The sequence below is a fragment of the Streptomyces sp. NPDC043726 genome, from assembly GCF_056436565.1.
Genome location: NZ_JBWKCI010000011.1, coordinates 112015 through 223399 on the forward strand (window position 1 = coordinate 112015; position 111385 = coordinate 223399).

Genomic DNA, 111385 nt, shown 5'->3' on the forward strand with positions numbered 1-111385 from the left:
AGCATGGGCTTCGCCACGGTGGTCGACCTGCGCGCCGAGGACCTGAGCGCCAAGCAGCTCGCCGGGCCCGGCAAGGCCGGTCTCGACGTCGTACGGGTGCCCATCCGGGACGGCCAGACGCCGACGTCCCAGCAGGTCAACCAGCTGCTGGACGTGGTCAAGAACGCGTCGGGCCCGGTGTTCGTGCACTGCGGCGCGGGAGTCGGCCGTACCGGCACGATGGCCGCGGCTTATCTCGTGAAGACCGGTGAGGAGTCGTCCGCCGGAGCGGTCCGGCGCAACCTCGCGGTCGGACCGCCCTCGATCGAGCAGATCTACTACGGACTGAACCTCAGCCCGAGCAAGGCCGAGCAGCCTCCGCTGCCGGTAGTGGTGGTCAGCCGACTGGTGGACGCCCCGCGGCGGATCATGTCCTGGTTCTGATCGGTCATCAACTCGGCGTCGCAGCCATCAGCTCGGCGTCGCGGCCATCAACACGGTGTCGCAATAGGGCAATAATCAAAGAGCAAGAGCAAGAGCCGAGCCTAGGAGAGCAGGAAGTCCGCCTCCCCCGCCTTGGCGCCCTCGATGAAGGCCGTCATCTCGGCGGTGGTGTAGATCAGCGCCGGCCCGTCCGGGTCGGTCGACTGACGGACGGCGATCCGCCCGTCGGCAAGCTTCATCGCCTCCAGGCAGTTCCCGCCGTTGCCGCCGCTCCACGGCTTGTGCCAGCCCTCGCTGCCCAACTCCCGCGCGGGCATGCCGTTGTAGACGTGTATGCGCGGCTTGATGCGATCCATTCACAGCTCCTTGCGGAGATCCCGGAGGATCTCCTTCGTGCGATGTGCCGTAGCGGCCTGCGCCGCCATGCGGTCCATGACCTCGAGGAAGGTCGCCACCTCGGGGCGTCCGTCCAGGTAGACGGCGCCGGTCAGGTACTCGCTGTAGACCATGTCCGGCAGTTCTGACATGGCGAATCGGAACAGCACGAAGGGCCCGTACGTGCCGGGGTGCGGTCCGCTCTCGAAGGGGGCGACCTGCAGCGTCACGTTGGGCAGCTTCGTCACCTCGAGCAGCCGGTCGATCTGGGCACGCATCACCTCCGGACCGCCGACCTGGCGGAGCAGCACGGTCTCGTCCATGACGACCCACAGGTGGGGGGCCTCGGGACGGGTGAGCAGGTCCTGTCGTTGCATGCGCAGCGCCACATGGCGCTCGATGTCGTCGGGCTTGGTCTGACCGATGGCGCCCGACCGCAGCACCCCGCGCGCGTAGTCCTCGGTCTGGAGCAGTCCGGGCACGAAATGGGGCTCGTAGGACCGGATGAGGCTCGCGGCCCCCTCCAGGCTGACGTACATCGAGAACCAGCCCGGCAGGATGTCGTGGAACCGCTGCCACCAGCCGGGTCTGTTGGCCTCCTCGGCCAGCTGCACGAAGGCTTCGGCCTCCTCGTCGCCGACGCCGTAGGCCTTCAGCAGCAGCTGGAGGTACGGGATCTTGAGGGAGACCTCGGCCATCTCCATACGGCGGACGGTGGCGGGGGCGACACGCAGGACGCGGGCGGCCTCCTCACGCTTGAGCCCTGCGCGTTCCCGCAGGTCCAGCAGGCGCCGGCCGAGGACGACCTGGCCGACCGTCGGCGCGGACCGCGGCTCGCTCACGCTCCCACCTCCACCCAATGAATGCTGACAGCCCTGCGGCGCCATTCGAAGACCTATTCGAAGATCTGAGCAGATCTCCGCGATCCCAATTGGCGCCGCTCGACAAGCTGTTGCGAGCAGTGTGCCACGGCCGTCCACCGCGTCACACAGCACTCTGCAATTTTCAGAGTGACACTTGCCAAGTGTTCACGGCGGGGCGATAGTGGCAAGCGTGATTCCGTCCGCGCCCTTAGGAACAGACGCCGCCGTAGGCCCGCTCGGCCTCGGTGCCGCCACGGCAGTGGGCCCCCAGAGGGGTCCCGCCGAGCGCCGGTTCCGCTTCGAGCTGGCCGCACACCCGGGTTCCCCCGCGCAGGCCAGACGCCTGACGAGGGCCCGGCTGACCGGCTGGTCGGTCTGCGAGGACACCTGTGACACGGCGGCCCTGGTGGTCTCCGAACTCGTCACCAACGCCATCGTGCACACCGCGAGCAGGCACGTCGTCTGCGAGCTGCACGACGGTGACGAACGGGTGCGCATAGCCGTGCGCGACCAGGGTTGCGCACCGAGTGAGCCCCACCCCGCCGCGCGGCGGGCCGACGAGGAGCGCGGGAGGGGACTGCTCCTGGTCGACGCCCTCTGTGAGGCCTGGGGCGCGCATGAGCACGGCCCCGGACTGCTGGTCTGGGCGGAACTGCCCCGCACGACCCGGGAGGACACCGGGCCCCGGAACGACCTGGGCTGGGGGGCCCGGCCGAAGCCCGGTGGACCGGGCGGCGGATCCGACGGCGACGACGAGGACGGGGGACCTGCGTGAGCGTCATGTCCGGCGGCAGTCAGGTACTGAGCATGGACACACTGGTCCGACTGCACCGCGGACTCGCTCCGCAGGGTTCGCCGGTCCGGCTGGCGATGCCGGACGGCATGACCGCGCCGCTCGGGTGCGACGCGGTGGCCGTGCCCGCCCGGCTCGGCCCGCTGATCCTGCCCCGCCTGCCTCATGCGGGATGTGTGTACGCCGATGAGGCCTACTGGTGGTGGATCGTTCCGGCCGACTCCGACTACGCGCTGGCGTGGCCCGAGCCGACCCGGTACGTGACCGGGGCGCTCGTCTCGGACGCGGTGCGGCTGATCCACCGGCCCGAGGGATCGGTGCCGTACACCCCGCCGATCCCCCTGTATCTGGCCCTCTGCCGGTTCACCGGCGTGGCGCCCTCGTGGTCGCGGCAGGTCAGCGCGTAGCCGACCGCACTGGTCGCGGCAGGTCAGCGCCTAGCCGACCGCAGGCACTGGTCCCAGCAGGTCAGCGCGTAGCCGACCGCACGGGCCCCGGCACCTCGGCGCCTGGACGACTGCGCCCCTGTTTGCGCCCTAGCCGCCCGGCCTTCGCGCCGCGATAGTGGCTCTCCTGGCTTCGGGGGAGGCGACGTGGGAAAACGGGACGCGGCCGAGGTGTCCGAGTCCGAACGGCTGCTCTTCGGAGGGCCCCTGCGCTACGACATGGGGTGGAACCAACACCGGGACGCGTTCCTGGAGTTGAACTTCCGCTCCATGCTCACGCGCCTGCCCGGGCTGCTGACCTCCAGTTTCCGGCTCGCCTGGCAGGCGGACCGGAAGGCCGCGCGGACCGTGCTGGCGGCCGAGGTCGGCCGGGGGCTCGCGCAGGCCGTGAGCCTGCTCGCCGTGAACAGCGTGCTGGGGCGGCTGCTCGGCGACGAGCCGATCGGGGACCGGCTGCGGGCGGCCGTACCGGCGCTCGTCACCCTGGCCGCCGTCATGCTGGTCGGGGCGCTGCTGCGGGCCGCGTCGACGTACTCCACCGGACGCCTGGAGCCGAAGGTGGAGCGCGTGGCCACCGAGCGGTATCTGGAGCGGGCGGCCGCCGTGGAGCTGGCCGCGATCGAGGACCACGCCTTCCACAAGCTGCTGGACACCGCGCAGTACGGCGCCTCCTCCGCCCGGCGCATGATCTCGTACAGCGCGCGCGTGGTGAACGCGATGATCTCGCTGATCGCGGCGGCCGGCGTGCTCACCGTGCTGCACCCCGCCCTGCTCCCGCTGCTCGCCACGATGACGCTGCCCAGCGCCTGGAGCGCCCTGACCAACGCCCGCCGCCGCTACGAGTCCTTCCACACCTGGGTGCAGCACGCCCGCGCCGGCCATCTGATCAGCGGACTGCTCACCGAACCGGCCGCCGCCCCGGAGATCCGGGTGCACGGCGTCGGCCCGTTCCTGCTTCGGCACTACCGGGCCATGTCGGAGACGGCCGAGGCGGAGCAGGCGAGGCTGGCCCGCCTCGCGGCCCGCACCGGGCTGATCGCGGCGAGCTGGACCGGACTCGCCACGGTGGCGACGTACGCGACACTCGGCGGGCTGCTGCTGACCGGGGCGATGGCGCTGGCCGTGGCCGGAACGGCGGTGATCGCCATCCGGACGGGCTCCGCCAGCCTGGACAGCCTGGTGCTGGAGATCAACCAGCTGCACGAGGAGGCCCTGTTCGTCGGCGATCTGCAGCGGCTGTACGTCGAGGCGGCCGAGCGGGCGATCCCGGCCGGCGGTGAGCCGCTGCCGGAGGAGCCTCGGGAGATCCGCTTCGAGAACGTCACCTTCGGCTACCCCGGCGAGTCCACCCGCCCCGCCCTCGACGACGTCACCCTCACCCTGCCGCTCGGCCGCATCGTGGCGCTGGTCGGCGAGAACGGTTCCGGCAAGACCACCCTGGTCAAGCTGCTGGCGGGCCTGTACACGCCGGACCGGGGCCGGATCCTGTGGGACGACGTCGACGCGGCCGGCGCCGACCGGCACCAGCTCGCCGAGCGCATCGCGATGGTGGCCCAGGACTTCAAGCGGTGGCCGTTCACCGCGCGGGTCAATGTCGCCGTAGGCCGCTCGTCGGCTCCGCTGACCGAGGAGCGGCTGGCCGACGCGGTGGCCGCGGCCGGGGCGGAGGAGGTCGTGGCCGATCTGCCGCGCGGCCTGGACACCCTGCTGGCCAGGCAGTTCAACGGCGGGCACGAGCTGTCCGGCGGACAGTGGCAGCGGCTGGGCATCGCCCGGGCCGCATACCGGCGCGGCCGGATCCTGATCGTGGACGAGCCGACGGCCGCCCTGGACGCACGGGCCGAGCTGGAGGTCTTCGACAAGATCCGCGCCCTGGCCTCGGCCGGGCAGACCGTCGTACTGATCACCCACCGGCTGGCGTCCGTCCGCCACGCCGATCTGGTGCATGTGCTCGACCAGGGCCGTCTGGTGGAGTCCGGCACCCCCGACGAGCTGCTGGCGGGCGGCGGACTGTACGCGGAGCTGTACGCGCTCCAGGCCGACCAGTTCACGACCCGCGTGCCCGCGCGGGAGGCGAAGGCGGGCTGAAACCCCGCCCGTGGCCTCAGGCAGCCACGTCCACGGCCGCGTCACCGCGCACGATCACCAGGAAGGTGTCCGACGCCAGGTCCATCACGACCTCGGCGTTCAGTCCCTCCCGACGCCTCGCCTGTGCGAACTCCTCCGCCGGCCACGAGCCTCGCGGACCACCGGCGGGAAATCGCTCGATCACCGTTCGCCCGTTCACCTTGCACCTCCATCTAGCGCTGTACTCGAAGAGTTAAACGCCGACGACGGGGTGAACGCCTCGCGAAGTGACGGTACTGAGACATTGTTGACACGTGGCCACCGCAGAATGTGAGGCGGATCTCAGCTTCGGTTACCTTTCGCGTCAGTCCTCGTACTCGTCGTGATACCGGATGCGTTCACTGCCCGCGGGCGCGCCCAGGGACGACGCGCGCCCCTTGGGCTCCTCCCACTCCTCCTGCCGGCCGAGCGCGGTCAGATCGAGGAAGCTGGTGGTCGAGCCGAGTCCGTCCAGTCCGCGCTCAAACGTCGAGTAGGTGTGGAACACCCGGTCGCGTTCCCTGAGAAAGCAGCTCACGCCGGGCCTCTCTACTAGTTCCCCGTCGTGCTCCGATGTCACGTCGAAGTCGAGGTTGAACTCGTTCCCGTACGACGAGAACCAGGGCAGCGTCCAGCCCATCCGCGCCTTGAACGGCAGGATCCTGGTGTACGGCGCCCTGGAGACCGCCACGAACGAGGTGCCGCGGGCGTGCAGATGGGCGAGATGTCCGACCTGGTCCAGGAAGGCCGAGCAGCTGCGGCAGCCGGCGTCCCACTCGGGCGCGAACATGAAGTGGTACACGACGAGTTGCCGGCGCCCCTCGAAGAGGTCGAGCAGGGTGGCCTTGCCGTCGCCCCCCTCGAAGACGTACTCCGTGTCGATCTCGACCATGGGCAGCCGGCGCCGCTCGGCGTTCAGCGCGTCACGCGCGCGTGTGGCTGCCTTCTCCCTGACCAGTAACTCCTCGCGCGCCGCGCGCCACTGGGCACGCGAGACGATCTCCGGAAGCGACATGGGCTCCTCCTGTGCGACGGTCCTTCCGGGTGGTGACCGTCGGCAGGAGCGGAACTCATCGCTCGGTCCCAAGATTTTTTCGGTACGCCGCTCAGGACCCGGCCGGTCTCAGGTGCCGTACTCCTGGATCCGCCTGCCGTGGCTCCGGTCGAGGAGACCGGGCAGGCGCTCCCCCAACTCCCGTACGACCGCCGCCACATCCAGCGTCAGCAGCTCGCGGTCACGCATCAGGACGCGGCCGTCGACGATCGTGGTGCGTACGTCCGAGGAGCGGGCGCTGTGCACCAGGGTCGCCGCGAGGTCGTGAACGGGCTGGGTGTGCGGCCCGGTGAGGTCGACGAGGACGATGTCGGCGCGGCGGCCGGGCGCGAGGGTGCCCGACCGGTCCCCGAGCCCGACGGCTTGGGCGCTCTGGAGCGTCGCGTGATGCAGGGCTTGACGGGCGGTCAGCCATCGCGGGTCACCGGTGGCCGACTTCTGGATCAGCGCGGTGAGCGCCATCGACTCCCAGACGTCGAGGGAGTTGTTGGAGGCGGCGCCGTCCGTGGCGAGTCCGACCGGGATGCCGATCTCGCGCAGGGCGCGCACCGGAGTGGTGTTGGGCCAGGCGAACTTGAGGTAGCCACGGGGCGCGGTCGCGACGGAGACCCGGCCGCCGGCCTCCCGGAGAAGAGGCAGATCACGGTCGAGGATCCCGGTCCCGTGCGCGATGAGGACGTCGGTGTCGAGGATCCCGGTGCGCTGGAGCACGCCGATGGGGGTGACGCCGTGCCGTTCGAGACTGGCCTCCGTCTGATCGCGGTTCTCGGCGGCGTGGAGATGGACGGGCAGCCCGTGTTCACGGGCGAGCTCGGCGGTGGCGGCGAGGTCGGCGTCGGTGACGGTGTAGGGGGCGTGCGGGGCGAGCGCGGTGGTGATACGGCCGCCCGCGCCCCCTCGGTGCCGGAGCGCGAACTCCAGTGAACGCTCCCGCCCTTGAGGTCCCTGGGAGGAGAAGAAGGCCTCACCGAGGTGGGCCCGCAGCCCGCACTCCTCGACCACGGCCGCGACGGCGTCCATGGCGAAGTAGTGGTCGGCGAAGCAGGTGACCCCGGCCCGGATCATCTCGGCGCAGGCGAGCCGCGCCCCCAACTCCACGTCCCGCTCGGTGAGGTTGGACTCGATCGGCCAGACGACGTCGTTGAACCACTCCTCGGTCGGCAGATCCTCGGCGACCCCGCGCAGCGCGACCATCGGCGCGTGGGTATGGCAGTTGACGAGCCCCGGCAGGGCGACCTGCCCACGGGCGTCGATCCGTTCGAGGGCGGACACCCCATGGACCTCAGCGACGCTGACGACGGCCGCAACGACTCCATCCCGAACGACGATCGCGGAGTCCTCCAGGAACCGGATCCGCTCGCGGTCGTCGTGCGTCAGCACGGTGCACCCGGTGATGATGAGCTCGGCGACGGTCGGCGTCATGCGGCCAACGTACGACGGTGTACGGGCACGGTGTGAGCCGAACCGCGCATGTCGTCATCACCCTGCCGCGGCCCTCGCGATTCGAGCACCTTGGCCGCCCAGGCCGCCGTGATCACGGAACGCACCCGACGCTGCTCGGAGTGCCTGCGGTCGGCGATGTGGCGGCACCAGGGGACCTGACGGGCCTGGTGGCCGGCGCGTGGCACACGGCGGACTCCGAACACACAGACGGGCGGGGAGACGCGGGCGGCGGTCCGCGGCTTGCTGGCGGTGGAGGCGGGGCCGCTGCGGCTGGCGGTCTGCCATCTGAAGTCAAAGAGACGGCCCTGCGCGCACTCGCGGACGATCCACCGGGCAACCACGGCAGGCACCACCCTCCCCACCCCTCCATCGCTCCTGGCCCGAGCCCGCCAGGACAAACCGGGCTCGGGCCACGCACCGGTGTGGATACGACTCGGCTGATTTCCCCCGTCCGTGCTGACTCGGCCGTGCCGCACCGCAGGTCAGCCGTGCTCGCGTGCCGTCAGATAGGGGTCCCGGCGGAGTGCGTCTCGGCTGCCCAGGAGGGCGCCGGTGGCCAGGCCGAGGGCGGGGAGGAGGAGGGCGGCTGTGGCCCAGGTGGGGGCGGGCAGGGCGTCCGTGACCTGGATGGGCAGGCCGAGGAGGTCACTGAGCGGGTCGGCGAGAGCGGCGGAGAGACAGGTGCCGACGATCGCTCCGACCACGCCCGCCACTCCCCCGGAGAGCACGGCCTCGCCCAGCAGGATCCGGCGCAGCTCCGGGCGCCCGGAACCGAGGATCCGCAGGATGGCGAACTGTCCGAGCCGCGCTCGCGCGCTGTCGGCCGCCCGGACCGCGCCGAGGGCGATGGCGGCAAGAGCCAGGACCAGCACACCGACGCGCATCGCGAGGTCCGCCGCGCCGAAGAGTCCCGGCAGATTGCGCACCCGGTCGGAGACCGCGGCGGCCGAGAACCCCTGGTCCTGCAGTGCCCTGGTGACGGCCGCCACCTGGTTCTGATGCTCGACCACCACGACGGCCGACTGGGCGCCTTCCCTGTCCCGGAACGTCTGCGGATCCAGACCGGCACGGGCCGCGGCGAGGAGCGCGGCGGTGTCCTCGGAGAGGTAGGCGACATCGGGACCGTCGGCCTGCCAGCTCGGGTCGTACAGGGCGACGACCCGCAACTCGATGGCGGCGGTGGTACCGGCTTCGGCCCCCGTCGCCTTCGTGTAGCCGAAACCGACCGTCCGGCCGAGCAGCGGCTCGAAGTCGGTGCCCTGCGCACGGGCGGGCAGGACGACTTCCCTCGGGCCGAGCGCCGCTGGGGCGGGGCCCTTGGTGATCGGGAGGTCGTCGCCCGGAGTCAGGGTGCGGCTGGGCATGTCGTACGTCCCGTCCTCCTCGGCGTACAACGTGGAGGAGTAGTCGGCCACGACTCTGCGGACGCCCGGCACCTGGTCCGCGTCCCGCAGCGCCGAAGAGGTGAGCGCGCGGACCGACGCGGCGCCCTCGAAAGAGGAGAGCTCGATCTGGGTGAGTCCACCCGAGCCCAGCACATCACGCTCGACGGCACCGGCTGCTCCGGCCGCGACCCCTGCTGAGGTGGTCAGCAGCGCGGCCAGCACGGTGAGCGTGGGCAGCGCTCTGCGCAGGGAACGCCCGTCGCGCTTCCAGGTGTAGAGACTCCAGCGGCTCAACGCGACTTCTCCTTGGGCGAGTCGGGCGTACGACGGGCAGGCGCGGCCGGCTCCGCACCGACGGCCGCCAGCACACCGCCGTCCAGCACGAACCGTCGGTCGCAGGTCCCGGCGACCGCGGAGTCGTGCGTCACGAGCAACACGGCCGCGCCTCGCCGGGCGCAGGAACGCAGCGCTTCCATCACCGAGGCGGCGTTCTCGGGATCGAGGCCGGAGGTGGGCTCGTCGGCGAGTACGAGCGCGGGTTGCTTCACGGCCGCGCGGGCGACGGCGACGCGCTGCCGCTGACCGCCGGAGAGCGCGGCGACCGGAGCCTCCGCCACGCGCTCGAGCCCCAGGTCGCCCAGGAGAGCGCAGGCCGCCGTGCGATGCCGGGCGAGCCGGGGTCCGAAGGCCGCGGCCACGTTCTCCCAGGCGTTGAGGAAGGTCAGCAGCCCGAGATCCTGCAGAACCATCCCGATCGACCGCTGCCGCAGGGCGTCCCGCTCCGCCGAGGACAGCAGCCCGGTGTCCGTGCCCGCCAGGCGCAGGGATCCCTCGGTCGGCGAAAGGATCAGGCCGAGTAGGGCGAGCAAGGTGCTCTTGCCGGAGCCGGAGGGGCCTTCGACGGCAGCCGTCACTCCGGCTTCGAGGATGAGATCCGCACGGATCAGTCCACCGCCGGAGGCGTAGGTGAAGGCCAGCTGCTCGGCGACGACGGCGGGCGGGGAGGCTGTGTTCATACGTCGGATGTCCTTCGGGAGGTTCAGCGGGGACGCGCGGCCGGCTCAGGCGAGGAGGTAGTACGCGGCTCTCGTCGCCTCCGCGGAGGCGGCACCGCCCGGTGAGGCCGCGTAGAGATCGGGATGCTTCGCGTCGCGGTAGGGCTCCAGCAGGCCGGGCAGGTCGTCCCACAACCGCTGCGGGACGCTCTGGTCCGAGACGAGGGCCGCCTGGACGGCATCGGAGGCGGTGATCAGGTCGCCGTCACGCAGTGCCGCGCGTGCCTCGGCGACCAGGTCGGTGCCCTCCGTCAGCCGCGCCGCCTGCTCCTCGCACCCCGCGTCCGCGAGCACGACGATGACGCGCAAGCGACGTGAGAAGAGCGCGGAGCCTTGGAGCGCCGGCGAGCCGACGGAGGTGCGCGGACAGCCGAGGCCGAACTCCGCACGGGCTGTCACGGCCCCGTACCAGCGGCGCCAGTTCTCGTCGGTCAGGGTGTGCGGCACCTGCGACTCGGCGACCGTCTCGGCCCCCTTCTCCGCTTGGGGTCCACAGCGCAGGGACAGCCGGTGACACGTCATGGCGAGCAGGACCCGATCGCCCGGATCGAGGGCCGGGTCCGAACCCATCTGTGCGAGCCGCTCCGTCAGCCATTCCGGGGCTTGCTCCTGCCGGCCACTGGCGGTCAGGGCCCGCGCGGCGGCGTAGGTGGCGGTGAGCGTACCCAACTGCACCGGGGACTTGGCGACAAGGCCGTCGGGCCGGAAGCCGACTCTCGCAGTGGCTGGTGACGGGGACGAATCGTCGGCACCCAGGACCAGCGCACGGCGCACCAGCCAGCGCGTCTGCGGGTCGGAGTCGTCCAGCCCCCGCCGCAGGCAGTCTCGCGTGTGCGACGGCAGCCGATGGCGCAGTAGGACGAGTGCGGCGCGCTGTACGGGTTCGACGCCCACGCAGTCCGCGTTCAGCAGCGATTCGGCGTCGCGCAATGCGCGGGTCGCGCGGGCACGCACGCCGACGGCCCGCAGCGCGTCCACGGCGTACAGCACCGGTACGGGCTGCGCGGTGCGAGCAGTGTCCGCAGCGAGGCGATCGACGGCCGCGCGGGGCACCTGGTCGTCGCGCCCCAGGCAGGTCAGGACGTGGAGGAAGGCCGCCCGCGTGGCCAATGAGGTGAGAGCGTCGTCCGACCTGTCCGGCTTCCTCAGATAGGCCAGCGCCTCGCTCTCGACCCGCCCGCGAAGTCCGGCCCGCTCCAGGACCACCGCCGCATCCCTGGATTCAGCGCCTGCGGTGCCTGCGGCGCCGGACAACGACAGACACACGTAATGCGCCCGCCAGGCAGGGGTGTCCAGGGTGTCGGTGCGGGCCAGATCCGCCAGCGCGTCCAGCCGCACCCTGGGCACCGACGCACCGGGGTGACGGTCCGTCGGAAGCGCCGCCTCCAGGCGTCCGTACGCGGTCGGGTACAGCGCGGGGTCCCGCCCGACATCGACACGCGAAGCACGTACGAGATCATTGCCCCCGCGCAGGGCGTGCAACTGTCGGGCAAGGTCCCCACCCGGTTGTTCGGGACGGTGCACGGGTCCGCCCCCGAACATCGAGACCCCCAGGACCGCCGCGGCGATCGTCACCCCGGCCAAGGCGAGAACAGATCTGCCACGGCCGGCACGTTCATTCAGAAGTCCGCGGTCCACGCCCATTCGCCGTTCAGTCACCGGCACAGGCCGAGGCGAAGGCCTTCACACCCGCTTTGAAGGCACCACCGTCGGAGCAGGTGGTGATGCTGGTGTTGATCGAGCCACCCGGATCTGCGATGCCGCTGATGTCGGCGATCCAGGTGTTCTTGTTGGTCCAGCGGACCTGACGGGTGTTCTCGCTGACGTACGTGCCGCTCGGGCTCAGCGATAGGGTCGCCTGCCAGCCGTTCGCCTTCACCGTGGCCGTGTTCGTGATCTTGCTGACGTTGTAGCTCTTGCCACCCTTGATGGCTTTGGTGGACGTCTTGAAGGAACACTTGTCGGCGTAGACGTTGCAGTGCCAGGCGTTCGCCTGCACCTTCGCTCCCGTGCCTGGCAGCGCGGTCGCGCCCGTGTCCGAGATGGCCATGCCCGGTACCGTCATCGCGGCCGTCAGCGTGCCGCTCAGCGCCAAGGTCAGCAGGGTCTTCTTCACTCGGTCCTCCCCGTACTCGTGGCGCGTGCGCCAACTGGGAGCCGGACTGTACTTGTTTCACAAAAGTCCGGGATCGACTGAAAAGCGACGCACGAGATGCAGACAAGCACCCGACCGCCCCCCACGGCCTCAGTGCTTGGCCCTGCGCCGCTTGCGGTGTTGATCAACCGGAGTTCTGTGCGGACCGCCTCCCGGCCGCCGAGGAAGTCGTGTTCCGGCCACCCGAAGTGGCACGACTTCACACCTGAGTGTGACGAGTACGGTGACCCGCGATGCGAGTCTCCACCTCCGTGACGGCGCTGACCAGCACCGCCGGATCCGCGCTCAGCTCCCCCACGATCCCGTCGATCTCCCGCAGTCCGGCCCGCTCCAGCAACCGCTTCTCGTTCGTCACCCACTCCCCCCGTCCCGCCAGCACTCCGTGCGCGCCCTGGGCGGCGGCCGTCGCGATGGCTCCGGCGACCTCGGTGAGGCGGCCCGCCGGAGCATGGGCGGCCTTGGCGTAGGCGAGGGTGGCCCGGGCGGTGCCGAGCCAGCGTTCGGCGGCCGACTCGCGCAGCTTCTCCGGGTAGACCGCCGGCCGGGGCAGTTCCCCCCGCAGGGTTCGGTTGATCGCCAGTTCCGCCACCAGCAAGTACGTGGGGATCCCGGCCAGGTGGAAGAGGAGGGGCTCCACTCGGAAGCGGCCCTGTTCGGACTCCGTCAGTTCGTGTTCCACGACGTCGAGGTCGCGGTAGTGGACGTCCACGCGGTGGCCGTCGACGGTCAGCCAGGCGCCGCCGTTGAAGACTCCGCCGCCCCAGCCGCCCACCTCGGAGACCTCTCCCTCCCAGCCCAGGGCGCGGAGGTCGGCGGGGTCGAAGGGGCCTCGGTAGTAGATCGCCAAGTCCCAGTCGCTGTCGGGGCGTTCGGTGCCCTGGGCTCGGGAGCCGCCCAGGGCGACCGCCCGGACCGTGGGGAGGGCGGCCAGGCGGTCGGCGACGGTGGCGAGGAAGTCGGGCACCGGGGTCAGGCCTCCCAGAGGTCGCGGTGGCGATGTCGGGTGGGTGGGTGGTCCAGGGTCTCGGCCGCCGTGTGGAGGGAGTCCGCAGAAGTGGCGCGCAGGTGGTGCAGGGCTCCCACCCGGAAGGCCTGGAGGGCCGCCCTGGCCCTCTTCTCGTACGGGCTCGTCCACCGCTCGCCCAGGCCACGGGGGTAGGTGTAAGCGGCGAACGCCCGGACCACGCGCTCGGGCCTCGGGCGGCGGCCCTCTCGCCTCGCCCGCGACAACTCCGCCCGCGAATAGCGGAGTTCGGCCAGCGCATGTGCCGTGCACGGGCCCGCCGTACCGTACGGCCAGTAGGCCGGCGCCGTGCGGTGGCGGTTCGGGGTGTGGTGGACGGTGCGTGACATGGCTGTTGTCGAGGGTGGCGGGTGGCGGGGGGGTTGTCGAGCGGTTAATCGCGCAGGGCAAGCACCACACCCAGGCCCTGCCCTGCCTCGTCAGGCGACGTGCCTACGTCCTCTTCGCCATGCTTCGGGACGGCACCTTCTACGAACCGCAGCCTGTTCGGGCGGCCACTCCGCAGACCTAGACCATGGTCAGGAGGTGATCCGTGGGCCCGTAGTCGATCTTCCAGTCGGCATAGACCCCGACGGCGCCGTCCTTCTGGCACCGCAGCCCAACAGTCACCCAGCGAACCAACCCGTCGTCGGCAAGGGAGAACGCGACTGCCGTCTCGAACTCCTCACCACCGCACGGACAGCAGGCCTCGCCCGGGTCCGCGTCCTCCCAGAACTCCTCGCTGTCTGCGATGAGCGCACGGCTGCCGCACCCAGCGCACACCCGCTCGGCCCCGCCCTCGACATCGTCAACGAGCACGCAGAACACACGCCCGCCGCACCCGCCACAGACCGAAGGAACGATCTTCACCGGACGGCCGTCGTCAGCGTTCCGCAGAAACGCCGCGAGCTCAGCAGAGACACCCTCGCCAACCTGGTCATCAGCATGCACAGGCACATCGTTCCAGACGCCCGAACCAACACCCTTCCACCTTGACCGAGGAGATAGGGGCACCCCCCGAGGCCGGCTTCAAATCGGTTGCCGTGGGGCGAACCGGTCGGATAGGAAGCTCGCATGCTCAGGGGCGACAAGGTCGGGCTGCGGGCTCGGCACGAGGACGACATCCCGGTCCTGCGGGCCGAGCTCTACGACGACGTGGCCAACTCCGCGCGCGCGGAGAGCGGGCCGTGGCGGCCGATCACGCCCGGCTCGAAGGACCCCCGGCTCGTGGTGGACGACAAGGAGCAGGGACACGTCCAGTTCTCCGTGGTGGAGTTGGCGGGCGGCACGCTGATCGGCGCCGCGACGCTGTGGGGCATCGACCACCACAACCGGGCCGCGCACATCGGCCTCGGTCTGTTGCCGTCCTGCCGCGGCAAGGGCTACGGCACCGACGTGGTCGCGGTGCTGTGCCACTACGGTTTCGACGTGCGCGGCCTGCACCGGATACAGATCGAGACCCTGTCGGACAACCACGCCATGCTGCGCTCCGCCGAGCGCAACGGATTCGTCCGCGAGGGCGTCCTGCGCTCCTCGGCCTGGGTGATGGGCGAGTTCCTGGACGAGGTGCTGCTCGGGCTGCTCGCCCAGGACTGGAAGGCCGGCTCGAAGCGGTAGGACGCGGTAGGACACGGTGAGCCGGCGGGCCGACTGCGCCGGGCGGGAAAATCGGATGCGGTGTCGATCACCGCGCCACGAAGATCAGTGGGTTGTCCGCCGTCACTCCGGGAGCCGCCGTGATCCAGCGTGTCACCACCCCCGCCCTCTTCCCGCCCCCCACCTACTCGCACGCCTCCGTCGTCGAGGCCGGCACCAAGCTCGCCTTCCTCGCCGGAGCCGTGCCGCTCGACGCCGAGGGGAAGATCGTCGGTGAGGGGGACCCCGTACGGCAGGCCGAGCAGGTGATCGCCAACCTGACCGAGCAACTGGCCGCCGTGGGAAGTGACTTGGCGCATGTTCTCGCCACCGACGTGTACGTCGTCAGCAGCGAACCCGCCGTACTGTCCACCGTGTGGGAGGTCGTCGAGGCGTCCGGCCTGAGCAGCGGGCCGCATTCGTCCACGCTCCTCGGGGTCGCCTGCCTGGGATACACCGGCCAGCTGGTGGAGATCACGGCCACCGCGGTCGTCCCGGAGGAAGCCCGGTGACCACCCTGCGCAGAGCCACGGCCGCCGACGCCTCCGCCGCCGCGGACGTCTGGCTGCGGTCCTTCTCCGCCGCTCTCCCGACCGTCGCACGACCCCACTCCGACGAGGAAGTCCGGGACTACTTCCGGGAGTTCGTCGTCCCGCGCCAGGAGACCTGGGTCGCCGAGGCGGAGGGCGCGCTGGTCGGCGTCATGGTCCTGCACGGCGAGCTGCTCTCCCAGCTCTACCTCGCACCTCAGTGGCGCGGACGCGGCCTCGGCGACCGGTTCGTCCGGCTCGCCAAGGAGCGCAGCCCGCAGGGGCTGAACCTGTGGACCTTCCAGGTCAACAAGCCCGCCCACCGCTTCTACGAACGCCATGGCTTCGTCCCTGCCGAGCGGACCGACGGCAGCACCAACGAGGAGCGGGAACCGGACGTGCGGTACGTCTGGACTCCTAGAGCAGCCCTGCCTCCCGGGCGGCCCTCCGCAGCACCTCCCGGAGCATCTCGGGGGTGAGCCGGCCGGTGAAGGTGTTGCGCTGGCTGACGTGGAAGCAGCCGTGGAGGCCGAGGCCGTCGAGCGGGACCCGGACCCCGTGCGCGAAGACCGGCCGGGGCCGCGGGATCGTCCAGCCCGCCTCCGCCAGCGCGGGCAGCGTCGCCTGCCAGCCGAAGGCGCCGAGCACCACGACCGACCGCAGTCCGGGCCGCAGCAGCCGCAGCTCCCGCACCAGCCAGGGCCGGCAGGTGTCGCGCTCGCCGGGGGTGGGCTTGTTGGCGGGCGGGGCGCAGTGCACGGGCGAGGTGACGCGCACGCCGTGCAGCTCCAGACCGTCGTCCACGGCGACCGCGGTGGGCTGCGAGGCGAGCCCGACGTCGTACAGCGCCTGGTACAGCACGTCACCGGAGCGGTCCCCGGTGAACATGCGTCCGGTGCGGTTGCCGCCGTGCGCGGCCGGGGCGAGCCCGACGATCAGCAGCCGGGCGTCGGAGGGTCCGAACCCCGGCACCGGGCGCCCCCAATAGGTCTCCCCGGCGAAGGCCGCCCGCTTGGTACGGGCCACCTCCTCCCGCCACTCGACCAGCCGGGGACAGGCCCGGCAGCCCGAGATCCGGCGGTCCAGCGCGAGAAGGGGGTCCATGCCTCCACGGTAAGGCGCGGCCCCGCCGAAAAGCCCGGGCCGCCTCCCGGGCGCAGGAGCTAAGGTCGGGAACATGGCTTCTGAGGGTGACGAACAGCAGGGCGGCGACAAGGCCGCTGCGGCCGCCGCCGAGGCTGCCGCGCCGCAGGCCGGGGAGAGCGTCCGCATCGACAGCTGGATCTGGGCGGTACGGCTGATCAAGACCCGTTCGCTGGGTTCCGCCGCCTGCAAGGGCGGCCATGTCCGGGTGAACGGCGAGCGCGTCAAGCCCGCGTACTCCGTGCGCGTCGGCGACGAGGTACGGCTGCGGCACGAGGGCCGGGAGCGGATCGTCGTGGTCAAGCGGCTGATCCGCAAGCGCGTCGGCGCCCCGGTCGCCGTCCAGTGCTACGTCGACAACTCCCCGCCGCCCCCGCCCCGCGAGGCCGTCGCCCCGATCGGCATCCGTGACCGCGGCACCGGCCGCCCGACCAAGCGGGACCGCCGCGACCTGGAGCGGCTGCGCGCCATGGAGAAGGGCAGCAGCGGCCCCGCGGTGCGCTGACCTCGTCGGACGTACGGCAGCGGCCGCGCCCGAAGCCGGGCCCTGAAGCCCGTCGGACGCAGCCGTCGCCGTACGTACGCACGTCGTGTCATGCCCGGCGCCGCACCAGCCGCAGCAGCTCCGCGTTCCGGCCGCGTCGCGCCCAGGCGATGAGGGCGAGCGGGACGATCAGGATGAGCGGCGTCGCCGCGTTCTCCCCGTCGAAGACAAAGAGCTGGACGACGAACGCCCCGACCATCAGCCCGCTCAGCGCGATCCCCGCAACCGACTGCAGCACCGGGATCAACAGGGCCACGGCACCGGCGAGTTCGAGGGCTCCGATGGTGTACATGCCCGCGCTGCCCCAGCCCATCTCGTCGAAGATGTCGACGGCCGAGGAGTGCGCGATCAGCTTCGGCAACGCGCTGGCCACCGCGAAGAACACCGCGAGGACGATCTGGAGCCCGCGCAGCGCGATCCGGGCGCGCCGCCCACGCGTGGTCGCGGACTCGGCGATGACGGGGAGGGAAGCGGGGGCGGGAGCGGTGGTCTCGGACATGGGGCTCTCCTGTGTACGGCGTCGGTGTCGCTGTCGGTCGCTGTCACGGGGATAGACCGTGGACCCGCGCGAAACTCATCGCCGTACGAGGGAAGTTGGCCGCCGCATCACGGAAACGGGAGCCACCCGTGATCACCGGAGCGGAAACCACCCGTGCCCGATGTACCAGTGACCGCCCGTCCGCAGATGGTCACCCACCGCACGCTCCACCGCCGTACGCCTGGGCAGGCCCTCGACCGGCAGACCGGGGTCGCCGAACACGAACTGCACCGGCTCGGTGTCGGCCTCCTCGCCGTCCTCCCACGCCGGCCGGAACCGCTCCTGGAAGCGGACGATGTTGGAATCGGCCGGCAGGTACTCCCTGAGCTGCGGATCGAGCAGCCAGGAGTGGCACAGCACGGCCTCGTGCCGCTCCTCGGGAAAGTGCCGCGCGAAGAACTCCCGGGCCAGCGCCAGGGACCGGTCGCAGGCGGCCGGGGTCAGCGGCCCGTGGAAGTCGGGGATGTGGAGATCGAGGCTCGGGGCCGCCGGGTCGAGACCGGCCTCGGCGAGCGCCCGCCCGGCGCGCGTCCCCGGCCGGCCGCGCTCGAACTGCAGCCGCCCCAGCTGGTAGAGCTCCCCGCGGAAGTGGTGGTACAGCCAGCCCGGGGACTGCACCCCCGCGCAGCCGTACCGCCGGCGGTGGACGGCGATGTGCCGGCCGAGGTCGGCGAGGGTGCGCCGGGACACCTCGGCGGGGATGCCCCGCTCGCGGTGGTACGCGCGCGTGTACGGCAGGGCCGCGAGCAGCACGTACACCGGGAAGCAGCGCCGCATGGGCCCCGCGGGCCAGTCCAGCTCGGGCACCTCGACCCGCGTGCCCACCTGGCCCATGTCCCGGACCAGCTCCTCGACGGAGGTCTCCAGGACCTGCCGTAGCTCCGGGTCGTCGAGGACCCGGCGGCGCATCCGGACGAGCGGCCCGATGTCCTCGTGGGGCACGGCGAGGTCGATCAGGATCTCCGGCAGATCGTCGTCATCCGGCAACGGCACGGCACACACCCCCACTTTGTGAACGCACGGTCGAAGAGTACGTTCCGAAGGAGGAGTGGTGATCCGGATGCGTACGGGCAGTGAACCCACGACCGCGCGCAGTGCTCTGCGCACGCGGTTCTGGCTGAGTGTGTGGGGGCTGGTCTGGGCGGTTCTCGGCACGGCGGCGTTCGCGGTGGCCGGTCGCACGGGGTGGGCCGTGGCCTGCGGGGTCCTGGCGGTCGTCGTCGCCGTGGACATGTTCTTCATCGTCCGGCACATCCGCCAGGGCCCGCACTACCAGCCGGGCCCCGACGTGCCGCCGTACCGGCCCCCGGACGGCCCCTAGGAACTTGGCGGATCAGGAGTCGAACCGCGGCCCTCATGTACCGCGGGTCAGGAGTCGAACCGCGCGGCCTTCATGTACTGCGGGTTGGGGTCCAGCGCCGCCGCCAGCCGGAAGTGGCGGACCGCCTGCTCGTCGCGCCCCTGCCGCTCATAGGTGCGGGCGAGCGCGAAGTGCGCGAAGGCGTTGTCCGGCTCCCGCTCCAGGACGATGGTGAACTCCAGCTCGGCGGGCCGCAGTTGCGCTGCCGCGAAGAAGGCACGCGCGCGAAGCAGCCGGGCGGCGGTGTTCTCGGGGTGGGCGGCGATGACACCGTCGAGCAGTTTCACCGCGCCCCGCGGGTCCCGTGCGGCGAGCAGATGCTCGGCGGCACGGAAGTCGATGACATGCGTCTCCGGAGTACGTCCGGTCGAACCGCTGGTCTCGGGCACGGCAGAGTCCTTCCCTCACTGCAGGGCTTCAACGCCCCGACGAGGGGCCGCTATTCCTGGGACGCGTGGGCCCTGCCCCGCAGTTCGTCCCAGACCTCCCGCACCCGCCGCCGCAGCTCTTCGAGCGGTACGTCGTTGTCGATGACGATGTCGGCGATCTCCCGGCGCTTCTCACGCGTGGCCTGAGCCGCCATCCGCGCGCGGGCGTCGGCCTCGCTCATCCCGCGCAGCCGCACCAGCCGGTCGAGCTGGGTCTCGGTGCTCGCGTCGACGACGACCACGACGTCGTACAGAGGCGCCAGTCCGTTCTCCGTCAGCAGCGGAACGTCGTGCACCACCACGGCGTCCTCGGCGGCCGCCTGCTCCAACTCCCGGGAGCGGGCGCCGACCAGGGGGTGCACGATCGAGTTGAGCACGGCGAGCCTGTCCGGGTCGGCGAAGACGATGGAGCCCAGCCTGGGCCGGTCCAGGCTCCCGTCCGCCGCGAGGACGTCGGCGCCGAAGGCGTCCACGACCGCGGCGAGTCCGGGCGTGCCCGGCGCCACGACCTCCCGCGCGATGCGGTCCGCGTCGATCAGCACGGCCCCGCACGCGACGAGGAGTCGCGACACCTCACTCTTGCCGGCCCCGATGCCGCCGGTCAGGCCTACTTTCAGCATGCGCCGAGGATAGAGCCTGCCGTGCTCGCGTCAGTTGTCGCCTTCCCGCTCCGCCAGGAACCGCTCGAACTCGAGCCCGATCTCGTCCGCCGACGGGATGTCGACCGGCTCGGCGAGCATGTTGCCCCGCGTCTCCGCTCCCGCCGCCGCGTCGTACTGGTGCTCCAGGCCCTGGACCAGGGCCACCAGGTCCTCGTCGCCCTCCTGGATCTGGCGGTCGATCTCGGTCTGGGTGCGGTGGGCGTCGGTGCGCAGGGCGTGGGCGATGCCCGGGAGGACCAGGCCGGTGGCGGCCGTGATGGCCTCCAGGACGGTCAGGGCGGCGTCGGGGTAGGGCGAGCGGGCGATGTAGTGCGGCACGTGCGCGGCGACGCCGAGGACCTCGTGCCCGGCCTCCATCAGGCGGTACTCCAGCAGCGACTCGGCGCTGCCCGGCACCTGGGCCTCGTCGAACGGGCTGCGGTGGCCCGGGACCAGGTCGGTGCGGTTGCCGTGCGGGGTGAGGCCGACGGGCCGGGTGTGCGGGACGCCCATGGGGATGCCGTGGAAGTTCACGGACAGCCGGACGCCGAGCCGTTCCACGATCTGCTGGACGGCGGCGGCGAAGCGCTCCCACTCCACGTCCGGCTCGGGTCCGGAGAGCAGCAGGAAGGGGGCGCCGGTGGCGTCCTGGACGAGCCGTACCTCGATGGCCGGCACCTCGTAGTCGGCCCAGCGGTCGCGCTTGAACGTCAGCAGCGGGCGGCGCGCCCGGTAGTCCACGAGCCGGTCGTGGTCGAAGCGGGCGACGAGTTGGTGGGGCAGCGAGTCGAGCAGCCGGTCGACGATCTGGTCGCCGGTCTCGCCCGCGTCGATGTATCCGTCGAAGTGGTAGAGCATGACAAGGCCGGCCGACTCCTGGGCGAGCGCCATGTCGACGACGGCCAGGCCCTTCGGCTCCCATGCGTACAAACCCTGCGGATCAAGCACAGTGACCGCTCCTCCTCGTGTTCATACGTGACAACGCGGAGGGGATCAGGGCCATTCCCCGGATCATGAAACGGGGGAGGATCAACTCCGCCAGGGGCGCGGGGAACTGCCGAAGGACGGCATGCCAAAGGGCCGCACCCCGAAAGGTACGGCCCTCTGTCAGGAGCTACTGCTCAGTGAGCGTCGGCTCAGCTCTGGCCGCCGGCCAGCTTCTCGCGCAGCGCGGCGAGCGCCTCGTCCGAGGCCAGCGCACCGCTGTTGTCGGCACCCTCGGAGGAGTACGAGCCACCACCGGACGCGGCCGGAGCCGCACCCGCGGCGTCGCCGCCCTCGGCAGCGGCAGCGGCGTCGGCCTCGCGGCTCTTGATGACCTGCTGCTGGTGCTGCTCGAAGCGCTGCTGCGCCTCGGCGTACTGGGTCTCCCACGCCTCGCGCTGGGTCTCGTAGCCCTCGAGCCAGTCGTTGGTCTCGGGGTCGAAGCCCTCGGGGTAGATGTAGTTGCCCTGGTCGTCGTAGGACGCGGCCATGCCGTACAGGGTCGGGTCGAACTCGACCGAGGCCGGGTCGGCACCGAAGGACTCGTTGGCCTGCTTCAGCGAGAGGCTGATGCGGCGGCGCTCGAGGTCGATGTCGATGACCTTGACGAAGATCTCGTCGTTGACCTGGACGACCTGCTCCGGGATCTCCACGTGGCGCTCGGCCAGCTCGGAGATGTGGACCAGACCCTCGATACCCTCGTCCACGCGGACGAACGCACCGAACGGAACCAGCTTGGTGACCTTACCCGGGACGACCTGACCGATCTGGTGGGTCCGGGCGAACTGCTGCCACGGGTCTTCCTGGGTCGCCTTCAGCGACAGGGAGACACGCTCGCGGTCCATGTCGACGTCGAGAACCTCGACGGTGACCTCCTGGCCGACCTCGACAACCTCGGACGGGTGGTCGATGTGCTTCCAGGACAGCTCGGAGACGTGGACCAGACCGTCGACGCCACCCAGGTCCACGAAGGCACCGAAGTTGACGATCGAGGAGACGACGCCGGAACGGACCTGACCCTTCTGGAGGGTGGTGAGGAACGTCTGGCGGACCTCGGACTGGGTCTGCTCCAGCCAGGCACGGCGGGACAGGACCACGTTGTTGCGGTTCTTGTCCAGCTCGATGATCTTCGCCTCGAGCTCCTTGCCCACGTAGGGCTGGAGGTCGCGGACGCGGCGCATCTCGACCAGGGAGGCCGGGAGGAAGCCGCGGAGGCCGATGTCGAGGATGAGACCACCCTTGACGACCTCGATGACGGTACCGGTGACGATGCCGTCCTCTTCCTTGATCTTCTCGATGGTGCCCCAGGCACGCTCGTACTGGGCGCGCTTCTTCGAGAGGATCAGGCGGCCTTCCTTGTCCTCCTTCTGGAGAACAAGGGCTTCGATCTCGTCACCGACGGCGACGACCTCGTTGGGGTCGACGTCGTGCTTGATCGAGAGCTCGCGGCTCGGGATGACACCTTCGGTCTTGTAACCGATGTCGAGGAGAACCTCGTCCCGGTCAACCTTGACGATGACGCCGTCGACGATGTCGCCATCGTTGAAGTACTTGATCGTCTCGTCGATAGCGGCGAGGAAGGCTTCCTCGTTACCGATGTCGTTGACCGCAACCTGCGGGGTGGTGGCGGTGGTCTCGGTGCTGCTCGTCATGTGGGAAAGGGCTCCGGTACGGACATTGAAGTCGTAGGTACTGCTACGCCGGGAGCCCGTATCGCTCTGAAGAAGCCGGACAGCCAAGGAAGCGCCCCACCAGTAACTGGTGATGGCGCCTCGACAACCGAGGGGACATACAACAGATGCGAGCGCAGCCTGCTACGTCTGAGGTGCGCAGGCCCGCAGCGCAACTTGTAGCATACGGGGGCAGCCGGGCAGGGTCAATGCGCGAAGGCGCACACCCGGGGCGGATCGCCGCATACCCGGCACAAAACCTGTCTCACGAGGCCACGCGCGCGTGATGGCGCCCCATTCGTGACGGCCGCCGCGACGGGTTGGACGGAAGAGTACGACGAGGGAGCCGATCATCCAAGAGCCCGGATCACAGCAGTCCGCAGCAGAGCCCGAGGCCACCCGACGTGCCGCGGACGTCACGGAGAGTTCCCGGGCCAACCGGGGCTGGTGGGACCGCAACGCGGACGAGTACCAGATCGAGCACGGCACCTTCCTCGGCGACGACCGCTTCGTCTGGGGCCCCGAGGGCCTGGACGAGGTGGAGGCGGAGCTGCTCGGCCCGCCGGAGGAGCTGAAGGGCAAGGACGTCCTGGAGATCGGCGCCGGCGCGGCGCAGTGCTCGCGCTGGCTGGCCGCGCAGGGCGCCCGCCCGGTCGCCCTGGACCTCTCCCACCGCCAACTGCAGCACGCGCTGCGGATCGGCGGCGCCTTCCCCCTGGTCTGCGCCGACGCGGGCGCCCTCCCCTTCGCCGACGCCTCCTTCGACCTGGCCTGCTCGGCGTACGGGGCGCTGCCCTTCGTCGCCGACCCGGTCCTGGTGCTGCGCGAGGTGCGCCGGGTGCTGCGCCCGGGCGGCCGGTTCGTCTTCTCCGTCACCCACCCGGTCCGCTGGGCGTTCCCCGACGAGCCCGGCCCCGAGGGCCTGTCCGTGTCCGCCTCCTACTTCGACCGCACGCCATACGTCGAGCAGGACGAGCACGGCGAAGCGGTCTACGTCGAACACCACCGCACCATCGGCGACCGGGTCCGTGACGTGGTCGCCGGCGGCTTCCGCCTGGTCGACCTGGTGGAGCCGGAGTGGCCGGCCTGGAACACGGCGGAGTGGGGCGGCTGGTCCCCGCTGCGCGGCAACCTGATCCCGGGGACGGCGATCTTCGTCTGCGAGCGGGACTGAGGGCACGCGCGCGAGCGGGACTGAGAGCACGCGCGCGTGGAGGGCGTTTTCGCCGTCGTACGACACTAGGTGCGTGATCCGCTACGACGCCCTGGACGCCCTTCCCGTACGCAGTGCCCTGCCCAGCCTGACCGAGGCCCTGGACTCCCACGGCACCGCCGTCCTGGTGGCGCCGCCGGGCACCGGCAAGACGACCCTCGTCCCGCCGGCGCTGGCCGGGCTGCTCGGCGAAGGGCCCGCGCGGCGCGTCGTCGTCGCCGAGCCCCGCCGGATCGCCGCCCGCGCCGCCGCCCGGCGGATGGCGTGGCTGCTGGGCGAGAAGGTCGGCGAGAGCGTCGGCTACACCGTGCGCGGTGAGCGCGTGGTGGGACGGGACGCACGCGTGGAGGTCGTCACGACGGGTGTGCTGCTGCAGCGACTGCAGCGGGACCAGGAGCTGGCGGGCGTGGACGCCGTCGTGCTGGACGAGTGCCACGAACGCCATCTGGACGCGGACACGGCGGCGGCCTTCCTGTGGGACGTACGGCAGGCGCTGCGCCCGGAGCTGCGGCTGCTGGCCGCGTCGGCGACGACGGACGCGGCGGGCTGGGCCGGGCTGCTGGGCGGCGCGCCGGTGGTCGAGGCGGAGGGCGTCTCGTACCCGGTGGAGACCGTCTGGGCGCCGCCCGCGCGACCGGTACGGCCGCCGCACGGGATGCGGGTGGACCCGGCGCTGCTGACGCATGTGGCGTCGGTGGTGCGCAGGGCGCTGGCCGAGCGGGACGGGGACGTGCTCTGCTTCCTGCCGGGCGTCGGCGAGATCGCGCGGGTGGCGGGACAGCTGGGCGGCCTGGGCGAGGTCGAGGTGCTCCAGGTGCACGGCCGGGCCCCGGCGGCGGTGCAGGACGCGGTGCTGTCCCCTGCCACGGGCCGCCGGGTGGTTCTGGCGACCTCCGTGGCGGAGTCCTCCCTGACGGTCCCCGGCGTCCGTGTGGTCGTCGACTCGGGCCTCGCGCGGGAGCCACGCGTCGACCACGCGCGCGGGCTGAGCGCCCTGACGACGGTACGGGCGTCGCAGGCGGCGGGCCGCCAGCGGGCGGGCCGGGCCGGACGTGAGGCGGCCGGGACGGTGTACCGCTGCTGGACGGAGGCGGAGGACATCCGTCTGCCGCGCTTCCCCTCCCCCGAGATCAAGGTGGCGGACCTGACGGCGTTCGCGCTCCAGGTGGCGTGCTGGGGCGACCCGGCGGCGGCCGGCCTGGCACTGCTGGACGCGCCGCCGGCGGGGGCGATGGCGGCGGCGCGTGCCGCCTTGGCGGCGGTGGGAGCCGTGGATTCCCAGGGGCGGGCCACGGAACGGGGGCTGAGGCTGGCCCGGCTCGGGGTGCACCCGCGGCTGGGACGGGCCCTGCTGGACACGTCCGGGGCGGGGGCCGAGGTGGTGGCACTGCTGTCGGAGGAGGCGCCGCGGGAGTACGGCGTCGACCTGGCGGCGGCCTTGCGGGCTGCCCGGCACGGGGGTGACGCCTACGCGGGGCGGTGGCGTGGCGAGGTCCGGCGGCTGCGCTCCGCCGCGGAGGGTTCCCGCCCGCCGGCCCAGGACCGCCGGTCGCCGGCGGACACCGAGGCCGGATCCGGCACCCCCGGCCACGGCACGGCCCTGTCCGCAGACCGGCTCGCCGGCGTCGTCGCCGCGCTGGCCTTCCCCGAGCGCGTCGCCAAGTTCGAGGGCGGCTCCTATCTCATGGCCTCGGGCACCAGGGCCGACCTCCCCGACGGCTCGCCCCTGCACGGTGCCCCCTGGATCGCCGTCGCCGCGGCGGACCGGCCCGTGGGCAAGGGGCACGCGCGCGTGCGGCTCGCCGCGGTGGTGGAGGAGGAGACGGCCCGGAAGGCGGCGGCCCCGCTGTACTCCGAGGGTGAGGAGGTCCACTGGGCCGACGGCGACGTGGTCGCGCGCCGGGTGGAACGCCTCGGCGCGATCGAGCTGGCGGCACGCCCCCTGAAGAACCCCGACGCCTCCCTCGTACGCGACGCCCTGCTGGAAGGCCTGCGACGGGAGGGGCTGAGCCTGCTGCGGTGGTCGCCGGAGGCTGTCGTGCTGCGGCAGCGGCTGGCGTTTCTGCGACAGCGGGTCGGCGAACCGTGGCCCGACGTGTCCGACGCCGCCCTGCACGCGCGCGTGGACGAATGGCTGGAACCGGAGCTGAGCCGTGCCCGGCGGCGGGCGGACCTGGCCCGGATCGACGCCGGGTCGGGGCTCGGCCGTCTCCTGCCCTGGGCGTCGGGCGAGGCCGCACGCCTGGACGAGCTGGCGCCGGAGCGGCTGACGGTCCCCAGCGGGTCCAGAATCCGCATTGACTACACGAACCCCGACCAGCCGGTCCTGGCCGTGAAGCTGCAGGAGATGTTCGGCCTGCACGAGTCCCCGACGGTGGCGGGCGTCCCGGTGCTGGTCCACCTTCTCTCCCCCGCGGGCCGCCCCACCGCCGTCACAGCCGACCTCGCGTCCTTCTGGAGGGACGGCTACAAGGGTGTGCGGGCGGAGCTGCGGGGCCGGTATCCGAAGCACCCCTGGCCGGAGGACCCGGCAGGCGCCGAGCCGACCCGGCACACGGCGGCTCGGGCCCGGCGCGAGGCCGGCGGCGCCTGAGGGGATCAGGCGGTCACCGGCTCCGCCGGCACGTCCTCCGCCGCCTCCGGATCTGCCGGGCGGCGGCTCCTGGCCTCCAGATACAGGGCCAGGGACAGGAGCAGGACGCCGAGGGCCAGGAAGCTCCACGGCAGGTACGACGTCAGCAGCGCGATCAGGGTGCGGTTGGACTTGACCAGGTCGACCGTGTGGTCGATGTAGTCCTCGCGCATCTTCACGTGGCCGTCGAAGGCCGTGACCTTCTCGCGGTCGCCGAGGAGGGTGCCGCCGCGGAGTTCCTCCTTGTGGATCTCCTCGCCGTAGACGGGGGCGCCGGTCAGCGGCTCGACCCAGAACTTGCGGACGGTCGTGTACCAGCGGGTGGTGCCCGTCTCGTCGAGGGACTCCGGGGTCACGCCCCCCACGGGCAGCTTCTTGGGATACGGCACCTTCGTCCACGGGATGGTCTGTTCGAAGTAGTAGACCTCGACGCCCCGGAAGTCCTCGGTGCCCATGTAGTGGATGGGCGCGGAGGTGCGGGTCTGGGCGTCGAAGTACTCGTAGGACCGTTTCTCCGTCAGGAAGGGCCATTTGAACTCGATGCCCTCGCGGCGCACGGGGTCGCCGTCGACCATCTCGCCGGTGGCGTGGACGGGTTCCTGGGTGTGGGCGTCGAAGATGTAGCGCTCCGGTATCTGGGAGACCATCTCGCCGTCGGGGCCCTGGACGTAGGACAGGCCGTCCCACACGACCACGTCCCGGCCCGCCGTCTCCTCGATCTTCTCCGAGGCCTCCACGTTGCCCCTGAGGGTCTGCACGATGGTGACCTTGGAGACCTTCCGCGCCTGCATCGTGCCGTAGTCGAGGAGGGTGGCGTCCTTCGCCTCCAGGACCATGTCCTGGTACTGGTTCGCCGGGATCTTGGCCAGGCGCGGGAAGGCGTACCAGCGCAGCATCGGGGACAGCGTGACGAAGAAGACGGCCAGGGCGAGCAGGATCAGACTGGCCTTGCGGCGCATCTCGGCCTCCCTCCCGGGCGGTTACGGGTGTGCGGGCACCGTCGTCAGCAGCGGCTTCGGGGAGGTCTCGCCCGTCGGCGAGCCCAGCGCGGTGAGCGTGAACACCAGGGCCAGCGCGACCGCGAGACCGGTCGCGGCGGCGATCAGGGCACGCATACGGCCTCCCGGGTGCCGGAACTGAGACCTGATGCATCGTCAGGTCGTCGGCACCGTAGCAACGCGCGGGCGAGATGAGAACACGTCGCACACGACGACGGCGCCCCTCCGCCGGGAGGAGCGCCGTTTGGGTCGTACGGGGTTACGCGCTGGGGCTCGTGGAGGGAGTCGGCGACGGCGACTCGGCCGCCGCCACCGTCAGCTCGACCGTCAGCGTGGCTCCGCCCGCGGTGGTGACGCGGAGCAGGAACGTACCGGTGGTGTCGTCGGCGTACAGCTTGGGCAGCTTCAGCAGGCCGTCGGCGTCCGTCTTCAGGCCGGTCAGGGTGCGTACGGCGGTGCCGTCGGCGTCCTTGAAGTAGGGGCCCTTGTCGTTCTCGGCCGGGTCCTCGGCCGACTTGACGAGGGTGGCGGTGGCCGCGACTCCGTCGGCGACGGCGCCCTTGTAGGTGGCCTTCAGCTCCACCTGGTCGGCGAACTCGCCGCCCGGGGTGCAGGTCAGCGCCTGCTCGCCGGTGCGGGCGAGGGTGTCTGCGGCGCGTTCGGTGACCGTGGCCGTGTAGTCGAGGCCGGTGATCGAGCGGCCCACGACGGTGGTCCGGACGATGAAGTCGCCGGTGTCCTCGCCCGCCTGGAGCGCGGGGGCCACGGCGGTGCCGCTGCTGTCCGTCAGCGCGGTGGCGTACTTGTCGCCGCCGGTGAAGGTGGCGTCGGTGTCGCCGACGACGGTGAAGCGGATCCGCACCTTGCCGACGCCCTTGCCGGCCGAGGTCTCGGCCCGGGTGCTGACCTTCGCGTCGAACGCGTCGCCCGCCATCGCGGTGAGCTTCGCGGTGCCGGCGTCCTCCAGGTGGTGCACCGTGTCGGTGGGCGTCTGAGGCGTCGTCGGCGGGGTCGTGGGCGGCGGCGTCGTGGGCGGCTGCGAAGGCGGCGGCGTGGTGCCGCCGTTGGCCGGCGGGCGGGTGCTCGGCGGCGGCGTCTGCCCGGGCCGCGGCGACGGCGAGACGTTCGCCCCGCCGTCGTCGTCGCTGCGGCCGTCCGGGATCGTGCCGGTGCCGTCGGGGATCTCGTCGACGCCCTTGCGGTAGTGCTCCAGCCACGCCAGGACCGTGTTCAGGTAGTCCGTGGAGTTGTTGTAGCTGAGGATCGCGCTGCGCAGGTCGCCCGGGTCGGACAGGTCCCAGTCGAAGCGGCACAGGTAGTGGCCCGCGGCGAGAGCGGCGTCGTAGACGTTGTTGGGGTCCTTCTCCCCGTCGCCGTTGCCGTCGCGGCCCGCCCATTCCCAGGTGGAGGGGATGAACTGCATCGGCCCCACGGCCCGGTCGTAGGAGCTGTCCCCGTCGTACGCGCCGCCGTCGGTGTCGCTGATGTTCGCGAAGCCGACGCCGTTGAGCTGCGGGCCGAGGATCGGGGAGGTCGTCGTGCCGTCGTCGTTCACCCGGCCGCCGCGGGCGTGCCCGGACTCGACGTGGCCGATGGCCGCGAGCAGTTCCCAGGGCAGGTTGCAGCCGGGCTTGGCGTCCTGCAGCGAGGCGGCGGCCTGCTGGTAGGCGTCCAGGACGGTGGCGGGGATGCCGGAGTCGGAGTCGGTGCCGGCCGTCCCGGCGCCCGCGCTCGGCGAGGGCTTGGGGCTGTCGAGGGGCGGCAGGTCCGTGTAGTACGGCGAGTTGCCGGTCGCGCTGTCGGAGGCGGCGACGTCGGGGGTGGGCGTCGCGTCGGAGGTGGTCCGTCTGCCCTGGTCGTCGACCGTCACTCCGGGAGCCTGGGAGCCGGACAGCGCCGCGACCGCCAGCGCGGCCACGGCGGCGGTGGCCGCACCCTTGTACAGCCTCCTGCCGAATTGCGCCGACATAGAGTGAACCCCTCCCGTGGACGCCCCGAGCGTCCGTATCCGACTGTCCCGTCGCCCTGTTGTGACGAACGACCCGCCGCGGGGGTTGCGCTCATGCGGCGTTTGGATGATCCCGCCGCGAGCCCGTCCGTATTTGTCCGTACGATTGTCCCGTTTGTCCGTACGGCCTTCCCGGTCTGTCCGCCGGCCGCGCTCCCCGCGCGCCGACCCAAGTGACCCTACGACAACTTCCGCGCCTCGGGCACCCGTTCACGTCCGATATTCACCAGTTGGCCATGCGTGATACTGGGCGCGTCGATCAACTCCCCAGCGAGGAGCCGCGGTGCCGTTCACCCTGAGCCATGCGGCGGCGGTCCTGCCCGCCGTCCGCACCGACGGAACGGGCCGGGGCCCACTGGTGCCGGCCGTGCTCGTGGCCGGGTCCTTCGCTCCCGATCTCACTTACTACGCGGCCAGCGCCGTCTCCGGCGCGATGGAGTTCGGCGACGTCACGCACTCCTTCACGGGGGTGTTCACGGTGGACGTGGTCCTCACCTGGGCGCTGGTGGGGCTGTGGCTGCTGGTGCGCGAGCCGTTGGTGGCGCTGCTGCCGCCGTCCCGGCAGGCCCGGCCGGCCGCGCTGCTGCGCTGCGGTGCGCCCCGCGCGCGGGTGCGGCCGGAGCTGGTCGCGCGATGGTACGTCTCCGCCGTGCTCGGCTCGCTGACCCATGTCGTGTGGGACGCGTTCACGCACCTGGACCGGTGGGGGATGCGGCTGTTCCCCGTCCTCGGCGAGGAGATCGCGGGGTCGCCGCTGTACTGGTACCTCCAGTACGGCGGTTCGGCGGTGGCCGCCGCCGTCATCGCGGTGTTCGTGACGGTGGCGCTACGGCGGACTCCGGGCGACGTGCGGCCGGTCGCGGTGCCGGTGCTCTCGGTACGGGACCGGTGGGTGGCCGCGGTGGCGCTGTTCGGCTGCGCCGGGGTGTTCGCGCTGCTGCGGGCGGTGCGGTGGTGGTCCTACTGGGGGTCGCGTGCCAAGCCCTGGGAGCTGATCCCGACCCTGTGCTTCGGGGCGGGGGCGGGTCTGGTGGTGGGGGTGCTGGTGTACGCCCTCGGGGTCAGGGTGTGGCGTCCGGCTGCGGTGCCGGTCGGGGTCGGCGGATGAGCTCCGTCCACAGCAGCAGGGTGGCCAGGGGCGCCCTCACGTCGGTGGGGATGCGCGGGGTGCTGGCCGCGGGTGCCGTCCGGCGGTGGCGCCGGGGTATGCGTATGCCCATGTCCGCATAGTGGCTTCGCCTCGGGGGTCGGGCGTCTTTACAGGGGCCAGGTGAGTGATGGCGCCTGCTCGTCCGCCTGGTCGGTCCTGCCTTCAGGGGCGCGGGTGGTCTGTGGCTTGTCGCGCCCACGCGGCGGAGCCGCGTATCGGCACAGTCCCGCGCCCCTGGGGAGGCGCCGCCCTCTCCGTTCTAATGCGCTGCCGACTCCCAGTCCTGGCCCGCGCCCACCGAGACGCCCAGCGGGACGTCCAGGCTGACCGCGTTGGACATCTGCTCGCGGACCAGCTCCTCCGCCCGGTCGCGCTCGCCCGGGGCGATCTCCAGGACGATTTCGTCGTGGACCTGGAGGAGCATGCGGGACTTCAGGTCGGCCTCGCGGAGCGCTGCGTCGACCTTGAGCATGGCGATCTTGACGATGTCCGCCGCCGTGCCCTGGATCGGGGCGTTCAGCGCCATGCGCTCGGCCGCCTCGCGGCGCTGGCGGTTGTCGCTGTTGAGGTCGGGGAGGTAGCGGCGGCGGCCGAACAGGGTCGCCGTGTAGCCGGTCGCCCGCGCCTCGTCGACCGCGCGGCGCAGATAGTCCCGTACGCCGCCGAAGCGCTCGAAGTAGGCGTCCATCAGGGCCCGGGCCTCGCCCGCCTCGATGTTCAGCTGCTGGGAGAGGCCGAAGGCGGAGAGGCCGTACGCCAGGCCGTAGGACATGGCCTTGATCTTGCGGCGCATCTCCGCGTCCACCGCGCCGGGCTCGACGGCGAAGACCTGGGAGGCGGCCGTGGTATGCAGGTCCTCGCCCGAGGTGAAGGCCTCGATCAGGCCCTCGTCGGCGGAGAGGTGGGCCATCACGCGCAGCTCGATCTGGCTGTAGTCGGCCGTCATGAGCGACTCGAAGCCCTCGCCGACCACGAAGCCGCGGCGGATCGCCCGGCCCTCGTCGGTGCGGACCGGGATGTTCTGGAGGTTCGGGTCGGTCGAGGAGAGGCGGCCCGTGGCGGCGACCGTCTGGTTGAAGGTGGTGTGGATCCGGCCGTCCGCCGCGATCGTCTTGATCAGGCCCTCGACCGTGACCCGCAGCTTCGCCTGCTCACGGTGGCGGAGCATGATCACCGGGAGTTCGTTCTCCGTCTGGCCCGCGAGCCAGGCCAGAGCGTCGGCGTCGGTGGTGTAGCCGGTCTTGGTCTTCTTGGTCTTGGGCAGGCCCAGCTCGCCGAAGAGGACCTCCTGGAGCTGCTTGGGCGAGCCGAGGTTGAACTCGTGTCCGGCCGCCGCGTGCGCCTCCTTCACGGCCTGCTGCACGGCGCCGGCGAACATCTGTTCCATGGCTTCCAGGTGGGCCCGGTCGGCGGCGATGCCGTGCCGCTCCATCCTGGCCAGCAGGGCGGAGGTGGGCAGCTCCATGTCGCGCAGCAGATCGGCGGCGCCGACCTCCGCCAGCCGGCTCTCGAAGGCCTCGCCCAGGTCCCGGACGGCGCGGGCCTGCACCATCAGCGCCTCGGCCTCGGCACCGTCGTCCGCGCCGAAGGCGAGCTGGCCGTCGGCCGCGGCGGCGGGGGCCAGCTCGCGGTGGAGGTACTCCAGGGACAGCGCGTCCAGGTCGAAGGAGCGGCGGCCCGGCTTGACCAGGTAGGCCGCGAGGGCGGTGTCCATGGTGACGCCGTCCACGCTCCAGCCGTGCTCGGCGAAGACCCGCATCGCGCCCTTGGCGTTGTGGAAGATCTTGGGGCGGCTCGCGTCGGCCAGCCAGCCGGCGAACGCCGTCTCGTCGGCCTCGTCCAGCTGGGACGGGTCGAACCAGGCCGCCGGGCCGCCCGCCGTGGCCAGCGCGACCTCGGCCACCGAGCCGGTGCCGAGTGCCCAGGTGTCGACGGTGGCGACACCGAGGGGCGCGTCGTCGTGCTCGGCCAGCCACGGTGCCAGCTCGCCGGTGCCGAGCACCTTGCCGTCCAGCTCCACGCCCGCGGCGACGACCGGGGTCTCCTCGGCCGCCTCGGCGCCCGGGTCCACGGCCAGCAGCCGCTCCCGGAGGGAGGGGTTGCGGATCTCCAGGGTGTCCAGGACCATCGCGACGCCCTTGCGGTCGTACGGGGCCCGCTCCAGGTCGGTGACGCTCTTGGGCAGCTCGACGGTGCGCACCATCTCGGTCAGCCGGCGGTTGAGCTTGACCGCCTCCAGGTGGTCGCGGAGGTTCTGGCCCGCCTTGCCCTTGACCTCCTCGACGCGCTCCACCAGCTCCGCGAACGAGCCGAACTGGTTGATCCACTTCGCGGCGGTCTTCTCGCCCACGCCCGGGATGCCCGGCAGGTTGTCGGACGGGTCGCCGCGCAGGGCCGCGAAGTCGGGGTACTGCGCGGGCGTCAAGCCGTACTTCTCGAAGACCTTCTCCGGGGTGAACCGGGTCAGCTCCGAGACGCCCTTCGTCGGGTACAGCACGGTCGTGTGCTCGCTCACCAGCTGGAAGGAGTCCCGGTCGCCGGTGACGATCAGCACCTCGAAGCCCTCGGCCTCGGCCTGGGTGGCGAGCGTGGCGATCACGTCGTCGGCCTCGAAGCCGTCGATCGCGAAGCGGGAGACGTGCATCGCGTCGAGCAGCTCGCCGATCAGCTCGACCTGGCCCTTGAACTCGTCCGGCGTCTTGGAGCGGTTCGCCTTGTACTCCGTGAACTCCTCGGAGCGCCAGGTCTTGCGGGACACGTCGAAGGCCACCGCGAAGTGCGTGGGCGACTCGTCGCGCAGGGTGTTGGCCAGCATCGACGCGAAGCCGTAGATCGCGTTCGTCGGCTGGCCCGTCGCGGTCGTGAAGTTCTCCGCGGGCAGCGCGAAGAACGCGCGGTAGGCCAGGGAATGCCCGTCCATGAGCATCAGTCGCGGACGGCCGCCGGCGGGGTTCGTTTCGGTCTTCTTCGATGCTGTCTCTGCCACGTCCCCGATCCTGCCACGCCGCACTGACAGTCGGGGCCCACCGCCGGGGCGCGGGGGTCCGGGCGATGCGCGGGGGTCCGGGCGGTGCGCGCAAGCAATGCTCCCGGCCCGGACCGAACCCGGGCGCGGGCGGTGTCACTGACACGTGCGAGGATCGGAGACGTACCTCACATACGCAGTCGTAAGGAGAGCGTGCGATGGCGACGAAGCCGCCCAAGGGCGATCCGGTACAGGACGCGCCGCAGGTCGCCGAGCCGAAGCACGCGGCCGCCGGCCTGCCCGCCATCGGTCACACCCTGCGCATCGCGCAAGCGCAGATGGGGGTCAAGCGGACCGCGCTGACGCTGCTGCGCGTCAATCAGAAGGACGGCTTCGACTGCCCGGGCTGCGCCTGGCCGGAGCCGGAGCACCGGCACGCGGCGGAGTTCTGTGAGAACGGCGCGAAGGCGGTCGCCGAGGAGGCCACCCTGCGCCGGGTGACCCCGGAGTTCTTCGCCGCGCACTCCGTCGCCGACCTGGCGACCCGCAGCGGGTACTGGCTGGGCCAGCAGGGGCGGCTGACGCACCCCATGTACCTCCCCGAGGGCGGCGACCACTACGAGCCGGTGACCTGGGAGCGTGCCTTCGACATCATCGCCGAGGAGCTGGCCGCGCTGGGCTCCCCCGACGAGGCCCTCTTCTACACCTCCGGCCGCACCAGCAACGAGGCGGCGTTCCTGTATCAGCTCTTCGCCCGCGAGTTCGGCACCAACAACCTGCCGGACTGCTCGAACATGTGCCATGAGTCGTCGGGTTCCGCGCTGAACGAGACCATCGGCATCGGCAAGGGCAGTGTCCTGCTGGAGGACCTGTACCGGGCCGACCTGATCATCGTCGCCGGCCAGAACCCGGGCACCAACCACCCGCGGATGCTGTCCGCGCTGGAGAAGGCCAAGGCCAACGGCGCCAAGGTGATCAGCGTCAACCCGCTGCCCGAGGCCGGCCTGGAGCGGTTCAAGAACCCGCAGACCCCGCAGGGCATGCTCAGGGGCGCCGCCCTCACCGATCTGTTCCTGCAGATCCGCATCGGCGGCGACCAGGCGCTGTTCCGGCTGCTGAACAAGCTGATCCTGGAGACCGAGGGCGCGGTCGACGAGGAGTTCGTCCGCGAACACACCCACGGTTACGAGGAGTTCGCCGCCGCCGCGCGGGCCGCCGACTGGGACGGCACGCTCACCGCGACCGGGCTGACCCGGGAGGAGATCGAGCGGGCGCTCGGGATGATCCTGGCCTCCGAGCGGACGATCGTCTGCTGGGCGATGGGCCTCACCCAGCACAAGCACTCCGTGCCGACCATCCGCGAGGTGGTCAACTTCCTTCTCCTGCGCGGCAACATCGGGCGGCCGGGCGCGGGCGTGTGCCCCGTGCGCGGCCACTCCAACGTGCAGGGCGACCGCACGATGGGCATCGTCGAGCGGCCCGCGCCCGCCTTCCTCGACGCCCTGGAGAAGGAGTTCGGGTTCGCGCCGCCCCGGGAGCACGGCTACGACGTCGTGCGGGCCATCCGCGCGATGCGGGACGACAAGGCGAAGGTGTTCTTCGCGATGGGCGGCAACTTCGTGTCCGCGTCCCCGGACACCGAGGTGACCGAGGCGGCGATGCGGCGGGCGCGGCTGACCGTGCATGTGTCGACCAAGCTGAACCGTTCGCACGCGGTCACGGGTGCGCGGGCGCTGATCCTGCCGACGCTGGGGCGCACCGAGCGTGATCTCCAGGGCAGCGGCGAGCAGTTGGTGACCGTCGAGGACTCCATGGGCATGGTGCACGCCTCGCGCGGGCGCCTCGAACCGGCGAGCGCGCGGTTGCTGTCCGAGCCGGCGATCGTGTGCCGGCTGGCACGGCGGGTGCTCGGGGCGGACAGCCGGGTGCCGTGGGAGGAGTTCGAGAAGGACTACGCGACGATCCGGGACCGTATCGCGCGGGTGATCCCGGGGTTCGAGGACTTCAACGCGCGCGTGGCCCGGCCGGAAGGGTTCGCCCTGCCGCACGCGCCGCGCGACGAGCGGCGGTTCCCGACGGCGACCGGCAAGGCCAACTTCACCGCGGCGCCGGTGGAGTACCCGGAACTGCCCGAGGGACGGCTGCTGTTGCAGACGCTGCGGTCGCACGACCAGTACAACACCACGATCTACGGCCTGGACGACCGCTACCGGGGGATCAGGAACGGGCGGCGCGTGGTGCTGGTGAACCCCGAGGACGCGCGGGGGCTCGGGGTCGCGGACGGGTCGTACGTCGATCTGGTGAGCGAGTGGAGGGACGGGGTGGAGCGGCGGGCACCCGGGTTCCGGGTCGTGGTCTATCCGACGGCCCGGGGGTGTGCGGCGGCGTACTACCCGGAGACCAATGTGCTGGTGCCGCTGGACTCCACCGCGGACACCAGTAACACCCCGGCCAGCAAGTCCGTCGTGGTGCGTCTGGAACAATCGGCGACCGACTGAGCGTTTGCTCAGGTGCCGGATCCCGCGAACGCTGGACCGGATCGTCGACGAACGGAGTCTGGCCCCATGGGCGAGCAGCAGCAGGTGAGGTTCCCGCAAGAGGTCATCGACGAGTACGCGGCGCTCGGGGTGGATCTGCCGGCGCTGTTCTCGGCCGGGCATCTGGGGACGCGGATGGGCGTGCAGATCCTGGAGGCGTCGGCGGAGCAGGTCGTCGGGACCATGCCGGTGGAGGGGAACACACAGCCGTACGGCTTGCTGCACGGGGGCGCGTCCGCGGTGCTGGCGGAGACCCTGGGGTCTGTGGGGTCGATGCTGCACGGGGGGTCTTCGAAGATCGCCGTGGGTGTCGACCTGAACTGCACGCATCACCGGGGGGTGCGGTCGGGGCTGGTCACGGGGGTCGCGACGCCCGTCCACCGGGGGCGCTCCACCGCGACGTACGAGATCGTGATCAGTGACGAGGAGGGGAAGCGGGTGTGCACGGCCCGGCTGACCTGCCTGCTGCGGGACGTGCGGCCGGGGGACGGCGCACCCGTGGGCGCCTGATCCGGCCCCAACTGCCGCCTCCCGCCCGGCTTTCCGCCCTTCCCCGCCCGGCGTCCGCCGCTCCTCGCCCGGCTTCCGCCCCGTCCCGCCCGGCTTCCGCCCCTCCCCTCTGGCCCAACGCACCCGACAGCGCCTAGCGTCGGAGCATGACAACGGGAGGGGCGCGGGCGCTCCGGGCGCGGACGGCGCTGCTGCTGGCACTGCTGGGCGTCGGCGCGATCACCGGGTGCGCCGACACCGGTGCGCGGACCCCGGCGAGCAGCCCTCCGAGCACCGCGCCGTCCCCGCAGGCCACACCGCCCGAGGAGTTGTGCACCCGCCTCGTCTCCCATTGGTCCCGGCAGGTCCTGAACGGCGACACCTACGGCGACTACCAGTCGATGGGGCTGTCGAACGGGCAGTACGAGATCCTGCGCGAGGTGGTCGACGCCGCCCGCACCGAGCAGGCGCGCCGGGGCGAGCAGGCCGCGCTGAAACTGATCGACCGCCGGGCTCACGAGGGTTGCGTGGAGTGGTACCGCACCGGCGGCCCGAGCAACGGTCCGTGGCAGTGAGCGGCGTCGGGCCTGTCGAACCGGGCGAGGGGACGCACGCGCAACAGGCTTCCCCCACAGGGGAGTTCGCGCCGCACGGACGTCCGGTGGCCCGGCGGCGCCTGACCGGCCGGCGCCGCCGCGCCGCCCTCGCGTCGGCGGTGGCCGCCGCCCTCCTCGCGGGCGGCGGCTACCTCTACGCCACCCGGCCCCAGCCGGCCCCGACCCCACCCCCGGCCGTCACACCCCCGCCGTACCCCTCCCAGGCCGTCGACCTCCTCTATCTGAGCGAGACGGCCTCCCACGACCCGGCCGAGACCGGCGGTTTCCGCTTCGACGTGCTGCTGAGCGTGCTGTCCGGCCCGCCCGTCACCGTGACCCGGATCTCCCAGCCCTACGCGGGGCTCACTGTGACCTCGTCGCCACCGCCGCCTTTCCGGACCGAGGCGGGTTCCGCACGCAAGATCACCATCACACTGAGAGTGGCGGATTGCGCGAAAGTACCCGGGAACGCCGGGCTGCCTTTCCTGGACGTAACCCTACGTAATAAGCGAGCAATACAAACGCACAGTTTCATCCCCGGTGAACGCTACGCCCAGCATCTGTCAGAGGCCCTTCAGGTAGCCTGCAGCAACAAATCCCGGTAATCACCAAAACCCCTGAGACGCCTGATGCGCACGTGCGGGGCCTGGGAATTCTCAGAATGCGGACCGGGCGAACCCGGCTGAATCCCACAGTTCCCCCCACTCAGTACCGCTCTGCATTACGTCGTGTCATAACAAGAGCGTCACAGCCTTCGTCAGGTACTCCTCCACGTTCCCCTCACACGCTTAGAGTCACGCCCAGTCACCGCGCCGTCGGAATGTCACTTCGGCCCAGCGCTCGACTCGGCCGCTTCCAGAGGGAAGGGCCGCGCCAGGGAAAGGACTGATCGTGCGTCAACGTTCGCTCATCGCCATCACCGCCGCTCTGGCGGCGGGAGCACTCACCCTCACCGCCTGTGGCTCGCGTGACGACGACGGCGGCAGCTCGGACTCCGGCAACGGCGGCACCAAGGTCGTCATCGGTGTCGACGCCCCGCTCACCGGCGACCTGTCCGCGCTGGGTCTCGGCATCAAGAACTCCGCCGACCTCGCCGCCAAGACGGCCAACAAGGACAACTTCGTCGACGGCGTCACCTTCGAGATCAAGGCCCTCGACGACCAGGCGCAGCCCTCGTCCGGCCAGCAGAACGCCGCCACGTTCGTGGCCGACAAGAGCGTCATCGGCGCCGTCGGCCCGCTGAACTCCTCCGTCGCCGAGTCCATGCAGAAGGTCTTCGACGACGCCAAGCTGGTCCAGGTCTCCCCCGCCAACACCGGCCCCGGCCTCACCCAGGGCGCCGACTGGCAGACCAGCAAGACCCGCCCGTACAAGTCGTACTTCCGCACCTCGACGACGGACGCCATCCAGGGCCCGTTCGCCGCGCAGTACGTCTACAACGACAGCAAGAAGACCAAGGTCTTCGTCATCGACGACAAGAAGACCTACGGCGCGGGCCTCGCCGCCACCTTCACCGACGAGTTCAAGAAGCTCGGCGGCAAGGTCGTCGGCACCGAGCACATCAACCCGGACACCAAGGACTTCTCCGCGGTGGCCACCAAGGTGAAGAGCTCCGGCGCCGACGTCGTCTACTACGGCGGCGAGTACCCGCAGGCCGGTCCGCTCAGCAAGCAGATCAAGGCCGCGGGCGTGAAGGTCCCGCTGGTCGGCGGCGACGGCATCTTCGACCCGACCTTCATCGAGCTGGCCGGCAACAACAGCGCCGGTGACCTCGCCACGTCGGTCGGTGCCCCGATCGAGGAGCTGGACTCCGCCAAGAAGTTCGTGGCGGACTACAAGGAGGCCGGCTACAAGGAGGACTACGCGGCCTACGGCGGTTACTCCTACGACGCCACCTGGGCGATCATCGAGGCCGTGAAGAAGGTCGTCGAGGACAACGACGGCAAGCTGCCCGACGACGCCCGCGCCCAGGTCTCCGCCGCGGTCCAGAACGTCAGCTTCGACGGCGTGACCGGCAAGGTCTCCTTCGACGAGTTCGGCGACACGACCAACAAGCAGCTCACGGTGTACGCCGTGGAGAACGGCGAGTGGAAGGCCGTCAAGTCCGGTACCTACACCGGCTGACCCACCCCCGCACCACCCCTTGAGCCGCGCGGGGCGCCGCACAACCAGGCGCCCCGCGCGGACTCGCATACGGCCCCCATCCACTCGACATCCGAAGTCTCGGAGGACATGCGGTGAACGAACTGCCGCAGCAGCTGGTCAACGGCCTGCTACTGGGATCCATGTACGGGCTGGTCGCCATCGGCTACACAATGGTCTACGGCATCGTCCAGCTCATCAACTTCGCCCACGGCGAGATATTCATGACCGGGGCCTTCGGCGCCATCACGGTCTACCTTTACATCCTGCCCGACGGCACCTCCATGGCCATCGCCCTGCCCCTGATGCTGATCGGCGCGATACTCGTCGCCGTCACCGTCGCCGTGGGAGCGGAACGATTCGCCTACCGCCCCCTGCGGACGGCACCCCGGCTTGCCCCCCTCATCACGGCCATCGGCCTCTCCCTGGCCCTGCAGCAGGCCGTGTGGGCCTGGTACCCCGACGCGGACTCTCCGATCAGGTTCCCGCAGATCGAGGGCGGCCCCTTCGAGATCGGCAACGTCACCATCCAGACCGGTGACATCTTCCTGCTTCTCGCCGCCCCCATCAGCATGGCGATCCTCGGCTACTTCGTCATGAAGACCCGCACCGGACGCGGCATGCAGGCCACCGCCCAGGACCCCGACACCGCGAAGCTCATGGGCGTCAACACCGATCGCATCATCGTGATCGCCTTCGCCCTCGGCGCCATCTTCGCCGCCGTCGGCGGTGTCGCCTACGGTCTGAAGTACGGCCAGATCGACTTCCGCATGGGCTTCATCCTCGGCCTCAAGGCCTTCACCGCGGCCGTCCTCGGCGGCATCGGCAACATCTACGGAGCCATGCTCGGCGGCCTCGTCCTCGGCATCGCCGAATCCCTCTCCACGGCCTACATCGCCGACATCCCCGGCATGGACAAGTTCGGCAGCCAGTCCTGGGCCGACGTCTGGGCCTTCGTACTCCTCATCCTCGTACTGCTGTTCAGGCCACAGGGCCTGCTCGGCGAGCGCGTCGCGGACAGGGCGTGACACCGATGACCACACAGACCACCGCACCCGAGAACGCCGGCACCCCCTCCACCGGCACCCCCACCGGCCTGGTCGGCATTCCGGCGCACATCGGACGCGCCCTCGCCACCGGCGGCGGCCTCCTCACCATCCTCTCCACCTTCCTCGCCTGGACGTGGACCGAGGAGTTCCCCGGCAAGCTCACCATCTACGGCTACCCCGGCGGCCTCCAGGTCCTCGTCCTCATCGGCGGCGCCCTGACCACCCTCTTCGGCCTCGCCTCCTACGGCGTCAAGGGCCTGGGCTGGCTCACCCCCGCCGGTGCCGACAGCGCCATCAAGCTCTCTTCCCTCGGCGCCTTCGCCACCGCCTGGTACACCGTCATCGCCATCAGCGCCAAGCTCGGCGGCGTCGTCAACCTCGAACCCGGCGGCTACGTGGCGGCCCTGGCCACCCTCACCGCTCTCCTCGGCGCCTTCGCCCTCCCCTTCGAGCGGCCCGCGCCCGACCCCATCGACCCGGACGACACCGCCTGGGAGCACTTCCGGCACAAGTGCCGGCACAGCCTGACCGTCCTGCGGGCCGCCGTCGCCACCGGGCCCGTCAAGGCCCCGGCCCGGACCCTGCCCGCCTACGGCGAGATCCTCGTCATCGTCGCGGCCCTCGCCCTCGGCCTCACCGTCTTCACCTACGGCATCGGCACCGAGTACGACGAACTCTTCATCGGCTTCCTCATCACCGCGGGCTTCGGCTTCGGCGCCCTCGCCAAGGCCGGACTGGTCAACCGCATCTCGGCCATCACCGCCAAGCACCGCACCGTGACGATGATCGGCGCGTTCGTCGCCGCCGCCGCCTTCCCCTTCACCCAGTCCGACGACCAGTACGCCACCATCGGCGTCTACATCCTCATCTTCGCCACCGTCGCCCTGGGCCTGAACATCGTCGTCGGACTCGCCGGCCTCCTCGACCTCGGATACGTCGCCTTCCTCGGCGTAGGCGCGTACACCGCGGCCATGGTCTCCGGCTCCCCCTCGTCGCCGTTCGACCTCCACCTGCCGTTCTGGCTGTCCGCACTCCTCGGCGCCGCCGTCGCCATGGTCTTCGGCGTCATCATCGGCGCCCCCACCCTGCGGCTGCGCGGCGACTACCTCGCCATCGTCACCCTCGGCTTCGGAGAGATCTTCCGCATCACCGTCCTCAACATGGACGGCACCTCCGGACCCGACGTCACCAACGGCTCCAACGGCATCTCGTCCGTACCGAACCTCGAAATCCTGGGCTTCGACTTCGGACAGCCGCACGACATGCTCGGTGTCACCATCGGCCGGTTCTCCAACTACTTCCTGCTGATGCTGCTGATCACCCTCGTCGTCGTGGTCGTCTTCCGACGCAGCAGCGACTCCCGCATCGGCCGCGCCTGGGTCGCCATCCGCGAGGACGAGACCGCCGCCGAGGCCATGGGCATCAACGGCTTCCGCGTCAAGCTCATCGCCTTCGCCCTCGGCGCCGCCCTCGCCGGCCTCGCCGGCACCGTACAGGCGCACGTCACCTACACCGTGACCCCCGAGCAGTACCAGTTCGCCCACGTGGTCCCGCCCAACTCGGCGTTCCTCCTGGCGGCCGTGGTCCTCGGCGGCATGGGCACCATCAGCGGCCCGCTCGTCGGCGCCGCCCTGCTCTACCTCATCCCCGCCAAGCTCCAGTTCCTCGGCGACTACCAGCTCTTCGCCTTCGGCGTCGCGCTCGTGCTGCTGATGCGCTTCCGGCCGGAAGGCCTCATCCCCAACCGGCGTCGCCAGCTCGAATTCCACGAAGAGGCGGAACCGCCCACAGTCCTCAGCAAGGCAGGGGCCTGACCACCATGACTACCGACACCACCACGCAGAACACCGCGAAGGCGGACGCCCCCGGCACCCCCGTCCTCGACGCACGCGGCGTCACCATGCGCTTCGGCGGCCTCACCGCCGTGCGCAACGTCGACCTCACCGTCAACAGCGGCGAGATCGTCGGACTCATCGGCCCCAACGGCGCCGGCAAGACGACCTTCTTCAACTGCCTGACCGGCCTCTACATCCCCACCGAGGGAGAAGTCCGCCACCAGGGCACCGTCCTGCCGCCCAAGTCCTTCAAGGTCACCGCCGCCGGCATCGCCCGCACCTTCCAGAACATCCGGCTCTTCGCCAACATGACGGTGCTGGAGAACGTCCTCGTCGGCCGCCACACCCGCACCAAGGAAGGCCTCTGGTCCGCCCTCCTGCGCGGCCCCGGCTTCCACAAGGCCGAGGCCGCCTCCCGCGAACGCGCCATGGAACTCCTGGAGTTCGTCGGCCTCGCGGCCAAGTCCGAGCACCTCGCCCGCAACCTCCCCTACGGCGAGCAGCGCAAGCTGGAAATCGCCCGGGCGCTGGCCAGCGAGCCCAGCCTGCTCCTGCTCGACGAGCCCACCGCCGGCATGAACCCGCAGGAGACCCGGGCCACCGAGGAACTCGTCTTCGCCATCCGGGACAAGGGCATCGCCGTCCTCGTCATCGAGCACGACATGCGGTTCATCTTCAACCTCTGCGACCGCGTCGCCGTCCTCGTCCAGGGCGAGAAGCTCGTCGAAGGCGACAGCGCCACCGTCCAGGGCGACGAACGCGTCGTCGCCGCCTACCTCGGCGAACCCTTCGAGAACGCCCCCGGCGCCGACGAGGTCGCCGAAGTCGAGGCGGCAGAGACACAGGCCGACGCCACGACGGACGCCGCGCCCGGCAAGGAGAACGACCGATGACCGCACTGCTCGAAGTCGAAGACCTCCGGGTCGCCTACGGCAAGATCGAGGCCGTCAAGGGCATCTCCTTCACCGTCGAAGCCGGTCAGGTCGTCACCCTCATCGGCACCAACGGCGCCGGAAAGACGACCACCCTGCGCACCCTCTCCGGCCTCCTCAAGCCGGTCGGCGGCCAGATCAGGTTCAACGGCAAGTCGCTGAAGAAGTACCCCGCCCACGAGATCGTCTCGCTGGGACTCGCCCACTCCCCCGAGGGGCGGCACATCTTCCCGCGCATGACGATCGAGGACAACCTGCGCCTCGGCGCCTTCCTGCGCAACGACAAGCCGGGCATCGAGAAGGACATCCAGCGCGCCTACGACCTCTTCCCCATCCTCGGAGAGCGCCGCAAGCAGGCCGCGGGCACCCTCTCCGGCGGTGAGCAGCAGATGCTGGCGATGGGCCGCGCCCTGATGTCCCAGCCGAAGCTGCTGATGCTCGACGAACCCTCGATGGGTCTGTCGCCGATCATGATGCAGAAGATCATGGCGACCATCGCCGAGCTGAAGTCGCAGGGCACCACCATCCTGCTGGTCGAGCAGAACGCCCAGGCGGCGCTCTCGCTCGCCGACCAGGGCCATGTGATGGAGATCGGCAACATCGTCCTGTCCGGCACCGGCCAGGACCTGCTCCACGACGAGTCGGTCCGCAAGGCCTACCTCGGCGAGGACTGATCCCCTACGACGAAGGCCCGCGTCCCTGGCCGGGGACGCGGGCCTTCGTCGTACACATCGCTGGAGCTAGGCCTTCCCGGCCTTCTTCTCCTCGGCGTCCTGGATGACGGCCTCGGCGACCTGCTGCATCGACATCCGCCGGTCCATCGAGGTCTTCTGGATCCACCGGAAGGCGGCCGGCTCGGTCAGCCCGTACTCGGTCTGCAGAACGGACTTCGCCCGGTCGACGAGCTTGCGCGTCTCGAGCCGCAGGGTGAGGTCGGCGACCTCCTTCTCCAGCTCCTTCAGCTCGGTGAACCGCGAGACGGCCATCTCGATGGCGGGCACGACGTCACTCTTGCTGAACGGCTTGACCAGGTACGCCATCGCACCGGCGTCCCGGGCCCGCTCCACCAGATCCCGCTGCGAGAAGGCGGTGAGCATGAGCACCGGGGCGATGCTCTCCTCGGCGATCTTCTCGGCGGCGGAGATGCCGTCGAGCTTGGGCATCTTCACATCGAGGATGACGAGGTCCGGCTTGTGCTCCCGGGCCAGCTCGATGGCCTGCTCACCGTCACCGGCCTCCCCGACGACGGAATACCCCTCTTCTTCGAGCATCTCTTTGAGGTCGAGCCGAATCAACGCCTCGTCCTCGGCAATGACGACACGGGTCGTCAGCGGAGGCACGTGCGACTTGTCGTCGTCGGGCGCGTCTACGGGCTGGGGCGACTCGGGGGCGGTCACGAAGGCTCCTCGTTCAGGGGCAGGGGTGCTGCTCCCAAGAGCCTACCTAGCTACGGTATGGTGGGTGCGCGAGGGGTTGCACTTTCCCTTCCTTTCCAAGGCCCCAGTACTCCAACCGGTTAGAGAGGCCGCTCTCAAACAGCGGACAGTGTGGGTTCGAATCCCACCTGGGGCACTTTTCCTTGGATTCCAAGGTTCCCACAGGAAAGCGGATGTCCACATTCTGGTGAACATCCGCTTTTTGCTGAGTATCGTCGCGATCACTCACAGAGAGTGTCCGCGAGAAACACGTGGACCGGGCGAAGCGGGGCGAGGGCCCCGGACGGCACAGTCCGCCATGCCCTCGTTGTGATGGGCGCGATCTCGACGCGGCCGCCTACAGCTACCTGTTGGGCCTCTGCCTCAGTGACGGCCACTCATGGACGACTGCGAGAAGGCCGTGCGCGCAGTGTTTCCCGGCAATTCCGTCTGCCGCGTCCGCAAGGTCGGTTGCCGCAACGTGAAGGTCTACTCGAAGCACCTGCATTGCCTGTTCCCTCAACACGGCCCGGGAAAGAAGCACGAGCGCGCCATCATCCTCGAACCCTGACAGCGGGCCATCGTCGACTCACCAACGTCTCCGACGACCTCCGCCGCCTCTGCACCGACACCCTCGACGGGCTCGGTGTCGAGTGGACGCACTGCACTCGCAACGGCAACCCGTACAACATCTCCGTCGCCAGGAAGGCCTCCGTCGCGCTTCTCGACCTCCATGTCGGGCCCAAGCACTGACTACTTCGGGCTGTCGTCCTCGCCGATGTGGTGGACGCGGACCAGGTTCGTGGAGCCGGAGACGCCGGGGGGTGAGCCGGCTGTGATGACTACCGTGTCGCCCTTTTGGCAGCGGCCGTATTTCAGGAGGAGTTCGTCCACCTGGTCGACCATCGCGTCGGTGGAGTCCACGTGCGGGCCCAGGAATGTCTCCACGCCCCATGTCAGGTTCAGCTGGGAGCGGGTCGCCGGTTCCGGGGTGAAGGCCAGGAGGGGGATCGGGGAGCGGTAGCGAGACAGGCGGCGGGCGGTGTCTCCGGACTGGGTGAAGGCGACCAGGTACTTCGCGCCCAGGAAGTCGCCCATCTCGGCCGCCGCCCTCGCCACGGCTCCGCCCTGCGTCCTCGGCTTGTTGCGGTCCGTCAGTGGGGGCAGGCCCTTCGCCAGGAGGTCCTCCTCCGCCGCCGCCACGATCTTCGCCATCGTCCGTACCGTCTCGATGGCGTACTTGCCCACGCTCGTCTCGCCGGACAGCATCACCGCGTCGGTGCCGTCGATGACCGCGTTGGCCACGTCGGAGGCCTCCGCGCGGGTCGGCCGGGCGTTGTCGATCATCGAGTCCAGCATCTGGGTCGCCACGATGACCGGCTTGGCGTTGCGCTTGGCCAGTTTGATCGCGCGCTTCTGGACGATCGGGACCTGCTCCAGGGGCATTTCCACACCCAGGTCGCCCCGGGCCACCATGATGCCGTCGAAGGCCGCGACGATGTCGTCGATCGCCTCCACCGCCTGCGGCTTCTCCACCTTGGCGATGACCGGGAGGCGGCGGCCCTCCTCGTCCATGATGCGGTGGACGTCCTCGATGTCGCGGCCGCTGCGCACGAACGAGAGCGCGATGACGTCGAAGCCCGTGCGCAGGGCCCAGCGGAGGTCCGCCTCGTCCTTCTCCGACAGCGCGGGGACCGAGACCGCGACGCCGGGGAGGTTCAGGCCCTTGCTGTCGGAGACCATGCCGCCCTCGACGACCGTCGTGCGGACGCGGGGGCCGTCGACCTGGGTCACCTCCAGGCAGACCTTGCCGTCGTCGACGAGGATGCGCTCGCCCGGGGTGACGTCACCGGCGAGGCCGGAGTAGGTGGTGCCGCACTGGTCCCTGTTGCCTTCGGCGCCGTCCTCCACGGTGATGGTGAAGGAGTCGCCGCGTTCAAGGAGTACCGGTCCTTCGGCGAAGCGGCCGAGGCGGATCTTCGGGCCTTGAAGGTCGGCGAGCAGTCCGACGCTGCGGCCGGTCTCGTCGGAGGCCTTGCGTACGCGCTGATAGCGCTCCTCGTGTTCGGCGTGTTCGCCGTGGCTGAGGTTGAATCGGGCCACGTCCATTCCGGCCTCGACCAGTTCCTTGATCTGGTCGTACGAGTCGGTGGCGGGGCCCAGGGTGCAGACGATTTTCGCTCGGCGCATGTTTCGAGCCTATGGCTTACCGGCGGGTAGTGAATTGGCCCCGCATGACCAACCAACAACCTTTGCGTGAAGGGCTATTGACAAGTGTTGAATTGTGCGGGCAGCCGCTCTGATGAGCGAATTCGGTTGCCTCAGCGCTGCCCCTCTTCTGGGAAATGAACTACAGCCTCGGGGGCCGCATGGTGAATCGCGCGATGACCTCCGCGTAGACGTGCTGACGCTGGGGTTCGAGGTCGAGCGCGGCCACGGTGTCCTCGGCGGCCTCCGCGTAGGCCATGGAACGCATCCGCGCCCCCGCGGCCATCGGGCGCGGTCCGCCGTCCTCGGCTCCGATGTCGGCGAGTTCCACGAGTGCCGCGAGCGTGGTGTCCAGCGCCTCGGCGTACTCGCGGGCCCGCTGGACCGCTTCCCGGACGGCCTGTTCGCGGGCCCGGCGATGGGCGGGTGAGGCGGGGCGCAGGTCCCACCAGGGGCCGTCGACGCGGGTGAGCTCCAAGTCGGCGAGCCGGGTGGTGAGTTCGCCGAGGGCGGTGAAGTCGGTGAGCTCGGCGGTGAGATGGACGGTGCCGTGGTAGGTGCGGACGCGTTCGCCGCGGCCGTGTTTGGTCAGTTCGGGCCGGACGGAGAAGGCGCCGGTCTCCACCCGCTCGACCGCGTCGCCGTAGGACTTGACCAGTTCGAGGGCGCCGGTGTTGCGCCGGGTGAGGTCGTCCAGGGCGGAGCGGCGGTCCTTGCCGCGGGAGGCGACGGTGATGCCGATGCGGCCGATCTCGGGGTCGACTTCGAGGTGGGCCTCGCCGCGTACGGCGATCCGCGGGGCGTCGGGGGTGCCGTAGGGGAGCGAGGGTGCGGGAGGCGTGGTCATACGTCCCACTGTGTCACCGCTTGGGCGGGCGCGGACAGCCAACTCACAGGCCAGGTCACCGGATCGCAACCTCGCGGACCTGTTCCCCGTCGCCATGTTCGGGTCAGAATCTACGCGCGTCGGTCCGCCTCCACGTCCGGGATCTACGCGCGTCATGGACCATCCCGAGGAGAACCGCGACATGCCCCTGAACCGTCGGAAGTTCCTGAAGAAGTCGGCCGTGACCGGAGCGGGGGTCGCGCTGACCGGCGCGGCAGCGGCGCCCGCGGCCGAGGCCGCCGAGGCGAGGAAGGGACCGAAGCCCGCCAAGCGGTACTCCCTGACGGTCATGGGCACGACCGACCTGCACGGCAACATCTTCAACTGGGACTACTTCAAGGACGCGGAGTACACCGACGCCAAGGGCAACGCGAAGGGCCTGGCCCGGATCGCCACCCTGGTCGAGCAGGTCCGCGAGGAGAAGGGCCGCCGCAACACGCTGCTGCTGGACGCCGGTGACACGATCCAGGGCACTCCGCTGACGTACTACTACGCCAAGGTCGAACCGATCACCGCCGAGGGCGGCCCGGTGCACCCGATGGCGCAGGCGATGAACGCCATCGGCTACGACGCGGTGGCGCTCGGCAACCACGAGTTCAACTACGGCATCGAGACGCTGCGGAAGTTCGAGGAGCAGTGCGACTTCCCGCTGCTCGGCGCCAACGCGCTGGACGCGAAGACGATGAAGCCGGCGTTCCCGCCGTACTTCATCAAGAAGTTCCACGTGAAGGGCGCCCCGCCGGTCAAGGTCGCGGTGCTCGGGCTGACCAACCCCGGTATCGCGATCTGGGACAAGGCCTACGTCCAGGGCAAGTTGACCTTCCCCGGCCTGGAGGAGCAGGCGGCGAAGTGGGTGCCGAAGCTGCGGTCGATGGGCGCGGACGTCGTGGTCGTCTCCGCCCACTCCGGCTCTTCGGGCACGTCGTCCTACGGCGACCAGCTGCCGTACATCGAGAACTCTGCGGCGCTGGTCGCTCAGCAGGTGCCGGGCATCGACGCGATCCTGGTGGGCCACGCGCACACCGAGATCGTCGAGCTGAAGGTGACGAACGAGCAGACCGGCAGGACGGTCGTGCTCTCGGAGCCGCTCTGCTACGCGCAGCGCCTGTCGCTGTTCGACATCGAGCTGGTCTTCGCGAAGGGCCGCTGGACGGTGGAGTCGGTCTCGGCGAGCGTGCGCGACTCCAGGACGGTCGCCGACGACCCGGAGATCACCAAGCTGCTCGACGACGAGCACGAGAAGGTCGTGGCGTACGTCAACCAGGTCGTCGGCACGGCGACCGAGACGCTGACGACGGTGGACGCGCGGTACAAGGACGCCCCGATCATCGATCTGATCACCAAGGTCCAGGAGGACGTGGTGAAGGCGGCGCTGGCGAGCACGGAGTACGCCTCCCTGCCCGTCATCGCGCAGGCCTCGCCGTTCTCGCGGACCTCGGAGATCCCGGCGGGCGAGGTGACCATCCGGGACCTGTCGAGCCTGTACGTGTACGACAACACGCTGGTCGCCAAGTTGCTGACGGGCGCGCAGATCAAGGCGTACCTGGAGTACTCGGCGCAGTACTTCGTGCAGACGGCGGCCGGTGCGGCGGTGGACGTGGAGAAGCTGACGAACGCGAGCGGCCGCCCGGACTACAACTACGACTACGTGTCGGGTCTGTCGTACGACATCGACATCGCCCAGGCGGCGGGGTCGCGGATCAGGAATGTGACCTACAACGGCGCCGCGCTGGACGACGCCCAGCAGTTCGTGTTCGCGGTGAACAACTACCGGGCCAACGGCGGCGGCGCCTTCCCGCATGTCGCCTCGGCGCAGGAGCTGTGGTCGGAGTCGACGGAGATCCGCACCCGGATCGCCGAGTGGGTCACCGCGAAGGGCGTGCTGGACCCGAAGGACTTCGCGTCGGTGGACTGGAGGCTCACCCGGGACGGCACGCCGGTGTTCTAGGCCGCCGGTGTTCTGGGCCCGGCCGAGTGAGCCTCAGATCCCGTCCGCCAGGGGTGTCAGCGCGTGTGGCCTGCGCGCGGGCGGGATCTGGGGCCGCGGTGTTTCCAGGCCGAAGGTGGTGAAGGCGGTCCGTGCGGGCAGCGGGTACGTCTGCTTGTCCGTCACCGCGTTGAGGATGGTGGCGCTGCGCCAGGCGGCGAGGCCGAGGTCGGGGGTGCCGACGCCGTGGGTGTGGAGTTCGGCGTTCTGGACGTAGACGTTGCAGCCCGAGCCGGTGACCGAGGGGTCGAGGACGAGGCGGAAGTCCTCGTCCACGCGCGGGCGTTCGCGGCTGTCGCGGCGCAGGTAGGGGTCGAGTCCGGCGAGGATCCGGTCGAGGGGGCGCTCGCGGTAGCCGGTGGCGAGGACGACGGCGTCGGTGGTGAGGCGGGAGCGGGTGTCCTGCTCGATGTGCTCCAGGTGCAGTTCGACCTTGGTGGTCGCGACCCGGCCCGCCGTGCGGACGCGGACGCCGGGGGTGAGGACGGCGTCCGGCCAGCCGCCGTTCAGGGTACGGCGGTAGAGCTCATCGTGGATGGCGGCGAGGGTGTCGCTGTCGATGCCCTTGTGGAGCTGCCACTGCGAGGTGACGAGCCGGTCGCGGACGGGCTCGGTGAGGGCGTGGAAGTAGCGGGTGTAGTCCGGCGTGAAGTGTTCCAGGCCGAGCTTGGAGTACTCCATGGGCGCGAACGCCTCGGTACGGCCGATCCAGTGCAGTCCCTCGCGGCCCGCGGGGCGGGTGCGGAGCAGGTCGAGGAAGATCTCGGCGCCGGACTGTCCGGAGCCGACCACGGTGACGTGCTCGGCGGCGAGCAGGTCCGCGCGGTGGTCGAGGTAGTCGGCGGCGTGGAACACGGGTACGCCGGGGGCCTCGACGAGCGGTTTGAGCGGGTCGGGGACGTACGGCTCGGTGCCGATGCCGAGGACGATGTTCCGGGTGTACGTACGGCCCAGTGCCTCGGCCTCGCCGTCGGTGTCGAGCTGGGTGAAGTCGACCTCGAACACGTCCCGTTCGGGGTTGAAGCGGACGGCGTCGACCTGGTGGCCGAAGTGCAGCGCGGGCAGGTTCTCGGAGACCCAGCGGCAGTAGGCGTCGTACTCGGCGCGCTGGATGTGGAAGCGCTCGGCGAAGTAGAAGGGGAAGAGCCGGTCGCGGCTCTTGAGGTAGTTGAGGAAGGTCCAGGGGCTCGCGGGGTCGACGAGGGTGACCAGGTCGGCGAGGAAGGGGACCTGGATGGTGGCGCCCTCGATGAGCAGGCCCGGGTGCCAGTCGAAGGCGGGGCGCTGTTCGTACAGGACGGTGTCGAGTTCGGCGAGCGGGTGGGCGAGGGCGGCGAGGGAGAGGTTGAACGGGCCGATGCCGATGCCGACCAGGTCGCGGGGGGTGTCGGGGGTGGTGCTCATCAGGGGGTGGTTCCTTCCACGAGGTTGAGGAGGGCCGCCAGGTCGTCGGGGCGGGTGTGGGGGTTGAGGAGGGTGACCTTGAGCCAGAGCCGGCCGTCTAGGCGGGCGCGGCCGAGGACGGCGCGGCCGTCGGTGAGGAGGGTTCGGCGTACGGCGGCGACGGCTTCGTCCGTGGCGGCTGCGGGGCGGAAGAGGACCGTGCTGATGGTGGGGCGGTCGTGCAGCTCGAAGCGGGGGTGCCGGTCGACGAGGTCGGCGAACTCCTGGGCGTGCTCGCAGACTTGGTCGACGAGTCGACCCATGCCCTGGCGGCCGAGGGTCTGGAGGGTGACCGCGGTCTTGAGGATGTCGGGGCGGCGGGTGGTGCGCAGGGAGCGGCCGAGGAGGTCGGGGAGGCCGGCCTCGGTGTCGTCGTCGGCGGCGAGGTAGTCGGCGTGGTGGTGGAGGGGGCGGAGGTCAGTTGCGTCGCGGACCACGAGGAGGCCCGCGGCGACGGGCTGCCAGCCGAGTTTGTGCAGGTCGAGGGTGACGGTGGCGGCGGAGTCCAGGCCGTCGAGCCGGTGCCGGTGGCGGTGGCTGAAGAGGAGGCCGCCGCCGTAGGCCGCGTCGACGTGGAGGCGGGCGTGGTGGCGGGCGCACAGGGCGGCGATCTCGGGGAGGGGGTCGATCAGGCCCGCGTCGGTGGTGCCCGCGGTGGCCGCGACGAGGTGGGGGCCCGGGAGGTGGGTGAGGGCCTCGTCCAGGGCGGCGGGGTCGAGGGTGCCTTTGGGGGCGGGGACGACGACGGGGTCGGGGAGGCCGAGGAGCCAGGCGGCGCGCGAGAGCGAGTGGTGGGCGTTGGCGCCGTGGACGAGACGGGTGCCGGGACTTGCTTCGCGGGCGAGGAGCAGGGCGAGCTGGTTGGATTCGGTGCCGCCGGTGGTGACCAGGGCGTCTGGCGGGGTGCCGCGGGTCGGGGCCGGCGTGGGGGCGGGTGCGCTCGCCGGCGCTTGCCGGGTGCCGCCTGTTTGGCTGCGGGGGCCGTCCGACGGGTACGACTGCCCGCAGCCAGGCGGATCGGACAACGCCGTAGCGGCCCCCGCGGGCGCGGCATAGGCCAGCGAAGCAAGGGCTTGCGTCACCAGCCGCTCCAGCTCCGACGCCGCCGGGGCCTGGTCCCAGGAGTCCAGGGACGGGTTGAGGGCGCTTGCCGCCAGGTCCGCCGCTGCCGCTACCGCCAGTGGCGGGCCGTGGAGGTGGGCCGCGCAGAGGGGGTTCGCCGGGTCCGCTGAGCCTTCCGCCAGGGTCCGTACCAGGCGGCGCAGGGCGTCCGGGTCGCCCTCGTCGGGCAGTACGTCCCCCAGCGCGGCCCGCACCTGCGCGGCCACCTCGGAGGGGCCCCCGGCCGGCAGGGGCCCTCCGCGCGCCCGTGTCCCCTCCCCCAGCGCCTGAAGGACGGTGTCGAGCAAGGGGCCCAGGGCGTGGGGGCCTTCGGGACCCGAGGCGAGCGGCGGCGTCATGCTCATGAGAACAGCTTGGAGGCCGACCCACGGTCATGTCCGAAAAGCCCGGGATTCGGAACCCGAAAGAGGGATCAGGCCCGCCTCACCCGCAACGCCCTCGCCAGGTCGTCCAGTTGGTCCACCAGCTTGCGGCGCAGGGCCGGGATCGGGTCCCCGTCGCGCAGACAGGCCTCGCCCAGGCTGAGGGTCTCGCCGTCCACCGCGTACACGGGGAACGCCCAGCGGCCGATCACGTCCGCGATGGCGGGGCCCCTGCGGGCCGCCACGGCTACCGCGTCGGTGTAGAAGCGCGGCACGTACTGCCGTGAGAGATCGGCCTGTTCGGGCTGCCAGAAGCCCTGGGCCGTGGCGGTGAAGAGGTAGTTCGACAGGTCGTCCGTGGTGAACATGGCCTCCCACGCGCGGGCCTTCGCCTCCGCGTCCGGCAGGGCCGCGCGGCAGCGGGCGGCGCCCTCCTGGCCGGTGGCGCTCGGGTCGCGTTCCAGCTCGGCGGCGATGGCGGTCTCGTCGGTCTCGCCGAGGACCGCGAGCCGGGACAGGATGCGCCAGCGCAGCTCGGGGTCGAGCTCGGGCCCGCCGGGCACGGTGCCCTCGGCCAGCCAGGCCGTGAGGGACTCGGCGTGCGCGGCGACGTCGATGAAGTGGCGTACGGCGATGAGCCGCAGGCCGGGGTGGTCGCCGTCCTCGGTGCGGCGGATGAGGTCGCGGCAGAGGTCGGAGAGGGTGGCCAGCGCGGCCGGGCGCTCCTCGGGCGCGAGGTAGCGGTCGGCGACCTGTGCGGAGGCGAAGGCGAGGACGCCCTGGACGAGGGCGAGGTCCGTCTCGTGCGGCAGGTGGGTGCGGGCGGTCTCCAGGTAGGCGCCGGCGGGCAGTTCACCGTCCCGGACGGCGTCCCTGAGCGCGTTCCACACCACCGCGCGGCTGAGTGGCTCGGGCAGCCGGGACAGGGCCGTGACGACGCCCTCGAAGGACTCGGGGTCGAAGCGGACCTTGGCGTAGGAGAGATCGCCGTCGTTGAGCAGGAGCAGCGCGGGACGCTTGCCGATGGGCTGCGGCTCGGTCTGCGGGACGTCGAGGCCGATCCGCTCGCGCAGGACGAGGCGGCGGCCCTCGTCGGCGACGTCCAGGTCGTAGAGGCCGACGGCGATGCGGTGCGGGCGGCTGCCGGTGCGCTCGACGTCCAGGGTGTAGGTGCCGTCCTCGCCGGGCGTCACGCGCGGGGTGAGGGTGTCGACGCCGGTGGTGCGCAGCCAGGCGTCGGCCCAGGCGTGGACGTCCCGGTCGGTGTGGGCGGCGAGGGAGTCGATGAAGTCGGCGAGGGTGGCGTTGGCGAACTTGTGCCGCTCGAAGTGGGTGTTGATGCCGGCGAGGAAGTCCTTCTCGCCGAGCCAGGCGACGAGCTGGCGCAGCGCGGAGGCGCCCTTGGCGTAGGAGATGCCGTCGAAGTTGAGCAGCGCGGAGGCGGTGTCGTCGACGGCCTCGGGGGCGACGGGGTGGGTGGAGGGGCGCTGGTCGGCGTCGTAGCCCCAGCCCTTGCGGACGACTCCGAAGTCGGTCCAGGTGTCGGTGAAGCGGGTGGCCTCGGTGAGGGTCTGGTAGCCCATGTACTCGGCGAAGGACTCGTTCAGCCAGATGTCGTCCCACCAGCGCAGGGTGACGAGGTCGCCGAACCACATGTGGGCCATCTCGTGGGCGATGACCATGGCGCGGGTCTGGCGCTCGGTGTCGGTGACGGCGGAGCGGTAGACGAACTCGTCGCGGAAGGTGACCAGGCCCGGGTTCTCCATGGCTCCGGCGTTGAACTCGGGGACGAACGCCTGGTCGTAGGAGTCGAAGGGGTAGGGCTCGTCGAACTTCTCGTGGTAGCGGTCGTAGCACTGCTTGGTGATCTCGAACAGCTCGTCCGTGTCCGCGTCCAGGTAGGGGGCGAGGGAGCGGCGGCAGTGCAGGCCGAAGGGCAGTCCGCGGTGTTCGGTGGTGACCGAGTGCCAGGGGCCCGCGGCGACGGCGACGAGGTAGGTGGAGATCAGCGGGGTGGGCGCGCCCTTCCAGACGCCGTCGGTGTGCTCGGTGACGCCGTTGGCGAGGACGGTCCAGCCCTCGGGGGCCTTGACGGACAGCTCGAAGACGGACTTGAGATCGGGCTGGTCGAAGGCGGCGAAGACGCGCTGGACGTCGTCCATGAACAGCTGGGTGTAGACGTAGGTCTCGCCGTCGCTGGGGTCGGTGAAGCGGTGCATGCCCTCGCCGGTGCGGGAGTAGCGCATGGCGGCCTCGACGCGCAGTTCGTGCTCGCCGGCGGTGAGGTTCTTCAGGGGCAGCCGGTTGCCGTCCAGGGTCTCCGGGTCGAGGGGCTGTCCGTCGAGCGTGACCGAGCGCAGTTCCGCGGGCTTGACCTCGACGAAGGTGTCCGCGTCGGCGCGCGTGGCGAACCGGACGACGGTCAGGGAGTCGAAGGTCTCGTCCCCGGTGGTCAGATCGAGTTCGATCGTGTAGCTGCGGACGTCGAGGAGCTGGGCACGGGCCTGCGCTTCGTTGCGCGTCAGTACGGACATGAACGACATGCTGCCTGATGGCACTGACAAGTCACAGGGGCGGGCCGGTACGCGGCCTATGTCCGGTCCTGCGCCGGGCGGGCGCCGGAGGTGTCGCGCTGGGAGGGGACGCGGGGGTCGGGGTGGGGCAGGACGGGCCCGCCGGTGTCGCTCCGGCCCTTGACGAGGGCGCGCAGTTCGCGCACTTCCTGCTCCAGGGCGCGGTGGCGGCGGTGGGCGTCGTAGAGGTAGCGGACCTTGGTGCGTAACGTCCAGGGGTCGATGGGTTTCATCACGAGGTCCGCGACGCCCAGCCCGAAGGCGGCGGAGGTCAGTTCCTGATCCTGACCGAAACCCGTGAGCAGGATGACCGGAATGTGCTGGGTCTGTTCCAGGCGCCGCATGTAGCGCACCACGTCCAGGCCGCTGACGCCGGGCATGCGCACGTCCAGCAGGAGGAGTCCCACCTGCCCGCGCAGCACCTGCTTGAGCGCCTCGTCACCGTTGGTGGCGCGGCTGAGCTGGTAGCCCAGGGGGGCCAGGGCGCTCTCCAGGGCGTACAGCGTGTCCTCGTGGTCGTCGACGATGAGGATCTTGGCATCCGAGGGCATGGCCCGACGTCCCTCCCGCATGGGACAACCAGCTTATGTCCGTGACCCTGACGGGGTGTGCCCGTCGACTGACAAAGAGTGCACAGCGCAGCATGCCCCTCCGCGGGCGGCCGTGTCACGCCCTCGGTGGTTCACTTCGCCGTGGACGCGGCGCCGTTGACCGTGTTCTCGGCGGTCTCGGCGATGCTCTCGTGGTGTCTGATCACCTCGGCGATGATGAAGTTCAGGAACTTCTCGGCGAAGGCCGGGTCGAGCTTGGCGTTCTCGGCGAGGGTGCGCAGCCGGTCGATCTGCCGGGCCTCGCGGGCCGGGTCGGCGGGCGGCAGCTGGTGCGCGGCCTTGAGGTGGCCGACCTGCTGGGTGCACTTGAAGCGCTCGGCGAGCATGTGGACGACGGCGGCGTCGATGTTGTCGATGCTGTCGCGCAGCCGCGCGAGCTCCTCGCGGACGGCGGGGTCGACGTCACCGGTTCCGGTGTTGCTGGTGGTCATGGGCGACCACCCTACGGCTCCGGGGCGCGCTCGATCATCGGCGGATCGTCCGGCGGCGGGATCCGATCGCTCCAGCCGCCGGGGACGGTACGGCCCTGCTGGGCGCGGAAGCGGACCGGGGGCATGCCGACGCGGCGGGTGAACAGGCGGGAGAAATAGGCCGGATCGTCGTACCCGACGCGGCGGGCGACGGCCGCGACGGGCAGTTCGGTGCCGGCCAGGAGTTCCTTGGCGCGGCCGAGCCGGATGCCGAGGAGATAGTCCTTGGGGCTGCATCCGGCGCCCCGGCGGACGGCGGTGCGCAGTTCGGCCGGGGTCATGCCGTGCCGGGCGGCGTGGTCGGCGACGGTCATCGGGGTGCAGGCGTCCCGCGCGAGGGCCTTGAGGACCTGGTCGCCGTCGGGGGCGAGGTCCGCGCGGGCGCGGCGCAGGGCGACGAGCAGCTCGTGGACGCCGGCCGCGGTCTCGACCTCCAGCAGCGGGTTGTCGCGGCGGGCGGCGCGCGCGATGCGGGTGATCACCCCGCGCGGGGCGGCGGCGTCCGAGAGGGGCACCACGGGGCGGTCCGGTTCGATGTAGCCGAGTTCGGTGTACGTCGTCGTCGCGGGCCCGGTGAAGTCGACGAACCCCTCGTCCCAGCCGGTGGCGGGGTCGGGGCCGTAGTGGTGCGGGACGCCCGGGGTGAGCCACAGCAGGGCGGGCGCGGAGACGGCGGTACGGCGGCCGTCGGGGCTGCGGTACCAGCCGCCGCCCGAGCTGATGACCACGGCGACGTGATGGGCGAGGGTGCGCGGGCCGACGGGGGGCAGGACGCCGTACTGGAGGCCGACGCCGAGGCAGACCAGGCCGAGGCGGTGGTGGGCGGGTCCGGGCGTGAAGAAGCGCATCCAGGTGTGGTACATCCGGGCCCCCTCTCCGTCCTTCGGTCGTCGTGTCGGTGGTCGTGTCGGTGGTCGTGCCGGTCGTCGTGCCGGTTGTCGTTCGTCCAAGCAGCGCCGATCTTTGTCCATGGACCCTGACCTGCGCCAGAGGCGAGGGTGGCGGCATGAGCGAGTTCACCGTGGGGCACACGGACTTCCTGCTGGACGGGCGGCCGGTGCGGCTGCTGTCCGGCGCGCTGCACTACTTCCGGGTGCACGAGACGCAGTGGGGGCACCGGCTCGGGATGCTGCGGGCGATGGGCCTCAACTGCGTCGAGACATACGTGCCGTGGAACCTGCACGAGCCCCGGCCCGGCGAGTTCCGGGACGTGGCGGCGCTCGGCCGGTTCCTGGACGCGGCCCGGCAGGCGGGGCTGTGGGCGATCGTCCGGCCGGGCCCGTACATCTGCGCCGAGTGGGAGAACGGCGGGCTGCCGCACTGGGTGCCGGGCCACGCACGCACGCGTGACGAGCGTTTTCTCCGCCCGGTGGAGCGCTGGTTCCGTGAGCTGCTCCCTCAGGTGGTCGCCCGGCAGATCGACCGCGGTGGCCCGGTGATCATGGTCCAGGTCGAGAACGAGTACGGCAGCTACGGCTCCGACGCGCGGTACCTGCAACGGCTCGCCAAGCTGCTGCGCGCGGAGGGCGTCTCGGTCCCGCTGTTCACCTCGGACGGCCCGGAGGACCACATGCTCTCCGGCGGCTCGGTGCCGGGGGTCCTGGCGACGGTGAACTTCGGCTCCCACGCGCGGGAGGCGTTCCAGGCCCTGCGCCGGCACCGGCCGGACGGTCCGCTCATGTGCATGGAGTTCTGGTGCGGCTGGTTCGACCACTGGGGGGCCGAACACGTCGTACGGGATCCCCGGGACGCCGCCGCGGCACTGCGGGAGATCCTGGACTGCGGGGCCTCGGTCAATCTGTACATGGCGCACGGCGGCACCAGCTTCGCGGGCTGGGCGGGCGCCAACCGGGGCGGCGGCGAGCTGCACGACGGGCCGCTGGAGCCCGACGTGACGTCCTACGACTACGACGCCCCGGTCGACGAGTACGGGCGCCCCACGCCCAAGTTCTGGGCCTTCCGCGAGGTGCTCGCCGAGTACGCCGAGGGCCCCCTCCCCGAGCCCCCGCCGCCGCCCGCCGCGCTGGGCGCCCCCGCCGAGGCCCGCCTGACCGCCTGGGCGCCGCTGAAGGCCGTACTCCAGGCGCGTGGGGGCCCCGAGGTGTCTGCTCCCGTGCCGCCGACCTTCGAGGAGCTGGACGTCGACCGAGGTCTGGTGCGCTACGAGGTGACCGTGCCGGGGCCGCGGCAGCCGTATCCGCTGATCGCGCGCGGGCTGCGGGACCGGGCGGTGGTGTACGTCGACGGGGAGCGGGCCGGGGTGCTCACCGAGGAGGACGAGCGGCTCAAGGAGCCCGTCGCCGGGCACGCGCGCGTGGAGCTGTGGGTGGAGTCGCTGGGGCGGGTCAACTACGGGCCGCGCTGCGGGGAGCCCAAGGGGATCACCGGGGGGATCCTGCACGAGCGGCAGTATCTGCATGACGTACGCGCGCGTGGGCTGCGGCTGGACGACCTGGACGACGTGTCGGCGGTGCCGTTCCGGGAGCTCGACGGGACGACCGCGCCGGGACTCTACCGGGGTTCGGTGGCCGTCCGGGGAGCCGGGGACGCGCTGCTGGAACTGCCGGGCTGGACAAGGGGGTTCGTCTGGGTGAACGGCTTCGATCTGGGCCGGTACTGGTCGGCAGGGCCGCAGACGGCGCTGTTCGTGCCGGGCCCGGTGCTGCGCGAGGGGGAGAACGACGTGTGGGTGCTGGAGTGCGAGGAGGCGTCCACGCGGGCGCCCCTGCTGCGGGGGGTGTGAGGGCGCGGGCCCCTGCCGCCGGGGGGTGTGAGGGCGTGGGCCCCTGCCGCCGGGGGGTGTGAGGGCGCGGGCGCATGAGTGAGCCGCGGGCCTCCTCCGAGAGAGCCCGCGGCTCACCTGTTCCCGGCCGCGCGCCTAGAGGGCGGACGCGGCCCGGGCTATGTCGGCGGCGAACGTGTTCACCTGGGTGTAGACGCCGGGCACGCCCGCGCGGGCGCAGCCGTCACCCCAGCTGACGATGCCGACCTGGATCCACTTGCCGGCGTCGTCCTTGCGGAACATCGGGCCACCGGAGTCACCCTGGCAGGTGTCGATCGCGCCGCGCGTCCAGCCGGCGCAGATCTCCTCCTTGGCCACCAGACGGTTGCCGTAGTGACGCTTGCAGACACGGTCCGCGACGAACGGCACGGTGGCCTTGCGCAGCTTGGTGGTGCCGGTGCCGGCACCCTCCCGCGTGTCGCCCCAGCCCGCGATCGTGAACATGCCGCGGTTGTAGCGGTCCGTGGTGGCGATCTTCAGCGTGGGCTTGTCGATCGGCTTGGCGAGCTTGATCAGCGCCCAGTCCTTGCCGGTGCCGTCGTAGCCCGGCGCCACCTTGACCTTCTTCGACTTGACCTTGATCGCCGCGGAGGAGTTGAGGTCGTTGACACCCGCGGTGACCGTGATGCTGGTGTTGTTGCCGGAGCCGTCCATGCAGTGGGCGGCGGTCAGGACGATGTCCTTCTTGTAGAGCGCCCCGCCGCAGCCCATCGAGAGATGGACCATGAAGGGGAACTCGTTCTGCGCCGCGGGCGTTCCACCTACGACGCGCGTGTCGGCGGCCTGGGCCGCGCTCACCGGCTGGAGGGACGCCACGGCGAGGGCGACGGCACCGGCTGCCGCGGCCTTCTTGGCCAGGGACAGGCCGCCGATTCTCTTGGGCGCGTTAAGGGTCAACGCATGTCCTTTCGTGAGGGGTTGGGCGGCCCGCAGTATGAAGATCAAGGAGGGGGCATGACAAGGACGGATCTCACGTACCGGCGATGGAACCCAGGCGCGGAAATATCCCTCACATCCCCGTAGAGTGGATTCGGGTTCAGGCGTCTTGGGGGTTCGGACGTGGCGAACGGCGGACCGGTCGAGCACGGCTACCCACACCTGGAGACGGTGCGGGCGGCGATCACGGCGCTGTACAAGCGGCTGTCCTACGACACCATCCAGACCTTCGCGAGCAGCGTGGTCCCCGCCGACGTCGCCTTCTGCGACACCGACGACCTGTATCTGGGGACCCAGCGGGTGGCCCGGGAGCTGGTGCGGCACTACCGGCTGCCGGACGCGCGGATCATCGTGAGCTTCCGCGAGATGACGCATGCGGCGAACGTCGAACTCGCCGCGGGACCTGAGTACTTCGTCGAGCTGAACGACCGGTTCCGGACGCATCGGCGGGACATCGGGGCGGCGCTGGCGCACGAGATCATGCATGTGTACCTGCACCGGCTGGACCTGTCGTTCCCGGGCACGCGGGACAACGAGATCCTGACCGACACGGCGACGACGTACCTGGGTGCCGGGTGGCTGCTGCTGGACGCGTACCGGGAGGACGGGGCGTCGTCGCAGAAGCTGGGGTATCTGACGCCGGAGGAGTTCGGGTACGTGCTGGCCAAGCGGGCGCTGGTGTTCGGGGAGGACCCCTCGGTGTGGTTCACCAGTCCGCAGGCCTACACGGCGTACGGCAAGGGCCTCGCGGAGGCGCGGCGCGATGAGCAGCAGCCTCCGCTGACGGCGGCGGGGTGGGCGGGGCGGCGGCGGTACGCGCGGGACCGGCGGCACGCGGGCGGGCCGGCGCCGGGAGCGCCGTACACGTTCAGCCCGGATGGTGGGGGGTTGCGGGTGTCGTTCCCCTGCCCGACGTGCCATCAGCGGATTCGGGTGCCGGTGCGGGGGAGGGTGCGGGCTCGGTGCGGGCTGTGCCGGACGGTTCTTGAATGCGACACGTAGGAAACTGCACTCACCCCCCGTACACCGGCAGAGGTTGTTCCGCCTCCCCCAGCAGCTTGCGTACCGTCCCCCCCGCCTCCCCCGCTCCCCACCGCGCCCCCTTGTCGGCGCTCGGTCCCCTGCGCCAGCCGTCCATCACCGTGATGCGGCCCGCCTCCGCCTCGAAGACGCGGCCCGTCACACCGGCGCTCTCGGGCGAGCCCAGCCACACCACCAGCGGGGACACGTTCTCCGGGGCCATCGCGTCGAAGCCGGTTTCGGGGGCGGCCATCGTGTCGGCGAAGGTTCGTTCCGTCATGCGCGTCCTCGCCGCCGGGGCGATGGCGTTGACCTGGACGCCGTACCGGGAGAGTTCCGCCGCCGCCACCAGGGTCAGGGCCACCACCCCCGCCTTCGCCGCGCTGTAGTTGCCCTGCCCCACCGCGCCCAACAGGCCTGCTCCGCTGCTGGTGTTGACGACCCTCGCGGTCGGGACGCGGCCCGCCTTGGCCTCCGCGCGCCAGTGGGCCGCCGCGTGCTTGAGGGGCAGGAAGTGGCCCTTGAGGTGGACGCGGATCACCGCGTCCCACTCCTCCTCGTCCAGGTTCACCAGCATCCGGTCCCGCAGGAACCCGGCGTTGTTGACCAGCGTGTCCAGGCGCCCATAGGTCTCCAGAGCCGTACGGATCAGCGAGGCCGCTCCCTGCGACGTCGCGATGTCGCCGCCGTGGGCCACCGCCTCGCCCCCCGCGTCCCGGATCTCCGCGACCACCCGAGCCGCCGGGCCGTCCGCACCCGGGGTGCCGGTGCCGTCCAGACCGACGCCCAGGTCGTTCACGACCACTCGCGCCCCCTCCGCCGCGAAGGCGAGCGCGTGGGCGCGGCCCAGGCCCCGGCCCGCACCGGTGACGACGACGACCCGCCCGTCGCAGATTCCGGTCATCTCAGCTCCCTTGGTCAGCAGTTGCCGATTCCCGCGTCAGTCGGCGAGTCCCGCATCAGGTGTCGATTCCCGCATCACTTGCCAAGCCCCGCATCACTGGCCGAACCCCGCACCAGCCCAAGCCCCGCATCACTGGCCGAACCCCGCACCAGCCCAAGCCCCGCATCCGCTGCCGATCCCCGCCCCGCCGCGGCCAGAAAGGCAGGCCGCTCCCCGCCGCCGTGCAGCGCGAGGTTCGCCCCCGTGACATAGGCGGCCGCTGCCGAGGAGAGGAACACCGCCGCCGCGCCCACGTCCGCCGGCTCGGCCAGCCGCCCGAGCGGGACCGTGCGGGACACCGCGGCCACGCCCTCCTCGTCGCCGTAGTGCAGATGCGCCAGCTCGGTGCGGACCATCCCGACCACCAGCGTGTTGACGCGGACCTCCGGCGCCCACTCCACCGCCATCGAGCGTGCGAGGCTCTCCAGGCCCGCCTTCGCCGCCCCGTACGCGGCCGAGCCCGGCGAGGGCCGGCCGCCGCTGACGCTGCCGATCATCACCACGCTCCCCCGGGCCCGCCGCAGCAGCGGATACGCGGCGAGCGAGACCGTCAGCGGGGCGGTGAGGTTCAGTTCCAGCACGCGCGCGTGCCGCTCGGCGTCCGCCTCGGCGAGCAGCCGGTACGGGGTGCCGCCCGCGTTGTTCACGAGCACGTCCAGCCGCGGGAGTTCAGCGAAGAAGCGGCCCACCGACGCGGAGTCCCGCACGTCCAGCGCCCTGAACTCGGTTCCCTCAAGCGGCACTTCCGGCGCCTTGCGCGCGCACACCACCACCTCCGCCCCCGCCTCGACGAAGGCGCGGGCGATGCCGGCGCCGACGCCGCGCGTGCCGCCGGTGACGACGGCGAGCTTTCCGTTGAGCTCCATCCGCTGCTACCTTCCACCTAACAAACGTTAGGTGGAAGGTAGCTGATGCGCCCATGAGTGTCTCCACCTCGTCCCCGGAAAAGGGGATCCGTCTCGTCACGGTCGACCATCCACCCGTCAACGCCCTGCCGGTGACCGGCTGGTTCGCGCTCGCCGACGCGATCCGCGCGGCCGGCCGCGACCCGGGGACACGGTGTGTGGTCCTGGCCGCCGCGGGCCGGGGGTTCAACGCGGGCGTGGACATCAAGGAGATCCAGAGCCGCGGCCAGGACGCGCTCCTCGGCGCCAACCGGGCCTGCTTCGCGGCCTTTTCGGCCGTGTACGACTGCGAGGTCCCCGTCGTCGCCGCCGTGCAGGGGTTCTGCCTGGGCGGGGGCATCGGGCTCGTCGGGAACGCCGACGCGATCGTGGCCAGCGAGGACGCCACCTTCGGACTGCCCGAGCTGGACCGGGGAGCCCTGGGCGCCGCCACCCACCTCGCCCGGCTCGTCCCCCAGCACCTCATGCGGACCCTGTACTTCACCTCCCGCACCGCGACCGCCGCCGAGCTGCACCGGCACGGCTCGGTGTGGCGGGTCGTGCCGCGCGAACAACTTCGCCAGGCGGCGCTGGAGTTGGCCGGCGACATCGCGGCCAAGGACGGCGAGCTGCTGCGCCTGGCCAAGGCGGCCATCAACGGCATCGACCCCGTCGACGTCCACCGCGCCTACCGCTACGAGCAGGGCTTCACCTACGAGGCGAGCGTCAGCGGCGTGGGCGCCCGGGTGCGGGACGCCTTCGGGTCCCGCGCGGAGGACGGTGACTGAGGTGGCCGACAAGACCATGACCCCCGACGAGGTCGCCTCCCGGCTCGGCGACGGCATGACCCTCGGCATCGGCGGCTGGGGCTCCCGCCGCAAGCCGATGGCCCTGGTGAAGGCAGTGCTCCGGGCCGGGATCACCGATCTGACGGTCGTCTCCTGCGGCGGCCCCGACGTCGGCATGCTGGCCGCCGCCGGCCGGATCCGCCGCCTGGTCGCCCCCTTCGTCACCCTCGACTCGATCCCCCTCGAACCGCACTACCGCGCGGCCCGCGAGCGCGGCGGCCTCGAACTGACCGAACTCGACGAGGCGATGTTCCTGTGGGGACTGCGCGCGGCCGCCAACCGGCTGCCGTTCCTGCCGGTGCGCACCGCCGTCGGTTCGGACGTCATGCGGGTCAACCCGGGCCTGCGGACGGTCACTTCGCCGTACGACGACGGCGAGACCTTCGTCGCCGCGCCGGCCCTCCGCCTCGACGCGGCCCTGGTCCACGTCAACCGCGCCGACCGTCTCGGCAACGGCCAGTACCTGGGCCCCGACCCCTACTTCGACGACCTGTTCTGCGAGGCGGCGGACACGGCCTACGTCTCCTGCGAACGGATCGTCGACACAGCGGAACTGGCGAAGGAGGGGGCGCCTCAGACGCTGCTGATCCAACGGCACAGCGTCACCGGGGTGATCGAGGCCCCCGGCGGCGCCCGCTTCACGTCCTGCGCGCCCGACTACGGCAGGGACGAGGCCGTACAGAAGGAGTACGCCCGCACGCCCTGGCCGGAGTTCGCCGCGCGGTACCTCCGGGAGGGGACGCCATGACCGCCACCCGCGCCGAGTACTGCGTGATCGCCTGCGCCGAGGCCTGGCGTGGCGCCGGGGAGGTCCTCGCGAGCCCCATGGGCCTGATCCCCTCCGTCGGCGCCCGGCTGGCCCGGCTCACCTTCTCGCCCGACCTGCTGCTCACCGACGGCGAGGCGATGCTCGTCGCCGCGGACGGCACGGTCGAGGGCTGGCTGCCGTACCGCCGTCACCTGACCCTCGTCACCGGCGGCAAGCGCCACGTCATGATGGGCGCGAGCCAGATCGACCGCTTCGGCAACCAGAACATCGCGTGCATCGGGGACTGGGCGCGGCCCGAGCGGCAACTGCTCGGCGTACGCGGGGCGCCGGTCAACACGCTGAACAACCCCACCAGTTACTGGATCCCCCGGCACTCCCGGCGGGTCTTCGTCGAGCGCGTCGACATGGTGTGCGGGGTCGGCTACGACCGTGCCGCGGGCGCCCGTCACCACCGCATCCCGCGCGTGGTCTCCGACCTCGGCGTCTTCGACTTCGCCACCCCCGACCACTCGATGCGGCTGGCCTCGCTGCACCCGGGAGTGAGCGTCGAGGAGGTCCAGGAGGCGACCGGCTTCGCGCTGACGGTCCCGGACGAGGTGCCGTACACCCGCGAGCCCAATCCCGCCGAACTGCGTCTGATCCGCCAGGTGATCGACCCGGGGAACACCCGCGCGCGGGAGGTCGACCGCTGATGGAGACCGCGCTGACCCGCCTCGTCGGCGTCCGGCACCCGATCGTGCAGACCGGCATGGGCTGGGTCGCCGGCCCCCGCCTGGTCTCCGCGACGGCGAACGCGGGCGCGCTCGGCATCCTGGCCTCCGCCACCATGACCGTCGACCGGTTGCGCGAGGCGGTCCGCGAGGTCAAGTCCCGTACGGACGCGCCCTTCGGCGTCAATCTCCGCGCGGACGCCACGGACGCCGGCGATCGCGTGCGGGTGATCATCGAGGAGGGGGTGCGGGTCGCCTCTTTCGCCCTCGCCCCCTCCCCCGAGCTGATCGCCGGGCTCAAGGAGGCGGGCGTGGTGGTGATCCCGACCGTGGGCGCCCGGCGCCACGCCGAGAAGGTGGCGGGCTGGGGCGCGGACGCGGTGATCGTGCAGGGCGGGGAGGGCGGCGGACACACCGGCGAGGTGGCGACGACCGTGCTGCTGCCGCAGGTGGTGGACGCCGTGCGGATCCCCGTCGTCGCCGCGGGCGGGTTCTTCGACGGGCGGGGCCTGGTCGCGGCGCTGGCCTACGGCGCGGCGGGCGTCGCCATGGGCACCCGCTTCCTGCTGACCTCGGACTCGACGGTCCCGGACGCCGTGAAGGCGCGGTACCTGGCGGCGACGGTCAAGGACGTCACCGTCACCACGGCCGTCGACGGCCTGCCGCACCGCATGCTCCGCACGGAACTGGTCGACGCGCTCGAGCGCTCCGGCCGTACGACGGCCCTGCTCCGGGCGGTACGGCGGGCCGCGGGCTTCCGGCGCCTCTCGGGGCTGAGCCGGCGCCGGATGATCCAGGACGGACTGGCGCTGAAGCACGGCAGGGAGCTGACCTGGAGCCAGGTCCTGCTCGCCGCGAACACGCCGATGCTGCTGAAGGCGTCGATGGTGGACGGCCGTACGGATCTCGGCGTGATGGCGTCCGGACAGGTCGCCGGGGTCATCGACGATCTGCCGTCCTGCGCCGAACTCGTCGAGCGGATCATGGCCGAGGCCGCGCGAATTCTGGGCGCGCTGCCGGCGGGCGGTGCTTCAATGCGCGCATGACGGAGACGATCAAGGACCCTTGGGGTATCAGTGTTTTCGGTGCGGGCAGTGTGCGGGCGGAGCCGCAACTGGTCCGGGTGAAGCTGGGCGTGGAGGAACTGGAGCCGGAGCCCGACCAGGCGTTCCATGAGGCGGGCGCGGCCGTGACCCGGCTGCGCGAGGTGCTGCGCGCGCACGGGATACCGGACGCCTCGGTGTCGGGTTCCCGGCTGAGGCTCAGCTCGGAGTACGGCCATGCCAACGGCACCCGTAAGTTCCTCGGTTACCGCTGCGAGGCCCAGTACGTCATCGAGACCGACACGCTGGACAACCTCCAGCAGCTGTTGGTGGACGTGGTGGAGGCCGGTGCGCGCAGCATCGACGGCGTCGACTTCGACGTCCACGACAAGCCCGCCCTGCGGGACGAGGCGCGCCGCAGGGCGGTGGCCGCCGCCCGTCGCAAGGCCGAGGTCTACGCGGAGGCGGCGGGCGTGCATCTCGGTGCCGTGATCCACATCCAGGACGTGGACGCCGAGTCGTACGAGTTCCGTCAGTACCGCGGGCACGGCGGCGGGGGCGGTGCCTCGGCCGGTGATCTCGCGCCGGGGATGGTGCAGGTGGCGGCGGGGGTGGTGCTCGGCTTCTCACTCGGCCACTGAGAGCCTCTCGATGATCGTCACGTTGGCCTGACCCCCGCCCTCGCACATCGTCTGCAGCCCGAACCGGCCGCCGGTGCGCTCCAGTTCGTGCAGGAGGGTCGTCATCAGGCGGACGCCGGTGGCGCCCAGGGGGTGGCCGAGGGCGATGGCGCCGCCGTTGACGTTGACCTTCTCGGGGTCCGCGCCGGTCTCCTTCAGCCAGGCCAGGACGACCGGCGCGAAGGCCTCGTTGATCTCGACGAGGTCGATGGCGTCGATGGTCATGCCGGTCTTCTTCAGGGCGTGCGCGGTGGCCGGTATGGGCGCGGTGAGCATCCGGATCGGGTCCTCGCCGCGCACCGAGAGATGGTGCACCCGCGCGCGGGGCGTCAGCCCGTGCTCGCGCACCGCCCGCTCGGAGGCGAGCAGCATGGCCGCCGCGCCGTCGGAGACCTGCGAGGAGCAGGCGGCGCTGATCGTGCCCCCCTCCACGACCGGCTTCAGCGCGGCCATCTTCTCCAGCGAGGTGTCCCGGCGCGGGCCCTCGTCGGCCACGACCGCGCCGTAGGACACCACCTCGCGGTCGAAGCGCCCCTCGTCGATCGCGCGCACCGCCCGCTCGTGCGAGCGCAGCGCGAACTCCTCCTGGTCCCGCCTGCTGATGCCCCACTTCGCGGCGATCATCTCGGCGCCGACGAACTGGTTCACCGGCTTGCCCCCGTACCGCGCCTGCCAGCCCTCGCTGCCCGCGAACGGGCCCTGGGTGAGCCCCAGCGGCTCGGCGGCCTGCCGGGTGGCGTAGGCGATCGGGATCATCGACATGTTCTGCACCCCGCCCGCCACGACCAGGTCCTGGGTGCCGGAGAGTACGCCCTGTGCCGCGAAGTGCACGGCCTGCTGGGAGGAGCCGCACTGCCGGTCGACGGTCACCCCGGGCACCTCCTCGGGCAGCCCGGCCGCCAGCCAGCAGGTCCGCGCGATGTCCCCGGCCTGCGGTCCGACGGCGTCCAGGCAGCCGAACACGACGTCCTCGACGGCGGCCGGGTCCGCGCCGGCGCGGGCCATCAGCTCCTTCAGCACATGCGCGCCCAGATCGGCCGGATGGACCCCGCTCAGGCCTCCCCCGCGCCGCCCCACGGGCGTCCGTACCGCTTCGACGATGTAGGCCTCGGCCATGACAACTCCCCAATGGCAGCAGTGAGTCACATACGTACGGCGATCCCGTCCAGCACCATCGACAGGTACTGCCGGGCGATCTCCTCGGGGCTGTGGTGTCCGCCGGGCCGGTACCAGGACGCGGCGACCCACACCGTGTCCCGGACGAACCGGTAGGTGAGCCGGACGTCGAGGTCGGCCCGGAACACCTCGGCCGCAACCCCGCGCTCCAGCGTGGACAGCCACGCCTTCTCGAACCTGCGCTGGGACTCGGCGAGGAACGCGAACCGCTCCTGCGCCACCAGCTGTCTGCTCTCCTTCTGGTAGATCGCGACGGCGGCGCGGTGCCGGTCGATCTCCCGGAAGGACTCGGTGACCAGTGCTTCGAGGGTCTCCCGCGGCCCCAGCTCGGCGCCCAGGACGGTGTCGTAGCCGTCCCACAGCTCGTCGAGGAAGGTGCGCAGGATCTCCTCCAGCATCGACTCCTTGGAGTCGAAGTGGTAATAGAGGCTGCCCGCGAGCATGCCCGCGTGGTCCGCGATCTTGCGTACGGTGGTGGCGTTGTAGCCCTGCTCGGCGAAGACCTCGGCGGCGGTGTCGAGGAGTTCGCGGCGCCGGGCGGGCGCGGCGGTCACCTGGGGCTTCTTCTTGGTCGGCACGGATCCATTGTCGTCCTAGGGGTGCTGGCCGCTGACGGAGACGATCTCGCCGGTCAGGTAGGACGAGTAGCCGGACGCCAGGAACACGATCACGTTGGCCACCTCCCAGGGCTGTGCGTACCGCCCGAGGGCCTCCCGCGCGGTGAGTTCCGCCAGCAGTTCGGGCGAGGTCACCTTCGCGAGGTGGGGATGCATGGCGAGGCTGGGCGCCACCGCGTTGACGCGCACCCCGTACTCCGCGGCCTCGATCGCCGCGCACCGGGTCAGCGCCATCACGCCGGCCTTGGCGGCGGCGTAGTGCGCCTGCCCGGCCTGGGCGCGCCAGCCGAGGACGGAGGCGTTGTTGACGATCACGCCGCCGGTGCCGCGCATCCCGCGCAGGGCGGCCCGGGTGCACCGGAAGGTGCCGTTCAGCGTCACGTCGAGCACCCGCGACCACTGTTCGTCGGTCATCTCGGCCAGCGTCGAAGTGCCCCCGAGCCCGGCGTTGTTGACCACGACGTCCAGCCGACCGTGTTCCGCGACCGCCGCCTCGAACAGGGCCGTCACCTGGGCCTCGTCGGTGACGTCGCACACGGCGGCCGCCACCGCCCCCGGGAACTCCCGGCCGAGTTCGGCCTCGTGCTCCTTCAGCCGCCGCGCGTGCGCGTCGCTGATCAGCACCCGCGCGCCCTCCTCCAGGAACCGGCGCGCGGTGGCCCCGCCGATGCCCGCGCCCGCGGCCGCCGTGATGACGGCGGTACGGCCTTTCAGCAGCCCGTGCCCGGGGACGTACGCCGGGCTCTCGACGCCTGTCATAGGGGCACGCTAACCTACCAAACACTTGTTAGGGAAGGAGCGGCGGCCGATGGATCTCACGTTCACCGAGGAGGAGACGGCCCTGCGCGCCGAGGCCCGTGCGTGGCTGCGCGCGCATGTGCCGCCGGAGCCGCTGCCCTCCCTGGAGACCGAGGAGGGCTTCGCGGCCCACCGCGCCTGGGAGGCCGAACTGGCCGCGGACCGCTGGTCGGCGGTCAACTGGCCGAGGGAGTACGGCGGTCGCGCGGCGAGCCTGGTGCAGTGGCTGCTGTTCGAGGAGGAGTACTACGCGGCGGGGGCGCCGGGCCGGGTGAGCCAGAACGGCATCCACCTCCTCGCGCCGACGCTCTTCGACTTCGGTACGGCGGAACAGCGGGCCCGGGTGCTGCCGTCGATGGCGTCGGGCGAGGTGGTGTGGGCCCAGGCCTGGTCGGAGCCGGAGGCGGGCTCGGACCTGGCGTCCCTGCGGTCCAGGGCGACGCGGACGGAGGGCGGCTGGCTGCTGTCCGGGCAGAAGACCTGGTCCTCGCGGGCCGCCTTCGCGGACCGCGCCTTCGGCCTGTTCCGCAGCGACCCGGACGCGGCCGAGCCCCACCGGGGGCTGACCTACCTGATGTTCGACCTGCGCGCCCCCGGTGTCACGGTCCGCCCGATCCACCGCCTCGACGGGAAGCCCGCCTTCGCCGAGCTGTTCCTGGACGAGGTGTTCGTGCCGGACGAGGACGTGATCGGCGAGCCCGGGCAGGGCTGGCGGATCGCGATGTCGACGGCGGGCAACGAGCGGGGGCTGATGCTGCGCTCCCCGGGCCGCTTCCTGGCCTCGGCGGACCGGCTGCTGACGTTGTGGCGGGAGAAGGGGAGTCCGGCCTCGGCGCGCGAGCGCGTCGCCGACGCCCTGATCGGCGCCCGCGCCTACCAACTCTTCACCTGCGCCGCCGCCTCCCGCTTCCTCGACGGCGAGCGGATCGGCCCCGAGTCCAGCCTGAACAAGGTCTTCTGGTCCGAGTACGACATCGCGCTGCACGAGACCGCGCTGGACCTCCTGGGCGAGGACCCGGACCCGGACTGGACCGAGCGCTACGTCTTCGCACTCGCGGGCCCGATCTACGCCGGCACGAACGAGATACAGCGGGACATCATCGCCGAGCGCCTGCTGGGCCTGCCCAAGGGACGCCGGTGATGCGCTTCCTGCCCGACACAGAACAGCGGGCCTTCGTCGCCTCCCTGGACGCGATGCTGGGCGCCGCGGACACCCCGGCCGTCGCACGGGACTGGAGCCGCGGGGAGCACGCGAGCGGACGCGCGCTGTGGGGACGGGTCGCCGAAGCCGGGGTGTTCGCACTCGCCGTACCGGAGAAGTACGGCGGGGTCGGGCCCAGGCCGGTCGAACTCGCGCTCGCGTTCGTCGAGTTGGGTCGGTACGCCGTCCCCGGCCCGCTCGTCGAGACGGTCACGGCGGCCGTCCTGCTCGCGGAGGGCGGGAGCGCCCTCGCCGAAGGGACCATGGCGACCGTGGCGTACGGCAGCCCGTACGCCCTCGACGGTGACGCGGCCGACCTCCGCCTCACCCTCACCGCCGACGGCCTGTTCCGCTCCCCCGGACACGGACCCGTGCACACGTCCCTCGACCCGGCCCGCCGCCTCACCCCCCTGGAGAAGGGCGAACTCCTCGCGAAGGACCCACCCGCCGAACAGGCCCTCGCCCTCGCCCGGCTCACCACCGCCGCCCAGGCCCTCGGCATCGGGCTCACCCTGCTCGACAAGACCGTGAGCCACGTCAAGCGGCGCACCCAGTTCGGCGCCCCCATAGGCTCGTTCCAAGCCGTCAAGCACCGGCTGGCCGACGCCAAGATCGCCCTGGAGTTCGCCCGCCCCCTGGTCCTCGGCGCCGCGCTCACCCTCACCCCCGCCGACCTCGCCGCCGCCAAGCTCGCGGCCTGCGAAGCGGCGTACACCACCGCGCGCACCGCGCTCCAGCTGCACGGCGCGATCGGCTACACGGCGGAGTGCGACCTGTCCCTGTGGCTGACCAAGTCCCGCGCCCTGCGCACCGCCTGGGGCACCCCGGACGAGTGCCGCAGCGCGGTGCTCAGTGGTGGTGATCGCCGCTCGTGATCTCCCGGTACTCCTCGGCCGTCGGCTTCGGGATCCGCGTCCCGGGCCCGAACATCGCCCGCGCGAGGCGCGCCCGCACCCGCTGCGAGCCCTTCACCGGCCGCCGCACGCCGTTGCCGTCGACCAACGGCCCGATCTCGTACGGCGGATGCTGCTCGTGCTGGGTCAGGGTGTGCAACTGGGCCCGCGTAAGGGGCTCGTGGATCTCGACGTACTCACCGTGCGGAAGCCGTTTGATGGTGCCGGTCTCCCTGCCGTGCAGCACCTTGTCGCGGTCCCGGCGCTGGAGGCCGAGACAGATCCGTTTGGTGACCATGAACGCGACGACGGGCCCGACGAAGACCGACACCCGGACGAACCAGGTGATGGCGTTGATGGACAGATGCAGATGCGTGGCCACGATGTCGTTGCCGCCGCCGATCAGCAGCACCACGTACAGGGTCAGCCAGGCCACACCGAGGCCGGTGCGGACGGGCACGTTGCGCGGCCGGTCGAGGATGTGGTGATCGCGCTTGTCGCCGGTGATCCACGCCTCGACGAACGGATACACCCCGAGGGCGAGCAGGATCAGCGGGAAGAGCGAGAAGGGGATGAACACGCCCAGCACCAGGGTGTGGCCCCAGGCGCTGATCTCCCATCCCGGCATCACCCGGATCAGGCCCTCGGAGAAGCCCAGGTACCAGTCGGGCTGGGCGCCGGTCGTGACCAGGTCCGCACGGTAGGGCCCGAAGGCCCACACGGGGTTGATCTGGGCGATCCCACCCATGATCGCGAGCGCCCCGAAGACCAGGAAGAAGAAGCCGCCCGCCTTGGCCATGTACACCGGCAGCAGCGGCATGCCGGTGACCCTGCTCTGGTCGCGGCCCGGGCCCGGGAACTGCGTGTGCTTGTGGTACCAGACGAGGATCACATGGGCGACCACCAGACCCAGCATGATCCCCGGCAGCAGCAGCACATGGATCGGGAACAGCCGCGAGATGATGTCGTGGCCGGGGAACTCCCCGCCGAACAGGAAGAACGACAGATACGTCCCGACGATCGGCACCGACAGGATGGCGCCCTGCGCGAACCGGATGCCGGTCCCGGAGAGCAGGTCGTCCGGGAGGGAGTAGCCGGTCAGTCCGGTGATGATGCCGAGCATCAACAGCAGCCAGCCGAACACCCAGTTCATCTCGCGGGGCTTGCGGAAGGCGCCGGTGAAGAACACCCGCATCATGTGCACGAGCATGCCGGTGACGAAGACCAGCGCGGCCCAGTGGTGCATCTGACGGATCAGCAGTCCGCCGCGTACGTCGAAGCTGATGTCCAGGGTGGATTCGAACGCCCGCGTCATCACCACGCCGTTGAGTGGTTCGTACGAGCCGTGGTAGACGACCTCGACACCGCTCGGCTCGAAGAAGAGCGTCAGGTAGACGCCGGTGAGGATCAGCACGACGAAGCTGTAGAGGCAGACCTCGCCGAGCATGAAGGACCAGTGGTCGGGGAAGACCTTGCGCATCCCTTTGCCGAGCGTGTAGACCCCGAGCCGCCCGTCGGCCCAGTCGGCGAGCTTCTCGCCCTTGCCGGCCGCCTTCCCGCGGGCCGTCCGTCCGTCCGTTCGCGCGCCGCCCATACGCCGTCGCCCTCCCCCTCGGATCACCCTCAGGGTGGCACGCTCGTACGCCTGAGCCAACGGGGCGTGGGCCGGTTCAGGCCCGGGGCGGGACGATCCCCTGCGCCCGCGCGGCCACCAGCCACTTCGGGAACTCGCCGACCAAGCGGTCGTACAGCTCGCTGTCGGAGACCTTGCGCGGGTCCTGGCCCGCGTGGAAGAAACCGGCGTTGTCGACGACCCGCTTGGCCGGGACGGACAGCTCGTCGAGCTTGCGCAGATAGTCGAACTGCTTGCTCGACGGGTCCCCGAAGCCGATGAACTGCCAGAACAGCGGGAGCCGGGCCGCCTTGCACAGATACCGTTCCGCGGCGAGCTTGTTGATCGGGCCGCCGTCGGTCTGGAACACCACCAGGGCGGGTTCGCGGGAGCCGCTGTCGAGGTAGTGGTCGATGACGGCGTCCATGGCGAGGTGGTAGCTGGTCTTGCCCATGTGCCCGAGGCCGGCCACGATCCGCTCGATCCGCCCCTGGTGCTCGGCGAGGGCGATGTCGGTCTCGGCGTCGACGTCCGTGGAGAAGAAGACGACCGGCACCCGGCCGTCGTCGTCCAGGTGGGCGGAGAGCCCGAGCACCCGGTCGGCGAGCGCCTGCACACTGCCGTCCTTGTAGTACGGCTTCATCGAGCCGGAGTAGTCGACCACCAGGTACACCGCGGCGCGCAGCCCGTCCAGCCCGTGCTTGGTGAGCGACACCCCGGCGCTCTTGTACAGGCTGACCAGCGCGGGCGCGGTCTCCTCCACCTTGCTGAGACTGATGGCCGCCATGCGGACCCCCCTCGACTCGACCGATCGCCTGCCGAGGTTACGGCACGGGCGACCCTCCTCTCCCGGCATCCACAGCTGTTGGTTATTTTGTTCGCCGCCGTCCCCACCGGCTCAGAACAGTCCCCGATGCCTTCCGAGGAGCCGGCGTGGAACCCGAGTCCGCCGTCACGACCTGCTATCGCCATCCGGCGGTGGAGTCACACATCCGCTGCACCCGCTGCGAGCGGCACATCTGCCCGGACTGCATGCGGGACGCGGCCGTCGGTTTCCAGTGCCCCGAGTGCGTGCGGGAGGGCACGAAGTCGGTGCGCCAGGCCCGCACGGTCGTCGGCGGCCGGATCTCGCGCACGCCGGTGGTGACGTACGCCCTGATCGCGCTGAACCTGCTGGCGTACCTGGCCGAGGTGGTGCGCCCGGAGATCGTGGAGCGGTTCTCGATGATCGGGGCCCGGCTGGTGGGCCCGGACGGCGTCGCCTACGTCTACCAGGCGCCGTACCCGGCGGTCTTCGAGCCGGAGGGCCTGGTCGCCGGGGAGTGGGAGCGGCTGCTCACCAGCGCGTTTCTGCATCAGCCGCCGACGGACGGCACCTTCGGGCTGCTGCACATCGTGGTGAACATGTTCTCGCTGTGGACGCTCGGCCGGACGGTGGAGCCCATGCTCGGGCGCACCCGTTACCTCGCCCTGTACCTGCTGTCCGCACTCGGCGGTTCGGTCCTCGTGCTGCTGCTGGACGACCCGGGCCAGTCCACGCTGGGCGCGTCCGGCGCGATCTTCGGCCTGGGCGCCGCGTACTACGTCATGGCCCGGCGGATCGGCGCCGACATGGCGTCCGTCAACCGCTTCATGGCCTTCCTGCTGCTGTGGCTGCTGATCTCCGCGGGACTGACCTCCTGGCAGGGCCACCTCGGCGGCCTGCTGACCGGCGGGGTGGTGGCACTGGCGTACGCCTACGTGCCCCGAGGTCCGCGCCGGACGCTCGTGCAGGCGGTGGCCTGCGCGGCGGTGCTGGCGCTGCTGGTGCTGGTGGCCGTGGTGAGAGTCGGGGGCCTGAAGTGAGACGTACCGGAATCCTGGCGTTCGCGGCCGTTCCCGTCGCGCTCACGGCGGCGGCCTACTTCCTGATGCCCTCCGACTCCGCGCAGAGCCCGGCGGGACCGCCGATCTCGGCGGCGCAGCTCGCTCGCGAGGAGGCCAAGGAGCGGGCCGAGACGGAACGGGCCGAGGACGAGAAGACGATCGCGAGCCTCCCGGCGGGCCTCGCCGACCCCGCCAAGAAGGAACTGGCCCTGAAGATCACGGCCACGGCCGAGTTCTCCACCCTGAACTGGCGCCTGGGCTACGGCAGCGTCGAGGACAACGGCGACGGCTGCGGCTACACGGCCGGCGTCATCGGCTTCTGCACCGGCACGCACGATCTGCTCGCCCTGGTGGAGCGGTACACGAAGGCCCACCCCGGCAACGGCCTGGCCCGCTATCTGCCCGCCCTGCGCGAGGTGGACGGCACGGACTCGCACGAGGGCCTGGACCCCGGCTTCACCGCGGCCTGGAAGGCGGAGGCGGAGAAGCCGGCCTTCCGCCAGGCGCAGGACCAGGAGCGGGACGACGTGTACTTCAACCCCGCGGTCCGGCTCGCCAAGCTCGACGGCCTGGGCACGCTGGGGCAGTTCGTCTACTACGACGCGATGGTCCTGCACGGCCCCGACCCGAGCCCGAACGGCTTCTACGGCCTGCGCGAGCGCGCCCTGCACGAGGCGAGGCTGCCGTCCCGGGGCGGATCGGAGAAGGCGTACCTCGACATCTTCCTCGACATCCGCGAGCAGGCCATGAAGCGGAAGAAGTCGACCGCGGACACCAGCCGCGTCGACACCGCTCAGCGCCAGTGGCTGTACAACGGCAACATGTCGCTGGACACACCGCTGAACTGGCGGATGTACGGGGAGCCGTACCGGATCCCTTAGGCCCACCGCTCTCTGAGCACCTTCTCGGCCGGCTTCCCGTGCGGGCTGTACGACAGCTTGCTCGGGGTCTCCCCGCTGTCCGGCCAGTCGTCCCACATCCACCAGCAGACGCCGGCCCACCAGCGGCGGCCGGTGAAGGTGTCCAGCAGCGCCCGGTAGGCGGCGGCCTGTTCGGCGGTGTCGGGGCGGCTGCTGACCGTCCAGTCGTACGGGGCGGTCGTCGTCCCGCGCTGGCTGACGTACCCGGCCTCGGTGAACAGGATGCGGCGGCCCTGCTCGCGGGAGTAGGCGGCGAGCCGGTCGCCGATCGGCCGCCACGACGCGCGCAGCCGGTCGACGGAACGGGTGGGCCGCTCCGACAGCGGCCAGTAGGCGTCGATGCCGATCAGGTCGAGCTCGCGCCAGAAGCCGACGCGCCGGTACTCGTCGTAGTTGGCGGCGTAGGTGAGGGTGCCGTCGTAGTGGTCGCGGACGGAGGCGATCACCTCGGTCCAGGCGGCCCGGTCGCCGGAGACGCCCGCGAGTTCGGTGCCGACCGCGAACTGCTCGGCCCCCGTGGCGGTGGCGAGGTCGGCGTAGTGGGTGATGAAGCGGCGGTACGAGGTGAACCAGGCTTCGCGGTCGCGCGGGCGGATCTCGGCGCGGTCGCCGTCGCCGGGCAGGTCGACATGGGGCTTGATCATGACCTTCAGGCCGTGGGCGTGGGCGCGTCGCACGATCCCGCGCAGGCTCGCGTCGCTCGCGGTCTCGTCGGTGCGCCGGATCACCGCGTCGCCCCGGCGCTTCTGGTACCAGGTCGGCGTGAAGGTGACCCAGCGCGCCCCGGTGGCCCTGATGTCCCGGAGGTAGCGGTCCGCGGCGGGGCTCGCGTAGTCGGTGCGGTACCAGGAGGGCAGGGTGATGCCCCGGATCACGGGCGCCTCCTCAGGCTCCGGAGGCCCCGGAGGCCCCGGCCGGCATCCGCCCACGGCGAGGAGGACCGCCGCCACGACGGCGACGGTCCTCCCCCTCACTGGCGCCTCACAGGCTCGCGGGGCTGACGAAGGTGTAGCCCAGGGCCTTGATGCCCTCCACGGTCTCCTTCAGCGGCTGGACCGGGAAGTACGGGTGGTAGAAGAAGCTGGCGAAGCCGTCCCGTACCGCCAGGTTGGCCTTGGCCGAGGCGATCAGATCGGCCGGCAGGCGTGGTGGATGGTTGTTGTATTCCTCCGGCTCGTAATTCCCGATGTTTTCGGGAATCACCTTTGTCCCGTACACATCACGCACCACGTACGGGAAGAACTGCCCGATGAATCGGTTCGGATCCGACGAGACCCCGCTGAGGGTTCCGGCGAAATAAAGCGACCGTTCGAGACGGGCAGAGTAATTCGAGCTGAATACCTGGTAGTCGGTGGCCGAACCCGCGTAGTGCGGAGTGGTCCACAGCGTCGGCCTCGGCAGGCCCGCCGCCGCGAACTCGGCGAGCGCGCTGTCGACCCGGCCCTGGGCCCAGGCGGCGGAGTCCCCCGGGATCGGACCGTCGTAGATCACGCTGTTCGCGGAGTCCACATGGGCCCGGTAGAACTCGAAGTCGTCGCCGCTGACGCCGTTGTAGGGGTTGGCGACGTTGCCGTACTGATGGGTGTAGCCGTGGTTCATCAGCACCGCGCCCCGGTCCAGCATGTACTTCAGCGTGGCGACCAGCTGGGGCCGGTCGGTCAGCTCGACCGTCTCCGGGACACCGTTGTTGTAGGTGCCGTTCGGGTCCGTGTAGACGGGGATGACGTTGATGCCGTACGGGATCTGCTCCGCGTACAAGTAGTCCGCGATCGCCTTCAGTTCGGCCGGTTCGGAGTTGGGGCTGATGTCCTCCAGGCGCACGATCGCCCGGTGCCGTTCGGCGGTGGCCGGGGCGAGGGCGTCGAAGAGGAGGTCCTCGAAGACGATGACCCGGTCGCTCTCGGAGACGTAGGCGAAGGGGATCTCACCGACGTAGGTGAGGTTGGACGAGCGGATCGCCCAGCCGAAGGTGTGCCCGTTGGAGCTGTCCAGGCCCTCGGCGAGCCGGGTGACCTGCGGATAGCCGGTGCCGGTCAGCACGTTGGGGCGCAGCACCCCGCCGTCCTGCCCGGCCGGGATCTTCCGGGTGAGCGTCTGCCCCTTGTACGTCACCCGCGTGACGGTTCCCACGGAGCCGCCGTCGTCGTAGTACGACGTCGTGGGGTCCCAGCCGTACTTCTGCGCGAACTGGGTGACGCCCACGGCGTTGGCCATGTTCCAGATGTTGGCGCCCATCCAGGTCACGGGCTTGGTGGTGGTCAGCGCGTCCTGGTAGAAGGCGGCCGGGACGGCGTCGGGGACGTCGCAGCAGTAGTAGGTCGAGCCGATGTAGACCGTCGCCGTGTACGACTCCACCAGGCCCGCGGTGTACTGCGAGACCGGCCTCGCCGTGACGCTGCCGAAGTGGCCCGCCAGGTTGGCCGTGGCCATGGCGTACAGCTCGCCGAGGTGCCCGTAGGGGCCCGCGGTGTCGTACAGGACGAGGGTGGTCGGTTCGGCGGCGGGGCCGATGTCGGCCGGGGAGATCAGCTCCGCCTGACGGCTGACCGCCGCGGCCAGCGCGGAGGTGGTCCCGGTGGCGGTCTCCAGGGCCGGGGTGACGGCCGCCGCGGTCTTGGCGCGCGCCCGGTCGTGGCGGGCCCGGTCGGCCTTGAGCTGCGCCTTCGCCCAGGCCTTGAGGTCGACCCGGTTGAGTCCGGACCGGGTGCCGTGCGATGCGCCGTGGTCGCGGTCCTGGCCGCCGGCCGCCTGGGCGCCGGCCGCCAGGAAGGTGCCGCTGAACAGCGCGGCTACGAGTAAGAGCAGCAGGGAAAGCCTCGGAAATCCCCGTCTCCGAGGCCCGTTGAGTGGTCTCACGATCAATCCCCCCACTTTGCCAAGCTTTTGGCAAAGAGTTTTTCCAGCAGGAAGTCACCGATTGTTCTTGGCGATCAAGAAGGGTGTCAATGGCGCACCCGTTTTTCCTGAACGCCCTTCTGATGCGCCCCGGCGGTCTGCTACGTTCACCATCGCGCGTTGGGGACGCGCTGAAATGTGGGGGGACAATGTACGGACGACCCGCGCTGGGGGCACTGTTGCCTCTGGCAGGGGCCATGGCCGCGCCGGAAGCGATACCCGGACTGCCATTGGCCAAAGCTCTGCAGGCCACGGCGGGAGCCGGATTCCTGCTCTACTGCCTGACCGCCTTTCTGATACTCATAGCCCGGACGCACCTGCGCAGACAGACAAGAAAAGCGCAGGTCAGCGCCGGGGGTGGCCATGATCGTTGAGTTGCTGCTGTGGGCCAGCGTGACCCTGATCGTGCTGGCCGGCTGCTACAACACGAGTCTTTTCCTGCTCTCTCGGCGCAGAATTCGCCGTTCCCGGACCGACCGGAGAGAACGGTTCTATGTATTCCTGATCGCCTGTCTGAACGAGGAGCGAGTTCTTTCCGAAAGCCTGGCGCGAATCACCTCGCTGCCCGCCGGGAATTTCATGGCGCTGGTCATCGACGACGGCTCCGACGACCGCACCGCCGAGATCGCGCTGGCCGCCGACCCCGACCGGGTCCGGCTGCACCGGCGCACGCTCCCGAACGCACGCCGGGGCAAGGGCGCCGCGCTCAACGACGGAGTGCGCCATCTCAGGGAGTCGGGGCTGCTCGCCGGCCGTGACCCCGGCGACATCGTCCTGTGCGTGGTGGACGCCGACGGCCGTCTCGACCCGCATGTCGTGCAGTCGGTGGACCCCTACTTCGACGACCCGCGTACGGGCGCGGTTCAGGTCTGCGTCCGGATGTACAACCGTCGCCAGGGGCTGCTCGCCCGCATGCAGGACATGGAGTTCGTCGTCTACGGCGATGTCTTCCAGAGCGCCCGCCGCTTCATCGGCAGCGTGGGCATGGGCGGCAACGGACAGTTCATGCGGCTGTCCGCGCTCGACACCCTGGGCGGGGACGGCCCCTGGAGCGACAGCCTCACCGAGGATCTCGACCTCGGCGTCCGGCTGATCGCCAAGGGCTGGACCAACCAGCACTGCACCACCGCCTCGGTCTCCCAGCAGGCCGTGCTCAGCCTGCGCCGGCTGATCCGGCAACGCTCGCGCTGGTTCCAGGGACACCTGCAGTCGGCCGGGCTGGTCCCGCTCATCCTGCGGGACGTGCCGACCCGTCCGGCGCTGGACCTGCTCTACCACCTGTCCAGCCCGGTGCTCATCCTGCTCACCTCGCTGCTTCCGCTGTCCTTCCTCGTCGCCCTGGGCGCCACCACCGTGGCCTCGGTCCAGGAGGGACAGCCGCTGGTGTCGCCCATGTGGCTGCTCGGTCCCTATCTGCTGTCGTTCACGGCCGCGTACGCCTACGGCTTCGTGTACGCCAAGCGGGAGCGGGACCTCGGCCTGGTGCGCTCGGTGCTGCTCGCCCATGTCTTCGTCTTCTACGGCTACATCTGGTTCGCCGCCGGCTGGTGGGGCTTCTGGCGGATGCTCACCGGCAAGCGGACCTGGCTGAAGACCGCGCGCACCTGATCCGTCTTCGACCTCCGCCGTCTTACGTCTCTCGTCTCTCTCACCCTTACGCGCGGCCCTGCGACCGCGCGCGCCCAAGGGGGGCTCGCCATGTCCACACCTCCATCCGTCCTGCCCGTACGCGCCATGCTGGTGCTCGGCACCCGGCCCGAAGCGATCAAACTGGCGCCGGTGGCCCGCTCGATGGCCGCCGGCACCCGGTTCGAACCGCTCGTCGTCACCACCGGCCAGCACCGCGAGATGCTCCACCAGATGCTCGGCCTGCTCGGCGTCACCAGCCGGATCGCGCTCGACGTGATGCGCAGCCGTCAGCAGCTGTCCGACCTGACCGCCCGCCTGGTCGCCGAACTCGGTGACGTGATGCGTTTACAGCGCCCTGACCTGGTCCTGGTGCAGGGGGACACCACGACCGCGCTGGCCGGGGCGCTCGCCGCCTTCTACGAGAAGATCCCGGTCGCCCATGTCGAGGCCGGACTGCGCACCGGCGTCATCGACAACCCCTTCCCGGAGGAGCTCAACCGCAGCCTGATCGGCCGTATCGCCCGCTGGCACTTCGCCCCGACCGCGCGCGCGGCCCGGCATCTGACCGACGAGGGCGTGCCGAAGGAGCAGGTGTTCGTCACCGGCAACACCGTCATCGACAACCTGCTGTGGGTGCTGGCCGAGGGCACCGGCAGCTCCGCGTTCCGCACCCCGGCCAAACGGATCCTGGTCACCCTGCACCGGCGGGAGAACCAGGGCGAGCGGATGCGCGGGATGGGCCGGGCGCTGCGCCGGCTCGCCGGGCGGGGGGACGTGGAGATCGTGCTGCCGCTGCATCTGAGCCCGGCCGTGCGGGAGGTGCTGCTGCCCGAACTCGACGGACACGAGGGCATCTCGCTGGTCGAGCCGCTGGACTACCTCGACTTCGCGGCCACGCTCGCCGAGTGCGATCTGGTCCTGACCGACTCCGGCGGCATCCAGGAGGAGGCCCCGAGCCTCGGCAAGCCGGCCCTGGTGCTGCGGACCACCACCGAGCGCCCGGAGGCGGTGGAGGCGGGCGCGGCCCGGCTGATCGGCACGGATCCGGACGTCATCGAGCGGGCCGCCGGGGAACTGCTCGACGACCCGGCGCTCTACCGGCGGATGGCGGGCGCGGGCAATCCGTTCGGCGACGGGCGGGCGGCGGACCGGGTGCTGGCCCAGCTGGCCGAGGACTTCGCCGCCGATGTTCCGGTCGACGCCACGGTCTGAGGGCTGCGAGGGCCATACTCGACGGCATGACTCGCTCACTCCTGCGTGGCGTCCTCCTGGCGGTGACGCTCGCGGGAGTGCTCGCGATCACCCTGACCCAGTGCGCCTCCGGCGAACCGGCACCGCCGCCGACACCGTGGGCCGACGGTTCCACGCACGGCCGGTGGCTGTCGGTCTTCAACGGCCACGGCACCAACTCGGGCGACGACGACTCGCTGACGCTGTCGCCGATGCCCGCGGAGGACCCCGGGACCACCCATGCGGGACTCGTGGTGAGTACGGCCTCGTACCGGGACGTCCGCCTGAAGGCCCGTATGCGCACGGTGGAGCAACTGCGCGAACCCGACCCCAATCCCTGGGAGGTGCCGTGGCTGGTGTGGGCGTACACCGATCCGGAGCACTTCTACTACATCACCCTGAAGCCCAACGGCTGGGAGCTGGGCAAGCGCGATCCGGCCTATCCGGGCGGGCAGCGGTTCCTGGCCACCGGGCACGAGAAGTACGAGGTGGGTGACTGGTCCGAGGTGCTGGTGGAACAGCGCGGGGCCTCGGTCACCGTGACGGTGGACGGGGAGACCCTGGTGAAGTTCACCGACGCCGAACGCCCCTACCTGGAAGGGAAGGTGGGGGCGTACACCGAGGACGCGACGGTGCGGTTCGAGGGGCTCGAGGCCGAGGAAAGGTGACGGCGCCCGCCCCGTCGTCCGGTCGGGGACAAAGGGCAGGCGCCGTCGATGTTCCGTACGCCTTTGTACGGGACGTCTCTTGAGCGGTCCTAAAAGGACCGTCAGACCATCAGGGCCCGGTCGGTCGGGCGGATCGGGGCCGGCAGTTCGCTGGCGCCGGTCAGGAAGCGGTCCACGCCACGGGCGGCCGAGCGGCCCTCGGCGATGGCCCACACGATCAGCGACTGGCCGCGGCCCGCGTCACCGGCGACGAACACGCCCGGCACGTTGGTCTGGAACTCGGCGTCGCGGGCGACGTTGCCGCGCTCGTCGAGGTCCAGGCCGAACTGCTCGACGAGGCCGTTCTCCCGGTCGGTGCCGGTGAAGCCCATGGCCAGGGTGACCAGCTGGGCGGGGATCTTCCGCTCGGTGCCCGGCTTCGGGGTCAGCTTGCCGTCGATGAACTCCACCTCGGTGAGGTGCAGCCACTGCACGTTGCCGTCCTCGTCGCCCTCGAAGTGGGTCGTCGAGACGGAGTAGACCCGCTCGCCGCCCTCCTCGTGCGCGGAGGTGACCTTGTAGAGCATCGGGAAGGTCGGCCACGGCTGGGTGACGTTGTTCCGCTCGTCGTTCGGGCGGGGCATGATCTCCAGCTGCGTCACCGAGGCCGCGCCCTGTCGGTGGGCGGTGCCCACGCAGTCGGCGCCGGTGTCGCCGCCGCCGATGACGACGACGTGCTTGCCCTCGGCCGAGATCGGAGCGGTGACGTAGTCGCCCTCCTGGACCTTGTTGGCCAGCGGCAGGTACTCCATCGCCTGGTAGATGCCCGTCAACTCCCGGCCGGGGACGGGGAGGTCACGGGCGGTGGTGGCACCGGCGGCGATGACGACGGCGTCGTACCGCTTCTTCAGGTCGGTCGCCTTGAGGTCGCGGCCGATCTCGATACCGGTCCGGAAGCGGGTGCCCTCCGCGCGCATCTGCTCGATACGGCGGTTGATGTGCCGCTTCTCCATCTTGAACTCGGGGATGCCGTAGCGGAGCAGGCCGCCGATCCGGTCCGCGCGCTCGTAGACGGCGACGGTGTGGCCGGCCCGGGTCAGCTGCTGGGCGGCGGCGAGGCCCGCCGGGCCCGAGCCGATGACCGCGACCGTCTTGCCCGACAGGCGCTCGGGCGCCTGCGGGGCGACGTCACCGGTCTCCCACGCCTTGTCGATGATGGAGACCTCGACGTTCTTGATGGTCACCGCGGGCTGGTTGATGCCCAGCACACACGCCGACTCACAAGGCGCCGGGCAGAGGCGACCGGTGAACTCCGGGAAGTTGTTGGTCGCGTGCAGCCGCTCGGAGGCGGCCCCCCAGTCCTCGCGGTAGGCGTAGTCGTTCCACTCCGGGATCAGGTTCCCGAGCGGGCAGCCGTTGTGGCAGAACGGGATGCCGCAGTCCATGCAGCGGCTGGCCTGCTTGCTGATGATCGGCAGCAGGGAGCCGGGGACGTAGACCTCGTTCCAGTCCTTCAGCCGGACGTCGACCGGACGGGACTTGGCGACCTCGCGGCCGTGGTTGAGAAAGCCCTTGGGATCAGCCATTGGTCGCCGCCTCCATCATCTTCTCGGTGATCTCGGTCTCGGAGAGACCGGCTCGCTCGGCGGCGTCCTTGGCGGCGAGCACTGCCTTGTACGTGCTGGGGATGATCTTGCTGAAGCGGTCCACGGCGGTGTCCCACTCGGCCAGGAGCTTCTCGGCGACGGTCGAGCCCGTCTCCTCCTGGTGGCGGCGCACCACGTCGTGCAGCCACTGCTTGTCCGCGTCGTCCAGCGCCTCCACGGCGTCCACGTTGCCGACGTTGACGTTGTCCCGGTTCAGGTCGATCACGTAGGCGACACCGCCCGACATACCGGCCGCGAAGTTGCGGCCCGTCTCGCCGAGGACCACCGCGTGACCGCCGGTCATGTACTCGCAGCCGTGGTCGCCCACGCCCTCCGAGACCACCAGGGCACCGGAGTTGCGGACGCAGAACCGCTCGCCGGTCCGGCCGCGCAGGAACAGCTCGCCGCCGGTCGCGCCGTACGCGATGGTGTTGCCCGCGATCGTGGAGTACTCGGCGAGGTGGTCGGCGCCCCGGTCGGGACGGACGATCACCCGGCCGCCGGAGAGGCCCTTGCCGACGTAGTCGTTGGCGTCGCCCTCCAGGCGCAGCGTGACACCGCGCGGGAGGAAGGCGCCGAAGGACTGGCCGGCGGAGCCGGTGAAGGTGATGTCGACGGTGTCGTCGGGCAGGCCCGCGCCGCCGAACTTCTTCGTCACCTCGTGACCGAGCATGGTGCCGACGGTGCGGTTGATGTTGCGGATGGCGACCTGGGCGCGGACCGGCTGTGCGTCCGTCGCGCTGTCGGCGGCCAGTGCGTCGGCGGCGAGCTTGATCAGCTCGTTGTCGAGCGCCTTCTCCAGACCGTGGTCCTGCTCGATCAGCTGGTGGCGGACGGCACCCTCGGGCAGCTCCGGCACGTGGAACAGCGGGGCGAGGTCCAGGCCCTGCGCCTTCCAGTGGTTCACCGCCCGGGTGACGTCGAGCGCCTCGGCGTGGCCGACGGCCTCCTCGATGGAGCGGAAGCCCAGCTCGGCGAGGATCTCGCGGACCTCTTCGGCGATGAACTGGAAGAAGTTCACGACGTACTCGGCCTTGCCCGCGAACCGGTCCCTGAGGGTCGGGTTCTGGGTGGCGATGCCGACCGGGCAGGTGTCCAGGTGGCAGACGCGCATCATGACGCAGCCGGAGACGACGAGCGGCGCGGTCGCGAAACCGAACTCCTCGGCGCCGAGCAGCGCGGCGATGACGACGTCCCGGCCGGTCTTCAGCTGGCCGTCGGTCTGCACGACGATGCGGTCGCGCAGGCCGTTGAGCAGCAGGGTCTGCTGGGTCTCGGCGAGACCGAGCTCCCAGGGACCACCGGCGTGCTTCAGCGAGGTCAGCGGCGAGGCGCCCGTGCCGCCGTCGTGGCCGGAGATGAGGACGACGTCCGCGTGTGCCTTGGAGACACCCGCGGCGACCGTGCCGACGCCGACCTCGGAGACCAGCTTCACGTGAATCCGCGCCTGCGGGTTCGCGTTCTTCAGGTCGTGGATCAGCTGGGCCAGGTCCTCGATGGAGTAGATGTCGTGGTGCGGCGGCGGGGAGATCAGACCGACACCCGGCGTCGAGTGACGGGTCTTGGCGACCCACGGGTAGACCTTGTGACCGGGCAGCTGGCCGCCCTCGCCGGGCTTGGCGCCCTGGGCCATCTTGATCTGGATGTCGTCGGCGTTGACCAGGTACTCGCTGGTCACACCGAAGCGGCCGGAGGCGACCTGCTTGATGCTGGACCGGCGCGCCGGGTCGTACAGACGCTCCGGGTCCTCGCCGCCCTCACCGGTGTTGGACTTGCCGCCCAGCTGGTTCATGGCGATGGCGAGGGTCTCGTGCGCCTCCTTGGAGATGGAGCCGTACGACATGGCGCCGGTGGAGAAGCGCTTGACGATCTCGGAGACCGGCTCGACCTCGTCGATGGAGATCGGCTGCCGGTCGGACCTGAAGCCGAACAGGCCGCGCAGCGTCATCAGCCGCTCGGACTGCTCGTTCACCCGGTCCGTGTACTTCTTGAAGATGTCGTAGCGGTTCGCACGCGTCGAGTGCTGGAGGCGGAAGACCGTCTCCGGGTCGAACAGGTGCGGCTCGCCCTCGCGGCGCCACTGGTACTCGCCGCCGATCTCCAGCGCGCGGTGCGCCGGGGCGATGCCGGAGGCGGGGTACGCCTTGGCGTGCCGGGCGGCGACCTCCTTGGCGATCACGTCGATGCCGACGCCGCCGATCTTGGTGGCGGTGCCGTTGAAGTACTTCTCCACGAAGGCCTGGTCGAGACCGACGGCCTCGAAGACCTGGGCGCCGCGGTAGGAGGCGACGGTGGAGATGCCCATCTTCGACATGACCTTCAGGACACCCTTGCCCAGGGCGTAGATCAGGTTGCGGATGGCCTTCTCGGGCTCGATGCCGGGCAGGAAGGTGCCGGCGCGGACCAGGTCCTCGACCGACTCCATCGCCAGGTACGGGTTGACGGCCGCGGCGCCGAAGCCGATGAGCAGGGCGACGTGGTGGACCTCGCGGACGTCACCGGCCTCGACCAGCAGGCCCACGTGGGTGCGCTGCTTGGTGCGGATGAGGTGGTGGTGGACGGCCGCGGTGAGCAGCAGCGAGGGGATCGGGGCGTGCTCGGCGTCGGAGTGCCGGTCCGACAGGACGATCAGCCGGGCGCCGTTCTCGATGGCCGCGTCGGCCTCGGCGCAGATCTCCTCGATGCGCGCGGCGAGGCTGTCGCCGCCGCCGGAGACCCGGAACAGACCGGACAGGGTGGCGGCCTTGAAGCCGGGCATGTCCCCGTCGGCGTTGATGTGGATGAGCTTGGCCAGCTCGTCGTTGTCGATCACCGGGAAGGGCAGGGTGACCGAGCGACAGGAGGCGGCCGTCGGGTCGAGCAGGTTGCCGGCCGGGCCGAGGGAGGAACGCAGGGAGGTGACGAGCTCCTCCCGGATGGCGTCCAGCGGCGGGTTGGTGACCTGCGCGAACAGCTGGGTGAAGTAGTCGAAGAGCAGGCGCGGGCGCTCGCTCAGCGCGGCGATCGGCGAGTCGGTGCCCATCGAACCGATCGGCTCGGCACCGGCCTTGGCCATCGGCGCCAGGATGATCCGCAGCTCTTCCTCGGTGTAACCGAAGGTCTGCTGGCGCCGGGTGACCGAGGCGTGGGTGTGCACGATGTGCTCGCGCTCGGGCAGGTCGGACAGCTCGATCTCACCGGCCTCGAGCCACTCCGCGTACGGCTTCTCCGCGGCGAGCTGGGCCTTGATCTCGTCGTCCTCGATGATGCGGTGCTCGACGGTGTCGACGAGGAACATCCTGCCCGGCTGGAGGCGGCCCTTGCGGACGACCTTGGCGGGGTCGATGTCGAGGACGCCGACCTCGGAGCCGAGGACGACCAGGCCGTCGTCGGTGACCCAGTAGCGGCCGGGGCGCAGGCCGTTGCGGTCGAGAACCGCGCCGACCTGGGTGCCGTCGGTGAAGGTGACACAGGCCGGGCCGTCCCAGGGCTCCATCATCGTGGAGTGGAACTGGTAGAAGGCGCGCCGGGCCGGGTCCATGGAGTCGTGGTTCTCCCACGCCTCCGGGATCATCATCAGCACGGAGTGCGGCAGCGAACGGCCGCCCAGGTGCAGGAGTTCGAGCACCTCGTCGAAGGACGCGGAGTCGGAGGCGTCCGGGGTGCAGACCGGGAAGATGCGGTCCAGTTCGCGCTCGCCGAACAGGTCGGAGACGAGCTGCGACTCCCGGGCGCGCATCCAGTTGCGGTTGCCCTTGACGGTGTTGATCTCACCGTTGTGCGCGACGAAGCGGTACGGGTGGGCGAGCGGCCACGACGGGAAGGTGTTCGTGGAGAACCGGGAGTGCACGAGCGCGATCGCGGAGGCGAAGCGGCGGTCGGACAGGTCCGGGAAGAAGGGCTCGAGCTGGCCGGTGGTCAGCATGCCCTTGTAGACGATGGTGCGGGCGGACAGCGACGGGAAGTAGACGCCGGCCTCGCGCTCGGCGCGCTTGCGCAGCACGAAGGCCTTGCGGTCGAGGGCGATACCCGTGGCGGGCACGGCGGCGGCGTCGGCGACGAAGACCTGCCGGAAGGCGGGCATCGTGGACCGGGCGGTGGCGCCGAGCAGTTCGGGGGCGACCGGAACCTCGCGCCAGCCGAGGACCGTCAGGCCCTCCTCACCGGCGATCGTCTCGATCCGTGAGACGGCCTCGGCCGTCCCCTCCTCGGGCAGGAAGGCGATACCGACGGCGTACGCACCGGCCGCGGGCAGCTCGAATTCGGCGACCTCGCGGAAGAAGGCGTCCGGCACCTGGGACAGGATGCCCGCGCCGTCGCCCGAGTCGGGCTCGGAGCCGGTGGCACCGCGGTGCTCCAGGTTGCGCAGAACCGTGAGCGCCTGCTCGACCAGCGCGTGGCTCGCCTCGCCGGTGAGGGTGGCCACGAAGCCGACGCCACAGGCGTCGTGCTCGTTGCGGGGGTCGTACATACCCTGCGCAGCAGGGCGAGCATCCATGAACGACCAGTTCTGGCCATTCGCGGAATGCTGGGACGGCTGGCGCGGCGTACGCATCGGCTCTCCCGTCGTCGTCAGTGGCATGTTTCAGGTGCCGAGGGACGACGTTGGCCCTCTGCGTGTGATCTGCGCTGTCATAGGCGCTGAGATCAAAATTTCGTGCAGGTTACATGATGGAGCGGTTCTCGGGAACCGGATACACCGTTCCAAATGCGGACGCCGCGGGGTGACGGCGGGACCGCGCGCGGCGGCCGGAAAGTGATGGGGACCGACAGGGACAAGATCGATCAGATCGGTGCCAGTCGGCGGTGGCGAGGGGAGCGTCGTCGCCCACCTCGCACGTGTGCGCGGCAGGCACCATTGCCCACAGCGCTTACGGCTCATGCCCGGTGGTTAACCATTCGAAACCAGCGAGTAACGGGTACTTATGCGGCCCATCGCATAAGTTCCAGTCGCGCTATCCTACGGCCGTTCCGAACAGGCTGCCCAGGGCGTACGTCACACCGGCGGCGGCGCCACCCAGGGCAAGTTGCCGCAAACCGCTGTACCACCAGCTCCGCGCGGTCACCTTGGCCACTACGGCACCGCAGGCGAACAGCCCGAAGAGGGCGAGCAGCAGGGCGGGCCACAGCGCGGTCGCGCCGAGCAGATACGGCAGTACGGGGAGCAGGGCGCCCAGCGCGAAGGAGCCGAAGGACGACACCGCGGCGACGGTGGGCGAGGGCAGGTCGCCCGGGTCGATCCCCAGTTCCTCGCGGGCGTGTATCTCCAGGGCCTGCTCGGGGTCCCGGGAGAGCTGCCGGGCGACCTCACTGGCCAGCGCGGGCTCGACGCCCCGGGCCCGGTAGAGCGCCGCCAGCTCCGCCTCCTCGTCCTTCGGGTGCTTGCGCAGCTCCCGGCGCTCGACGTCCAGCTCGGCCTCGACGAGCTCGCGCTGCGAGGCGACGGAGGTGTACTCGCCGGCGGCCATCGAGAAGGCTCCGGCGGCAAGCCCGGCGAGCCCGGTGAGCACGACGGTCTGATGGCTGACCTGACCGCCGGCGACGCCGGTCATCAGGGCGAGGTTGGAGACGAGCCCGTCCATGGCACCGAAGACCGCGGGCCGCAGCCAGCCGCCGTTGACATCGCGGTGGGTGTGGTTGTCGCGGTGGGCTTCGTGGAGTGGAGCCTCGGTCTCGATGATGGCCATGTGTGGGGTCCCCCTCGACTTAGGAAAGGCTAAGTTTGGACAAGTTCCATTCTTCGACAACGCCAAATCTACGCTGTACATTCCCTCCCCGCCAGCAAGGAAAGGCTGGGCTAACCTGCGGTTTTGTGGTCGACCGCTCATTCGATCGAAAGCCTGCACAGATGTCGACCGGGTGACACCGCGACCGAGCAGGCTCTGCCGTCGGCCTCCCGTGGCAGACATCCGCAAAGGGTTCCGCGCCCTTCGCGGAGCCCCCGGAGGAGAGGCCGCGTATGGCATCGATCGCCTGCATCCCCTCGGTTCCGGCGCCGGGGGACGCCGCCGGCCTCCGCGACCGGGCGCGCGGCGCGCTGCTGGGCCTGGCGGTGGGCGACGCGCTGGGCGCCCCGGCGGAGAACATGAAGCCGTCCGAGATCCGGGCCCGCTGGGGCCGCATCACGGGCTACGTGATGGACAGCCCCTCGGGCACGGACGACACCGAGTACGCGATCTTCTCGGGCCTGCTGCTGGCCCGCCACGGCTCGGCGCTCTCACCGGCGCATGTGGAGGCGGCGTGGCACGAGTGGATCGCGGACCGGGAGGAGGGCCCGTTCCGGGGCGCGGGCTTCAGCGAGCGCGGCACCCTGGAGAACCTGCGCCGGGGCCTGGCGGCCCCCATCTCGGCCCAGCACCGCCACGCCTGGAGCGACGGCCTGGCGATGCGGGCGGCCCCCTTCGGCGTCTTCGCCGCGGGCCGCCCTGCGGAGGCGGCCCGGCTGGTGGCGATCGACGGCTCGGTGAGCCACGAGGGAGAGGGCATCTACGGCGGCCAGGCGGTGGCCGCGGGGGTGGCCGCGGCGATGGCGGGAGCGCCGGCGATCGCGGTGGTGGCGTCGGCCCTGGCGGTCGTCCCGGACGACTCCTGGACGGCGAGGTCGCTGCGCAGGGCGGTGGCGGTGGCCCACCGGGGCGAACGGGCGGTCCGCTCCGCGGTGGTGGTCGGCGGCTACCCGTGGACCGACCTGGCCCCCGAGGCGGTGGCGCTGGCCTACGGCGCCTACGCGGCGGCGGACGGCGACTTCGTCCACTCCGTCCTCACGGCGGTGAACATGGGCCGGGACGCGGACACGACGGCAGCGGTGGCGGGCGCCCTGGCCGGCGCGACGGAGGGCATGTCGTCGATCCCGGAGGACTGGGCGTCGGCGATCGGCCCGGCACGCGGAACCTGCCTCCCGGCCATGCGCGGCCACCACATCCTGGACGTGGCGGACCTCCTGACGAAGGAGGCCTGCGCATGAAACCACCGGCACCGTGGGACGAGGGCGCGACCGCCGCCCAGGCGACCGTGCTTCCCGACGCCGGTCCGGCCATTTCAGCCCGTCCGGCGTTCGAGGACGAGGCCCCTTCAGGGCCGACGGGGGTCCAGGGGGCGGAGCCCCCTGGGAGCGGGGCCGAAGGGGCGGCAAGCCCCTGGAGGACGGGAGGGGTAGGGGCGGCGGGGGCGAACAACGCCCGCCGCACCGAGGGCCTGCTGCTCGGCCTCGCCGCGGGCGACGCCGCCGGCTGGCCCGCCGCCCGGCACCGCGCCGCCCGCATGCCCGAATGGACCCGCCGCCTCACCCGCGAACTGGACACCTTCGCCGAGCAGAACGCGACCACCACCCTCCCCGTCCCCATCGCCCTCAACCAACCCCCCGAACCCCTCCGCCTGGGCCCCTCCGACGACGCCGAATGGGCTGCCTTCGCCGCCGAGGCCCTCCTCCGCGCGGGCGACGACACCGTCCTCGCCGACCTCAGCCGCCACCGCCGTACCCGCGCGGCCATCGACCTCACCTGGAACGCCGTGGCCAGCGAGGTGGCCGCCGCCGCTGACCGCGCCCCCGAGGTCGAGTCCGCCGTCCTCCCGCTGCGCGCCCGCATCTCCGTCCGCGCCGGACTCGGCAACCTCGCCACCGGCCTGCGCCCGCCCGCCACCGGCCACGACAACCCCCACTACTTCGACGACGCCGCCTGCGTCCGCGCCTGCGTCCTCGCGGTGGCCCACCCCGGCGACCCCCAACAGGCCGCGGAACTCGCCGAGTTCGATGCCCGCTACACCCAGGACGGCGACGGGGTCCACGGCGCCCGGGCCATGGCGGCGGCCCTCGCCCTGGCCCTCTCCGGCGCCGACGCGACCGCCTGCGTCACCGCCGCCCTCCAGCAACTCCCGCCCGAGACCGAGATCGGCCGCAACGCCCGCCACGCCCTCACCCTCGCCGACGCCGCCGACAGCGCGTTCGCCCTCGTCCCCCACCTGGAACACCAGATCGTCGACCACGTCTACAGCTACGGCATCGCCGCCGCCGAGACGGTCCCCGTGGCCCTCGCCCTCACCACCGCCGCCCACGGCCGTATCGCCGAGGCGCTCCCCGCCGCCGCCTGTCTGTCCCGCGTCGCCGACTCCGCCCCCGCCCTCGTCGGCGCCCTCACCGGCGCGCTGTGCGGCGGCGCCGCGATCCCCGCGTCCTGGCGCGACGCCTGCCGCACCCTCTCCGGCTGCACCCTCCCCCGCCTCACCGGTACGGACCTCGTGGAACTCGCCGAACTCCTCGAAGCCACGCATCCGGCCAGGGCAGGAGGATGATTCGCCGCATGAAGAGCAAACCGGCAGAAAACCCCGACGAGGCGAGCCTGGACGACCGGATCACCGGAGCACTCGTCGGAGCCGCCGTCGGCGACGCCCTGGGCGGCCCGGTCGAGGGCTACTCCCCCGAGCAGATCGTCGAACGCCACGGCGGCCGGGTGCACGGCATCGTCGGCCCCTGGAACGGCGACGCCTGGCGCACGGCCCGCCCCATCGCGCCGTACCACAAGGGCGACGGCCACATCACCGACGACACCTTGATGACCCACGCCCTGATCCGGGTCTACGCCGGCGTCCGCGACCACCTGGACGCCTACGCCGTCGCCGACCACCTGGTCCCCGACCTGATGACGAACCCGCGCTGGATCCCGGAACTGGAGGCCGAGGCCCTCCCCCTCCACCGCGTCTTCCTCGCCGAGAAATGGCTGGTGACGCGGATCCACTACGGCCATGCCGACCCCCGCGAGGCCGGCACCGGCAACATCGTCAACTGCGGTGCCGCGATGTACATGGCCCCCGTGGGCCTGGTCAACGCGGCCAACCCGCCCGCCGCCTACGCCGAGGCCCTCGACATCGCGGGCGCCCACCAGTCGTCGTACGGCAGAGAGGCGGCCGGCGTCTTCGCGGCGGCGGTGGCGGCGGCCTGTGCCCCCGGGGCGACCCCGGACTCGGTGATCGCCGCCTGCCTCGCCCTGGCCAAGGACGGCACCCGCGCGGCGATCGAGACGGTCTGCGAAGTGGCCGCCCGGTACAGCGACTTCGAGTCGGCGCTGAAGCCGCTGCGGGAGGCCGTGGCCCCGTACGACACGGTCGGCCCCGACTACCGCGCCCCCTCCCTGGGCGCCCGCCGCCCGTCCCGCCTGCACGCGATCGAGGAACTCCCCGTCGCCCTGGCGATGTTGCTGCTGTCCTCGGGCGACTACCGCCGGACGGTCCTGGGCTCGGTGAACTACGGCCGGGACTGCGACTCCATCGCCACCATGTCCGGCGCGCTGTCCGGCGCCCTGGGCCACCCGGTCCCCGAGGACTGGTCGAAGCAGGTGGCGGACGCGAGCCGGGTGGACCTCTGGGAACCGGCCCGGACGCTCGCGCGGGTGACCCGCGAGATCTTCGAACGGGACGTGCGGCGCCACCGCGCCCACGAACAGGCCTTCGCCCGACTCGGAGGCCGTGCATGCTCCGACTGACCTGGGTCCAGCCGGAGGATTTGATCGGCCATGAACTCCGCCAGGCGGCCCGGGACGGCCGGGAACCGTCGAGGATCGCGGCGAGGTGGAAGGCGGCGGGCGGCCTGGACGCCCCGCCCCGAGCGGGCGCCTCCCCGGACCCGGCCTCCCGCTACCTCCGGCTCCTGGCCGAGGACCTCCTGGACGAACTGGCGGAGCTGCCCACCAAGCTGGCCGACCACGAGCCCACGGACCTGAGGAAGATCAAGTCCCTGTGCCGGGAGTGGCCGGTCGCCACCCCCGCGGCACCCCCCACCCCGGCCACCCCCGCGGCACCCCCCACCCCGGCCGCCCTCGAAGCCGCCTGGCTCGGCCGAGCGGTCGGCTGCCTGCTGGGCAAACCCGTGGAGAAGCTCCCCCTCGACGCCATCCGCCAACTCGCCCGGGCAATGGGCAACTGGCCTCCGAGGACGTACTTCACAGCCAAGGGCGTCCCCCAGGACCTTCTCGCCGCCCACCCCTGGAACCGCCGCTCGGCGCCCACCTCCCTCGCCGAGAACATCGACGGCATGCCCGAGGACGACGACCTCAACTACCCCCTGCTCAACCTGCTCCTCCTCCAGCGCCACGGCAGAAGCTTCACCACCACGGACGTGGCCCGGCTCTGGCTCGACGAACTCCCCGCCGGCCGCACGTTCACCGCCGAGCGCATCGCGTACCGCAACCTCCTCAACGGCCTCGAACCCCCGCGCACGGCCCACCACCGCAACCCCTTCCGCGAATGGATCGGCGCCCTGATCCGCGCCGACGTGCACGGCTGGACCAACCCCGGTGACCCGGCCGCCGCGGCCGAACAGGCCCACCGGGACGCCACCCTCACCCACACCGCCAACGGCGTCTACGCGGCGATGTTCGTGGCGGCCACCATCGCCCGGGCGGCGACCGGCACCCATGACGTCCACGCCTGCCTGCGCACCGGCCTCACCGTGATCCCCCCGGCGGCCCGCCTCACGAGGGCGATCCGGCACGCCGTACGACTCGCCGGGGAACACCGGGACTTCGACACGGTCGTGGACGAACTCCACGCCGTCCACGCCGAAGAGCACTGGGTCCACGCCGTCCCCAACACCGCCCTGATCGCCGCCGCCCTCACCCACGCCGACGGCGACTTCACCGGATCCGTCTCCCGGGCCGTGTCCGGGGGCTGGGACACCGACTCCAACGGCGCCACCGCCGGCAGCGTCGCCGGACTGCTCGCCGCCCACCCCTCCGCCCTCCCCGACCACTGGACGGCCCCGCTCAAGAACCGCCTGTCCACCTCCGTCGGCGACTTCAACGGCACCGGCTTCGACACACTCGCCCAGCTCACCCACCGGGAGGCAGCCCGCCCATGAGCCACATCGCCGTACTCGGCAGCACGAACATGGATCTCGTCGCCTTCGTCGAGAAGGCCCCCCAGCGCGGAGAGACGGTCACCGGCCGCGAGTTCCGCACGATTCCCGGCGGCAAGGGCGCCAACCAGGCCATCGCCGCGGCCCGCGCGGGCGCCACCGTCTCCATGATCGGCGCGGTCGGCAACGACGCCTTCGGCACCCGGCTGCGCTCCACGCTGGAACACTCCGGCGTCGAGACCGACCATCTGCGCACCACGGAGGGCCCCTCCGGCACCGCCCACATCGTCGTCGACGACCACGGCGGCAACGCGATCGTGGTGATCCCCGCCGCCAACGGCACCGTCGACCACCTCGCCCCAGGCGACGAGGGCCTCATCGCCTCCGCCGACGCGCTGCTGCTCCAGTTGGAGATCCCCCTCGCCGCCGTGCTCGCGGGCGCCGAGGCGGCCCGCGCCCACGGCGTCCGGACCATCCTCACCCCGGCGCCCGCCCAGCCGCTCCCGGTCGAACTCCTCAACGCCACCGACCTGTTGCTGCCCAACGAGCACGAGGCCGCCACCCTCACCGGCCGCACCGACCCGCGCTCAGCGGCCCTCGCCCTGCTCGACGAGGTCCCCGAGGTGGTCGTCACCCTCGGCGCCGCGGGCAGCCTGTACGTGGCACGCGGCGCCGAACCGCTCACCGTGCCCGCGCCCCAGGTCACCGCCGTGGACACCACCGGCGCCGGCGACACCTTCGCCGGCACGCTCGCGGTGGCGCTCACCGAGGGCCGCCCGATGCCCGACGCGCTGGCCTGGGCGGGCGCGGCGGCGGCACTGTCGGTGCAGCGGGCCGGGGCGACGGAGTCGATGCCGTACCGCCCCGAGATCGAGGCGCAGTACACGTCATGAGCCAAGCACCCCTCCACGGCCTGCGCGTCCTCGACCTCGCCACCCTGTTCGCCGGACCCCTCGCCGCCACGGCCCTCGGTGACTTCGGCGCGGAGGTCATCAAGGTCGAGCACCCGGACCGGCCCGACCCGTCCCGCGGCCACGGCCCGGCCAAGGACGGCGTCGGCCTGTGGTGGAAGCACCTCGGCCGCAACAAGCGCACGATCACCCTGAACCTGTCGACCCCGGGCGGCCGGACCACCCTCCTCCGGCTCGCCGCGGGCGCGGACGTCGTCATCGAGAACTTCCGCCCCGGCACCCTGGAGAAGTGGGACCTCGGCTGGCCCGAGCTGTCGGCCGCCAACCCCCGTCTGGTCCTCACCCGCGTCACCGGCTTCGGCCAGTTCGGCCCGTACGCCCACCGCCCCGGCTTCGGCACCCTCGCCGAGGCGATGAGCGGCTTCGCCGCGCTCACCGGCGAACCGGAGGCGCCCCCGACGCTCCCGCCGTTCGGCCTCGCGGACTCGATCGCGGGTCTCGCCACGGCGTTCGCCGTCCTCACCGCGCTCGCCGCCCGCGAGCGCACCGGCGAGGGACAGGTCGTCGACCTCGCCCTGATCGAGCCGATGCTGTCGGTCCTCGGACCCCAGCCCACCTGGTACGACCAGCTCGGCTACGTCCAGCAGCGCACCGGCAACCGCTCCGCGAACAACGCCCCGCGCAACACCTACCGCACGGCGGACGGCAGTTGGGTCGCGGTCTCGACGTCGGCCCAGTCCGTGGCGGAGCGGGTGATGACCCTGGTCGGCCGTCCGGACCTGATCGACGAACCCTGGTTCGCCACGGGCGCCGACCGGGCCCGCCACGCCGACGTCCTCGACGAGGCGGTCGGCTCCTGGATCGCCGCGCGCACCCGCGACGAGGTGATCGCGGCCTTCGAGAAGGCGGAGGCGGCCGTGGCCCCGATCCAGGACGTGACGGGGGTGATGGCGGACCCGCAGTACCAGGCGCTGGACACGATCACCACGGTCGACGACCCGGACCTCGGGCCCCTGCGGATGCAGAACGTGCTCTTCCGTCTCTCCGCCACCCCGGGCGCGATCCGCTGGACCGGCCGCCCGCACGGCGCCGACACGGACGAGGTGCTCACCGAACTGGGCCTGACCCCGGCGGACGTGGCGGCCCTGCGCGCGGAGGGTGCCGTATGACATCGCCTACGCTGACCTGGCTGTACGCCCCTGGCGACCGCCCGCACGTCATGGCCAGGGCCCTGCTGGCCGGGGCGGACGTCGTGGTGATCGACCTGGAGGACGCGGTGGCCCCCGACCGCAAGGAGTACGCCCGGGCCGCCACGGCCGACTTCCTCTCCGACGCCCAGCCGGTCCCGGTGCACGTCCGGGTGAACGGCTCGGACGGGCCGTGGGCGGCGGCGGACCTGCGGGCGCTGTCCGGACTCCCCGGGGTCACGGCACTGCGCCTGCCCAAGGTGACCTCTCCCGTCCAGATCCGCCGGGTGGCGCGCTCGACCTCCCGGCCCCTGTACGCCCTCCTCGAATCCGCCCTCGGCATCGAGAACGCCTACGCCATCGCCCGCGCCCACCCCGCCCTGCACGGCATCGCGCTCGGCGAGGCGGACCTCCGCGCCGACCTCGCGGTACGCGCGGACGCGGGTCTGGACTGGCCCCGTTCCCGAGTGATCGTCGCCGCCAGAGCGGCCGGCCTGCCGCCCCCGCCCCAGTCGGTCCACCCCGACACCCGCGACCTGGAGGGCCTGTCGGCGTCCTGCGCCCACGGTCGCGCCCTGGGCTTCTTCGGCCGGGCGGCCATCCACCCCCGCCAACTCCCGGTGATCGAACGGGCCTACCTGCCGACGCGTCAGGAGATCGAGCAGGCGGAAAGAATCCTCGAGGCGGCGACCGCGGAACGGGGTGCCCAGGCGCTGGCGGACGGCACCTTCATCGACGCGGCAGTGGTGGTGGCGGCGCGGCGAACCCTCGCCCTGGCCCGTCGGCTGCTGCTCTCCGCCGCGACGGCGAGCACCCCGACGGCGTCTCCCGGCGGTGCCGAACTCACCGAGACCCGCCCCTGACCCACGGCGAAGGGCGCCCGGAACACTCCGAGCGCCCTCACGGTCGTACGACCGACCGGTCAGCCCTTCTTCGCCGACCCGGCCCCGTCGTTGGCATCGTCCTTCACGTCGGACGACTCGGTGTCGGAGGCGGACTCCGCGTCGGCCTTCTCACTCTCGTCGGAGTCGGCCTCGGCCTCGGCCGAACCGCCGGCGGCAACCGCGCCGGGCTCGACCACGGCCTCCCGTCCCGGCCGCTTCTTCGCCGACAGCACGATGTACAGCACCGCCAGCAGGAACACGATCAGCGCGGTCCAGTTGTTCAGCCGCAGGCCGAAGATGTGGTGGGCCTCGTCGACGCGCATGTACTCGATCCAGAACCGGCCCACGCAGTACGCGGCGACGTAGAGCGCGAACGCCCGCCCGTGCCCCAGCGTGAACCGCCGGTCGGCCCAGATGACGAGCAGCGCGACACCGATGCACCACAGCGACTCGTACAGGAACGTCGGGTGGTACGTCCCCGGCAGCCGCCCGTCCGAGGAGGACGTGATCTCCACGGCCCAGGGAAGGTCCGTGGCCTTGCCGTACAGCTCCTGGTTGAACCAGTTGCCCCAGCGGCCGATGGCCTGCGCGAGGGCGATACCGGGGGCGACGGCGTCGGCGTACGCCGGCATCGGGATGCCCCGGCGGCGGCAGCCGATCCACGCGCCCAGCGCGCCGAGCGCGATGGCGCCCCAGATGCCGAGGCCGCCCTCCCAGATCTTGAAGGCGTCCACCCAGTCACGGCCCTCGCTGAAGTACAGCTCGTAGTCCGTGATCACGTGGTAGAGGCGTCCGCCGACCAGACCGAAGGGGACCGCCCACACCGCGATGTCGGCCACCGTGCCGGCCCGGCCGCCGCGGGCGATCCAGCGCTTGTTGCCGAGCCAGACGGCGACGAAGACACCGATGATGATGCAGAACGCGTAGCCTCGCAGCGGAATGGGACCGAGGTGGATCACCCCGCGCGACGGGCTGGGAATGTAGGCAAGTTCCATGGCAAGGTCGACGCTACCCTGCCGGGCCGGGGCTGCGTCGGGCAGCCCGGCTACGGCTCCATAACAGGCGGGCGCCCACGCCTCATCCGTTGGCCGCCTCCTGAACCTGCTCCTTCAGCTTCTGGGGCGTCATCGACTGGTCCTGGTAGATGTTCTTGCCGTCGAGCAGGACGGTCGGCGTGCCGGTGAAGCCTCCGCTACGGAAGGCGTCGTTGGACTTGGCGACCCAGCTGTTGTGCGTGCCCTCCTCCACACAGGTGCGGAAGGCGGGCGTGTCCAGGCCGTCGACCTTGGCGGCCAGCTCGAACAACTTGGCGTTGTCGGAGAAGGCGTCGTCGGTCTCGGGGGGCTGGTTCTGGTACAGCACGTCGTGGTAGTCGACGAACTTCCCGGCGTCCTGGGCGCAGGCCGCGGCGTTGGCGGCGTTGCGGGAGCCGGTGCCGCCGAGGTTGCCGTCGATGATCGTCGCGAGGCGGTACTCCACTCTGAGCTGTCCGGCGTCCGTCAGCTCATGGATCGTCGAGCGGTAGGTGTCCTCGAAGGACTTGCAGGCCGGGCAGCGGAAGTCCTCCCAGACGACGAGGGTCGAGGGGGCGTCGTCCTTGCCCACCGGGATCGTGAGGCTGTCCTCGCCCTGCGCGCCCGAGGGCGCCACCACCGGACCGGCCTCGTCACCGCTGTCGTCCTTGCCGGCGTTGGCGGCGATCACGCCGATCACCGCCGCGAGCCCCAGCACACAGACGACGCTGGCGCCGACGATCAGCGCGCGCCGTCGCTTCTCTGCGGCCTTCTGCTTCTCGCGCTCGTCCGCCATCCGCTCCCGGGCGGTGCGCTTTCCCTCACGGTTCTTCTCGCTCACACCCCGGAAACGAACCGGGGAGGCGCCCAGCGCCTCCCCGATCCCAGGTCCACCCGTTCGAGTGACCGCTCCCGCACGTGATGTGCCGTTACGCCTGGCCGCGGACGCCCTTCGCCAGCTCACCGGCGAGCGCCCGGACGGCCTCCACACCGGCCGCGTGGTCCGGTGCGTCGAGCATCCGCTTCACGAAGGCCGAGCCGACGATGACACCGTCGGCGAAACCGGCGACCTCGCGCGCCTGCGCGGCGCTGGAGACGCCGAGCCCGACGCAGACCGGCAGGTCGGTGCCGGTGGCCCGGGTCCGCTCGACCAGGTCCTGCGCCTGCGCGCCGACCGACTCACGGGTTCCGGTGACGCCCATCAGCGAGGCGGCGTAGACGAAGCCGCTGCCCGCCGCGGTGATCTGCGCGAGCCGCTCGTCCTTGCTGCTCGGCGCGACCACGAACACCGTGGCGAGGCCGTGCTTCTCGGCGTGTTCCCGCCACAGCCCCGACTCCTGCACGGGCAGGTCGGGCAGGATGCACCCGGCGCCGCCCGCCTCCGCCAGCTCGGCGGTGAACCGCTCGACGCCGTAGCGGTCGATGGGGTTCCAGTACGTCATCACCAGCACCGGCTTGCCGGTCGCCGCGTGGGCCTCGCGGACCGTGCGCATGACGTCGGCGATCCGCACACCGCCGCGCAGGGCGATGTCGTCGGCGGTCTGGATGACGGGACCGTCGAGGACGGGGTCGCTGTGCGGCAGACCGACCTCGACGATGTCCGCGCCGCCGTCGAAGACGGCCCTGATCGCCTCGATGCCGCCGTCCACGGTCGGGAATCCGGCCGGGAGGTAGGCGATGAGCGCCGCGCGGCCCTCCGCCTTGGTGGCGGCGAGGGTGTCCGCCAGCAGCTGACCCTTGACGCTGTTCACTGCGGCCCCGCTCACTTGGCGTCCCCCTCGATCTCGGCGGTGTCGGCGGCGTTGGCCGCGACCTCGGCGTCGGCGCCCTGGTCGTACAGGCCGAAGTAGCGCGCGGCCGTGTCCATGTCCTTGTCGCCGCGCCCGGACAGGTTGACGATGATCAGCCCGTCCTTGCCCAGTTCCCTGCCGACCTCCAGGGCACCGGCGAGGGCGTGCGCCGACTCGATGGCCGGGATGATGCCCTCGGTGCGGGACAGCAGGCGCAGCGCCTGCATGGCCGCGTCGTCGGTGACCGCGCGGTACTCGGCGCGCCCGCTGTCCTTGAGGTAGGAGTGCTCGGGGCCGATGCCGGGGTAGTCCAGACCGGCCGAGATCGAGTACGGCTCGGTGATCTGGCCCTCGTCGTCCTGGAGGACGTACGACCGCGACCCGTGCAGGATGCCGGGCTCGCCCGCGGTCAGCGTGGCCGCGTGCTCGCCGGTCTCGACGCCGTGCCCGGCGGGCTCGCAGCCCACCAGGCGTACGCCCTCGTCCGGGATGAAGGCGTGGAACAGGCCGATGGCGTTGGAGCCGCCGCCGACGCAGGCGACGGCCGCGTCGGGGAGGCGTCCGGCGCGCTCCAGGATCTGGCGGCGGGCCTCGACGCCGATGACCCGGTGGAAGTCGCGGACCATGGCCGGGAAGGGGTGCGGTCCCGCGACCGTACCGAAGAGGTAGTGGGTGCGGTCGACGTTGGCGACCCAGTCGCGGAAGGCCTCGTTGATCGCGTCCTTGAGGGTGCGCGAGCCGGACTTCACGGCGATGACCTCGGCGCCGAGCATGCGCATCCGGGCCACGTTGAGGGCCTGGCGCTGGGTGTCGATCTCGCCCATGTAGATGGTGCAGTCGAGGCCGAACAGGGCGCAGGCCGTGGCCGTCGCGACGCCGTGCTGGCCGGCGCCGGTCTCGGCGATGACGCGGGTCTTGCCCATGCGCTTGGTGAGCAGGGCCTGGCCGAGCACGTTGTTGATCTTGTGCGAGCCGGTGTGGTTGAGGTCCTCGCGCTTGAGGAAGACCCGGGCGCCGCCCGCGTGTTCCGCGAAGCGGGGGACCTCGGTGAGCGCCGACGGGCGGCCCGTGTAGTTGACGAGCAGTTCGTCGAGCTCGCGCGCGAACTCGACGTCGTGCTTGGCCTTTTCGAACTCCACGGCGACCTCGTCGACGGCGGCGACGAGGGCCTCCGGGATGAACTTGCCGCCGAACGCGCCGAAGTAGCCGTCGGTGCTGGGGACCTGACCCTCGGGGTCAGGGATGAAGAACTCGCTGGGCATGCGGATACCTCACGGTGAGTGGTGTTTGGGAACAGCACTGATCGCCGTGGGGGCGGGGATGGCTGGTCGACTGCGGGCCGTCAGTGGCTGGTCGCGCAGTTCCCCGCGCCCCTGGAGGTCCGCTGCCATCGACGGCCGTTCACCTGGCCGGGTTCGTCTCCGATGACGTAACGCACACGACGACCGTGTACCCGGCGGGCCGGGGCGCGGCAGCCGCGCGGGCGGCAGCCGCGCGCCAGGCGGGCGTACCGGTCCACGGTCGTCATGGTGAGAGTCATCAGCGGTCAGCCTAGCGGGTGATCAGCCGCGTCCGTGCCGCAGTGCCGGGTGTTCGCCCGCCGCCACCAGGTCCGCCACCGCCGACTTGGGGTCGCGGCCGGTGACCAGGGACTCGCCGACCAGGACCGCGTCGGCGCCGGCGTTGGCGTAGGCGATGAGGTCGTGCGGGCCGCGGACGCCGGACTCGGCGATCTTGACGAGGCCGGCCGGGATCTCGGGGGCCACGCGCTCGAAGGTGCCGCGGTCGACCTCGAGGGTCTTGAGGTTGCGGGCGTTGACGCCGATGATCTTGGCGCCGGCGTCCACGGCGCGCTCGACCTCGTCCTCGTCGTGCACCTCGACCAGCGGGGTCAGACCGATGGACACCGCGCGCTCGATCAGCGACTCCAGGGCCGGCTGGTCGAGGGCGGCGACGATCAGCAGCGCGAGGTCGGCGCCGTACGCGCGGGCCTCCCACAGCTGGTACGACGTGACGATGAAGTCCTTGCGCAGGACCGGGATGTCCACGCGGGCGCGGACGGCCTCCAGGTCGGCGAGCGAGCCGCCGAAGCGGCGCTGTTCGGTGAGGACGGAGATGACGGCCGCGCCGCCCGCCTCGTAGTCCGCGGCGAGTCCGGCCGGGTCGGCGATCGCGGCCAGCGCGCCCTTGGACGGGCTGGAGCGCTTGACCTCGCAGATCACCTTGACGCCGTCACCCTTGAGGGCGGCGACGCCGTCCTTGGCCGCGGGAGCCTTCGCCGCGCGCTCCTTGAGCTCGTCGAGGCTGACGCGCGCCTGCCGCTCCGCGAGGTCGGCACGGACTCCGTCGATGATCTCGTCGAGCACACTCACGCGAGCGGCCCCCTTTCCCGATGCGATGACGAAAACGGGTGGTCACTGCGATGGTATCCGGAGGACGGCGTAGGGCTCGCATCCGGTTGACGGCGGTCCCACTACCTGGACGTTCATCAGTTGATCAAGGGTGCAGCCAGCCACCGAAGGGCAGGTTCCGGACAACGCTGAAGACCAGCAGCAATGTGCCCAGGGTCCACAGGTGCACCGGGCCGAGGTCGAGCCGCAGCGGGCGCCCGCGGGCCGCGCGGACCACCCAGACGGTCCACAGCACGGCGAAGGCCAGATAGCCCAGTACGGCCGCCGCGTTGTTCTGGAGCGCCGCGGCGAGGTCGCCGTGGACGAAGGCGTGGGCGCTGCGCAGTCCGCCGCAGCCGGGGCAGTACAGACCGGTGAGCCGGAGCAGCGGGCAGGCCGGGTAGTGGCCGGGCTCGTGCGGGTCGACGGCGCCGACGTAGGCGAAGGCCGCGACGACGGCCGCGAGGACCCCGGCGGGTACGGCGAGGCGCCCGAGGACACTCCCCGTCACCCTGCGGCTGTCGGTGTTCACGCCACGCATTCTGCCCTCAAAACGCGTGAGGGGCGGCTCCTCGGCCGCCCCTCGGGAAGTTCGTACGCCTCAGCCCTCGACGCTCGCCGGCTCCCGCTTCTCGAAGTGCGGCTTGCCCGCCTCCTTCGGCGCGCCGAGGCCCATGATCTTCATGACCCAGCCGACGACGCCACCGAGGACCACGACGCCCATGCCGGCCCAGAAGCCCGCCGGGTTGGCCAGCACCATGAAGGCGCCCGCGACGCAGAAACCGATGAAGGCGATTGTGACACCGGTCCAGGCGGCCGGGGTGTGACCGTGGCTGCTGCCCGCCATGACTTGCTCCTCGTTGCTGTGTGTAAGTCTCTGAGCCGGACGCTCGACGCCATTGTCCCGCATGCGGGGGCGACAGGTGCTCGGGGGTCACCCTTGCGGGTCGGCCCCTCAGGCGCCGGTCGGGTCCTCGCCGCGGTCCAGTGCCTTCCAGAGGTCCTCGGGGCGGTCGGGGTCCACGGCGGGGGCCTTGCGGGGCCTGGGCGCCCCCGAGCGCTCGTACCGGCTCGACATCGCCGGCCACACCGACGCGTAGCGCAGCGCCAGCAGCCCGGCGATCAGCATCAGGACTCCGCCGGCGACCGCGACGTAGGGCCACGCGGTGTGGCCGAGCGAGGCGACCGTCGCCGCCGTGTCGCCGGTGGCCTCCGCCGCCTTCTCGTCCAGCGCGGAGCTGTCACCGGCGCCGAACAGGGCCGCGGCGATCGTCCCGGCGCCCGACAGCGCGAGCAGTCCGGCCACGAACACCCGGCCGAGGCGGCGGACGGCGAAGACGGCGACCAGGGCGGCGAGGCCGACTATGGCGAGCGAGGCCGGGACGCCCGTGACGTCACTGCCCCTCGCGGTGAGCGGGAAGTCTCCGCCGGCGACCGTGGCGGTGCCCTCGGACCACCGCTGTCGGGTGGCGAGCAGCGCCACGGCCGCGCCGAGCGCGCCGGACAGCAGGGCTACGGCGAGGCTGAGGCGGCCGGCCCGGGCGGGCCCTGCGGCTTCGGAACGGGGGTGAGGAACAGCAGTCACGTACTCCACTATCGCCTGAACCCCGGGCGAACCGTCACCCGGGGTTCCTATGAGAAGCGCCCTATTGCCCAAGCCGGTTCGCCGTGTGCACCGCGCGCAGCACCGCCGCCGCCTTGTTGCGGCACTCGGTGTCCTCGGCGACCGGGTCGGAGTCCGCGACGATTCCGGCGCCCGCCTGGACGTAGGCCGTGCCGTCCCTGAGCAGGGCCGTGCGGATCGCGATGGCCGTGTCGGAGTCGCCGGCGAAGTCGAGATAGCCGACGCAGCCGCCGTACAGGCCGCGCCGGGAGGGCTCGAGTTCGTCGATGATCTGCATGGCGCGGGGCTTGGGCGCGCCCGAGAGGGTGCCGGCCGGGAAGCAGGCGGTGAGGACGTCGAAGGCGGTGCGGCCCTCGGCGACCTTGCCGGTGACGGTGGAGACGATGTGCATCACGTGCGAGTAGCGCTCGATGGACATGAAGTCGACGACCTCGACCGAGCCGGGCTCGCAGACCCGCCCCAGGTCGTTGCGACCCAGGTCGACGAGCATGAGGTGCTCGGCGCGCTCCTTGGGGTCGGCGAGCAGGTCGTCGGCGAGGGCCTGGTCCTCCTGCGGGGTGGCCCCGCGCCACCGGGTGCCGGCGATGGGGTGCACCATCGCCCGCCCGTCCTCGACCTTGACCAGCGCCTCGGGGGAGGAGCCGACGACGTCGAAGCCGTCGAAGCGGAAGAGGTACATGTACGGCGACGGGTTGGTCGCCCTGAGCACCCGGTAGACGTCCAACGCGCTGGCCGTGCACGGGGTTTCGAAGCGCTGGGAGGGCACGACCTGGAAGGCCTCACCGGCCCGGATGCGCTCCTTGACGTCCTCGACGGCCCGCTGGAAGTCCTCGCCGCCCCACAGGGCGGTGTACTCGGGCAGTTCGGAGGGCGGCAGGACGGCCGGGGGCTGGGCGACCGCGCGGGTCAGGTCCGCCTCCATGGCGTCGAGGCGGGCGACCGCGTCCGCGTAGGCCTCGTCCACACCGGTGTCGAGGTCGTTGTGGTTGATCGCGTTGGCGATCAGCAGGACCGAGCCCTCCCAGTGGTCCATCACCGCGAGGTCGCTGGTCAGCAGCATGGTCAGCTCGGGGAGCTTCAGGTCGTCGCGCTCGCCGGGGCCGATCTTCTCCAGGCGGCGCACGATGTCGTAGCCGAGGTAGCCGACCATGCCGCCGGTGAAGGGCGGCATGCCGTCCTGGTGCGGGGTGTGCAGGGCCTCGATGGTGGCGCGCAGGGCGGCGAGCGGGTCGCCGTCGGTGGGGACGCCGACGGGCGGGACGCCGAGCCAGTGCGCCTGGCCGTCGCGGGCCGTCAGGGTCGCCGCGGACCGCACGCCCACGAAGGAGTACCGGGACCAGGAGCGGCCGTTCTCCGCGGACTCCAGCAGGAAGGTGCCGGGGCGCTCGGCGGCGAGCTTGCGGTAGAGCGCGACCGGGGTGTCGCCGTCGGCGAGGAGCTTGCGCGTGACCGGGATGACGCGGCGGTCGGTGGCGAGCTTGCGGAAGGTCTCGAGGTCCATGGCCGGTGACCTTACTGATCTCCGGCCGGTGCGCCGGAATCCTTGAGCAGGACGTCGGTGTCGAAGCAGGTGCGCGCGCCGGTGTGGCAGGCGGCGCCGACCTGGTCGACCTGGACGAGGACGGTGTCGGCGTCGCAGTCGAGGGCGACGGACTTCACCCACTGGAAGTGGCCGGAGGTGTCGCCCTTGACCCAGTACTCCTGGCGGCTGCGCGACCAGTAGGTGCAGCGGCCGGTGGTCAGGGTGCGATGCAGGGCCTCGTCGTCCATCCAGCCGAGCATGAGCACCTCACCGGTGTCGTACTGCTGGGCGATGGCGGGGAGGAGCCCGTCGGCGCTGCGCTTGATGCGCGCGGCGATCTCGGGGTCCAGCTGGCTGGGCTGACGGGGCTTGCTGGTCATGGGTGCCATTGTGCCGCGCCGCACTGACAGTGACGGTGCCGTGTCCACTGGATGGAAAGGGGCGGCGCGAAGCGCCTCGGTGAGGGGTGGTGGCCGGGCGACGGGTGGGCGGACCCCCGTCGCGGTCGTAGGCTGACGGCATGTCGACTTTCGCCAAGCGTGAACGACTTCTGCTGGCCGACCTCCTGGAGGCCGAGGGCCCCGACGCCCCGACCCTGTGCGAGGGCTGGACCACCCGCGACCTCGCCGCGCACGTCGTGGTGCGCGAACGCCGTCCCGACGCCGCCGGCGGCATCCTGATCAAACCGCTCGCCGGCCGCCTGGAGCGGGTCATGGCGGAGTTCGCGGACAAGCCGTACGAGGAACTGATCCAGCTGATCCGGACCGGCCCGCCGCGCTTCTCGCCGTTCAACCTCAAGCAGCTCGACGAGATGTCGAACACGGTGGAGTTCTACGTCCACACCGAGGACGTCCGCCGGGCCCGTCCCGACTGGACGCCCCGCGAGCTGGACCCGGTCTTCCAGGACGCCCTGTGGTCCCGTCTGGAGCGCACCGCCCGCCTGATGGGCCGGGGCACCCCGACCGGCCTCGTGCTGCGCCGCCCGGACGGCCAGACGGCCGTCGCCCAGCGCGGCGCCCCCGTGGTGACGGCCACCGGCGAGCCCTCGGAGCTGCTGCTCTTCCTCTACGGCCGCAAGAACGAGGCCGAGGTGGAGCTGGCGGGCGACAAGGACGCGATCACCAAGCTGCACGAGGGCAAGCAGCTCGGGCTCTGACCCCGGATCCGGGGCGGCCTACCGCGGGAGCTCGGCGCGGCGCAGGTCGCGCACGCCCAGCGCGATCACCCCGCCGAGCCCGCACACCGCGGCACTGGCCACGAAGACCGGACCGGTGCCCCAGGCCCCGACGGCTGCGGCGGACAGCGGCATGCTCAGAGGCGCGAAGCCCAGGCTGACCAGGGAGGCGACGGCGGTGACCCGGCCCAGGTAGGCGGGGTCCGCCTGGGTCTGGAGCAGGGCGCCGCACATGGCGCCGCTGAGCCCGGCGAGCAGTCCGACGAGCAGCGCGATCCCGACGGCCGCGAGCAGCCCGGGGGCGTGGGCGAGGGCCCCGATCGTGACCGACCCGGCGATGATCGCGCACCCCGCCACCCGCCCGGCGTGCGGCAGGCGCCCGCGGACGGTCAGCAGCAGGGAGGCGGCCCCGGCGCCGACGCCGAACCCGGCGAGCACCCAGCCCATCCCGGCGGCGCCCCAGCCGCGCTCCTCGGCGAGCAGGGTCAGACCGACGTTGAGCGGGCCGACGAAGCCGAGGTCGCCGAGAGCGATGGCCAGCATCAACGGGGCGAGCACCCGGTGGCGGCGGATGTAGCGAAGTCCGCCCAGCAGATCGCGCCAGGCGGTGTCCCCGCGCGCGGGCGCCTGATCGTCGGCGGGCAGCTCCCGCACCCGTACGGCGATCAGCAGGGGCACCGACACCGCGATGAGCAGCCCGGCGAGCGCGAACGCCGCCGCCGCGCCGCCGACCGCCACCCCGAGCCCGCCGAGCGGGCCGCCGACGACGCTCGCGAAGCGGATGGCGAGCCCCCGCATGCCCTGCACGCGCGCGAGTTGGTCGCGTGACGTCACGCGCGCGGGGAGGGCGCCCACGGCCGGCACGAACACCGCGTCGACGGTGCCGAAGACCAGCGCGAGCGCGGCCAGCGGCCACAGGCCCGGGCTGGTCAGGAACAGCAGCGCCGCCACCGCGAGGACGGCCGCGCAGCGCACGACGTCGCTGCCGATGACGACCCGGCGCGGCCCGAGCCGGTCGGCGAGCACTCCCCCGCCGAGCATCAGCAGCGCCCGCGGCACGGCGCTGACGGCCATGACCACACCGGCCTGCGACGCCGAACCGGCCTGTACGGCGGCCCAGGACAGGGCGATGTAGTAGACGCTGTCACCGATCATCGAGGAGGTGTAGGCGGCGAGCCAGCGCAGGACGTTGCCGTCACGGTGGGCGGGTCGGGGGGTGACGTCGGGCGGGGCTGTGAGCGTGGCGGTCACGACGGCTGCCTCTCAGACGCGGAACGGGAAGGCGTACGTGTGCACGGCGACGTTCTCGCGGCCCTCGGTCGCACCGGCGGCCTCCGCGGCCCGGCCCCGCTGCTCGTACCTGCGCAGCAGCGCGAGCATCTCCTGGTCCAGTTCGGCGAGTTCGTCCGCGGTGAGCCGCAGTGTGGCCTCGGCGGACGCGGCCGTCCGGTTCCACTGCTCGCTCCAGCCGGCCCGCTCCTCCAGCCAGCGGCGGTACATGTCCATGCGCTGGTCGGCGAAGAGCCTGCTGGCAGCGGTGTGGGCCGCGGCCTTGTCGGGGGCGTCCCGGAAGTCCTCGTCGCGGATGCTCACGCCCTCCGAGGCGGGCTGCCACCAGCGCTCCCGCCCGTCGGCGCTGCGCGGTTCGGCCGCCTCGACCAGCCCGTGCTCGGCGAGTTTGCGCAGGTGGTAGCTGACCAGTGACACCGCCTCGTCGACCTGCTCGGCGAGCTGCGAGGCGGTGGCGACCCGGGCCACCGTCAGGTTCCGGTACAACCGGGACCTGAGGGGATGGGCCAGCGCCTTGAGCGTGCCCAGGTCCGTGATCCGCCGGTCCCTGTCCTCGTCTGCCATGCCCCCAACCGTAGATACGAAAGAAAAGTTGCGCAACAGGTTTTGCGCAACTTCCCTTTCTCAATCCGGGGATGTCAGCGAACCGGGTGCCCCGCCCCCCGCAGCGCCTGCTTCACCTCGCCGATGCGCAGGTCACCGAAGTGGAACACCGAGGCCGCCAGGACCGCGTCCGCGCCCGCCTCGACCGCCGGGGCGAAGTCGCCGAGCCGTCCGGCGCCGCCGGAGGCGATCACCGGCACGCTCACGTGCTTCCGCACCGCCTCGATCATCTCGAGGTCGTAGCCGTCCTTCGTGCCGTCCGCGTCCATGGAGTTGAGCAGGATCTCCCCCGCGCCCAGCTCGGCCGCCCGGTGCGCCCACTCCACGGCGTCGATGCCGGTGCCCTTGCGGCCGCCGTGCGTCGTCACCTCGAAGCTCCCGGACTCGGTGCGCCGCGCGTCCACCGACAGCACCAGCACCTGCCGGCCGAACCGCTCGGCGATCTCCCGGATCAGCTCCGGACGCGCGATGGCCGCGGTGTTCACGCCCACCTTGTCCGCGCCCGCGCGCAGCAGCTTGTCCACGTCCTCGGCGGTGCGCACCCCGCCGCCCACGGTCAGCGGGATGAAGACCTGCTCGGCCGTGCGGCGCACGACGTCGTACGTGGTCTCCCGGTTGCCGGACGACGCGGTGATGTCCAGGAACGTCAGCTCGTCGGCGCCTTCGGCGTCGTACACCTTCGCCATCTCGACGGGGTCGCCCGCGTCGCGCAGGTTCTGGAAGTTGACGCCCTTGACGACCCGGCCGTTGTCCACGTCCAGGCAGGGGATGACTCGGACCGCCAGGGTCATGAATCCACGGCTCCTCTGAATGCCTCTACTTCAACCTCGACCAGGATGCGCGGGTCGACGAAGCCCTCCACGACCAGCAGGGTCGCGACCGGGCGCACCGAGCCGAACAGCTCGTGGTGGGCGCGGCCCACCTCGTCGACGTCCCGCTGATGGGTGAGGAACATCCTGGTCCTGATCACCGACTCGGGCCCGAGCCCGAACTCGGCGATCGCCTCCAGCGCGCTCGTGAACGCCACCTTGGCCTGCTCGTAGGGATCGCCCTCCCCGTAGAGCACCGGGCCCTTGAAGGCGGTGGTGCCGCCCACCAGCACACGGTCGCCCGCCGCGACGGCGCGCGCGAAACCGAAGCTCTCTTCCCAGGGACTTCCGCTCTGCACCCGCCGTACGCCGTCGGACGTCGTCATGACGACACAGCCTCCAAGGCCTCTTCCAGGGTGAACGCCTTCGCGTACAGGGCCTTCCCGACGATGGAGCCCTCGACACCGAGGGGTACCAGCTCGGCGATGGCGCGCAGGTCGTCCAGCGACGACACGCCGCCGGAAGCCACGACCGGGCGGTCGGTGGCGGCGCACACGTTCCGGAGCAGCTCCAGGTTCGGGCCCTGGAGCGTGCCGTCCTTGGCGATGTCGGTGACGACGTAGCGGGCGCAGCCCTCGCCGTTGAGGCGCTCCAGCGTCTCGTAGAGGTCGCCGCCGTCGCGGGTCCAGCCGCGGCCGCGGAGCGTGGTGCCGCGTACGTCCAGGCCCACCGCGATCTTGTCGCCGTGCTCGGCGATGACCTTGGCGACCCACTCGGGGGTCTCCAGGGCGGCCGTACCGAGGTTCACGCGCGTGCAGCCCGTCGCGAGGGCGGCCGCGAGGGAGGCGTCGTCGCGGATGCCGCCGGACAGCTCGACCTTGATGTCCATCGCGCCCGCGACCTCGGCGATCAGCTCGCGGTTGTCGCCGGTGCCGAACGCGGCGTCCAGGTCGACCAGGTGCAGCCACTCGGCGCCGGAGCGCTGCCAGGCGAGGGCCGCCTCCAGGGGGGAGCCGTAGGAGGTCTCCGTGCCGGACTCGCCGTGCACGAGGCGGACGGCCTGGCCGTCACGGACGTCGACGGCGGGGAGGAGTTCGAGCTTGCTCACAGGGTTCCGATCCAGTTGGTGAGGAGCTGGGCTCCGGCGTCGCCGGACTTCTCGGGGTGGAACTGCGTGGCCCACAGGGCGCCGTTCTCCACGGCGGCCACGAAGGGCTTGCCGTGCGTCGACCAGGTGACCTTGGGGGCGCGGATCGCCGCGTTGTGCGTCTCCAGGGTCCAGTCGTGGACGGCGTAGGAGTGCACGAAGTAGAAACGGGCGTCCGCGTCCAGGCCGGCGAACAGCTCGGAGTCGGCCGGCGCGTCCACCGTGTTCCAGCCCATGTGGGGCACGATGTCGGCCTGGAGCGGCTCGACCGAGC

Annotated in this window: 106 protein-coding genes, 1 tRNA gene and 2 pseudogenes (2 of these 109 running past the window's edge); 47 read left to right on the forward strand and 62 right to left on the reverse strand. The window is 71.4% G+C overall.

Going from position 1 to position 111385, the window contains the following annotated elements:
• A protein-coding gene (locus tag AC068Z_RS29945) for a protein-tyrosine phosphatase family protein (RefSeq protein WP_478562383.1) crosses the window boundary here: on the forward strand, window positions 1-423 show its 3' portion. The gene continues 282 nt to the left of window position 1, outside the view; the window shows 423 of its 705 coding nt (coding positions 283-705); its start codon lies beyond the left edge, outside the window; its stop codon occupies window positions 421-423.
• A 101-nt stretch (window positions 424-524) separates the two neighbouring features.
• Here the strand turns inward: AC068Z_RS29945 and AC068Z_RS29950 are convergent, their stop codons facing one another.
• Both AC068Z_RS29950 and AC068Z_RS29955 read right to left on the reverse strand, forming a co-directional pair.
• Window positions 525-779 carry a DUF397 domain-containing protein gene (locus AC068Z_RS29950; RefSeq protein ID WP_451724737.1) on the reverse strand — a complete coding sequence of 85 codons (255 nt, stop codon included), beginning with the start codon at window positions 777-779 and terminating at the stop codon, window positions 525-527.
• Window positions 780-1640, reverse strand: coding sequence for a helix-turn-helix domain-containing protein (locus tag AC068Z_RS29955; protein WP_478562386.1), 861 nt, complete (start codon window positions 1638-1640; stop codon window positions 780-782).
• Window positions 1641-1842: 202 nt separating this feature from the next.
• Here AC068Z_RS29955 and AC068Z_RS29960 point away from each other — a divergent pair, with 202 nt between their 5' ends.
• The 3 genes from AC068Z_RS29960 to AC068Z_RS29970 all read left to right on the forward strand — a co-directional run bounded on the left by AC068Z_RS29960 (window position 1843) and on the right by AC068Z_RS29970 (window position 4988).
• Window positions 1843-2436 (forward strand): ATP-binding protein, encoded by a 594-nt coding sequence (locus tag AC068Z_RS29960; protein ID WP_478562389.1) that lies wholly within the window; start codon window positions 1843-1845, stop codon window positions 2434-2436.
• A gap of 32 nt (window positions 2437-2468) precedes the next feature.
• Window positions 2469-2861, forward strand: a complete 393-nt coding sequence (locus tag AC068Z_RS29965; protein ID WP_478562392.1) for a hypothetical protein — start codon at window positions 2469-2471, stop codon at window positions 2859-2861.
• Between the two features lie 258 nt (window positions 2862-3119).
• Window positions 3120-4988 carry an ABC transporter ATP-binding protein gene (locus AC068Z_RS29970; RefSeq protein WP_478562986.1) on the forward strand — a complete coding sequence of 623 codons (1869 nt, stop codon included), beginning with the start codon at window positions 3120-3122 and terminating at the stop codon, window positions 4986-4988.
• Window positions 4989-5004: 16 nt separating this feature from the next.
• Here the strand turns inward: AC068Z_RS29970 and AC068Z_RS29975 are convergent, their stop codons facing one another.
• The 9 genes from AC068Z_RS29975 to AC068Z_RS30015 form a co-directional block, all read right to left on the reverse strand.
• Entirely contained in the window at window positions 5005-5187 is a 183-nt protein-coding gene (locus tag AC068Z_RS29975) for a hypothetical protein (protein WP_478562395.1), read from the reverse strand.
• Window positions 5188-5331: 144 nt separating this feature from the next.
• On the reverse strand, window positions 5332-6021 hold the full coding sequence (locus tag AC068Z_RS29980) for a DUF899 domain-containing protein (protein WP_478562398.1): 690 nt from the start codon (window positions 6019-6021) through the stop codon (window positions 5332-5334).
• 108 nt (window positions 6022-6129) lie between these two features.
• Complete coding sequence (locus tag AC068Z_RS29985) at window positions 6130-7482, reverse strand: amidohydrolase (protein ID WP_478562401.1); 1353 nt, start codon at window positions 7480-7482, stop codon at window positions 6130-6132.
• A 503-nt stretch (window positions 7483-7985) separates the two neighbouring features.
• Window positions 7986-9182 carry an FtsX-like permease family protein gene (locus AC068Z_RS29990; protein ID WP_478562403.1) on the reverse strand — a complete coding sequence of 399 codons (1197 nt, stop codon included), beginning with the start codon at window positions 9180-9182 and terminating at the stop codon, window positions 7986-7988.
• Window positions 9179-9904, reverse strand: a complete 726-nt coding sequence (locus AC068Z_RS29995; RefSeq protein ID WP_478562405.1) for an ABC transporter ATP-binding protein — start codon at window positions 9902-9904, stop codon at window positions 9179-9181. The genes AC068Z_RS29990 and AC068Z_RS29995 overlap by 4 nt, the downstream gene beginning before the upstream one ends.
• Window positions 9905-9949: 45 nt before the next feature.
• Window positions 9950-11518 (reverse strand): hypothetical protein, encoded by a 1569-nt coding sequence (locus AC068Z_RS30000; protein WP_478562408.1) that lies wholly within the window; start codon window positions 11516-11518, stop codon window positions 9950-9952.
• A 76-nt stretch (window positions 11519-11594) separates the two neighbouring features.
• Complete coding sequence (locus AC068Z_RS30005; protein ID WP_478562411.1) at window positions 11595-12059, reverse strand: hypothetical protein; 465 nt, start codon at window positions 12057-12059, stop codon at window positions 11595-11597.
• 238 nt (window positions 12060-12297) lie between these two features.
• The gene (locus AC068Z_RS30010; protein WP_478562989.1) at window positions 12298-13071 is read right to left on the reverse strand and encodes a nucleotidyltransferase domain-containing protein; all 774 of its coding nucleotides are present in this window, start codon (window positions 13069-13071) and stop codon (window positions 12298-12300) included.
• Window positions 13068-13451, reverse strand: a complete 384-nt coding sequence (locus tag AC068Z_RS30015) for a hypothetical protein (RefSeq protein ID WP_478562414.1) — start codon at window positions 13449-13451, stop codon at window positions 13068-13070. The genes AC068Z_RS30010 and AC068Z_RS30015 overlap by 4 nt, the downstream gene beginning before the upstream one ends.
• A gap of 41 nt (window positions 13452-13492) precedes the next feature.
• Here AC068Z_RS30015 and AC068Z_RS30020 point away from each other — a divergent pair.
• Window positions 13493-13633 (forward strand): annotated as a pseudogene (locus AC068Z_RS30020) (IS110 family transposase); the annotation flags it as partial.
• On the opposite strand, the gene AC068Z_RS30025 reads toward AC068Z_RS30020, so the two are convergent.
• On the reverse strand, window positions 13630-14052 hold the full coding sequence (locus AC068Z_RS30025; protein WP_478562417.1) for a hypothetical protein: 423 nt from the start codon (window positions 14050-14052) through the stop codon (window positions 13630-13632). The pseudogene AC068Z_RS30020 and the gene AC068Z_RS30025 sit on opposite strands and share 4 nt — an antisense overlap.
• A gap of 123 nt (window positions 14053-14175) precedes the next feature.
• Here AC068Z_RS30025 and AC068Z_RS30030 point away from each other — a divergent pair, with 123 nt between their 5' ends.
• The 3 genes from AC068Z_RS30030 (at window position 14176) to AC068Z_RS30040 (ending at window position 15745) form a co-directional block, all read left to right on the forward strand.
• Window positions 14176-14718, forward strand: a complete 543-nt coding sequence (locus AC068Z_RS30030) for a GNAT family N-acetyltransferase (RefSeq protein WP_478562420.1) — start codon at window positions 14176-14178, stop codon at window positions 14716-14718.
• Window positions 14719-14837: 119 nt separating this feature from the next.
• On the forward strand, window positions 14838-15248 hold the full coding sequence (locus AC068Z_RS30035; protein ID WP_478562423.1) for a RidA family protein: 411 nt from the start codon (window positions 14838-14840) through the stop codon (window positions 15246-15248).
• On the forward strand, window positions 15245-15745 hold the full coding sequence (locus AC068Z_RS30040; protein WP_478562426.1) for an N-acetyltransferase family protein: 501 nt from the start codon (window positions 15245-15247) through the stop codon (window positions 15743-15745). The genes AC068Z_RS30035 and AC068Z_RS30040 overlap by 4 nt, the downstream gene beginning before the upstream one ends.
• On the opposite strand, the gene AC068Z_RS30045 is transcribed toward AC068Z_RS30040, so the two are convergent.
• Entirely contained in the window at window positions 15684-16370 is a 687-nt protein-coding gene (locus AC068Z_RS30045) for a uracil-DNA glycosylase (protein WP_478562428.1), read from the reverse strand. The two genes, AC068Z_RS30040 and AC068Z_RS30045, sit on opposite strands and share 62 nt — an antisense overlap.
• A 73-nt stretch (window positions 16371-16443) precedes the next feature.
• Here AC068Z_RS30045 and AC068Z_RS30050 point away from each other — a divergent pair, with 73 nt between their 5' ends.
• On the forward strand, window positions 16444-16914 hold the full coding sequence (locus AC068Z_RS30050) for an RNA-binding S4 domain-containing protein (protein WP_478562431.1): 471 nt from the start codon (window positions 16444-16446) through the stop codon (window positions 16912-16914).
• Window positions 16915-17002: 88 nt separating this feature from the next.
• Here AC068Z_RS30050 and AC068Z_RS30055 read toward each other — a convergent pair whose 3' ends face one another.
• Both AC068Z_RS30055 and AC068Z_RS30060 read right to left on the reverse strand, forming a co-directional pair.
• Window positions 17003-17452, reverse strand: a complete 450-nt coding sequence (locus AC068Z_RS30055; RefSeq protein ID WP_478562434.1) for a DoxX family protein — start codon at window positions 17450-17452, stop codon at window positions 17003-17005.
• A gap of 132 nt (window positions 17453-17584) precedes the next feature.
• Window positions 17585-18484: an acyltransferase domain-containing protein gene (locus AC068Z_RS30060; RefSeq protein ID WP_478562437.1), complete on the reverse strand. Its 900-nt coding sequence runs from the start codon at window positions 18482-18484 to the stop codon at window positions 17585-17587.
• Window positions 18485-18551: 67 nt separating this feature from the next.
• Here AC068Z_RS30060 and AC068Z_RS30065 point away from each other — a divergent pair, with 67 nt between their 5' ends.
• On the forward strand, window positions 18552-18812 hold the full coding sequence (locus AC068Z_RS30065; RefSeq protein ID WP_478562440.1) for a DUF6343 family protein: 261 nt from the start codon (window positions 18552-18554) through the stop codon (window positions 18810-18812).
• A gap of 47 nt (window positions 18813-18859) precedes the next feature.
• Here AC068Z_RS30065 and AC068Z_RS30070 read toward each other — a convergent pair whose 3' ends face one another.
• From AC068Z_RS30070 to rpsA, 4 genes are all read right to left on the reverse strand, one after another.
• Window positions 18860-19240, reverse strand: coding sequence for a tetratricopeptide repeat protein (locus AC068Z_RS30070; protein WP_451724705.1), 381 nt, complete (start codon window positions 19238-19240; stop codon window positions 18860-18862).
• A gap of 50 nt (window positions 19241-19290) precedes the next feature.
• Entirely contained in the window at window positions 19291-19899 is a 609-nt protein-coding gene (gene coaE / locus AC068Z_RS30075; RefSeq protein WP_478562444.1) for a dephospho-CoA kinase, read from the reverse strand.
• 30 nt (window positions 19900-19929) lie between these two features.
• A complete protein-coding gene (locus AC068Z_RS30080) occupies window positions 19930-20868 on the reverse strand; it encodes a PAC2 family protein (protein ID WP_478562447.1) in 939 nt (312 codons plus the stop codon).
• A 188-nt stretch (window positions 20869-21056) separates the two neighbouring features.
• Window positions 21057-22556: a 30S ribosomal protein S1 gene (gene rpsA, locus AC068Z_RS30085; RefSeq protein WP_451724699.1), complete on the reverse strand. Its 1500-nt coding sequence runs from the start codon at window positions 22554-22556 to the stop codon at window positions 21057-21059.
• Between the two features lie 367 nt (window positions 22557-22923).
• Here rpsA and AC068Z_RS30090 point away from each other — a divergent pair, with 367 nt between their 5' ends.
• Both AC068Z_RS30090 and hrpB read left to right on the forward strand, forming a co-directional pair.
• Window positions 22924-23748 carry a class I SAM-dependent methyltransferase gene (locus AC068Z_RS30090; RefSeq protein ID WP_478562992.1) on the forward strand — a complete coding sequence of 275 codons (825 nt, stop codon included), beginning with the start codon at window positions 22924-22926 and terminating at the stop codon, window positions 23746-23748.
• Between the two features lie 73 nt (window positions 23749-23821).
• Window positions 23822-26380 carry an ATP-dependent helicase HrpB gene (hrpB, locus tag AC068Z_RS30095; RefSeq protein WP_478562451.1) on the forward strand — a complete coding sequence of 853 codons (2559 nt, stop codon included), beginning with the start codon at window positions 23822-23824 and terminating at the stop codon, window positions 26378-26380.
• 5 nt (window positions 26381-26385) lie between these two features.
• Here hrpB and pgfA read toward each other — a convergent pair whose 3' ends face one another.
• The 3 genes from pgfA to AC068Z_RS30110 all read right to left on the reverse strand — a co-directional run bounded on the left by pgfA (window position 26386) and on the right by AC068Z_RS30110 (window position 29386).
• A complete protein-coding gene (gene pgfA, locus AC068Z_RS30100; protein WP_478562454.1) occupies window positions 26386-27378 on the reverse strand; it encodes a cell envelope lipid trafficking protein PgfA in 993 nt (330 codons plus the stop codon).
• A gap of 21 nt (window positions 27379-27399) precedes the next feature.
• On the reverse strand, window positions 27400-27534 hold the full coding sequence (locus AC068Z_RS30105) for an SPW_0924 family protein (protein WP_188291589.1): 135 nt from the start codon (window positions 27532-27534) through the stop codon (window positions 27400-27402).
• A gap of 142 nt (window positions 27535-27676) precedes the next feature.
• A complete protein-coding gene (locus tag AC068Z_RS30110) occupies window positions 27677-29386 on the reverse strand; it encodes a lytic transglycosylase domain-containing protein (protein WP_478562459.1) in 1710 nt (569 codons plus the stop codon).
• A 322-nt stretch (window positions 29387-29708) separates the two neighbouring features.
• Between AC068Z_RS30110 and AC068Z_RS30115 the strand changes: the two genes are divergently transcribed.
• Window positions 29709-30533 carry a DUF4184 family protein gene (locus AC068Z_RS30115; protein WP_478562462.1) on the forward strand — a complete coding sequence of 275 codons (825 nt, stop codon included), beginning with the start codon at window positions 29709-29711 and terminating at the stop codon, window positions 30531-30533.
• 301 nt (window positions 30534-30834) lie between these two features.
• Here AC068Z_RS30115 and polA read toward each other — a convergent pair whose 3' ends face one another.
• Window positions 30835-33561: a DNA polymerase I gene (gene polA, locus AC068Z_RS30120; RefSeq protein WP_478562465.1), complete on the reverse strand. Its 2727-nt coding sequence runs from the start codon at window positions 33559-33561 to the stop codon at window positions 30835-30837.
• A gap of 197 nt (window positions 33562-33758) precedes the next feature.
• Here polA and AC068Z_RS30125 point away from each other — a divergent pair, with 197 nt between their 5' ends.
• From AC068Z_RS30125 to AC068Z_RS30165, 9 genes are all read left to right on the forward strand, one after another.
• Complete coding sequence (locus AC068Z_RS30125) at window positions 33759-36038, forward strand: FdhF/YdeP family oxidoreductase (protein ID WP_478562468.1); 2280 nt, start codon at window positions 33759-33761, stop codon at window positions 36036-36038.
• A gap of 66 nt (window positions 36039-36104) precedes the next feature.
• Window positions 36105-36587, forward strand: coding sequence for a hotdog fold thioesterase (locus AC068Z_RS30130; protein WP_451724686.1), 483 nt, complete (start codon window positions 36105-36107; stop codon window positions 36585-36587).
• A 146-nt stretch (window positions 36588-36733) separates the two neighbouring features.
• On the forward strand, window positions 36734-37141 hold the full coding sequence (locus AC068Z_RS30135) for a hypothetical protein (protein WP_478562472.1): 408 nt from the start codon (window positions 36734-36736) through the stop codon (window positions 37139-37141).
• Window positions 37138-37767 carry a Tat pathway signal sequence domain protein gene (locus tag AC068Z_RS30140; RefSeq protein ID WP_478562475.1) on the forward strand — a complete coding sequence of 210 codons (630 nt, stop codon included), beginning with the start codon at window positions 37138-37140 and terminating at the stop codon, window positions 37765-37767. Before AC068Z_RS30135 ends, AC068Z_RS30140 begins: the two co-directional genes overlap by 4 nt.
• A gap of 286 nt (window positions 37768-38053) precedes the next feature.
• The gene (locus AC068Z_RS30145; protein WP_478562477.1) at window positions 38054-39286 is read left to right on the forward strand and encodes a branched-chain amino acid ABC transporter substrate-binding protein; all 1233 of its coding nucleotides are present in this window, start codon (window positions 38054-38056) and stop codon (window positions 39284-39286) included.
• A 113-nt stretch (window positions 39287-39399) separates the two neighbouring features.
• Complete coding sequence (locus tag AC068Z_RS30150) at window positions 39400-40332, forward strand: branched-chain amino acid ABC transporter permease (RefSeq protein WP_478562480.1); 933 nt, start codon at window positions 39400-39402, stop codon at window positions 40330-40332.
• A 5-nt stretch (window positions 40333-40337) separates the two neighbouring features.
• The gene (locus tag AC068Z_RS30155) at window positions 40338-42167 is read left to right on the forward strand and encodes a branched-chain amino acid ABC transporter permease (RefSeq protein WP_478562483.1); all 1830 of its coding nucleotides are present in this window, start codon (window positions 40338-40340) and stop codon (window positions 42165-42167) included.
• A 5-nt stretch (window positions 42168-42172) separates the two neighbouring features.
• The gene (locus tag AC068Z_RS30160) at window positions 42173-43081 is read left to right on the forward strand and encodes an ABC transporter ATP-binding protein (protein WP_478562486.1); all 909 of its coding nucleotides are present in this window, start codon (window positions 42173-42175) and stop codon (window positions 43079-43081) included.
• Window positions 43078-43794, forward strand: coding sequence for an ABC transporter ATP-binding protein (locus AC068Z_RS30165; protein ID WP_478562489.1), 717 nt, complete (start codon window positions 43078-43080; stop codon window positions 43792-43794). Before AC068Z_RS30160 ends, AC068Z_RS30165 begins: the two co-directional genes overlap by 4 nt.
• A 66-nt stretch (window positions 43795-43860) precedes the next feature.
• Here the strand turns inward: AC068Z_RS30165 and AC068Z_RS30170 are convergent, their stop codons facing one another.
• Window positions 43861-44517 carry an ANTAR domain-containing response regulator gene (locus AC068Z_RS30170; RefSeq protein WP_451724677.1) on the reverse strand — a complete coding sequence of 219 codons (657 nt, stop codon included), beginning with the start codon at window positions 44515-44517 and terminating at the stop codon, window positions 43861-43863.
• A 100-nt stretch (window positions 44518-44617) separates the two neighbouring features.
• On the opposite strand from AC068Z_RS30170, the gene AC068Z_RS30175 reads away from it, so the two are divergent.
• Both AC068Z_RS30175 and AC068Z_RS30180 read left to right on the forward strand, forming a co-directional pair.
• A tRNA-Leu gene (locus AC068Z_RS30175) sits at window positions 44618-44692 on the forward strand.
• A gap of 115 nt (window positions 44693-44807) precedes the next feature.
• A pseudogene (locus tag AC068Z_RS30180) lies at window positions 44808-45288 on the forward strand (hypothetical protein).
• On the opposite strand, the gene pyk reads toward AC068Z_RS30180, so the two are convergent.
• On the reverse strand, window positions 45289-46725 hold the full coding sequence (pyk, locus tag AC068Z_RS30185; RefSeq protein WP_478562492.1) for a pyruvate kinase: 1437 nt from the start codon (window positions 46723-46725) through the stop codon (window positions 45289-45291).
• A 160-nt stretch (window positions 46726-46885) separates the two neighbouring features.
• Window positions 46886-47590, reverse strand: coding sequence for an SIMPL domain-containing protein (locus AC068Z_RS30190; RefSeq protein WP_478562495.1), 705 nt, complete (start codon window positions 47588-47590; stop codon window positions 46886-46888).
• Between the two features lie 181 nt (window positions 47591-47771).
• Here AC068Z_RS30190 and AC068Z_RS30195 point away from each other — a divergent pair, with 181 nt between their 5' ends.
• A complete protein-coding gene (locus tag AC068Z_RS30195; protein ID WP_478562498.1) occupies window positions 47772-49577 on the forward strand; it encodes a bifunctional metallophosphatase/5'-nucleotidase in 1806 nt (601 codons plus the stop codon).
• Between the two features lie 33 nt (window positions 49578-49610).
• Here the strand turns inward: AC068Z_RS30195 and AC068Z_RS30200 are convergent, their stop codons facing one another.
• From AC068Z_RS30200 to AC068Z_RS30225, 6 genes are all read right to left on the reverse strand, one after another.
• Window positions 49611-51020: a lysine N(6)-hydroxylase/L-ornithine N(5)-oxygenase family protein gene (locus tag AC068Z_RS30200; RefSeq protein WP_478562501.1), complete on the reverse strand. Its 1410-nt coding sequence runs from the start codon at window positions 51018-51020 to the stop codon at window positions 49611-49613.
• Complete coding sequence (locus AC068Z_RS30205; RefSeq protein WP_478562504.1) at window positions 51020-52525, reverse strand: pyridoxal phosphate-dependent decarboxylase family protein; 1506 nt, start codon at window positions 52523-52525, stop codon at window positions 51020-51022. Before AC068Z_RS30205 ends, AC068Z_RS30200 begins: the two co-directional genes overlap by 1 nt.
• Before the next feature lie 68 nt (window positions 52526-52593).
• On the reverse strand, window positions 52594-55077 hold the full coding sequence (gene pepN / locus AC068Z_RS30210; RefSeq protein WP_478562507.1) for an aminopeptidase N: 2484 nt from the start codon (window positions 55075-55077) through the stop codon (window positions 52594-52596).
• 56 nt (window positions 55078-55133) lie between these two features.
• Window positions 55134-55667: a response regulator gene (locus tag AC068Z_RS30215; RefSeq protein ID WP_478562510.1), complete on the reverse strand. Its 534-nt coding sequence runs from the start codon at window positions 55665-55667 to the stop codon at window positions 55134-55136.
• 131 nt (window positions 55668-55798) lie between these two features.
• Entirely contained in the window at window positions 55799-56158 is a 360-nt protein-coding gene (locus AC068Z_RS30220; protein ID WP_478562513.1) for a chorismate mutase, read from the reverse strand.
• An 11-nt stretch (window positions 56159-56169) separates the two neighbouring features.
• Window positions 56170-57060 carry a helix-turn-helix domain-containing protein gene (locus AC068Z_RS30225; RefSeq protein ID WP_478562516.1) on the reverse strand — a complete coding sequence of 297 codons (891 nt, stop codon included), beginning with the start codon at window positions 57058-57060 and terminating at the stop codon, window positions 56170-56172.
• 143 nt (window positions 57061-57203) lie between these two features.
• Here AC068Z_RS30225 and AC068Z_RS30230 point away from each other — a divergent pair, with 143 nt between their 5' ends.
• On the forward strand, window positions 57204-58940 hold the full coding sequence (locus AC068Z_RS30230) for a glycoside hydrolase family 35 protein (RefSeq protein ID WP_478562519.1): 1737 nt from the start codon (window positions 57204-57206) through the stop codon (window positions 58938-58940).
• 135 nt (window positions 58941-59075) lie between these two features.
• Here AC068Z_RS30230 and AC068Z_RS30235 read toward each other — a convergent pair whose 3' ends face one another.
• Entirely contained in the window at window positions 59076-59876 is an 801-nt protein-coding gene (locus AC068Z_RS30235; protein WP_478562522.1) for a S1 family peptidase, read from the reverse strand.
• Between the two features lie 162 nt (window positions 59877-60038).
• Between AC068Z_RS30235 and AC068Z_RS30240 the strand changes: the two genes are divergently transcribed.
• On the forward strand, window positions 60039-60917 hold the full coding sequence (locus AC068Z_RS30240; RefSeq protein WP_478562525.1) for a hypothetical protein: 879 nt from the start codon (window positions 60039-60041) through the stop codon (window positions 60915-60917).
• A 10-nt stretch (window positions 60918-60927) separates the two neighbouring features.
• Here AC068Z_RS30240 and AC068Z_RS30245 read toward each other — a convergent pair whose 3' ends face one another.
• Window positions 60928-61839, reverse strand: a complete 912-nt coding sequence (locus AC068Z_RS30245) for an SDR family oxidoreductase (RefSeq protein WP_478562527.1) — start codon at window positions 61837-61839, stop codon at window positions 60928-60930.
• A 74-nt stretch (window positions 61840-61913) separates the two neighbouring features.
• On the reverse strand, window positions 61914-62744 hold the full coding sequence (locus AC068Z_RS30250; protein ID WP_478562530.1) for an SDR family oxidoreductase: 831 nt from the start codon (window positions 62742-62744) through the stop codon (window positions 61914-61916).
• A 53-nt stretch (window positions 62745-62797) separates the two neighbouring features.
• On the opposite strand from AC068Z_RS30250, the gene AC068Z_RS30255 reads away from it, so the two are divergent.
• Genes AC068Z_RS30255 through AC068Z_RS30275 form a run of 5 tightly spaced genes read left to right on the forward strand, consistent with a single transcriptional unit; the run spans window position 62798 to window position 66773 of the window.
• Window positions 62798-63550 (forward strand): enoyl-CoA hydratase family protein, encoded by a 753-nt coding sequence (locus AC068Z_RS30255; protein ID WP_478562533.1) that lies wholly within the window; start codon window positions 62798-62800, stop codon window positions 63548-63550.
• A gap of 1 nt (window position 63551) precedes the next feature.
• Window positions 63552-64358 carry a CoA transferase subunit A gene (locus AC068Z_RS30260; RefSeq protein WP_478562536.1) on the forward strand — a complete coding sequence of 269 codons (807 nt, stop codon included), beginning with the start codon at window positions 63552-63554 and terminating at the stop codon, window positions 64356-64358.
• Window positions 64355-65071, forward strand: a complete 717-nt coding sequence (locus AC068Z_RS30265) for a CoA-transferase subunit beta (protein ID WP_478562539.1) — start codon at window positions 64355-64357, stop codon at window positions 65069-65071. Before AC068Z_RS30260 ends, AC068Z_RS30265 begins: the two co-directional genes overlap by 4 nt.
• Window positions 65071-66135: an NAD(P)H-dependent flavin oxidoreductase gene (locus AC068Z_RS30270; RefSeq protein ID WP_478562542.1), complete on the forward strand. Its 1065-nt coding sequence runs from the start codon at window positions 65071-65073 to the stop codon at window positions 66133-66135. Before AC068Z_RS30265 ends, AC068Z_RS30270 begins: the two co-directional genes overlap by 1 nt.
• The gene (locus AC068Z_RS30275; protein ID WP_478562545.1) at window positions 66132-66773 is read left to right on the forward strand and encodes an SIMPL domain-containing protein; all 642 of its coding nucleotides are present in this window, start codon (window positions 66132-66134) and stop codon (window positions 66771-66773) included. The genes AC068Z_RS30270 and AC068Z_RS30275 overlap by 4 nt, the downstream gene beginning before the upstream one ends.
• On the opposite strand, the gene AC068Z_RS30280 is transcribed toward AC068Z_RS30275, so the two are convergent.
• Genes AC068Z_RS30280 through AC068Z_RS30290 form a run of 3 tightly spaced genes read right to left on the reverse strand, consistent with a single transcriptional unit; the run spans window position 66759 to window position 69364 of the window.
• On the reverse strand, window positions 66759-67928 hold the full coding sequence (locus AC068Z_RS30280; protein WP_478562548.1) for an acetyl-CoA C-acetyltransferase: 1170 nt from the start codon (window positions 67926-67928) through the stop codon (window positions 66759-66761). The two genes, AC068Z_RS30275 and AC068Z_RS30280, sit on opposite strands and share 15 nt — an antisense overlap.
• A gap of 26 nt (window positions 67929-67954) precedes the next feature.
• A complete protein-coding gene (locus AC068Z_RS30285) occupies window positions 67955-68566 on the reverse strand; it encodes a TetR/AcrR family transcriptional regulator (RefSeq protein ID WP_451725597.1) in 612 nt (203 codons plus the stop codon).
• A gap of 15 nt (window positions 68567-68581) precedes the next feature.
• Window positions 68582-69364, reverse strand: coding sequence for an SDR family oxidoreductase (locus tag AC068Z_RS30290; protein WP_478562553.1), 783 nt, complete (start codon window positions 69362-69364; stop codon window positions 68582-68584).
• 49 nt (window positions 69365-69413) lie between these two features.
• Between AC068Z_RS30290 and AC068Z_RS30295 the strand changes: the two genes are divergently transcribed.
• Together AC068Z_RS30295 and AC068Z_RS30300 are read left to right on the forward strand one after the other, a co-directional pair.
• Window positions 69414-70544: an acyl-CoA dehydrogenase family protein gene (locus tag AC068Z_RS30295; RefSeq protein WP_478562556.1), complete on the forward strand. Its 1131-nt coding sequence runs from the start codon at window positions 69414-69416 to the stop codon at window positions 70542-70544.
• On the forward strand, window positions 70544-71479 hold the full coding sequence (locus AC068Z_RS30300) for an acyl-CoA dehydrogenase family protein (protein ID WP_478562559.1): 936 nt from the start codon (window positions 70544-70546) through the stop codon (window positions 71477-71479). Before AC068Z_RS30295 ends, AC068Z_RS30300 begins: the two co-directional genes overlap by 1 nt.
• On the opposite strand, the gene qcrB is transcribed toward AC068Z_RS30300, so the two are convergent.
• Entirely contained in the window at window positions 71454-73091 is a 1638-nt protein-coding gene (qcrB, locus tag AC068Z_RS30305) for a cytochrome bc1 complex cytochrome b subunit (protein ID WP_478562562.1), read from the reverse strand. The genes AC068Z_RS30300 and qcrB overlap by 26 nt on opposite strands.
• A 76-nt stretch (window positions 73092-73167) precedes the next feature.
• On the reverse strand, window positions 73168-73896 hold the full coding sequence (locus AC068Z_RS30310) for a vWA domain-containing protein (RefSeq protein ID WP_478562565.1): 729 nt from the start codon (window positions 73894-73896) through the stop codon (window positions 73168-73170).
• A 146-nt stretch (window positions 73897-74042) separates the two neighbouring features.
• Between AC068Z_RS30310 and AC068Z_RS30315 the strand changes: the two genes are divergently transcribed.
• Window positions 74043-74954 carry a rhomboid family intramembrane serine protease gene (locus AC068Z_RS30315; RefSeq protein ID WP_478562568.1) on the forward strand — a complete coding sequence of 304 codons (912 nt, stop codon included), beginning with the start codon at window positions 74043-74045 and terminating at the stop codon, window positions 74952-74954.
• Complete coding sequence (locus AC068Z_RS30320) at window positions 74951-75856, forward strand: chitosanase (protein WP_478562571.1); 906 nt, start codon at window positions 74951-74953, stop codon at window positions 75854-75856. Before AC068Z_RS30315 ends, AC068Z_RS30320 begins: the two co-directional genes overlap by 4 nt.
• On the opposite strand, the gene AC068Z_RS30325 is transcribed toward AC068Z_RS30320, so the two are convergent.
• Together AC068Z_RS30325 and AC068Z_RS30330 are read right to left on the reverse strand one after the other, a co-directional pair.
• Window positions 75853-76770, reverse strand: a complete 918-nt coding sequence (locus AC068Z_RS30325) for a glycoside hydrolase family 113 (protein WP_478562574.1) — start codon at window positions 76768-76770, stop codon at window positions 75853-75855. The genes AC068Z_RS30320 and AC068Z_RS30325 overlap by 4 nt on opposite strands.
• Before the next feature lie 106 nt (window positions 76771-76876).
• Window positions 76877-78751 carry a DUF2334 domain-containing protein gene (locus AC068Z_RS30330; protein WP_478562577.1) on the reverse strand — a complete coding sequence of 625 codons (1875 nt, stop codon included), beginning with the start codon at window positions 78749-78751 and terminating at the stop codon, window positions 76877-76879.
• Between the two features lie 402 nt (window positions 78752-79153).
• Between AC068Z_RS30330 and AC068Z_RS30335 the strand changes: the two genes are divergently transcribed.
• From AC068Z_RS30335 to AC068Z_RS30345, 3 genes are all read left to right on the forward strand, one after another.
• On the forward strand, window positions 79154-80398 hold the full coding sequence (locus AC068Z_RS30335; protein WP_478562580.1) for a glycosyltransferase family 2 protein: 1245 nt from the start codon (window positions 79154-79156) through the stop codon (window positions 80396-80398).
• A gap of 90 nt (window positions 80399-80488) precedes the next feature.
• Entirely contained in the window at window positions 80489-81631 is a 1143-nt protein-coding gene (gene wecB / locus AC068Z_RS30340; RefSeq protein WP_478562583.1) for a non-hydrolyzing UDP-N-acetylglucosamine 2-epimerase, read from the forward strand.
• A 26-nt stretch (window positions 81632-81657) separates the two neighbouring features.
• Window positions 81658-82317, forward strand: a complete 660-nt coding sequence (locus AC068Z_RS30345) for a 3-keto-alpha-glucoside-1,2-lyase-like domain-containing protein (RefSeq protein ID WP_478562586.1) — start codon at window positions 81658-81660, stop codon at window positions 82315-82317.
• Window positions 82318-82418: 101 nt separating this feature from the next.
• Here AC068Z_RS30345 and AC068Z_RS30350 read toward each other — a convergent pair whose 3' ends face one another.
• From AC068Z_RS30350 to AC068Z_RS30360, 3 genes are all read right to left on the reverse strand, one after another.
• Window positions 82419-83882 (reverse strand): glutamate synthase subunit beta, encoded by a 1464-nt coding sequence (locus AC068Z_RS30350; RefSeq protein WP_478562589.1) that lies wholly within the window; start codon window positions 83880-83882, stop codon window positions 82419-82421.
• Entirely contained in the window at window positions 83875-88476 is a 4602-nt protein-coding gene (gltB, locus tag AC068Z_RS30355) for a glutamate synthase large subunit (RefSeq protein ID WP_478562592.1), read from the reverse strand. The genes AC068Z_RS30350 and gltB overlap by 8 nt, the downstream gene beginning before the upstream one ends.
• 400 nt (window positions 88477-88876) lie before the next feature.
• Entirely contained in the window at window positions 88877-89608 is a 732-nt protein-coding gene (locus AC068Z_RS30360; RefSeq protein WP_478562595.1) for a VIT1/CCC1 transporter family protein, read from the reverse strand.
• Between the two features lie 272 nt (window positions 89609-89880).
• Here AC068Z_RS30360 and AC068Z_RS30365 point away from each other — a divergent pair, with 272 nt between their 5' ends.
• From AC068Z_RS30365 to AC068Z_RS30395, 7 genes are read left to right on the forward strand one after another with little or no spacing between them, the layout of a single operon-like run.
• The gene (locus tag AC068Z_RS30365) at window positions 89881-90885 is read left to right on the forward strand and encodes an ADP-ribosylglycohydrolase family protein (RefSeq protein ID WP_478562598.1); all 1005 of its coding nucleotides are present in this window, start codon (window positions 89881-89883) and stop codon (window positions 90883-90885) included.
• Entirely contained in the window at window positions 90882-92210 is a 1329-nt protein-coding gene (locus AC068Z_RS30370) for an ADP-ribosylglycohydrolase family protein (protein ID WP_478562601.1), read from the forward strand. Before AC068Z_RS30365 ends, AC068Z_RS30370 begins: the two co-directional genes overlap by 4 nt.
• An 8-nt stretch (window positions 92211-92218) precedes the next feature.
• On the forward strand, window positions 92219-93397 hold the full coding sequence (locus AC068Z_RS30375) for an ADP-ribosylglycohydrolase family protein (RefSeq protein WP_478562604.1): 1179 nt from the start codon (window positions 92219-92221) through the stop codon (window positions 93395-93397).
• Window positions 93385-94770, forward strand: coding sequence for an ADP-ribosylglycohydrolase family protein (locus AC068Z_RS30380; RefSeq protein WP_478562607.1), 1386 nt, complete (start codon window positions 93385-93387; stop codon window positions 94768-94770). Before AC068Z_RS30375 ends, AC068Z_RS30380 begins: the two co-directional genes overlap by 13 nt.
• Window positions 94767-95660, forward strand: a complete 894-nt coding sequence (gene rbsK / locus AC068Z_RS30385) for a ribokinase (RefSeq protein WP_478562610.1) — start codon at window positions 94767-94769, stop codon at window positions 95658-95660. The genes AC068Z_RS30380 and rbsK overlap by 4 nt, the downstream gene beginning before the upstream one ends.
• On the forward strand, window positions 95657-96847 hold the full coding sequence (locus tag AC068Z_RS30390) for a CaiB/BaiF CoA transferase family protein (protein WP_478562613.1): 1191 nt from the start codon (window positions 95657-95659) through the stop codon (window positions 96845-96847). The genes rbsK and AC068Z_RS30390 overlap by 4 nt, the downstream gene beginning before the upstream one ends.
• Window positions 96844-97728 carry an HpcH/HpaI aldolase/citrate lyase family protein gene (locus AC068Z_RS30395; RefSeq protein WP_478562616.1) on the forward strand — a complete coding sequence of 295 codons (885 nt, stop codon included), beginning with the start codon at window positions 96844-96846 and terminating at the stop codon, window positions 97726-97728. Before AC068Z_RS30390 ends, AC068Z_RS30395 begins: the two co-directional genes overlap by 4 nt.
• Before the next feature lie 59 nt (window positions 97729-97787).
• On the opposite strand, the gene lgt is transcribed toward AC068Z_RS30395, so the two are convergent.
• The 11 genes from lgt to hisI form a co-directional block, all read right to left on the reverse strand.
• Window positions 97788-98744, reverse strand: coding sequence for a prolipoprotein diacylglyceryl transferase (gene lgt, locus AC068Z_RS30400; protein ID WP_478562619.1), 957 nt, complete (start codon window positions 98742-98744; stop codon window positions 97788-97790).
• An 82-nt stretch (window positions 98745-98826) separates the two neighbouring features.
• Window positions 98827-99603: a DsbA family protein gene (locus AC068Z_RS30405; RefSeq protein ID WP_478562622.1), complete on the reverse strand. Its 777-nt coding sequence runs from the start codon at window positions 99601-99603 to the stop codon at window positions 98827-98829.
• 88 nt (window positions 99604-99691) lie between these two features.
• Window positions 99692-100528, reverse strand: a complete 837-nt coding sequence (gene trpA, locus AC068Z_RS30410) for a tryptophan synthase subunit alpha (RefSeq protein WP_478562625.1) — start codon at window positions 100526-100528, stop codon at window positions 99692-99694.
• Window positions 100525-101814: a tryptophan synthase subunit beta gene (gene trpB, locus AC068Z_RS30415; protein ID WP_478562628.1), complete on the reverse strand. Its 1290-nt coding sequence runs from the start codon at window positions 101812-101814 to the stop codon at window positions 100525-100527. The genes trpA and trpB overlap by 4 nt, the downstream gene beginning before the upstream one ends.
• A gap of 80 nt (window positions 101815-101894) precedes the next feature.
• On the reverse strand, window positions 101895-102092 hold the full coding sequence (trpM, locus tag AC068Z_RS30420; protein ID WP_478562631.1) for a tryptophan biosynthesis modulator TrpM: 198 nt from the start codon (window positions 102090-102092) through the stop codon (window positions 101895-101897).
• A 22-nt stretch (window positions 102093-102114) separates the two neighbouring features.
• Window positions 102115-102924 (reverse strand): indole-3-glycerol phosphate synthase TrpC, encoded by an 810-nt coding sequence (gene trpC / locus AC068Z_RS30425; protein WP_478562634.1) that lies wholly within the window; start codon window positions 102922-102924, stop codon window positions 102115-102117.
• 124 nt (window positions 102925-103048) lie between these two features.
• Window positions 103049-103483 carry a DUF2752 domain-containing protein gene (locus AC068Z_RS30430; protein ID WP_478562637.1) on the reverse strand — a complete coding sequence of 145 codons (435 nt, stop codon included), beginning with the start codon at window positions 103481-103483 and terminating at the stop codon, window positions 103049-103051.
• 60 nt (window positions 103484-103543) lie between these two features.
• Entirely contained in the window at window positions 103544-103789 is a 246-nt protein-coding gene (locus AC068Z_RS30435; RefSeq protein ID WP_478562640.1) for an HGxxPAAW family protein, read from the reverse strand.
• Between the two features lie 108 nt (window positions 103790-103897).
• Complete coding sequence (locus AC068Z_RS30440; RefSeq protein WP_478562643.1) at window positions 103898-104536, reverse strand: TIGR02234 family membrane protein; 639 nt, start codon at window positions 104534-104536, stop codon at window positions 103898-103900.
• A 52-nt stretch (window positions 104537-104588) separates the two neighbouring features.
• Window positions 104589-106067 (reverse strand): anthranilate synthase component I, encoded by a 1479-nt coding sequence (locus AC068Z_RS30445; RefSeq protein WP_478562645.1) that lies wholly within the window; start codon window positions 106065-106067, stop codon window positions 104589-104591.
• 11 nt (window positions 106068-106078) lie between these two features.
• The gene (gene hisI / locus AC068Z_RS30450; protein WP_478562648.1) at window positions 106079-106477 is read right to left on the reverse strand and encodes a phosphoribosyl-AMP cyclohydrolase; all 399 of its coding nucleotides are present in this window, start codon (window positions 106475-106477) and stop codon (window positions 106079-106081) included.
• A 131-nt stretch (window positions 106478-106608) separates the two neighbouring features.
• On the opposite strand from hisI, the gene AC068Z_RS30455 reads away from it, so the two are divergent.
• Window positions 106609-107244, forward strand: coding sequence for a TIGR03085 family metal-binding protein (locus AC068Z_RS30455; RefSeq protein WP_478562651.1), 636 nt, complete (start codon window positions 106609-106611; stop codon window positions 107242-107244).
• An 18-nt stretch (window positions 107245-107262) separates the two neighbouring features.
• On the opposite strand, the gene AC068Z_RS30460 is transcribed toward AC068Z_RS30455, so the two are convergent.
• The 6 genes from AC068Z_RS30460 to hisH all read right to left on the reverse strand — a co-directional run.
• Window positions 107263-108513, reverse strand: coding sequence for an MFS transporter (locus AC068Z_RS30460; protein ID WP_478562654.1), 1251 nt, complete (start codon window positions 108511-108513; stop codon window positions 107263-107265).
• A 12-nt stretch (window positions 108514-108525) separates the two neighbouring features.
• Window positions 108526-109116, reverse strand: coding sequence for an ArsR/SmtB family transcription factor (locus AC068Z_RS30465; RefSeq protein ID WP_478562657.1), 591 nt, complete (start codon window positions 109114-109116; stop codon window positions 108526-108528).
• Window positions 109117-109190: 74 nt separating this feature from the next.
• Window positions 109191-109946: an imidazole glycerol phosphate synthase subunit HisF gene (gene hisF / locus AC068Z_RS30470; RefSeq protein ID WP_478562660.1), complete on the reverse strand. Its 756-nt coding sequence runs from the start codon at window positions 109944-109946 to the stop codon at window positions 109191-109193.
• Window positions 109943-110350, reverse strand: coding sequence for a RidA family protein (locus tag AC068Z_RS30475; protein WP_478562663.1), 408 nt, complete (start codon window positions 110348-110350; stop codon window positions 109943-109945). The genes hisF and AC068Z_RS30475 overlap by 4 nt, the downstream gene beginning before the upstream one ends.
• Complete coding sequence (gene priA, locus AC068Z_RS30480) at window positions 110347-111072, reverse strand: bifunctional 1-(5-phosphoribosyl)-5-((5-phosphoribosylamino)methylideneamino)imidazole-4-carboxamide isomerase/phosphoribosylanthranilate isomerase PriA (protein ID WP_478562666.1); 726 nt, start codon at window positions 111070-111072, stop codon at window positions 110347-110349. Before priA ends, AC068Z_RS30475 begins: the two co-directional genes overlap by 4 nt.
• A protein-coding gene (gene hisH, locus AC068Z_RS30485; RefSeq protein WP_478562669.1) for an imidazole glycerol phosphate synthase subunit HisH crosses the window boundary here: on the reverse strand, window positions 111069-111385 show its end. It continues 331 nt past the right edge of the window; the window shows 317 of its 648 coding nt (coding positions 332-648); its start codon lies off the right edge, out of view — the gene reads right to left on this strand; its stop codon occupies window positions 111069-111071. The genes priA and hisH overlap by 4 nt, the downstream gene beginning before the upstream one ends.

What these genes read in the sequence shown, in the direction of transcription:
- pgfA (WP_478562454.1), bottom strand. Translation starts at nt 27,378, where the DNA reads ATGCGCCGCAAGGCCAGTCTGATCCTGCTCGCCCTGGCCGTCTTCTTC.
- AC068Z_RS30250 (WP_478562530.1), bottom strand. Translation starts at nt 62,744, where the DNA reads ATGGAGCTCAACGGAAAGCTCGCCGTCGTCACCGGCGGCACGCGCGGC.
- AC068Z_RS30435 (WP_478562640.1), bottom strand. Translation starts at nt 103,789, where the DNA reads ATGGCGGGCAGCAGCCACGGTCACACCCCGGCCGCCTGGACCGGTGTC.
- AC068Z_RS30350 (WP_478562589.1), bottom strand. Translation starts at nt 83,882, where the DNA reads ATGGCTGATCCCAAGGGCTTTCTCAACCACGGCCGCGAGGTCGCCAAG.
- AC068Z_RS30125 (WP_478562468.1), top strand. Translation starts at nt 33,759, where the DNA reads ATGGCGACGAAGCCGCCCAAGGGCGATCCGGTACAGGACGCGCCGCAG.
- lgt (WP_478562619.1), bottom strand. Translation starts at nt 98,744, where the DNA reads ATGGAACTTGCCTACATTCCCAGCCCGTCGCGCGGGGTGATCCACCTC.
- AC068Z_RS30380 (WP_478562607.1), top strand. Translation starts at nt 93,385, where the DNA reads ATGCTCCGACTGACCTGGGTCCAGCCGGAGGATTTGATCGGCCATGAA.
- AC068Z_RS29950 (WP_451724737.1), bottom strand. Translation starts at nt 779, where the DNA reads ATGGATCGCATCAAGCCGCGCATACACGTCTACAACGGCATGCCCGCG.
- hisI (WP_478562648.1), bottom strand. Translation starts at nt 106,477, where the DNA reads ATGGCACCCATGACCAGCAAGCCCCGTCAGCCCAGCCAGCTGGACCCC.
- AC068Z_RS30105 (WP_188291589.1), bottom strand. Translation starts at nt 27,534, where the DNA reads ATGCGTGCCCTGATCGCCGCCGCGACCGGTCTCGCGGTCGCGCTGGCC.
- AC068Z_RS30160 (WP_478562486.1), top strand. Translation starts at nt 42,173, where the DNA reads ATGACTACCGACACCACCACGCAGAACACCGCGAAGGCGGACGCCCCC.
- pepN (WP_478562507.1), bottom strand. Translation starts at nt 55,077, where the DNA reads ATGTCCGTACTGACGCGCAACGAAGCGCAGGCCCGTGCCCAGCTCCTC.
- hisF (WP_478562660.1), bottom strand. Translation starts at nt 109,946, where the DNA reads ATGACCCTGGCGGTCCGAGTCATCCCCTGCCTGGACGTGGACAACGGC.
- AC068Z_RS30155 (WP_478562483.1), top strand. Translation starts at nt 40,338, where the DNA reads ATGACCACACAGACCACCGCACCCGAGAACGCCGGCACCCCCTCCACC.
- AC068Z_RS29985 (WP_478562401.1), bottom strand. Translation starts at nt 7,482, where the DNA reads ATGACGCCGACCGTCGCCGAGCTCATCATCACCGGGTGCACCGTGCTG.
- AC068Z_RS30270 (WP_478562542.1), top strand. Translation starts at nt 65,071, where the DNA reads ATGGAGACCGCGCTGACCCGCCTCGTCGGCGTCCGGCACCCGATCGTG.
- wecB (WP_478562583.1), top strand. Translation starts at nt 80,489, where the DNA reads ATGTCCACACCTCCATCCGTCCTGCCCGTACGCGCCATGCTGGTGCTC.
- AC068Z_RS30050 (WP_478562431.1), top strand. Translation starts at nt 16,444, where the DNA reads ATGGCTTCTGAGGGTGACGAACAGCAGGGCGGCGACAAGGCCGCTGCG.
- AC068Z_RS30335 (WP_478562580.1), top strand. Translation starts at nt 79,154, where the DNA reads ATGATCGTTGAGTTGCTGCTGTGGGCCAGCGTGACCCTGATCGTGCTG.
- gltB (WP_478562592.1), bottom strand. Translation starts at nt 88,476, where the DNA reads ATGCGTACGCCGCGCCAGCCGTCCCAGCATTCCGCGAATGGCCAGAAC.
- AC068Z_RS30390 (WP_478562613.1), top strand. Translation starts at nt 95,657, where the DNA reads ATGAGCCAAGCACCCCTCCACGGCCTGCGCGTCCTCGACCTCGCCACC.
- AC068Z_RS30445 (WP_478562645.1), bottom strand. Translation starts at nt 106,067, where the DNA reads ATGGACCTCGAGACCTTCCGCAAGCTCGCCACCGACCGCCGCGTCATC.
- AC068Z_RS30110 (WP_478562459.1), bottom strand. Translation starts at nt 29,386, where the DNA reads ATGTCGGCGCAATTCGGCAGGAGGCTGTACAAGGGTGCGGCCACCGCC.
- AC068Z_RS30300 (WP_478562559.1), top strand. Translation starts at nt 70,544, where the DNA reads ATGCGCTTCCTGCCCGACACAGAACAGCGGGCCTTCGTCGCCTCCCTG.
- AC068Z_RS29995 (WP_478562405.1), bottom strand. Translation starts at nt 9,904, where the DNA reads ATGAACACAGCCTCCCCGCCCGCCGTCGTCGCCGAGCAGCTGGCCTTC.
- AC068Z_RS30055 (WP_478562434.1), bottom strand. Translation starts at nt 17,452, where the DNA reads ATGTCCGAGACCACCGCTCCCGCCCCCGCTTCCCTCCCCGTCATCGCC.
- rpsA (WP_451724699.1), bottom strand. Translation starts at nt 22,556, where the DNA reads ATGACGAGCAGCACCGAGACCACCGCCACCACCCCGCAGGTTGCGGTC.
- AC068Z_RS30275 (WP_478562545.1), top strand. Translation starts at nt 66,132, where the DNA reads ATGACGGAGACGATCAAGGACCCTTGGGGTATCAGTGTTTTCGGTGCG.
- trpB (WP_478562628.1), bottom strand. Translation starts at nt 101,814, where the DNA reads ATGCCCAGCGAGTTCTTCATCCCTGACCCCGAGGGTCAGGTCCCCAGC.
- AC068Z_RS30030 (WP_478562420.1), top strand. Translation starts at nt 14,176, where the DNA reads ATGCTCAGGGGCGACAAGGTCGGGCTGCGGGCTCGGCACGAGGACGAC.
- AC068Z_RS30205 (WP_478562504.1), bottom strand. Translation starts at nt 52,525, where the DNA reads ATGAGCATGACGCCGCCGCTCGCCTCGGGTCCCGAAGGCCCCCACGCC.
- AC068Z_RS30255 (WP_478562533.1), top strand. Translation starts at nt 62,798, where the DNA reads ATGAGTGTCTCCACCTCGTCCCCGGAAAAGGGGATCCGTCTCGTCACG.
- AC068Z_RS30230 (WP_478562519.1), top strand. Translation starts at nt 57,204, where the DNA reads ATGAGCGAGTTCACCGTGGGGCACACGGACTTCCTGCTGGACGGGCGG.
- AC068Z_RS30130 (WP_451724686.1), top strand. Translation starts at nt 36,105, where the DNA reads ATGGGCGAGCAGCAGCAGGTGAGGTTCCCGCAAGAGGTCATCGACGAG.
- AC068Z_RS30365 (WP_478562598.1), top strand. Translation starts at nt 89,881, where the DNA reads ATGGCATCGATCGCCTGCATCCCCTCGGTTCCGGCGCCGGGGGACGCC.
- AC068Z_RS29970 (WP_478562986.1), top strand. Translation starts at nt 3,120, where the DNA reads ATGGGGTGGAACCAACACCGGGACGCGTTCCTGGAGTTGAACTTCCGC.
- AC068Z_RS30370 (WP_478562601.1), top strand. Translation starts at nt 90,882, where the DNA reads ATGAAACCACCGGCACCGTGGGACGAGGGCGCGACCGCCGCCCAGGCG.
- coaE (WP_478562444.1), bottom strand. Translation starts at nt 19,899, where the DNA reads ATGCTGAAAGTAGGCCTGACCGGCGGCATCGGGGCCGGCAAGAGTGAG.
- AC068Z_RS30190 (WP_478562495.1), bottom strand. Translation starts at nt 47,590, where the DNA reads ATGACCACGCCTCCCGCACCCTCGCTCCCCTACGGCACCCCCGACGCC.
- AC068Z_RS30475 (WP_478562663.1), bottom strand. Translation starts at nt 110,350, where the DNA reads ATGACGACGTCCGACGGCGTACGGCGGGTGCAGAGCGGAAGTCCCTGG.
- AC068Z_RS29980 (WP_478562398.1), bottom strand. Translation starts at nt 6,021, where the DNA reads ATGTCGCTTCCGGAGATCGTCTCGCGTGCCCAGTGGCGCGCGGCGCGC.
- qcrB (WP_478562562.1), bottom strand. Translation starts at nt 73,091, where the DNA reads ATGGGCGGCGCGCGAACGGACGGACGGACGGCCCGCGGGAAGGCGGCC.
- AC068Z_RS30465 (WP_478562657.1), bottom strand. Translation starts at nt 109,116, where the DNA reads ATGGCAGACGAGGACAGGGACCGGCGGATCACGGACCTGGGCACGCTC.
- pyk (WP_478562492.1), bottom strand. Translation starts at nt 46,725, where the DNA reads ATGCGCCGAGCGAAAATCGTCTGCACCCTGGGCCCCGCCACCGACTCG.
- AC068Z_RS29965 (WP_478562392.1), top strand. Translation starts at nt 2,469, where the DNA reads ATGGACACACTGGTCCGACTGCACCGCGGACTCGCTCCGCAGGGTTCG.
- trpM (WP_478562631.1), bottom strand. Translation starts at nt 102,092, where the DNA reads ATGACTCTCACCATGACGACCGTGGACCGGTACGCCCGCCTGGCGCGC.
- AC068Z_RS30015 (WP_478562414.1), bottom strand. Translation starts at nt 13,451, where the DNA reads ATGTCACGCACCGTCCACCACACCCCGAACCGCCACCGCACGGCGCCG.
- AC068Z_RS30430 (WP_478562637.1), bottom strand. Translation starts at nt 103,483, where the DNA reads ATGCGTGGCGTGAACACCGACAGCCGCAGGGTGACGGGGAGTGTCCTC.
- AC068Z_RS30290 (WP_478562553.1), bottom strand. Translation starts at nt 69,364, where the DNA reads ATGACAGGCGTCGAGAGCCCGGCGTACGTCCCCGGGCACGGGCTGCTG.
- AC068Z_RS30065 (WP_478562440.1), top strand. Translation starts at nt 18,552, where the DNA reads ATGCGTACGGGCAGTGAACCCACGACCGCGCGCAGTGCTCTGCGCACG.
- rbsK (WP_478562610.1), top strand. Translation starts at nt 94,767, where the DNA reads ATGAGCCACATCGCCGTACTCGGCAGCACGAACATGGATCTCGTCGCC.
- AC068Z_RS30310 (WP_478562565.1), bottom strand. Translation starts at nt 73,896, where the DNA reads ATGGCGGCCATCAGTCTCAGCAAGGTGGAGGAGACCGCGCCCGCGCTG.
- AC068Z_RS30345 (WP_478562586.1), top strand. Translation starts at nt 81,658, where the DNA reads ATGACTCGCTCACTCCTGCGTGGCGTCCTCCTGGCGGTGACGCTCGCG.
- AC068Z_RS30045 (WP_478562428.1), bottom strand. Translation starts at nt 16,370, where the DNA reads ATGGACCCCCTTCTCGCGCTGGACCGCCGGATCTCGGGCTGCCGGGCC.
- AC068Z_RS30135 (WP_478562472.1), top strand. Translation starts at nt 36,734, where the DNA reads ATGACAACGGGAGGGGCGCGGGCGCTCCGGGCGCGGACGGCGCTGCTG.
- AC068Z_RS30455 (WP_478562651.1), top strand. Translation starts at nt 106,609, where the DNA reads ATGTCGACTTTCGCCAAGCGTGAACGACTTCTGCTGGCCGACCTCCTG.
- AC068Z_RS30395 (WP_478562616.1), top strand. Translation starts at nt 96,844, where the DNA reads ATGACATCGCCTACGCTGACCTGGCTGTACGCCCCTGGCGACCGCCCG.
- AC068Z_RS30165 (WP_478562489.1), top strand. Translation starts at nt 43,078, where the DNA reads ATGACCGCACTGCTCGAAGTCGAAGACCTCCGGGTCGCCTACGGCAAG.
- AC068Z_RS30195 (WP_478562498.1), top strand. Translation starts at nt 47,772, where the DNA reads ATGCCCCTGAACCGTCGGAAGTTCCTGAAGAAGTCGGCCGTGACCGGA.
- AC068Z_RS30295 (WP_478562556.1), top strand. Translation starts at nt 69,414, where the DNA reads ATGGATCTCACGTTCACCGAGGAGGAGACGGCCCTGCGCGCCGAGGCC.
- AC068Z_RS30280 (WP_478562548.1), bottom strand. Translation starts at nt 67,928, where the DNA reads ATGGCCGAGGCCTACATCGTCGAAGCGGTACGGACGCCCGTGGGGCGG.
- AC068Z_RS30200 (WP_478562501.1), bottom strand. Translation starts at nt 51,020, where the DNA reads ATGAGCACCACCCCCGACACCCCCCGCGACCTGGTCGGCATCGGCATC.
- AC068Z_RS30215 (WP_478562510.1), bottom strand. Translation starts at nt 55,667, where the DNA reads ATGCCCTCGGATGCCAAGATCCTCATCGTCGACGACCACGAGGACACG.
- AC068Z_RS30245 (WP_478562527.1), bottom strand. Translation starts at nt 61,839, where the DNA reads ATGACCGGAATCTGCGACGGGCGGGTCGTCGTCGTCACCGGTGCGGGC.
- AC068Z_RS30220 (WP_478562513.1), bottom strand. Translation starts at nt 56,158, where the DNA reads ATGACCACCAGCAACACCGGAACCGGTGACGTCGACCCCGCCGTCCGC.
- AC068Z_RS30360 (WP_478562595.1), bottom strand. Translation starts at nt 89,608, where the DNA reads ATGGCCATCATCGAGACCGAGGCTCCACTCCACGAAGCCCACCGCGAC.
- AC068Z_RS30375 (WP_478562604.1), top strand. Translation starts at nt 92,219, where the DNA reads ATGAAGAGCAAACCGGCAGAAAACCCCGACGAGGCGAGCCTGGACGAC.
- AC068Z_RS30225 (WP_478562516.1), bottom strand. Translation starts at nt 57,060, where the DNA reads ATGTACCACACCTGGATGCGCTTCTTCACGCCCGGACCCGCCCACCAC.
- AC068Z_RS30265 (WP_478562539.1), top strand. Translation starts at nt 64,355, where the DNA reads ATGACCGCCACCCGCGCCGAGTACTGCGTGATCGCCTGCGCCGAGGCC.